An 89,687-nucleotide genomic window follows, 5' to 3' on the forward strand; every position below is an offset into this window, starting at 1 on the left:
TTTTCTGTCATTTTAGTGGATATTTTAGAGTAAAATTAAACTTTATTAAATATTTTTTTGGCAGTACGGACTTTAGTCTTTTAAAAAAATTAACCTAACTAAAGGTTTTCACTAAGGACTTGAGTCCTTAACAACTATTTAACCAGACTAAAGTCCGTACTGCAAACGTTAAAATTATAACAGAATAGTAGGCAATTGACTACTTAGCAACTTTTCGAGCTTGTTTCACCATATCAATGAGAGTGTGGTGAGCATCTTCGGCGTCTTTTAAAGTGCGATCGAAATTTACTCTGACAGGCACTGTTTCGTCGTTGACTTTAGCGGTTAAATCCATGCCGTTGGCATCAATAGCGAGCATTTGAGCTTCTGTCGCCTCTGGTTTGCCGCCAAATGCTTGAGCATATAGCACGACAGCACTAGCGTGGTCTTCGTTCATGTGAGTGCAGATGCGATCGCTAATCTCAGTGGAAAACTGTTCTGACATGGGGAGATTCCTCAGATGCAATATCGATCGATTGTACTGCGATCGGTACAAAGATTTCAACCGCGATGAATTGCATCAAGAGTTATGAGTGAGAGAAAAGGAGGAAGAAGCAAGAACCAGAAGACAATAATATCGAGCGCTTCAATAATTCAAAAAGTCATAATTAAACAGAAATTTCTAGATAATTAGTAGGATTAATTTACCCCTTACCACGGGCTGACTTCAAGCACCCCAGAGGGTTTTAACACTACCTTAAATTGACGAAAATGCTTTGGTGGACGAGCAACTTTACGAAAGGAAGAAAGAGAAACTTCTTGAATAAAATCACCCGCTGCTTGGTTCAGCGGCTGACAATCTGTAATTACCCCTTCTTCATTCACGGCAACGCGATAAACTAATGAAGTGCTGAAGGTGGGAGTCGAGCGCCAACTCTTGTCAATTTGGTCGTAAACTTTCCGGTTCAACTGTGTAATTTCACCGGGGGAGATAATTTCAGAAGGTGCTGCCTCTACCTCTGGTACTGGAGAGTTAACCTGAGCCGCAATCGGGACAGATACAGGCCAAAGCTTAATAGTTTTATCTCCGCTGCCGCTGGCTAAGACAGTATCTTGAGAGCTAAAAGCGACAGACCAAACTGGCTTAGAATGCTCCGCAAAATTGGTCATCAGTTCGCCTGTTTTCAAGTTCCACAGCTTGATAGTTTTATCGTAGCTGCCACTAGCTAAAGCCTGTGCATCGGCGCTAAAAGCAACTGACAGCACCGGGCCGGAATGCCCTGTTAATGTATGCAGAACTTTGCCATTGGTAAACTGCCACAGCTTAACAGTTTTATCGGCACTGCCACTCGCTAAAGTTTTCCCGTCAGGACTGAAAGCAACTGAGTTCGCCGGCCCGGAATGGCCAGTCAGGGTGTAATTGCCGCCATCATCAAGCCACCAAATCTTGATAGTTCCCTCCTCGCTGCCGGTTGCTAAAATTTTACTGTTCGGGCTAAAAGCGACAGATTGAATCCAGTCTGTATCTGGAAGTGTGCGGAGTAGTTTGCCATCGGGAAAATTCCACAATTTTACAGTTTTGTCGGTACTGCCAGAAGCGAGTAACCTTCCATCAGGACTGATACTTATTGCCTTGACATCATCCGCATGACCTTTCAAGGTATTGATGAGTATGCCAGTTTTGAGATTCCACAATTTAATCCGGTTATCCCAACTCCCGCTAGCCAGAAGACTGCCATCAGGACTAATCGCGAGGGATTCAATTGCATCGCTATGTGCTTTTAAGGTGTAAAGTAATTTGCCGGTTTGCAAGTTCCAGATTTTGATAATGCCGCCATAACAGCCGCTGGCTAAAGTTTTGCCGTCTGGACTGAGTGCGATCGCGTAAATCCACCCTGAATTATCTTTAAAACTGCTAGAATATTGAGTAAAAAGCCGCGATTTAAACTGCGATACAGTTGTTTCCAATTCCGCAAAATACCTAGAGAAGCCGATGCCCGCCGCAGTTACAACTGCTGTTAATGTCAAGGCTAAACTTTTCCCTTTAACTGCTTTTGATATCATAAACATGACCTCCACCACTCAGTTTATGTAAAATCAACTCCCTGATTTCAATCCCAGAAATTTATCCAGGAAGTTTCTGCTACATTCTACCTTTGAGAAATGCTATCCAACACTCTTGTTTAGCACTGTTACTTGGTCTTGTGTTGACTTATATTTTTGTTATCTAGATTGGCGCTGAATCCAGGCGCGGCAGAGAAATAAAACTATTGTGGCGCTTATAGCTGCAATTCCAACAGGGGTTAAATATGTCCAGTGATAGGCCATTTTATCCCAGATATGCCAGGTTACTAAAAACATAGCAAGGTAAGTGAGACTCTGCAATTTTTTCCAATTTTTCTTGAGCCTTTTCACACTCCAATCATTAGACGTGATAGCCAACAAAGTAAAAATAATGAATGTGGCTAGTCCCTGGAAGTAAACAAAATAAGTTGTGATATCGAAGACATCAAAGTTTCTTTGTTTGAAAAAGATGAATCCGTGAGCTACAGTTAAAAAGAAAGAGAGCAGACCAATGAAACGGCGATATTTCAGCAGCCATTGGGGAAAACCAGTTTTTTTGGTGAGAGGAAAAACAATTCTCAAATTTGTGGGAAGCAGTGTGAGAATATAGGCTGTTAAGGCCGCGAACCCCAGGAAACTCGCATGAGAGAATGTATCTAAGTCCATCGTTGAAAATTGCATAACTTACTCTCCTTGCTAAGTAGGTAAAGTCCAATTGGAGCTAGGCTAGCTTTTTGAAATTGCAATGTCAATTAAGTTCTAAGCTTATAACACTTCTTCGCAAACATAGCTGGTTAAAAGTTGAGTTTTTCACTCTAAAAAAAGGTCAGCTAATGCTGACCTTGGGTTGAGGAGATTACCTGAACTTTTGGCTAGGTGTCGCGCCAAACTACAAACTGGTAATACCCCCTTTTAATAAGAGAGGACTGAAGCCCTCACTACAAACGACACAACCTAACTAAAAGATCGATCGTCAAACGGCAATTCATCAAACCGCGAATCAATCTCAGCCTCAGAATTGGCAACAGGGGAATTAGCGCGAGATGCCGACGGCTTAACAGAATTCACCTGGCCTACTGATAACTTGGCCGCAGGTTCCGATTTCTGTAGGTTAACTACCGGCAAGTCCCCGCCATTTTCTCCATTTTTGCCCGTTTGATTCCACAACATCATTCCCAGCAAACCATCAACCAAACCGCCACCGCTACCGTTGCCTGTTACTGCAACATCCGGCACAACTCGCACGTTGCGATCGCCTATAATTTGCATTAACTGCAAAGCCGTATAACCCGAACCTCCCAAAGCCACAACACCCGCGCGATAAGCTTCAGCTTGAGCATTTCCCTTCACCCGGATCGACTCAGCTTCGCCTTGAGCTTGTTTTACCTGAGAATTCGCTTTCAACTCAGAAATCTTCACGCCTTGTTCCGATTTCACCATCTCTTGTTGAATCTCAGCCAGCGCCGTTTCCCGCACCAATTGTTGCCGCTGAGTTTGTGCTAATTGCTGCACCTCATAAGTCTTGCACTGTTCCTCAGCAATTTTGCGATCTGTTTGAGTTTGCATCAACTCTGCTGGTGGCAAAATATCCCCGATTAAAGTATCAATTGCCTGCACGTCGTAGGTACGCAAAGCTGCTTTGATATACTCGGCGGCTTCCGCTTGCCTGCCGCTTCTTGCGGAGAGAAAATCTAATACAGAATAAGCTTGAGCCGAATTGCGGAAATAATTCCCAATAGTCGGCTGCAAAACGTGGTCTACTAAATTCTGCATTGAACCGACGCGAGAGATAACTTTTGGAGCATCCAAGGCTCCAACGTGAATAATCTGAGCTACTTCTAAATCAAAGGCAAAACCGTCTTGAGAACGCACGGTTAAAGACGAAAGTTTAGAATCATAACTGTGCCGCTCTGTTTTACCAGACCAATTCAAAACAATATTTGTGGTCGGCACTAACTCTACTTTCAAAATGCGAGTATTCAGGGGATGTTTCCCCGGATAAAGAGGAGTCACCCACACCCCTTTATTGCCCACATTTACTAAATTTCCGTGAGTAAAAGCAGCACCGCTCACATCTTCCGAGGTTTTGCCGACATAGGAAATAACCGCACCGACATAGCCGATCGGGATTTCGGTCATCGCCACTTGGTCAACCCCGACAAACCAAGGATTTAAGTTCCAGGAACCCGAAAGCAAAACCTGTTCCTGCAAACCGCGCCGCCCGCCGGCGGTGATAAATTTTTGCGCGTTTTGGAAGTTGTCGTGATTCGGGATAATCGGGCCGGCAATTTCGCCATCTTGAATCGGAACGCCGTCAAAAGTTGTGACAATTCCTACTTTATCGGGGGCAATTTTGTACAGCTTTAACTGTTCTGCTGTCATCCCGTGTTTGGTAGCGTTTGCCGCTGTAATTACTGTAAATAATGCTGTATTAATTCGATAGCTACCGCCAGTCAAGATGCCGAGTTGTCTACCTTTTTCGCCGCCGCCTTTGAGGAATTGGCGAGCATCTTGAAAATTGTCACATTCTGTGATTTTGCCAAGGATGCGCTGCGGGGGAATTGACTGACCACCTGCTGCGATAATTAAACCAATTTCACCTTGGGGAACTACCGTCAGAGACTCTTTGCGAACATTGTATTGCAAAGGCCAATAACCCCAGTGCCAACCGGGGGGCAAAGTATCAGCTTGATATCCAGCTTCTCCGTTTAAGGCAATTAAATCTCCGGGCGGTAAAGACTTGCCGCCGAAGCTAAACTTTTTACTGACAATGCCAACTTCGCGATCGCCAATTACTACCAATCCACCAAAAAATAGCGGCAGCACCAGAATAATTATCATACCGCCGATCGCGATCGGGATAAATCCGCCCGGAGCGAGCTGCATTGTCTGCACGGGAACAGTGCTGCGTAACTGCCCTAGCTGCAAGCTAGAATCAGGTTTTGCGGCTAGCTGAGTCGAGGTTTGAGTTGCGGGGGGGATATTGCTAGTGGCTAATACCGGCGAGGGTTTCAAACTGGTTGTTGCACTGAGGGCTAAAGACGCCGAAACAGCGGCTGCAAACTGTTTTAAAACGCGGACTTTGACTTGAGATTTGGACAAAAATGAATAAAGCATTTTTTTGATGAGGGCTAATTTGTCCTAAGAGTTCCACCTTAGCCTTACTAAAAAGTTTTTACATAAAACTTAAGGTCTTATTTATCATTATTTACCCTCATAATAGTCATATTTATCAGTAAAAAAAATACCGATCATTAAACTACAGGCTGACAATCCCCCGTTTTAATGCGGAAATCGCGGCCTGCGTGCGATCGCTAACTCCCATTTTGCTCAAGATATTGTTGATGTGAAACTTGACGGTGCTTTCGCTGATGTGCAAAACTCCACTAATCTCGTTGTTGCTTTTACCAGCGACTATGAGGCGAATGACTTCTAATTCGCGATCGCTCAATTCAGGCCCACTCAGGCGATCGGCTAACTTAACACCCACGGCTAGCGGAATGTACTTTTTACCCTCAAAAACAGCCCGAATTGCTGCTAAAAGCTCTTTGGGTTCCGCATCCTTCAGCAGATAGCCCTTAGCACCCGCTTGCAATCCGCGATAGATGTTTTCATCGCCGTCATAAGTCGTCAGCACCACAATCCGCGCGCTGGGAAACTCCGCACAAATCGCAGCAATGGCGGCGACTCCATCCATCACCGCCATCCGCAAATCCATCAGCGTTACATCGGGCTGATGTTGGCGAAACATTGTCACAGCTTCTTCGCCGTTGCTTGCTTGCGCCACAACTTTAACATCTGATTCCTGCTCCAGCAGCGCCACTAAACCTTGCCGCACAATATAATGATCGTCGGCAATTAAAACGCGAATAATCTTTAATTGGTTAATCATGTTGGCCCTGTTAATTTTATTAAAAACAACTGAACATCTCACTACAAACTTACTAGGTATGGTGCGAAATGTGCACCTTACTTTACTGGCGATTAACTGAAACTATAACTTCTGTTCCGTTTCCGGGGCGGCTGTTTACAATTAGTTGCGCGTTAATGCGATCGGCGCGTTCTCTCATTCCCAATAAACCAAAGCCATTCCTAAAACAGATACTTTCCCTATCAAATCCCTCTCCGTTATCTTGCACCCGCAAAAGGAACTTGGATGTTTCGTAAACCAACTCAATTTTGAGCGCTGTAGCTTTGGCATATTTGAAAGCATTTGTTAATGCTTCCTGCCCGATACGCAACAGGTTATTTTCTACCTCTAATGGTAGGGAATAGACTGTGCCAACTACTTCTAAAACAGTGCGCGTATCAGTATCTGATGACATTTGTTTAGCAATTTTATTGAGAGCGCTATACAAGTCGCCATCTTCTAACAGTTGCGGGCGCAAAGATTCTACGGATCGCCGCGCTTCAGCAAGCCCAGAGCGAGCCAATTCGCAGACTGTTTTCATGTGTGCTTGTGCTTGTTCTGGATTCGCTGCTATTACCCGTTCTGCGGCTCCCAAATGTATGATGATGCCTGCAAAAGTTTGCGCTAAAGTGTCGTGAATTTCCCGCGCCATGCGGTTGCGCTCTTCTAGAATATTTTGGTCTATGAGTTGTTTAGACATCCTTCTCAGACGCAATTGATTTTCGACGCGAACTAAAACTTCTTGTTGTTGAAAAGGTTTTGTAATGTAGTCTATTCCGCCCACAGAAAATGCTTTTACTTTATCAAACACTTCCTGCAAAGCACTGATAAAAATTATTGGGATATCTTGAGTTTTCTGATCAGCTTTGAGCTGCTGGCAGACTTCGTAGCCATCCATTTGAGGCATCATAATATCCAGTAAAATTAAGTCTGGTAAGTTGGCATTGATAAAGTTTAGAGCTAATTTCCCACTGGGAGCTAGGTGAACTTTATACCCAGCGGCCGATAGTATCCCGCTTAAAAGTTTTAAATTCTCAGGACAATCATCAATAACTAAAATACTTTGTTCGCGGGTAAAACAGAGGTTTTTGTTCATGTCTCATCCCTCAATGTGTGTATTAAATTTAGCAACTGTTCGTACTGAAAATTTTTAATGCAAGCTGCGCTCGCCCTCGCTAAGGGCTGATTGATTTCGCGAATTTGACTGATGACTGTTTGCATCTGTCCCAAATCGAGGTTGCTAATGGCTTGCTGAAGATTGGCTACTAACTCAGGAGGTAATTCAGAAAATGCGGTTTTTGTCAATACATTTACTTCATTTTCTGTGAAACAGGGGGCAGCATTTAGTTCTTCAAAAACGAATTGTACTCCGATATGTTTGTGCAGAGCATCAAATATGTTTGCTTCTCTAAATGGTTTGCGAATAAAATCATCGCACCCGGTAGAAAGAACAACGGCTTTCTCTTCCTCAAAACTACTTGCTGTTATCGCAACAATTGCTGTAGCTTGACTTTCGATCGCTCCCCCGCCCCCCTTAACAAGGGGGGAGCTAGATGATGCTTTGGCTTTAATTTGTTTGGTTGCTTCATACCCATCCATCACCGGCATCCGCATATCCATAAAGATTAAGTGCGGCGAATATTGCTCCCACTTTTCTATTGCTTCCATCCCATTTTTGGCTTCGTAGACTTCAAAACCGATCGCAGAAAGCAGTTTGACTAGCAGTTGGCGGTTGTCAAAAGCGTCGTCTGCAACGAGAATTCGATAGCGGGGTTGATTGGGTGCGATCGCCATAACTCGTCTAGTTGGCTGCTCCTGTTGGCGATCGGCACTTTCAACTGCATTAACTTTAATGTCAAATTTGAAAATAGTACCGCCTCCGGCACGAGAACTGACTGTCATTCCACCGCCCATTAACTGCACAAAAGAACGTGCGATCGTTAAACCTAATCCTGTTCCTTGTTGTGATTCTTCCCCGGTTTTGGTTTGCACAAAAGCTTTAAACAGCTTATCTAACTCACTAACATTAATTCCCGCTCCCGTGTCTTCAACCTCAAAGGAGATTTTATGATCGAGTTCGTGATTTTTGATTTTCACATAAATGCTGCCTTCGGAGGTGAATTTAATCGCGTTAGAAAGCAGGTTAATCAAGATTTGACGCAATTTTATATCATCAGTTCGCACATATTGGGGAACGTCTGACATCCGCTCTACTAATAACTGCAATCCCTTATTTTTGGCCGGAAGTTGGAACATATTTTCGATGTCGTCCAGCAGGCGGTGGAGGTCAAAGTTTGTCTGGTTGAGAGTCGTGCGTCCCGCTTCTATTTTGGACAAATCTAATACTTGGTTAATCAGTTCGAGCAAATGTTCTCCGCTGCGGGTGATAATACTCAGGTGTTCTTGCTGTTCCTGCAATAGGTTAGAAGAACGATTCAGCAGTTGGGAAAATCCGAGAATTGCATTGAGGGGAGTCCGCAATTCGTGGCTCATATTTGCGAGGAATGTACTTTTTGCTCGGTTGGCTTCTTGTGCGGCATCTTCGGCTCGTTGTCGTTCGATGATTTCTCGCTGAAGTTCGAGAGTGCGATCGCTCACTTGCTGTTCTAAAGTGCGGTTGTAATCGGCTAAAACTTTTTCGGCTTGTTTGCGATCGGTGATATCTTGAAATGTGGCGATCGCATAATTAATTTTACCCGTGTCATCAACAATTGGAGTGCTAGAAACTTCCAAGGAAACAATCTTATCAGGTCGGTGGAACTCTATATCATCTACTTTGACCGTTTCACCCCCCAAAGAACGCACGATTGGTATTTGTGCGGTGGGATATAACTCGTTAGTTCCCGCGAGATAAAGTTGACAAGCTTCTGCTAATTTCTCAATATTTGCTTCGGGTATTGTGGGAATGGCACTTAGTTGATGTGCTGTCTGATTTGCGTAGGTAATTTGTCCGGTGGTGTCATGCACGGCTACCCCAATTGGCATAGCATTGATAAATTGAGTGAGTCGATTTTCGCGTTCTTTTACTTCCCCATAAAGTTTAGCATTGGTAAGTGCGATCGCCGCTTGTCCCGATAACAATTGCAACACTTCCAGGCGATCGGGAGTAAATGCTTGTGCGGTGAGGTTATTTTCGAGATAAACAATAGCAGCCAGTTGACCTTGATTCATCAAAGCAGCACACAAAATAGACTTTGGCTGACGTGCTTTGATGTAAGGGTCATTCGTAAAGTTACCTTCACGAGTGGCATCATTTAACACTAAATTTTCTTTGGTTCTAGCGACATAATTGATAATAGCTTCGGAAAGTTCCTGGCAATTTTCAACTGGTTCAGATTGCAACACTTTTATCCGTTCATCATTCATTACACCTTCCGCTTCAATCAGCAATTTTCCTTGGGTTTCTAAAATTAAATATCCTTTTTGAGCGCCGACATTTTCAATCAAATTTTTCATTAAGCGGAAGAGTAATTTATCTTGTACAATTTCCCCAGCAATTGCCTCGGAAGCTTTCATGACTGTAGCGATATCCAAGGAATCAGTAGAACGGCTGCCAGTGGTTGATACAGTAGTTGAAATGGCTTTATTTATCGGTTTATCGATCGTAAATAACTGCGGATAGCGCGTTTCTAAATCTTTGACTTTAGCCACCGCACCCCAAAGTTGATAGCAGTAACGAGCTTCCTGCATGTAAGCTTTGGCTGTTAATTCTTTACCCCTGGATAAATAGAACTTGGCAGCGAGTTCGTAAGCGAGGGCGACTTCGTGGATGTACTCGTTTTCTTTAGCGAGGGCAATGGCGCGATCGTAACAGTCGATCGCCCGTGCATCTTTGCCAATAACCCGATATCTTTCTGCCTCAACTAAATTAAATTTGTGCGAGTGATTCATCGGGGCGTGATACGCCCATTTTTTCATGTTTTTCTGATTAGCCGTGACAGTTTTCAAACAGTGCTTTTGCTCCTCAAAAGAAGCATTAGAATAGAACGAAAGCTGAGCTAGCGACTCATAAAAATAGCAGTATGATACTTGAAGAGTTCCAGCAGCACTCTGTACATACTGCATGGTGGAAGCTGCATTTGATACCGCTTCATCATATTGCCCGAATAAATAACAGAGAATCATTTTATAAAAATGCAGGGCAAAAATCGAAGTGCGATCGTTAGCTTCCGTTAACAGTGATAGCGCAGTCCGCTCATCATAGGCTTCCCCAATTAAATAGCAGGGATTTTCCGACTTACCTAATAAATTTAAAACCGACTGCTCTAAAGGTTTAATCTGCCAAATAATCGGATCATATTTTGATTTTTCTATTGCCTCGCCATAAGTAGCAATATCGCCTTCCAGCCCTGACAACTCAGCGCCGAAGAGGTACGAATAACCGCAGTAAGTTTGAGACGCACAAGCACGTTCTTCCACTTGTCCTGTTTCCAATCCGCTTCTGTAAGCCTCCAACAAAGATGGCAACGTTTCTTTAGCTGGCGCTTTCCAATGACGGATGAAGTCATTAAATGGAAGAAGGACTTTAGTTTTTAATTCTGGCTTACCAAATTGCTCCAACATCCTCAATGCTAGCTGACCAAATTTATAACCACCTTCAATATCTCCCACCACTCCGCACAAAATTAATCCATAAACTGCATAAGCATGGAGAGACTCAGGATAGTTGCCATACTTGACAGATAAAATCACCTGCTTAAACACAATTAAAGGCATCAGTTGAGGGGCAACGCCATAGGCGACAGTAGTCATAAATGACAAGATACGCAGTGCAGCTTGTTTAGCAGGATCGCTTCCTTGAGGTAGATTGGCTAAATCCTCAATGCGTTTCCCAGCTAAGGTTAACTTAACTTCCAGCAATCCGATTATGCTATCTAGATTGTTAGGCTTTGCGGGCAGTTTGACCCCCAACTGCCTCAGAATTTTTAGCCCCATATTAATTGCCATATCTAGTTGATTTTGGGCAGCATGAGTACCCATTTTTACCTCTATCGTTTTGACGCGATCGAGCACTGTTTTAGCATTTGTTAGCACGAGGCTCCCTAAACTTTCCATCTGCTCAAAATCGCCCAATATGTAAGCTAGCTCTGCGGCTTCTTGATGCAGTTGTAAACTTAGCTGGTATTGCACCAGCCAACTGTTTTCTGCCAGCAAATTTATCCCAGTTTGCAAATAGTTGAAAGCTGGCTGATAAGCTGCCGATGCCTTGGCTTTTTTGCCAGCAATCAGATTTAACTCAGCCAGTTCATCTTTTTCGGAACGATTGTAAATTAATTCATTGCCGAAATTCAGTTGATTAACAATGTCAAATATTTTTTCCTCTCTTCGCTCTTCTGGAGTATTTTGCAGCAACATTTGCCCGATTTGTCTGTGGACGATGGGCTTATCTCGATCGGCAATTAGCGAATAAGCAGCTTGTTGAATTCTGTCATGGACAAATTTGTATTCTAGCGATTGGCTGCTGGGTAATTGCCCGGTAATTTCTAATTCCACATCTCCCATATTCCCCAGCAACACGACTAAATTTTCAGCAACGGCTGCGTACAAATTATCCGCCGTTTGTCGCACAGATTTTTCGCAAAGTGAGGCGAGGGTTTTCAGATCGAATTGATTGCCAATGCAGGCTGCTATCTTTAACGTTTCCTGCGTATTATCGGGTAGTTGTTGAATTTTGTCAGCCATCAACTCGACAACATTATCAGTGAAATTCCTCGCTTTAATTTCCTCTAAATCCCACTGCCAACCCCCCTGTGTCTCCCCTGGGTAAGGGGGGATTAAGTCTTTTGTCCCCCCTGGGTAAGGGGGGATGAGAGGGGTAAAGTCAAATTGTAACATCCCTTCCGTATAAAGCGATTTGAGAAATTCATTCATAAAGAAAGGATTTCCGCCAGTTTTGAAAAACACTAATTCGGCAAGGGAGTTGACTCTTGCTTCCGGGCAATTCAGGGCATCGGCAATCAGTTGAGTAACAGAGGTTAAATCCAAAGGTGACAGGAAAATGCGATCGACTTTTGCCCCATTTTTGACAATCTCTTCAATTGTTAGCATTAACGGATGACCTGCGGAAACTTCGTTATCTCGATACGCCCCGATTAAAAACAGTCCCGTTGAAGAAGCGCTCATCAGTAGTTGCATCAGTTTCAGAGATGCCCCGTCAGCCCACTGCAAATCATCGATAAATATCGTGAGAGGATGTTCGGGTTTGGTAAAAACTTTAATGAAGTTTTGAAACACAAAATTAAAGCGGTTTTCCGCTTCTGCAGCCCCCAATTCTGGCGGCGCGGGTTGCTGGCTGATTATTAATTCAATTTCGGGAATTACGTCAATAATGACTTGACCGTTGATTCCCAATGCGTCTAATAATTTTTCCCGCCATTCTTTAAGTTGCGCTTCGCTTTCTGTCAACAGTTGTTTGGCTAAATCCTGAAAAGCGCTGACAATTGCGCTGTAGGGAATGTTGCGCTGATATTGATCAAATTTGCCGGATATAAAATAACCGCGCTGTTGAGTAATCGGTTTGTATAATTCTTGCACCAAAGCTGATTTGCCGATACCAGAATATCCCGAAACTATCATCATTGAGCTTGTGGCACAGGCATCTTGCCTGTGACTGCTGACTGTTTCAAAAGCTGTTAGTAAACTATCAATTTCTCGCTCTCTGCCATAAAGTTTTTGCGGAATTTGAAACCGAGCAGAAATATCTTGACATCCTAGTGGAAAAACTGATATGTTGTTATGGCTGTGCAGTTGATTTAAACATTCTTCTAAATCCGCTTTAATTCCGAGCGCACTTTGATAGCGCTCCTCTGCATTTTTCCCCATCAACTTCATCACAATATCGGAAACAATTTGCGGAATTTCGGGATTCACCTGAGATGGAGATAACGGCTGTTTAGCGAGATGACTGTGTACCAATTCCAGCACATCCTGAGTGTCAAAAGGCAATTTGTTGGTCAGTAGTTCGTAAAAGGTAGCCCCCAGGGAATAAAAATCTGTGCGGTAATCTAAACTGCGGTTCATTCTGCCGGTTTGTTCCGGCGACATATAAGCAAGAGTTCCCTCTAAAATGTTGGGATTTTTGATGGTGTAATTCTCCCGCGTTAACTGCGTGGAAATGCCAAAATCGATAATTTTGAGTTCTCCGCTAGCTGGATTGAAGACAATATTGGAAGGGTTAATGTCTTTGTGAATGATGTGGGCGCTGTGAATTTGTTGTAAACTTTCTGTGGTGGCGATCGCAATTCTGAGAAATTCTTCAATACTAAATTTTTGCTGCTGCATCCAAATTTTCAAGGATTCGCCGCCAAAATCCTCGACAAACATCACCAGCGTGTTTTGATATGGCTGCAAATCATAGGCTTTTATACAGCCGCTCAGGTGCAGAGATTGTGTAATTTTATACTCTGTGCGATAGCGGGCAAGTTCTTGGGGTGTGGGATAATTTTCTTTAAGGACTTTGAGGACGACGGGGAGACTGTCGGGTTGTCGGAATGCTCGGTAAACCAGGGAGTTTGCGCTTTCGTAGATGAGCTCTGTGACTTCAACGCCGGGAAGAGTCAGCATATTCATACCGCTGTCAACTTTGCAGTCGAACATAGCATAAATTTGCTCCTCACACCAGAGGTGCGTGAGCCATCAGTCGATTTTAGATTTTAGATTTTAGATTTTAGATTTGACTCCACATCTTAGATTTTAGATTTTAGAAGCTAAGACAGGTTTCCCAGTCAATACAACCTGTTCGATAATGTCAGCGGCGCGCTTGACTCCTCCCGATCGCCCGATCGCCTCTTGCATCTCGATCGCCCTTTGTTTATACGACTCTTGGGTTAGGACTTTTACAATTGCCGATCGGACTTTAGAAACACTCAATTCCTTCAAAGACACCACTTCGCCAACACCCGTATAAGCAATCCGCGCTGCCACTCCCGGCTGGTCATTCGCCACAGGAATTGCTACCATTGGGACTCCATTGCTCAATGATTCCAAAGTCGTATTCATCCCGGCGTGAGTAATCGTGAGAGTCGCTTTTTGCAGCAATTCTAATTGCGGTGCATACCCAACAACGATCGGATTTCCCGGCAAGGGCGGCAAGGATTCGGGAGTCGCACCGCCTCCGAGAGATATTACCAATTGGGCGTCTAATCCTTCACAAGCAGAGGCAATTATTTGAAAAACATCCAACAAGCGATTTTGAATAGTTCCCATAGAGGCATAAATCAATGGTTTCCCAGTTAATTGTTCAAAGGGAAAAGGCACTGATTTGCGAGTGGCTGGATTGTGATAAGGGCCGGTGAAATGGAAATAAGGGGGTAAATTTTGTCTGGGAAACTCTAATTCAGCCGGCTGCTGAGTGATTTGAGCTAGTTTCGAGTAATAATCGTTTGGGTGGGAGTGCAAAGGTAAGTTCCACTTTCTGCGATACTCAGAAATCCCTTCTCGAATCGGTTTGGCAAGCAAACTGAGTAACTGATAGCTGACTTGATTCCGTAAGCGTCCTTTCCAAGTCGGATCGTACTGCCAAAGGGTACAAATGGGTGGAATGTCGGGGTCTCGATTTAATAGTAACGCACTGCCAACTGTGATAAAAGGAATGTTTATAAATTCTGCAATTGTTCCTCCTTCCAGTGAAACTTGGTCTACTAGCAAAGCTTCTACACCAGCTTTTTTAATAGCCATCGGAGCCTCTCTGAGAATAACATCCGAAGTCTTCGCAACTGCCTTAAAAGTATGTCGCAATGCCGCAAGTCCACTAAGTTTTCCGCGTTGGCTAAGGATTTCTGCAAACCAGCCGACGGGAAACTCTTCTTCAGCGAATGGCTGGAATTCTAATCCGGTGGCTAGAGTTTTTGCTTTAGCATCGAGGAAGTTAAATACGGTGACTCGATGGCCTCGGCGAAGCAGTTCGCAGCCTAATGTTGTCATGGGGTTGAAATGGCCGGTGTCAACTGGACAGAGAATGCCGAAGTGTGTCATTAGTTAAGGCTCCTTTGAGGTTAACTTTTTGTATTGTAGTGGGATGAGTGGTTTGTGTTGGGCCTTGGGGCGATCGCTCCTCTTGGCTACAGCTTATTTTTGCTATTCTAGGAGCTTAAAATCAGCGCCAAAAAGTAAGTATTATTTCCCAGCCAAAACAGGTTTCCCAGTCAATACAACCTGTTCGATAATATCGGCCGCTTTCTTAACTCCGCCCGATCGCCCGATTGCCCCTTGCATCTCCATCGCCCTTTGTTTATACGACTCTTGGGTTAGGACTTTCACAATTGCCGATCGCAGTTTAGGAACGCTCAATTCCTTCAAAGAAACCACTTCACCAACACCCGTCCAAGCAATCCGCGCTGCCACTCCCGGCTGGTCATTTGTCACAGGAATTGCCACCATTGGAACTCCATTGCTCAAGGATTCCAACGTTGTATTCATCCCGGCGTGAGTAATAGTCAAATTGGCTTTTTGCAGCAATTCTAATTGCGGTGCATAGCCAACAACGATCGGATTTCCCGGCAATGACGGCAAGAATTCGGGAGTCGCACTTCCGCCGAGAGATATTACCAATTGGGCATCTAATCCTTCACACGCAGAGGCGATTATTTTAAAAACATCCAGCAAGCGATTTTGCACAGTTCCCATCGAAGCATAAATCAACGGTTGCCCAGTTAATTGTTCAAAAGGAAAAGGCATTGGTTTGCGCGTCGCTGGGTTGTGATAGGGGCCGGTGAAATGGAAATGCGGGGGTAAATTTTGCCTGGGAAAGTCGAATTCAGCAGGCTGCTGGCTGAGTTGAGCAAGTTTCGAGTAAGCATCATTCGGGTGGGAGTGCAGAGGTAATTTCCACTGGCGACGATACTCAGCAATGACCTCTCGAATCGGTCTTGCAAGCAAACTGAGTAACTGATAGCTAAGTTGATTGCGCCAACTCGCTATCCAAGTTGGACTGTATTGCCAAGGTGTACAAAAGGGAGGAATTTTGGGGTCTTGATTTAGGGTTAACGCACTGCAAACTGTGATAAAAGGAAGGTTGAGAAAATCCGCCATCGTTCCTCCTTCCGGTGAAACTTGGTCTACGAGCAAAGCTTCTACACCAGCCTTTTTGATAGTTGCTGGAGCTTGTGAAAGGAGAAGATCTGAAACTTGGGTCAATAGTTTAATAGTATATCGAAAGGCTGTCAGTTCGCTGAGTTTCCCCAGTTGGGCCAAGCGTTCTGGCATTGAGCCTGCGGGAAATTCATCTTCAGCTAATGGTTGGAATTCTAAGCCGCTTGCTAAGGTTGTGGCTTTAGCATCAAGGAAGTTAAATACAGTAACTTGATGGCCTCGGCGAAGCAGTTCGTTGCCTAATGTTGTCATCGGGTTGAGGTGGCCGTTGGCTGCTGGACAGAAGATGCCGAAGTGGGTCATTAGGGAAGGCTCCGTGTGAGTTTAAACTTGTTTTAGCATTTAATGGGCGGTATGAGTGGTTTGTGTTGGGGGGTTGGGGCGTGGGGGCGATCGCTTGGAGAAACTCAGGAATGGGACGCAGGCTTTAGTCATTGCCAGAGAGTGTTACCAGTATATATTTGTGTGGGATATTCGATACCTAGCCAAAAGTTCAGGTAATCTCCTCAACTAAAGGTTAGTTCAAACTAAGTTGTTTTTATAGCTTCAAAACTCTACTTTGAGCTAGCTACTTTAGCCAGCAAATTTTCTAAACTAAATTTACGCATAGGCCAGCCAGAGCCTAGCTGTAAAAAATTAATTAAGGAGTAACTTCCTTAACAATTAAATCAGGAGCAAATCTCATGTCTTTTGAAGTGGGAAGCATCAATCATTTTTTTCAAGAAGTCTCGCAAAATCCCGAACTCCAGCTACAGTTTCGATCGATCGCGGATCGAGAAACCTTAGTGAATAAAACGGTGGAACTTGGCAAAGAAAAAAGCTACAGTTTCTCGCCAACAGAAGTTTCACAGTGGCTGGATTCGATCGAGGCTCAATATCAGAGTCAGTCAGATACTTCAGGCGAGTTGTCTGACAGTGAATTGGAAGCTGTTGCTGGCGCTGGACCTCTTCTAGGAGGATTACTAGGTGCAATAGGTGGATTTTTCGCCGGTCTTTTCGCAGGAGAAGACCCTATTAAGGAAGCAGGAAAAGGAGCTGTTGCTGGGGCGATCGCGGGTGCCTTCACTCCTGGACTGTAGGCAATCTTTTCTGAATCCAATACCGAAATTAAAAGGAGAAATCAGATGGACAGCATTAATCAGTTTTCCCAAGAAGTTGAGCAAGATACTGCGGTGCAGCCGCAACAGTCGCCAGCAAATCCTGTCGGTGAAGAATTGAATGATACGGAATTAGATGCGATCGCAGGCGGAATGGGTTTTCTGTTTCAGAATTGGCGTGATATTCCCCGTTTCTCTCCGAGAAATTATGACGCAGTTGCGGGTAAAAAGGCTGGATAGCAGGCAACTTTGCTAGGAGTTGCTTCAATCGCTTTTGGAAGCAAATTTCACTAATTATGTCAGGAGAAAACATCTGATGGAAAGTAACAATCGATTTTTGCAACAAGAAGTACCGTCCGAGTCGTCCGCAATCACAGCATCCGAATCGGATAACTCAACCGATCGAGAATTGAACGACTTGGAGCTCGAAGCGATCGCAGGTGGTATGCGTACTCTCACAATCGAAGGCCCAGTGCCGGACTATCTGAAACCCCGCATATCCATGCGACTGATTAACCACTTGCAGTCCTATTTCGGCAAATGAGCTGCTTGTAACTAGAAGCGATCGCGCTTCTGCTGAGTTTAAACATCTAAGGAGGAAACATCTGATGGAAAGCAACGATCAATTTTCGCAAGAATTACCGTCTCAGTTGTCCCAAATCGCAGCATCAGAACCGGAAAATTCAACTAATCAAGAATTGGACGAATTGGAATTAGATGCGATCGCGGGCGGCTGTTCCGATGCTGTCGATCAAGCTCGGGCTGCTGGTATCCCTGTTCTCACAATCAACCAACCGCCTCCAAAACTGCGCTTGACAATCCCTATGAAGATGTTTGAACTTTTGGGTTCATAACACAAGTTAAAAACGTTACACCCGCAGTCCGGCAGTCCGGCAGGGGTTTAAACCCCTGCCTCATAGCATAAGTCCTCTCAAAGAGGACTAATAAGTTATATCAGATCCGGTCGATTCGAGGGCGATCTAAAAAGGTTTGTAGTGCGGACAACAGTACGCAGCATTTTGCGGACTGTTGTCCGCACGATCGAGCGAATCTTATTGCGGTCGAGCGACCGAATCTAATATTATTCAGTCCTCTTTGAGAGGACTTTCGCTATGAGACAGGGAATTAATTCCCTGTCGGACTGTGGCATGAATCTTAAGTTGACAGGCCGAAAAGTCAAGCCTAAGTTCCTACAAAATACCTGTAATTTATGATGGATGCAATACAGCCAGTATACCTCATGCAGCAAGCCCCCGATATGAGTAACGCTACAATATTTAGCGTTGGCTTAGTTATCCTCTGCTTGCTATTGCTAATTTTGTTGTGGTTGCCCGATTTGCTAACAAAAGAATAAGCAGTCCGGCAACGAGCAATGTACGGAATGTAACGGATGTAAATGAAATGTTGCACCACTTCTAATCAGGCTTTTATGAACGCGCAAGATGCCCGTTCCACAAGAAATTTACTCTTTGTGGAACGGACCGGAGAACCCGTTCTTGAGAATGGTTTTACGTTGAATCTCTACTATAACTGTCGCGCCACTAATCTAGCAAATAATCCTCCCTGTTTTACCAATTCCTCAAACGAACCAAATTCTACCAAACGGCCTGCTTCAATAACATAAATTCGATCGGCATTGCGAATCGTACTCAGGCGGTGGGCGATGACAACTCGCGTCACATTCAACTTATCCAAACTCTCAGTAACGATCGCCTGCGTGCGGTTGTCCAAAGCACTCGTAGCTTCATCCATCAGGATAACCTTTGGTTTGACAACCATTGCGCGCGCAATTAACAATCTCTGCCGCTGTCCTCCCGAAAGATTCGTGCCGCCCTCGCTGACAACCGTGTGCATTCCCATCGGCATTTGTTCGATATCGGCTGCTAAACCGGCCATTTGCGCCGCTTCCCAAGCTTCCTCCTGCGTTACCATCGCCCCGCAGGTAATATTGTCAAACATCGAACCAGCATTAATTCTGCCGTTTTGCAGCACTACTCCTAACTGCCGCCGCACAGCTTGAACGTCGAGGCCTGCTAAATCTTGATTGTCGTAATAAACAGTGCCGCTTTGTGCTATTTCAAATCCCAATAACAGCCGAAATAATGTTGATTTGCCGCTACCAGACGGCCCGACGATCGCGATAAATTCCCCCGGTTGAATATTGATGCTGACATCATCTAAAATTGGGGGCCCGTCCTCCCGGTAGCGGAAAGTTGCCCTATCGACAGTAATTTGACCTTTCAAGCGGCCGGGATCGGCTTTTGTCGGGTCAGATTCCGGGATGCCCTGGACGATCGGTTTGGCTCGCTCCCACAGCGGTACAATGCCTAAAATATCAGTTAGGGTATTGCTCAAGTCAGTGACGCCGGAAAGAAAGGTGCCGAAGGCGGAATTAAAAGCAAGAAAGGTTCCCATATTCAGTCCGCCACCTTCTGTTTGAGAGGTTTGCATGAACACAATTGCAAACCAAAACATCAGAATAGAACTTACTAACGGCAGCGCTTCGTTAAATACAGAAACGCTGTCGTCAATTCGTTTAATTCCCGTTCTTAGTTTAATTTGTTGGCTGTATTTTTTCGCCCAAGCTGCAAATGCTCGCCCTTCGGCTGCCGCTACCCGCAGCTTTGATACTCCGTTAATTAGTTCTACTGTCAGCGCGTTAATGTCGCCTTCTCCTGTTTCCATCTGGCGCTCTTTTGGGATTAAGAGCAAGCTGGATGTGACTGTTACTATAACCGCCAGAAAAGTTAAACCAATTCCCACTAAAGTCAGCGGCAGGCTGTAAACAAACATCAGCCCCAAATTCAACAGGGAAAATATGGCGCTCAAAAGTGTCCGCTGCGTCGCGCCGCTGAGTTGGGCGCGAATTTGATTAACTGCTAATAAGCGAGTCAGCAAGTCGCCAGAAGAATAGCTGCGAAAAAACGCCGGTTTTAATCTCAGCAATCGATCCCAAACTGCCGGCTGGAGAGTGCCGCTGGCAGCATTTTCGATCCGCAGCGTCAGGATGGTTTGGGCCATGCTAAATACAGCCCGTCCGATCGCCGCAACTAACAATACCAGCCCTAACTGCCACAGTAACAAACGATCGCTGTCAGGAATAGCATCATTGACCAAAATCGAGGTGGCTTGCGGCATCACCATCCCCAGCAGCGTTCCCAATATCCCCAGCCCGAAAGCAGCGATCATGTCTTTTTCGTAGCCCTTCGTCCCGAAGCGAAACAGTTCCACAGCGTTGCGAACTAATAGCGGCAGCGGCCGGTAAAACATGAGAGTTTCTGGCGACAACTCTTGGGCTACTGCTTTAGTTACTCGTTTGCGAGTGCGATCGATCGGATCGAACAAAGTATAGCGAGATCCCTTACCGGGCAACAAAGCTACTGGTCGATCGTCGGACTTTGTATAAGCCAACAGCGGGCCGCAGTTCTGCCGCCACCAATCTCCAACCAGCAACACGCGGCGGGTGCGAAATTGGGACGATCGCGCGATCGCCTCGATCGGATCTTTAACGCGGCTGAAATCTTCGGAACCCGCCGGCGGATTGACCGTTATACCTTGTGCCTTACCCACAGCCCCAGCAGCGATTAACAGGGGCGTTCCTTCCTCAGACAAGGCAGTTTTCCGGGGATGCAGCACCTCGGTTAAATCTCCCAAAGCTGTCTGAGTTACTTGGCGGTTTAGCTGTTCGCGTTCCTGAAATCGGCGGAATTCCTCGGCTTTTTGCCGGGAAACCAGCAAATTCAAGCAGCAGCAGAAATACTCGTGCAGCAAAGCTAAACTCGCGGGCAGCCAGTCGGCATTTTCCACCTCTGCTGTTGAGAAAATTTGCACCTCAACTTCCCCGGATGCCACCAGCAGCATATTTCCAGCCAGGGGAAATGCTGGGGAAGCAGAATTTAACTTCAATTCCCCGACACTCGCATCGCCCGACGAGACGCGCACCCAGACAACAGTTCCCGGTGGCGATCGCAGCATTTGACCTTTTTGCAGCGATATCTGCTGCGACGCTGCTAAAACAACAGTTTCTGGGTCAACTGTTTCATCGGGGGCGTGAAGCGGATCTATCCCGTAGGGAATCACTCGTTCTCCCAAACGCTGTATCCACCCTTCCACCAGCGATCTCGTTTTGCCGTCACCAGCAGCCACTAAAGCGCGACAATCTGCGATCGCGATCGGTTCCAGTTCCGTTTCGGCGATCGCGATCGCCAGAAGTCCCCAGCCTGATTTTAAATTTTCTCCCCCCCCTTCTGCTTCTCCCCCCCTTAGCAAGGGGGGGTTGGGGGGGGTAGCAGCGCCGAACAAAGCGTCGCCTGCACCGACGCCGAACAGATAATGGCGGTTGCCTGCAGGCTTCTCACTTTGTATCTTGGCTGCAAAGACTGCGATCGCGCCCGATCGAACAATCCATACCTGATGCGGGTCATTCAGCAGCAGCGGTTCATTTCCTTTAATTCGGTGCAGTTTCTTAACAGGATTTAGATCGAGCATAGCTAGTAATTGGTAATTAGTAATATCAAGTCCGGCAGGGGTTTAAACAAGAGCCTCAAAGAAGACAGTCCGATCGAATTGATCGGGCTAATCCACAGATCCGCTGGGGATTAAAATCCCCGTCTCATAGCTAAAGTCGGTTAAAACCGACTGAATAGCCAAATCAAACCATCATTCATTTCAGTCCTCTTCAGAGGACTTTAGCTTTGAGACAGGGAATTCATTCCCTAGCGGACTGTGGGGCTGGCTACTCTATTTCTGCTGTTTATTGCTCGTTCCCAACCAAACGAGCATAAGCTCCTCCCAGCTTTTGCAACTCCTCATGAGTGCCTCTTTGAACTACTTTCCCCCCTGCAAGCATAATAATTTCATCGCAATCTCGAATCGTACTCAAGCGATGAGCAACCACAATACAAGAAGTACCGCGACGCCTCAAATTGCGATCGATAATTAACTCTGTTTCGGCATCCAAAGCACTCGTTGCTTCATCCAGCACCAACACCGCTGGATTTCTAACTAATGCCCTGGCAATTTCCAAGCGCTGCCGCTGTCCGCCGCTCATATTTGTCCCCCCTTCATTGAGTTGAGCATCGTATCCTCCCGGCATATTCAAAATAAGTTCGTGAATTGCCGCATCAATGCACGCTTGGACTAAATCTGCTTCCGGTACTGTCGGGTCCCAAAGCGTGAGATTTTCCCGAACAGTGCCGGCAAATAGAAATATCTCTTGTTCGACCATTGCCAGCGAATTTGCTAGGATAGAACGGGGAATCAAATTGCGGGGAACCCCGTCAAATAAAATTTCGCCATTCATTGGTTCGTAAAGTCCGGTAACAAGTTTGGCAATAGTAGATTTGCCAGAACCGCTGCCCCCCACTAACGCTACCCGCTGACCAGGTTTTACGGTTAAGTTCAAGTTTTCAATTAGCGGTGCTTCCAAGCGGCTGTAGCCAAAACTGACACCGCGCAATTCAATCCAGCCCTGCAAATGAAAAGCATCTGGTGCGATCGCGCCGCGGCCGTTTTCATTATTAAAAGAATCGCGATCTGCTTCGGGATCTATCGGGTTTTGTAAAACGTCATCAAGTCGGCTTAAATCGGCTTCTAATTCTTGCAAAGTGCCGCCAAAATTGACCAGGTTGTTAACAGGTTCGAGGAATTGTTGAGTGAGACTTTGATAGGCAATTAACATCCCGATACTCAAACCGCCGTTCATCACCCGCAAGCCGCCGACAACTAAGATAGCAGTTGCCGCTAATGCCGTTAAAAATGCTGGTAATATTGACAGGATTTGAGTGGGTAGAGCCAATTCTTGCTGGGCGTTGCTCATTTTCGCATAGTACCCGGCAAACTTAGAAAATAAATCGAATTCTAAACCGCTAGCTTTGACAGTTTCTATAGATTGAATGCCTGCAATTGCAGCACCGCCCACCTTACCTGTTTCCTGAGCTAATCTGGTGTTAGCATCGATGCGACTGCGGGATAAAGATTGCAGTGCCAAAAAGTTTAAGGCTGCAAAAACAGCAGCAACACTGGTCAATACCCAGTCGTACATAACCATAATTATCGCATAGAAAACCATCATCACCGCGTCGATCGCAGTTGCAGCAAGTTTCCCCGATAAAATTTCAGCAACCTTATCATTAACTTGGCAGCGGCTGCTAATTTCACCGGCAAACCGCTGGGTGTAAAATCCCACAGGCAAGCGCAAAGTATGCCAGATAAACTGTCCCGACATCGAAATCGCAAGCTTGTTTGCCAGCCGCCGCAAATAGAAAAGTCGCATCCGCGCTAGCAGCCCTTGAATAGCAGCGGCAAACAACATTCCCAATATTAAAGGTCGCAGCCACTCGTGACGGTTTTCGACCAAAATTTCATCTACAAAAATTTGGGTAAATGCCGCTGCTGCCAAACGGGGAACAGTCAGTAATAAACCAGCAATTAAACAAAATGCGATCGCCCAACGGGAACTTTGCAATCGGGAATCTAAGGCATGGGCAATACTCGGTTTTTTCCCACCCTTTTTAAACTCAGGTCCCGGCTCAAAAGTCAAAACAACGCCTGTATAAGCAGACTTAAATTCTTCTAGGGAAACAGTCCTCGGCCCCGATGCGGGGTCGTTGAGGTAAACGCGCTTTTTCTTCATCCCCTCAACCACCAAAAAGTGATTGAAATTCCAAAAAACAATAAAAGGTGGCGGTACAGTTTTCAACTCTTCAAAAGTTTTTTTAAACCCTTTAGCATCTAAGCCGTAAATTCTTGCTGCTTTAAGGATATTAGAAGCTTTACTGCCATCGCGAGAAACGCCGCACTCGCTCCGCAATTGAGCTAAAGGTACCGGGTGTCCGCAGTAACTCAAAATAATTCCTAAAGCAGCAGCACCACATTCTACTGCTTCCATTTGTAACAGGGTGGGAGTACGAACTCGCCTTAATTTCCGCGGCGTAAAAAACTTGTCAATCCAGGGAATTTTCATTGGCTATTAATGGGTAAAATGACTGATGAATGCTGACTAATACTCTCGTTAACTCTCGTTCCTAGGCTCTGCCTAAGAACGCATGGTGCGAGGCTCTGCCTCGCTCCTCCCGCGAGGCAGAGCCTCTTGATCGGCATTCCCAGGCTCTGCCTGGGAACGAGAAAGCGAGCGTGACCGCTGTCAACTGTCAACTGTCAACTGTTAGTAAACTCCTGTCAAAGACCTAAAAATAGGAAGTACGTAAGAAATCGGCGCTAACTGCCCGATTTGAACCCGAACTAGCGCCGTAGTACCGGGGGAAATCTTGAGAGGAGGCCCGTTCGAGGAAGACCATTTGTAACCGCTGATAGTGTTCGGATCTTGTTGTAATTCCACAAAGATTTGCACGGGAGCACCGCCACCAGCGATGCTTTTGGCGATGCTGTCAGCCAAATTTTCATTGCCGATAATTGAGGACATATCTTGGTTAGTAACCGGAAAAGGAGAAACTTGAGTTACTTTGCCGACAATGCCGCCGTAGCGCTCTCGCTTGACGACGCTAGGGGTAACTTGTACAGTCATTCCCGGTTTAATTTGCTTGCCATCTCTGTCAGCAAAATAAACAAGACTGACCATTTTTTCGCGAGCATTTTGAGATTCAACTGTCCCGATCCTTGTACCGATGTTCAGCATTTGACCTGCAACGGCGCTAACTTCTAAAACGCGGCCGTCGTATTGGCTGGTAATTTTGCTGTCGGCGGCCAACTGATTCTGCAAGTGGGCAATCTTGCGTTTAACTTCCTGAATTTGATTTGTTTGGGCGATCGACTTTTCTAAATCTTGTTGAGCTAGTTTGACCGCTTGGGTTTCCATGTCTTTAATCTTAGTTTTGATTTCGTCAATTTTATTCAGGTTTTGCAGGTACTCCCGTTCGGCGTTACTTTTCTGAACTTTAAGTTCTTGGAGATTGTTTTTAATTTCGTTAAGGCGGTTGAGATTTTGCAGGTACTCTCGTTCGGTATTCGTAGCTTCTAATTTGAGTTGCTGCCGGCTGTTTTTGATGTCGTCAATTTTATTGAGATTTTGCAGGAATTCGCGATCGCTATTGGTTTTCTGAACGTCGAGTTCCTTTAACTGCGTTTCAATATCTGCCAGTTGCATCTGAGAGTCCGCGAATTCCTGTCTCGCTTGCAGCATTACATCCTCGCTGATAGCCCTCTCTTGTTCGTAAAGAACGCGCCGAGTTTCAAACCGCTGCTGCAAAGTTTCCACCAAAGAAGTGATGTGCTGTTTTCGCTGCAAAAGACTGTCGCGTTTTTTGGCGATCGCCGCCAGGGTTTGCTGCCGCAATATCGGCGCAACTTGTTCCCGGCGCAAACTTTCTTCCAAACTTTGGCGTTTTTCTGCTAATGCTGTCAGAGTTTGCTGCCGCAGTACCGGCGCAATTTGTTCGCGGCGCAAACTTTCTTCCAAACTTTGGCGTTTTTGCTCTAATGCTGCCAGAGTTTGCTGGTGCAATATCGGTGCAACTGACTCCCTATTTAAGCTTTCTTGAAGGTCTTTCTGCTGCTGTTCTAGGGTTTTTAATTCCAGGGCAATCTGCTGTTTTTGCAGCTTATTAGTATCTTGTTTTTGCCCTTGCAGTTCCGCTAATTTCGCTTTCTCTTGCTCTAGCTGCTGCTTGAGGTCTAGTTTATCTATTCTACCGATTTCCTGACCCCGTTTAACAGCATCTCCAGGCTTGATATTGAGCTTTACCAATTGACCGGAACTCGCAGCTTGAAATTGCACGACGCGGCGGGGCAGAAGCAACACGCCTTGACCGGAAACAGTCAGCGGAATTCGCCCGATCGCACTCCAAACCCCCGCAGCAGCAACTAAACAGCCAATTGCAGTTAGTGGCAGCCACGATCGAGGACTAACCACCTGCATCCTTTCGTCGAGGCGTTCCGGTGAAGATAAGCGATCGATCGCTTCGGTAGTGAAAAGTTTGTTTTGTTTTACCTGCATCAGCTATTCCTTTCGAGAGTGCGATCGCGGCTGTAAGCAGGGGTGTATTTGAAGAGGAAATTCCTTGCAAGTCAATTGAGGCACAAACAATTTCCCAACAAACGTTCAAAGCTTCCCTACAATTACTTGAATGTTCTCACTCCTGTTTGCAGCTTGCCTGTAAAATCACTTTACGACAATTAACCCTCGTAAGACCTAACTAACAGTAGAGTTTTCAGCTAACAAAAAGACCAGCTTACAGCCAGTCTTCAGACCGGGGAATGACCCGAACTTTCGGCTAGGTATCGCCCGCAGCCAGTGCCTACACATTGCTCACCAGTTAAGCTAAAAACACTTTTGTCAATGAGTAGAATTACTCTAAGGTATCGAAGTAGCAACTTAAAATGTGCTGCTAAGGATTGCTATATAGTTTTGTTCTTGATAAGATTACTGAACCAACCCCCCTGCAACAAAAGGCTCTAGATTTGCTTGGTGTTTCTCTGATTTGTACCCAGTAAACTGGCAGCCACAATCTTTAAAAAGCTTACTCTACACTGAATATACCTTTTGTCTATTGGGGAAGTTCAGTGTAATTGGTGATTGGTAATTGTAGGTTTGGTAGAACGAAGAGAAACCCCACCTACAATTACTATTAACAGTCAAAGTCAACAGTCAACAGTCAACAGTTAATTGTTAACTGTTGACTGTTAAACTGAATGCGTGTGCCGAACTCACTAGAAACTGCCGGAAGGGCTGTTCATTCTCTCGATTTAGAACTTTTGGAGAGCTTACCCTCAAAAGGTTGAACTCCACTATTTGGATAGTTGTCATCGCTGGGGCTAAAAATCCGCACCGCTGCTTCCGAAACGTAACGCATCGCGTTTGCCAAAGATTTAGAAAGATTCATAGAATCTGCCTCTCTTGTCTGAGTTCTGATACTTTTAATATTACTCTGATTTTTGGGTTGTGGATGAGTTTAGCAATATTTATTTGAATTACTTATTGGTCTGCAACAATAAAGCAAGCAGAAGGTTTAAGACATTACGCATTTTGGACGATCGACCTTTTGCTGGTAGATTTTTCCTTGCTTAACTCAAGCACTCGCGATCGCCCTCCGACGCTCAGAAACCGGGTTGTCTAACTCTATTCAAAGGCTGCAACGAAATATTTTCGCAAAAAACCCGGAACGCTTGAGTGTTTGTGCTTAATTCCTGAGTTTGTTAAATTCAGTATTTATATTGGTTTAACCATAATATTAATGTACAACTTAACCGAAATCCGCTATTAAAGGGCATAATAAGCGAATTTTTCCGACAAATATCTGCAATCTTTATCAAATATTTACAAAAAGATATGGTGTTTGTCACTATAATTAAAAAAAAGAAGTTTGTTCGGGGTTTTTCTTATGAAAACTACCACAGAAAGCCTGCAGCTCACAGGTTTTGAAGAAATCTTAGAAGACCGGGAACTAACGGTTTCTTCAGCAGATTACAGCCTTTTGACCGATCTCTACCAGCTAACGATGGCCGCTTGTTACGTCGGGGAAGGGCTCGACGGGCGGGTCGCGAGTTTTGAATTATTCGCGCGCAGGCTGCCAGAGGGTTTTGGCTACGCGATCGCGATGGGTTTGGCGCAAGTTATCGATTATTTGGAAAAATTTCGGTTTTCGCCGGCGCAAATTCAGGCTTTGCAGTCCACTGGGATTTTTGCAGGTGCCCCGGAGCGATTTTGGACTTTACTCGCCACAGCCCGTTTTACTGGCGATGTTTGGGCAGTGCCGGAGGGGACGGCGGTGTTTGCCAATGAGCCTCTGCTGCGAATTGAGGCTCCTCTGTGGCAGGCTCAGTTAGTGGAAACTTATTTATTGAATGCCATAAATTATCAAACTTTGATTGCGACGCGGGCAGCGCGGCTGCGGGATGCGGCGGGCCCGGAGGCTAAGTTGCTGGAATTCGGGACGCGCAGGGCTTTTGGGCCTCAAGCTGCTGTTTGGGCGGCTAGGGCTGCCCTGGCTGCGGGGTTCGATGGAACTTCTAATATTTTGGCTGCTTTGAAGCTGGGCCGCAAGCCTGTCGGTACGATCGCCCATGCTTTGGTAATGGCTGTGGCTGCCCTCGAAGGCAGCGAGAATCAGGCGTTTGCAGCGTTTCACCGCTATTTTCCGGGGGCGCCGCTGCTGATAGATACTTATGATACTGTGGCGGCGGCGCGGATGTTAGCCGATCGAGTAAACAGCGGTGAAATGCAGTTGGAAGGCGTGCGGCTGGATTCGGGCGATTTGGCGGTGCTGTCTCGGGAAGTTCGATCGATCCTTCCGGGCGTTCCAATTTTTGCTAGTGGCGATTTGGACGATCGAGAAATTGCTAAATTAAAAAGTAGCGGTGCTTGCATTGACGGTTACGGTTTGGGAACCAAGTTGGTCAGCGGTTCCCCTGTCAACGGTGTTTATAAGTTGGTGGAAATTGACGGAATTCCGGTGATGAAAGAGGCAAGCGGCAAGGTAACATATCCAGGAAGAAAGCAAATTTTTAGACATATTGAAAATGGGCAAATTCTCGGAGATTGTTTGGCATTGTCCGGAGAAAATATTAAGAATTGCGATTCTATACCATTAATGAAATTGGTTGTCAAGGACGGCAAACGAGTCCAGAACCCGGAAAGTTTGGACGATATCGCCAAACGAACTGCTGCTTCTGTCGCCAGTCTTCGCCCCGAAACTCGCCAACTTGACAACCCGATTTCGCCACAGGTGGAAATTTCTACAGATTTGCAGAGTCTCACCCAAAAAACGAAAAAGAGTCATTAGTCAGTAGTCATTAGTCAGTAGTCATTAGTCAGTAGTCAGTAGTCAACAGTCAACAGTCAACAGTCAACAGTCAACAGTCAACAATTCCCCATTACCGATTACCTATGCAGAAGATTGCTCTTTTTGGAACCAGTGCCGATCCACCCACAGCGGGACATAAAACAATTCTAAGTTGGCTTTCCCAACATTTTGATTGGGTAGCAGTTTGGGCGTCGGACAATCCTTTTAAGTCGCACCAGACTTCTCTCGAACACCGATCGGCAATGCTGCTGTTAATGATTCAAGAAATTAATTCGCCCAGACACAATCTTTGCTTGCATCCAGAACTCAGCAGTCCGAGAACGGTGGAAACGGTGGAACAAGCAAGATTGCTGTGGCCGAATGCAGATTTGACGCTGGTAATAGGTTCGGACTTGGTGGGCCAACTGTCTCGCTGGTACAAATTTGAACACTTGTTAAAACAAGTGGATTTGCTGATAGTACCGCGACCGGGTTATCCGTCAGAACAATTAGATTTGTGGCAGTTGAGGCGCCTGGGTGCAGACGTGGCGATCGCATCTTTGAGTGCTCCCAATGTTTCTTCTACTTCCTATCGGGAAACAGGAGACAGGGAAGCTCTGACTCCGACCATCGAAGATTACATCCATAGGGAGCATTTGTACGCATGGCACGAGGCACAAAAAAGAGCGAGGGTTGCTCATTAGCTGACTTTAAAGTAGGAGTAGATAATGTTATTTTTTCCGTCGATACCGTGCAGAACCGCTTGTTGGTGCTGTTGGTAATGCGGCAAGACGAACCGTTTATCGATTCTTGGAGTCTTCCCGGTACTTTGGTGCGTCAGGGGGAGTCTCTTGAAAATGCGGCTTACCGAATTTTGTCTGAGAAAATTCGGGTAAAAAATTTGTATCTGGAGCAATTGTATACTTTTGGAGAACCGGGGCGCGATCCTCGGGAAGTTACCAGGGGCGATCGTTATCTTTCGGTTAGTTATTTTGCTTTGGTACGCTTTGAGGAAGCTGAGTTAATCGCTGGGAGTGTAGTCGCAGGTGTCGGGCACCGTGTCGGCGGTATTGCCTGGTATCCCGTGCAACAAGTTCCACAGCTTGCCTTCGATCACAATCAAATTCTCGAATACGGATATCGGCGACTGCGTAACAAACTTGAATACAGCCCGGTAGCTTTTGAAGTTTTGCCGGAACTTTTTACTTTGAGCGATTTGTATCAACTTTATACAACTATTTTGGGGGAAAATTTTTCTGATTATTCTAATTTTAGAGCTCGATTGTTGAAATTGGGTTTTTTGTGCGATACCGGTGTTAAGGTTTCGCGCGGGGCGGGCCGCCCTGCTAGTTTGTACCGCTTTGATGCGGCCGCTTTTGCTCCTTTCAAAAATAAGCCACTGGTGTTTATTTAGCTGTTCCTTAGATGACATTCTGGGATCAATTTAGTAACATTAGAATAGAAGCTATTAAGGAGTGCACACGATGAAAGACCCTGATGAATGCGCTAATATTCACGAAGTTCGGGAGGAAATTGATATTATCGATCGAGAAGTGATCGAGGCTTTGAGCAAGAGATTTCAATACGTCATCGCGGCTGCAAGGTTCAAAACGAGTGAAGCTAGCGTTCGATCGTCGGATCGCTTTCAGGCTATGTTACAACAGCGGCGCGAGTGGGCTAAAGAATCGGGTTTGAATCCTGATGTCGTGGAAAATATTTACCGGGATTTGGTAAATTATTATATTGAGGAAGAGTTAAAACATTACAAATCTGAGTAAGTTTTCGCTACATTCAAATCTAGGACTATAGGAAAGTGAGTCCGCGCGGGCGGATTGTTAGCAATATTTATTAAGTGATTTGGTGATATGAAAATTGCGATCGCACAACTCAACCCTACTATTGGTGATATCTTTGGTAACTCCAACCTAATTCTGGAGGCTGCGAAAAAAGCTGAGGTTGAGGGCGCAAACTTATTGCTAACACCGGAACTTTCCCTGATCGGTTATCCGCCCCGCGATTTGTTAATTAATCCGAGTTTCATTGCAGATGCAGGTGCACAGTTGCAGCAACTGGCGCAAGCTTTGCCGCCGGAGTTGGCAGTCATAGCAGGTACTGCCTTACCTAATGCTAATGCTGTTAAACTCGGCGGAAAATCATTGTTTAATAGCGCTGTTTTGTTGCAAAATGGCGTTGTCAAACAAGTTTTTCATAAACGCTTGTTGCCTACTTATGATGTATTTGATGAAGATAGATATTTTGAACCGGGAGAAAACAGCAATTACTTTTCTATTGGCGAACTCAAAGTCGGCGTGACAATTTGTGAAGATTTGTGGAACAATGAGGAATTTTGGGGTAAACGCAGTTACGCAGGCGATCCTGTTTCCGATTTGGCAAAATTGGGTGTAGATTTAGTGCTGAATTTGTCGGCATCGCCTTATTCGGCGGGGAAGCGGGGAGTGCGATCGGCGATGTTGCAGCACAGCGTCATCCGCTGCGGGCTACCGATTATTTACGCTAATCAGGTAGGGGGAAATGACGATATTATTTTTGACGGCAGCAGTTTTGCTGTGAATCGAAAGGGTGATTTAATTCAGGTATTAGCTTCTTTTGAAACGGATTTTGCGGTGCTGGAATATGACGCAGCTAAACAAGATTTAGTTGGCAGCGGCGGGATCGGGCATCTTGCCCGATCCACAACAGATTTAAGTTTTCATCCGGCAGAAGGAGATGCCGAAATATGGGCGGCTTTGGTTTTGGGAGTGCGAGATTATGTTCGCAAGTGCGGTTTTTCTAAGGTTGTACTCGGTTTGAGCGGCGGGATAGATTCGGCTTTGGTGGCGGCGATCGCCAGTTGCGCGATCGGGCCCGAAAATGTTCTAGGGGTGCTGATGCCTTCTCCTTACAGTTCGGATCATTCGGTTAATGATGCTTTGGAATTAGCCCGAAATCTGGGCATCGCGATCGAACTATTGCCGATCGGCGATTTGATGAAAACTTACGATCGCACTCTCGCCAATTTGTTTGTCAACACAACTTTCGGGATTGCTGAGGAAAATATTCAATCGCGGATTCGAGGCAATCTGTTGATGGCAATTTCCAATAAGTTCGGACATTTGCTGCTTTCGACTGGGAATAAGTCGGAAATGGCTGTGGGTTACTGCACTCTCTACGGCGATATGAATGGGGGATTGGCGGTGATTGCCGATGTGCCGAAAACTCGCGTTTATTCGCTTTGTCGGTGGCTGAATTCTGGGAGTGAGAAGATTAAAAATCAGGCTGACTTGGGAAAGGAAATTATTCCGGTTAATATTATTACTAAGCCGCCGAGTGCTGAACTGAAACCGGGACAAGTTGACCAAGATTCTTTGCCGGATTACGATGTTTTGGATGACATCTTGCAGCGGTTGATCGAACATCACGAATCTGCCCAACAAATTGTGGCGGCAGGACACGATGAAGCGGTGGTTAAACGTGTAGTAAAATTAGTGAGGCAAGCGGAGTTTAAACGGCGGCAAGCAGCCCCTGGTTTGAAAATTAGCGATCGAGCTTTTGGTACCGGTTGGCGGATGCCGATCGCCAAATCTTCATTTTATTAAACGCATCATTAAACGCAAAATGGTTAACATCGACGGTAGTTTCGGCTTCGATTTTCTCCTGGGAACTCTCAGCAACGATACGATTAGAGGATTTGCGGGTAATGATACTGTTCAAGGTTTGGGGGGAAACGACCGAATTTTTGGCGCTCGAGAAAATGATTTGCTAGCAGGAAATGAAGGCGCTGATACGCTGTCTGGCGGTCAGGGAAGCGATACAATCTATGGAGGACAAGACTCCGATTGGATATTTGGCGATCGGGGTAACGATTTGCTAATAGGCGGCGAAGGCAGGGATATCTTGACAGGAGGGGCGGGGGAGGATTTATTTGTGATTGAAAGAACATCCGCCGCATCTACTATTACTGAAGCCGATACAATTACAGATTTTGGCAACGGCAATGATAAAATTGTCTTGACAGAAGGCATGAAGTTTAGCGATTTAGAGCTTTCTGTTTCCGAGAACCAAACTCTTATGAAAGATAAAAATTCAGGCAAATATTTAGGAGTTGTTTCGGGAAATTCTAATCTGACTGAATCCAACTTTATTTCGATTTTTGGCGGATTAGATAGGGGTCAGCTTTTGCCAATTTCGGTTAACACGATTATAGCCGATCGCGCGATCGGACTGGAAGTGGCGCAAACTCCCCAAGAACAAGCCACAGGTTTAATGTTTCGGACAGAATTGCCAGATGACAGGGGAATGCTTTTTCCCATCGAACCCGCGCGAAACGTGCGTTTTTGGATGAAAAACGTGTTGATTGAGCTGGATATGGTTTTTCTGCGGGAAGGCGTCGTGCAGGCAATAATTCCTAACGTACCGCCGTGTTTGAGCGAAAGTTGCCCCAACTACGGCCCGGATGTTCCCGTTGACGGAGTTATTGAACTCAGAGGCGGAAGGGCGGCCCAATTGGGACTCAAAGTTGGCGATCGGATTCCCAATTTACCCTAAAAGGTATATGATTTTATCGCAGCCTTAAACATTTGTGCATCCAATGAATCCTATTGAATTAAAAATAATCCCCAATCAAACTCAAGACGGTTTAGCTTACCAACATTTGCGATTGCGTATTACAACTCAAGACGGTATCATCACGCCAAATGATTTACAAGGTTTGAAACTTCCTCAAGACGTTCAATTAAGCCAAGGAATTGTCATTGAAGGTAGAGGAGCAATTTGGCTGTACGGGTATTTAGTACACGAATGTCATCCTGCAGCTTGGGTGGGATGTTACGATCCGCGATTAGAAGGTGCGGTGGTAGTAGCGACGCACAAGCACGAGGTATCTGTTGGACAGGTATTAAAATTGAGTTTACCAAGCGATTAAGACTCTCCGTAGCGGGTGTAGCGGCTTTGGTTTTGAATGCCAATCCGACTCTTACTCCGGCTCAAGTTGAGTATATCTTGACGACAACAGCCAAACCAAATGGGATAATAGCCTAGAAAGAATAGGCAGCAACTGTTCATAAACATTAGTCGATCGCCATACAACCGCGCGAATCTGTTTTGTCCCTGAGAGGGTGACAAGACAGCTAGAGAGATTGCTCTACAAGGGATAGAGCCTTTAGCCCTTGGCGAAAATTCTGAGCTTTATGGGACTTTAGGGCCATCAATGCTAACATCTGGTCTCGCCAGACAACTAGGGATTGGCTCCAAGCATAACCAGATAATCCGAGCCAAAAAATACTGTGATGGGGAAAATTATTAGGAGTCTTTTCTTTTCGACCGAGGTAAGCTACTAAGTGCTTAGATTGGAACTCATGACCTCCAAGAGTCGCTAACCAATAAGCAAAAGTAATCAACAAAACCAAGGCTAAAAATCGGGTTGAATCCACCCGAGTCGATTCGAGATTATAGCCTCCACTTTTACAATCTCTAAACATCATTTCGCTGCCCCATCGCGCTTGATAAAGGTCTTTAACCAGCTTAGAGTTGGAAAGTGTAGTCAATAAATACCATGGTTCTTTCACCCCTTTTTTTCGATAACGTCGTTGCCAATAAACTCCTAAGTTAAATTCATAAACAGGTTCAGCTTTTTGAATAGTTACATTAGTGAAGAAATGAGATTCTCCGGATTGAAATCCTTGTTTTTTTAACGGCTGACCCGGCTGGTCGGAAGTGGCTACAAAAGCACTCTTTTTTTGCCGAAATACGATGTCTACACCCTTTGTCCTGAGCCAGTCTGCAAGCTTTGCACTATGAAACTCAGGCGTCTCCTATTACCACGACAGGATAAGGTTTTAAAAGAGCTAGTACCGGCCCCAATACCCGTTTTTGTTCAGAGAAAGAACTACTGCCTAACTTCGAGAGTAACTCCCAATATATTGGCAAAGCATGACTTCCCCAAATTATCGTGACCATGAGTAGATTCCGGTCTCTCCATTGAGTTCGGTCGAGAGCAACGGCTACATAGTTTTTAGTTTTAAATCTTAATTTTGAGCCCTTTCTCCGTTGCGCTCTATTTAATTGTTTCTCTCTAAATTCAGATTTTAAAGCGGTCTTGATTATCGGAAACCAGAGCAACTTGGCCGACATTTGGGGAAGTTTAAGAAATCGCTGGAGACTTCGCACGCGACTCTTGTATTGAATCGGTTGCGGGAAGATGTTAGCCAATCTTGATAATCTGACTTGTCGATGGCTTTGAAGCATCAGAACTAAGAGTTCTAAGATGAGTGCTTGATTTTCACTCAAATGGATTCGCAATAACTTTTGGTAGAATGTCTTTAGCATTTTTTTGGGGGTGGCTCCACAGGCCACCCGCTTTTTTTTACGACTTCTCCATTATCTCAAACAATTGCCCCGTCTGGGTTTCACCTCGGTTGTCACCCTCTCAGTATAATTTCATTTGGTATTTTCTCCAATTTAATAGCTTTGGTTTTGATCTTTTGTAAAGCCGAATAGGCGCAGTGCGATTTTGTAACGCCAAATAGACCCAGTGCGATCGCCCCTCGCTGTACCTTAGATTGAGCCTGTCAAGCCCTTACTTTTGAATCACTTAACGTGAAACCAAACATGACTCGATTGGGCTATCGCACCGCTGGTTGAGGTGGAAGGGAATGCGAAAGAACAGATCGCTGAGTATTACCAATGGCTAGCAAAACAGCTAGGCGATCGCGAATGGTTTAACAGTGACCAATAGTTGCATTTGGGATGGCACCAGAAGCAGACTCTTGGCTGTACGGAGAGAGCGCAACACCTTTGTGCAAAGAGAGCTAACGGTTTTGGTCAGCCGTTGTTTGGATCTCTGCATCTCACCTAAGCAGCTTCAGGCAATCCGCTGCACCAGAATGTTATATTTCTTTTGATGCGATCGCCTGAACTACTGCGCCAATGCCAGTGTGATAAATACCTTCTACTACATCACGCTCAAGCTCAATTAGATGCCTAAACTTTAAGCCAGCTAACTCACGGCTTAAAGATTCTTTAGATTGCATCGAATCTACTGAATTTCCGCCGCCAGTACCGTGCTTCAACTGATCGGGTGTATAAGCTTCAAGCAAAAACACACCGTTTTGCTTTAACCCTGCTTCAACTTTTTTATGAAGTTGTTTTCTTATTGAAGAGGGCAACGGACAAAATATAGATACAATTCCGTCCCATTTATTCTCGCCTAAATCATAATCTGCTAAATTAGCATGAATAAACTCAACAACCACCCCGTTCTCCTCTGCCAACTTTTTGGCTTTATTCAAACCAACTAGAGAGGCATCTACAGCGGTTACAGAGTAACCCTGTTTCGCAAGGAAAACGGCATTCCGCCCTTCTCCTTCGGCCAAGCTCAGAACTTGACCTTTTGGAATACTGCTGACGTTTGCTTCCAAAAACTTGTTCGGGTTTGTGCCATATACGTACTCTTGTGCACTGTATCTTTCATCCCACATCTGTTTTCTCCAATTGTTGCTATTGGCACATTTGATGCCAAAAAAATATAACTGTGTATTCAACCGCAGATAGGCTGGATAACACCTTTACCGGGGGGTGGATTATCCATCAGATCGGTTAGTAACATCCTAGTTTTAAGGAATTAAACAGAAACGAAAGCAGGTTAAGTCCGGGTTATTGGGTGTTATCCGTCACTTTTGCTGAATATTATCTTCTATATCGATCTTATCCAGCATTAACCTAGTGTCACATTTCGTAAGAAAGCCTCTCTCTTTTTCTAAAAAGTTAGAAAACCATATTGGTGCTATTTGGTATTTAGTCCATCATTACAACTCGACTTTAAGGCAATAAATATTCAATCACTAAATATTTACTACTACCCCGATACCATGGGCACATCTTACAACGTGACTAATATCGCGTTCATGTTTCTAAACAGCTTTGGCATCAGTGCCTAAAGCCCAGAGCGGTGTCTCAAGACAAGTTGAAACGCCGCTCTCATTTTTGTCTCTAGCTTCTACCCGCATTTAGGATTGCCGCGGGTTAACGTAACCTCGATCTCCCGTCGCCGACGATCGGTTGAAGTTACGCCTAGAAACTCCTGGCAGAGGTTTTCGCTAAGACTGTGCGAAGGTCATAGCGGTCAAGGTTCATCACCTTGTCCCACGCCGCCACAAAGTCATTGACAAACTTCTGCTGCGAGTCCACACATCCATAGACTTCCGCCAGGGCGCGGAGCTGAGAGTTTGAGCCGAAGATGAGGTCAACACGGGTAGCAGTCCACTTCAGGTCGCCGGTTTTGCGATCGCTCCCCTCGAACTCATACTCATCTTCAGAGGTCGCCTTCCACGTCGTACCCAGGTCGAGCAGGTTCACGAAGAAGTCATTGGTCAACGTCTCTGGGCGATGGGTAAAGACGCCGTGTTTAGACCCTTGATAGTTTGCACCCAGAACGCGCAGGCCACCGATCAGCGCCGTCATTTGAGGGGCTGTCAGAGACAGTAATTGCGCCCGATCCACCAGCAACTCCTCAAGCGATTCGCTATGTTTGCCGCCTTTGTAGTTGCGGAACCCGTCCGCAGTCGGCTCAAGCACGGCGAAGGACTCGACATCCGTTTTCTCTTGCAGCGCATCCGTGCGTCCCGGCTTGAAGGGAACCGTCACGTCGTGACCGGCATTTTTCGCCGCTTGCTCAATGCCCGCGCATCCGCCCAGAACGATCAAATCAGCGAGCGAAACCCGCTTGCCGCCAGACTGCGAGCTGTTGAACTCCTGTTGGATGCCCTCCAGGGTTTGCAGCACTGCTGCCAACTGCTCTGGCTGGTTGACTTCCCAATCCTTCTGTGGCGCGAGACGAATGCGCCCCCCGTTCGCTCCACCGCGCATATCGGAGCAGCGGAACGTTGACGCCGACGCCCAAGCAGTCGAAACGAGTTGGGAGACAGACAGTCCCGAAGCAAGAATCTTGGCTTTGAGGGCAGCGATGTCCTGCTCATCAATCAATTCACGATCGACTGCGGGAATGGGATCTTGCCACAAGAACTCTTCCTGGGGAACCTCCGGGCCGAGATAGCGCGAGCGGGGACCCATGTCGCGGTGCGTCAGCTTGAACCACGCCCTGGCGAACGCCTCGGCAAACTCATCCGGGTTGTCGTGGTAACGTCGCGCAATCTGGTTGTAGATGGGGTCCATCTTCATCGCCATATCCGCCGTGGTCATCATGGGGGCGTGCCGTTTCGACGGATCGTGCGCGTCGGGTACCGTACCCGTACCAGCGTCGCCCTTGGGCTTCCATTGCCACGCGCCAGCGGGGCTTTTCGTCAGCTCCCAGTCATATTTGAACAGGGTTTCGAGATAGCTGTTGTCCCACTGCGTCGGAGTGGGAGTCCATGCGCCTTCGATACCGCTGGTGATCGCATCGACGCCGACACCCGTGTTAAAGGCGTTCTTCCAGCCGAGGCCCTGATCGATGATGGTGGCACCCCCAGGATCAGCCCCTACGTGCGTCGCCTCGCCCGCACCGTGACATTTGCCGAACGTGTGCCCACCGGCGGTGAGCGCGACTGTCTCCTCGTCGTTCATCGCCATCCGACCAAAGGTTTCGCGAATATCGCGCCCTGAGCCGACCGGATCGGGTTCGCCGTCTGGCCCTTCCGGGTTCACGTAGATCAGTCCCATCTGAACGGCAGCGAGAGGATTCAGGAGCACCCGATCTTCTTCGTAACGCTCATTGCCGAGCCAGGCTTTCTCAGAACCCCAGTAGATGTCTTCCTCTGGCTGCCAGACATCCACGCGCCCACCGGCAAAACCCAACGTCTTGAAACCCATTGACTCAAGCGCGCAGTTGCCGGCGAAGATCATGAGGTCGGCCCACGAGATTTTCTTGCCGTATTTCTGCTTGATTGGCCAAAGCAACATGCGCGCCTTGTCGAGGTTGGCATTGTCCGGCCAACTGTTGAGGGGTTCAAACCGCTGGCTACCCGAACCCGCGCCGCCGCGACCGTCGCCAATACGATATGTGCCGGCGCTGTGCCAAGCCATCCGAATGAAGAGCGGCCCATAATGGCCGTAGTCGGCTGGCCACCAGTCCTGGGAGGTGGTCATCAGCTCGTAGATATCTGCCCTCAAGGCAGCTAAGTCAAGACTCTTGAACTCCTCAGCATAGTTGAACGCCTCACCCATAGGATTGGCCTGGGGGGTGTGTTGGTGGAGGATGCTCAGATTCAAATAATGCGGCCACCAGTCTCGGTTTGACGGCCTATGACGAGGCTGAGATTTCTGACCGCCGCCCGTAAATGGGCATCCACTTCCGTTGCTCATAGTATTTTCCTATCGAGGTGTGTGGGTAGGTTTTTTGATGTACTGCGGGTATTGCCAACAAATAGCATTATGGTAATTACTGGGATAATCGATGAGCAAATAATGTAAGAGAAATATAATCAACGTTAGGATTTGAAACAATGGATTTGTAATTTGAAACAAACGGTTATACTAATAACCCAAGAGTGAGCCTGTACCCGCTCTGGTTGAGCGGGGTCACTTTCCATAAAGCTGACATGATGCTGAGACACCCCTAAGTGTAACGACAGCTCCATCTGACTCAACTGACGGGCTTACGCATCTGCCACGAGGTAATCGGGCAGGTGTGATTCGCCCTATGAATCGCAAGATTTAACTAAACTAGGGTCTGCTTTAAACCCCTAAATCTCTTATTTTTCATCCAGAAGAATGGGGCTTTAACTGACTCAGGACTTACGCAACTGGCACTCAGGCGATCGCCAATCCTCTCTCCGGTTCGCAGACTCAATGAAATTGGTGCCGACAAGCGTGAAATATTTTGGGAGACTTACTGGAATCAGCGCCGATGCACGATATCTGTAGGTTTTTCGTTCGGCTTTCCCCAATAAAGAATACCGAGAGCAATGGTAGCTCCCGGTATCAGCTTTTCCAGTTTCGTTGTTGTTAAGTAAATCCAATCAGGCTCAATGAAAGGAAAATTTGCCTCACTCCATTAAACACAGCAGATCGTTATTGGTTAGCCTGTTCCAAAGCGGGATTCGTTGAAGATCCAGCAATTTCGGCTAAGTTAATCTTGACGACTTTATTGCGAGCTTCAGTCACTTTGGGCAGAGTTAGCGTTAGAATGCCATCTTTGCATTCAGCTTGCACAGAGTCGTTTTGAATGTGTGCGGGCAAGGGAAGAACCCGGTGGAATTTGCCATAACGGAATTCAGAGCGGACGTAGCCAGATTTCTCGTCTGTGTTTTCGTAGCGGCGCTCCCCAGAGATAGAAATTGCTTCACGAGTCACTTGAACGTCAATGTCTTTGGGGTCAATTCCGGGCAGTTGCGCTTTTAATACGAAGTTGTCCCCAGCATCAGCCAATTCTAGAGCGGGCATCCAAGCGGCTTCTGAGTTATCTCTCGTTGTTGCCAGTTGGTCAAAAACTTTATCGAGTTGCTGACGGATGGTTTCAATTTCCGTAAAGGGTTGCCAAGAGCGCATCAACATAATGTGTCACCTCAAAGATTGGTAATGCTTTATGAGTTTGTTTGGGTTGAAGCTCGTTGCTTACAGTTATTATGATGCCGCTTCCTAATTGGCAGGAACAGTCAGGAGAACCCCACTTTATTGGTCGTATTAGCCAGAATAAGTGCGAAAGAATCAGAATAAATTGGGATTGAAGAAAACCGTACCAAGCTATTCATAGAAACCGAAAATGCTTTGTCAACGCCATGATGACCCTGCCGAGCGAACTCTGCTGGCGTGCGAGCTCACCCGCTGGTGCTGGCCGTTTTAGGTCGCAGAACTTCGACATTCAGCTCTAGTTTTTCTCCCAGCCACAAAGAATGTGTTGTATGGTCTGCCACATCGTCCCCTGTTTCGGGATGGACGAGAATATTTAGCCCCTCGCGGTGGAGCATCAACCAGGGAACGACTTTGCCAAACTGCGGGGGTAAAAACGCAACTTGATACATCGCTTGGGGGTGGGGGCCTATGGGTTTATCATGCCAACGCCCTAGCTGTACCTCAAACTGAGCCAATCCTTCGCGCACGCGCTCCGCAGCATCGCGGCTATCATTATCAAAGTAAATATGTGCGTGAAAACCAACAATTTCGATGGTGTCTGCTTTCATGATTTTCAGTGGGGTATTATAGAAAGGTTCATTGCAGCCAAATCCAACAAAGAAGTTTACCTTAGCTTATTAATTTTACCTGCGAGTAAACATTACTCTTTCACAATACCGCCTATATTTCAGGGTGAACTAATGACTCAAGAAAACAACTGGTTTGAGACAGCACGATTGGGAATGTTTGTTCACTGGAGTCATAGCAGCCAGTGCGGGTACGAAGTATCTTGGCCGTTGGTGGGAGGCGTCTTTAGCTTGCCGTACTGCCAAGATGTCCCGGTAGCGGACTATCACCGCACCGCCCAAACTTTCAATCCGACTGAATACAACCCTCAAACTTGGGCGCATTTAGCAAAACGCTTGGGGATGCAGTATGTGATTTTGACGGCTAAACATCATGATGGATTTTCCTTATTTCATACCCAGCAATCCGACTTTTCTATCGAGTATGCGCCGTACAAAAAAGATATTGTCCGAGAATTTGTGGAGGCGATGCGGGCGGAGGGTTTGCGAATTGGGTTGTATTTTTCCTTGATAGACTGGCATTACCCTGACTACCCGGCTTTCACAGAAGCCGATAAACCGTATCAGTTTGGGAAATTCCGACAGCCGACTACTTCTCAATGGGAGCGCTACCTTGAATTTATGTTCGCTCAAGTCAGAGAATTGTTGAGCAACTACGGAAAGATTGACTTGCTGTGGTTTGATGGCGGTTGGGAGCGAAAACCAGAACAATGGCAAGCTAGACAGCTACATGAAATGATTCGCTCGCTGCAACCGCATTTGTTAATCAACGATCGCCTCCCTGGATTTGGAGACTTCGATACCTGCGAACAATTCATTCCCCCCCAACCGCCTCAACGTACTTGGGAAGCTTGCCTAACTCTGAATGAAAGCTGGGGTTACAACCCGAAGGACACCCAATTCAAGTCAGCTCGCCAACTTATTCATACCCTCTGTGAAGTTGCAGGTAAAGGTGGCAACTTGCTGTTGAATGTCAGTCCAATGGGCAATGGGCAGATTCAATCTGAACAATTGGATTTGTTGCAATTCGTAGAAGCATGGATGGCTGTTCATGCCCAGAGTATTGTAGGAACACAGCCTGGACTGGAACCTTGGCAATTCTACGGCCCTTCTACTCGGCGGGGCAATCGCTTTTACTTGTTCTTGCTGATGAAGCCCTACGAGTCAGTAACAGTAAGAGGTGTACCCATTAAACGGATTCAAGCCGTTTCTAAAGTCGCTGGAGGGGAATCATTACAATACTCAACTCGCTGTGCCATTGTCGATTCTATGTTAAGTGCCGATCCTCTTGGGGAGTTAACGATTCAAGTGCCTGAAGAAGCTCTCGATCCCTATGCTACGGTAATTGCAGTTGATATTGCTCCAGCCAACGATACAATCCGCAAGATTTGACCAGTTTCGCGATCGCACTTCTTCACTTCCTACCCCCGTCGCTTTTGGCCTCCAACTCAATATCACGCTCGCACTTTGGGTTTCCTCTCGTACAAACCCCGCAGCACGACCTTGAGATTGGGAAACGCGAAATCATTACTTAGTTTGCCGATGCAAGGTCGTGCTGCGTGCATATAAAGTGTAGCGACCGCACTCTTCGAGATTGGGGGCATGGTTTGATGTTTGGTTTAGTTTCCTCAAAATTGGCGTATTGGTGGCGATCGGCAACAAGTTTGGTAATAGATTGGTTATGGTGAGAATAGAACTTGCTAAGCCTGACACTCCGCTTATTTACGAATATTAACCGTGGATAAAAACTTGAAAACTTTGTCTGTTTTCCTACAGATTCTAGCACTGGGCATTGTTGTCACACCTGCACGCGCAAGCAGAATTGAGGGAGCATCTGTTTCCTGTTGGTTGTTTCACCGAGACAAGGTAGAATTTAAACAAACCTGCATCTATGAGTCGGTTTCTTGGGCTGGAGGCGGAGGAAGGACTTTGCGCTGGGAAGATGGCGTGCAAACAAAAATGACGTGGGGATTGCAAGGGCGCGGAGAAAGACCTTGTGCCCAGGATAGCACGAGCATAGATGGTGTCTGCGGTGCGGTATATTTCCGCCATCCCACCACCTTACAGCGGATTTCTGAAGAAGAGAGCTACAAGCGCGCCATAAACCGCCAACTGGCCGTGACCTGTGTCCAAGTACAAGATAAATCAATCTGCTGGCTATTTAGATGAAATTAATCACAAATAGAGAGGTGTGAGTGTTAAAGTTACATTCGCAGAAGTACCAAAAATAAATGAAATCTTATTGTCGGGCAGCACCTAATAATAAATGCTGTACTTGTTTCAACCTTGCTTACTCCTATTTGTTTTAATAGATGCTTTTTTACCGGATGTTTTTTGAGGGCGATCGTACAAGCTGAAAACATCCACCTCAACCTCACTCAACACTTTGGCTTCCATCCCATACAAATCATTCAGCACCGCCTTGACGTTCGGAAACGCAAAATACTCCGTCAGCTTGCCAATACGATAATTAAAGGGTTGATATCGGTGTTTGAAGTACAGCTCGACATTCCCCCGGTGTTCCCACAATCCCAGTAAGTTGACAACCACATCCGAGTAATGCGCTCTGACATCCCGCTGCACTTCTGCGATGCGTTCCTCGATCGATCGAGTAGTAATTCCAATTTTATAGAAGCAGCTTTCGTCAGCTTTGACTTCCAGAAAATAGAGCGAATTCACCAAAATCCGGCGAAGCTGTGCTCGATAAATCAGCAAATCAGCCCGCCGTTCTTCCAAGCAAGATAACCCCGCAGATAAAGCAATCTCTACAGAGCCTTCTAACTTCATTAACTCTGACAGCAGCAAGGGTTCTTGGACTTTGTTGAACAGCGCCAGGGGAAGCGCGCCGACGGGGATTTTACCCAAGTCGGTAAACTCATAAGAGCGATCGCCCGACGAATCCACCAATCCTTTCAACTGCCACCGAAAGTTTACCAAGTCTTTGGGAATCGATCGCTTTTGGGCCCCGTACTCTTTCCACAGCACTTTCAATTGCTCCAATTCCTCACCCTTAAGCTGGATGGTGAAATTATCGTAGAGGGGCAGCGCGGGGAAAGCTTTGGTTTTAATCCGTTGCGAGACTGGTTTACAAGTTTCCTCGGTATGCGCGAAGTGATGTTCTTTCACCGAGCCCTTTTTTGCTGTGAGTCCGCCGCCACAGTAGAGGCAAGCGAGGTTAGTTTTTCCGCGCACAACCTCATCAATGCTCGTCAGTTCGCCGCTGAGAGCAACGCCGTATTTTAGCCACATCGCCTTTTAATTCTCCTTTGAGCCGGTTTTGTAGGTGCACCCGCTCCACATGATTGAAGATTGTAACAAAATGCTGTGGTCTAAATACTGTGCTCAGCCGAGTGAATAACATTCGTAGACGTGCTGATACGTTTCGGTTGAGTAGCTTTCGGGCAGTTGGTCTAAAGCTTTCTAGATCGCCACTTTAACTGCCGCACTTCTCAATTAATCGACTAGGGCGGCTTTTGATTGTACGGGAGTGTCGCCTTCTGGTGACATAGCCACCGGATGTGGAACCGTAAATTTCTAGGGCTTTTTGCAAGTCGCGGAAAACGCCGATATAGTCTACAATCAGCCCGTTGACTTTATTCCCAAACACGCGATTTTTCCTGGCGATTGTACACAGTTTGCGGATATGGTGACGCTGACAAAATTGCTCTATTTCTTCGTTGGGGATTGTGATTGGTAACGTTCTAACTAAGTTCACTCATTTTTTGCCTCCAGCGACACCACTAGATTAAACTTTGTTTTCAGGTGTGAGACATTTCCTTTTCACATATTCCCGAAAATCCTTACTATAAAGCTTTCCGTTTGTTTCCCAATACTTCGCTACTCCTGGATACTCCAGTTTAATTTTCAGATAATTAGACCAACCTTGCCATAAAACTTCATCTAATAAATTATTTTTATATTGATAATGGAGATTTTCATAGAAATTAAAAATGCTACAAACAAGTTCCCTAAACCTTAGCGCTTCATCTTTTTCTAGCGCTTCAGGCTCGTCACAGCCTAGCCGATAGATGCGTGCTGCTTCTGAGTCTTGGCTAATCCGGGCTTCTATTTCTGCATACACACTAATAATTGATTGATAAGTAGCCCCTTTTATAGCTTTCGTACTAGCTCGAACCTGTATAGCCACATAGATGAGAGATACAATAACTCCAACCGCCTGGATAATTCCAGAAATGTCATCTATAGATAGTGAAAAATTGCCTGTAGTCATATAGTTTCTGATTTCATTCTCATTATTTCCTGCAATGCCTTATCTCTAAAAGTTTTGTTCTAAAAGTATTGCTACATTCTCAGCAATTGTTTCCTCCAACTCTACCTAGCCTCAACATTCAAAATCTCCAATTCCTCATTCAACTCTTCCAACCGTGCGGCTCTCATCAAAATCCTCCGCCTCCTTGCGTTGGGCAACCCCCACACAACGCCCAGGATTGAGACTCCATCTCTGCGCCTCAATCTCATCCAATGTTGCTATTTTACGCAACCCCGCCACATCCCGATAAACCTTGATTGATTCTCTAGTCTTCGGCAACAAACAGCACCGCCTCGTACAAGTTCTTATTTTACGCGAGATCGTCCCAATGACGAACAATTGCAGCCAGCTCAGGATTGAGAGCTTCAGGCGCAGGTTCAAGCGATCGTCACCAATCGGGAATTTCTTCAGGCTCCGAGTCTGATAGGCCTTGTGACAGTTGCTCTCTTGGTAAGGGCCCAGCGGGTAATTCATCAATTACGCGGGGAAATACCTTTTTCCCCGCGTAGGAAAGCATGGAAAGACTTGCGATCGCTCCTTTGACTTGATCCGGCTTCACCTCTAAGTATTTCTGCAACTGTTCGAGGTTACTGTGGCCGCTGATTTCTGGAATAATCCGCAGTGGAATTCCGGCATTGCTCATCTGGGTGAGAGCCGTTCTCCTAAAACTGTGGGTGGATGCTCCCTCGATGCCGGTCCGCTCGAACGCTTCCCTCAAAATCTTGTCCGCTGAGTCGGGGTGCAAATGCTTCCAGTGGTGCGAACGGTGGCGGCCGGGGAATAAATAAGTCTGACCCGCGTGGGGTTTCCAAGATGTCAGGAGACTTCGCAAATCTTGAATGACCGGAATCGTTCGGGTTTGCAGTTTTCCTTTGGTGTTGGCTTTGCGGAAGTTGATTGTAGGTCGGACTGTACCTCTGGCAGTGTAAATATCGATGACTTCCAGGGAACAAGCTTCGGCAATCCGACAGGCGGTGTAGAGACAAACTCCAAACAAGGTGCGATCGCGAGCGGTTTGCAAACCTTCGTTAAATAAGAGTTCGATTTCCTGTTGCGTGAGTATCTTTGCTTGGCCGTGCCGTTCTATCTTCATGCTTGGTGTATACTCGACCCGATACCAGAAAGTTTGCCGCAAATACTGCATTGCTGCATCGGTCGGGGGTATTTCTTAATGCGGCGGGTGAGCGGGGTGAAGGGTTTGGTTCGTGCGATCGCTCTGGGGGGTTGATACAGCGTATTCCAGGTTTATGAAGTACAGTAGCAGCAGCTTGTAAACCAGTTTTTAAAGTGCTTAGGATTGACCAAATAAGCGTGCCGTAGCTAGCAAGATGTCAACCATCTTGGTGGTGGTTGGTGAGAACTGACGTAAAAAAGATTTGAGTTGCGACCACCATAATTCTATAGGATTGAAATCGGGAGAATAGGGTGATAAGTTCAGTAAACTAGCACCAGCGGCTTGTCTCAATGGTTCAATAGTCCCCAACTTGTGAGCAGGTAAATTATCCATAACAACTACTGCACCCTCCCATAAGTTGGGGACTAAAAAATGTTCAATAAATAATTCAAAAGCTATGCCATTCATTGACCCATTTAGTGTCATTAATCCTACTACTTTTTTTGAGCTAATTGCTCCGACAACTGTGACTTTGGCTCCGCGATTAAATGGTTTTAAATCGTAGACTCTACTACCACATAGTGAACGTGCATGGGTTCGTGTTAACCCTAATAAAACGCACATTTCATCCAAAAAAACGAGGTTGTCCGGGTCAATATTTTTCACTTTTTCCCAATATTCACACATATAAATTTGCACTCTTTCAGTGGCAGACTGACTACTGCGTATGGTTTTTTTTTCGCGTCAAATTTTGTTTTTGTAGTTCACGACACATCATGCTAGGGCTGACAGCTTCGTTGTAGTTCAAACGCCAATATTCACTTGGGTTCTGACAACGTGCTATCCGGATATTTTTCTACCATCTGGAGCAATTCAGTTGTGCGCGAGGGCTCTCCTGAACTTATGGTTATAAGTTTATCTAATCAGAAAAGCAAGCTAATACTCGATTCCTAAAATTATTAAAATTAGAAAAACCATACCCTTGCCGCATTATCAACTTAATCCGATTGTTGATTCCTTCCATGACTCCACTTGTGGTGCGATGAAAAAAGTAGTTGCAAATACCCTCAAAATGATTCTCAATTGTTGATGCAGATTCTCTAAAAAATACTTGTGCATGATTGAGCCATTCTTTGATTTTGTTCTGCCCTTTTTTGACCGTCAAATTAGTCTCATATATTTCTCTAAATTTTTCTTTCATCTCATACGGAATTCGCCAACATTCGGATTTTCCTAGTGTCAATTCTAATTTATCAATCTGCTCTTGATTCAAGTTTACTCGATGACTTAATAATAAATATTTACTTTGCCTATCTGTTATTCCGGCTGCTCTACGTAACTTATTTAAGTCTTTATTAACTACTTTCATAACATGAAAACGATCAATAATAACTTTGGCATTTGGGAATACTTTTTTGATAACTTTAGGGAACCCTCCCCACATATCAACACTCACTTCCTCAACTTGTTCACGAACCTCAATTGGTTGTTCAATAAGGACTTCAATGATTTCTTCACAGCGATGATAATCAATCATCTCAATTAAATTACCTTCGCCCAGGTCACTCACAACAGTTACCAAATTTCCTTGACCTTTTCGCATACTTATCTCACCCTTGACAAATTCGTTTAACCCGTTGCCAATTCGGTTTTTTTTTGATGGTGTTTACCTGCTCAAAAATTCCTTTTATTTCGTCATAGCTCAGTCCTTCTTCTCGTCCAATTTGCTCCATGCTCGATTGTTTTACACGCTCATAAATATTTTGTTCGTATCGTTGAGTATGCCGTCTTTTAACGTCCAAAAAATCTAATTTTTCTGTGGGATAGCGTTGACAAATAGGACAGTAAAACTGCCGTCGTGGGATTTTTAGATATACAGGACGACCAAAAATAGACAAATCTCTTACTAAAATTGGTCGATTTTGATGCAGTTTTTCGGTAGGATTGTTACAATGATGACAAACAATTCCTTCTGATAAAATGCTCAGTCCCAAGAAAATTTTTCCCTCAACTTGAGTACAAGTTTCAACCCTGACTCCAGGCAAGGCTAATAGATAGTCTAGATGGAAGCTCATAACGGTAAATGTATTATTAGGTACATTTTACACCATAAACTCAGGAGAGCCAAACTTTTTAAGAAAGTATTGGTATTTATGTAGGTCTTTTAAGATTGTCAAATTTTTGGAGAGACTTTTTTACTAACGAACATAAATTTGATTTCCCCAAAATACGTCAATATACTTACACAGAGAAAATCATTTAGGATTGCTCTAGATATAGAAAATCATTTAGGATTGCTATATAAGATAGACACTTTCTTCTTACAAGCATACTACATAACATCTTTGATACTCAAATTGTCTCTATCAATCTACAAGTGGGTCCAATAATCTGTATTTTTAAATACAAAATTAGATGCGCTTACCCTGGCATCTCTGGAAAGACACCATTCGCGATCGAACTGGGAAAACCCACCGTCAAATAACCCAATTCACCCTGATCGATGCGCTGGGTTTTATGTACCGCTTGTTCTAACTGTACCAAAGTTGCGCGAGCTTCTTCTAAAAACGCCTGTCCTGCTGGGGTTAGCTGAATTGGGAGAGTTTTGCGATCGAATAGCTTCACACCCAGTTCAGCCTCTAAATCTTTAATTTGTTGACTTAGGGGCGGTTGGGCAATGTGCAATCGCTGTGCAGCGCGACTAAAGCTCAGTTCGTCTGCCACTGCAATGAAGTAACGAAGATGGCGAAGTTCCATAGGTTATACGATTTTAGATTTTAGATTTGAGAATTGAACGATTGGGAATGAATGATTACTATCATGGTTTGGAGCACGGGTTTACAGTTACATTCTCTTTTATAACGGGGATTAAATACTATATTTTTTAAGTATATCTTTATATAAAAAATAGTATTTGACCTACAGCACTAGCTTCTTTATCTTGAAAGTAATAGTTAGAAGTTTCGGCACAAAATACCCATTTAAGTATTGCTTAATGAGGATTATTCATGATTTCGCAAGTAATTCGACGAGTGGCAGTTGTGGGAGGAACCCACGGAAACGAGTTGACTGGGGTTTATCTGATTAAGAAGTTTCAACAATTCCCAGACTTACTGAAACGATCGAGCTTTGAGGTGGTTACTCTATTAGCTAATCCTCAAGCGGTAAAGTCCAATCGGCGTTATGTCGATCGCGATTTGAACCGTTGCTTTGCCGAGGAAGATTTGTCTAACCCAGATTTGATGGGTTACGAGAACAGACGTGCTAAGGAAATCTCCGCCCAACTATGTCCGAAAGACGAACATGGGGCTGATGCGATCGTTGACCTTCACAGCACAACGCCCAACATGGGGCTGACAATTTTACCATCTAGCAAACATCCATTCAATTTGCAATTATTAGCTTATTTGAGTGAGATCGAGCCCTCACTGCGAGTTTGTTTGGGAGAGGATTCTGGTGAGGATGCCCCAATGCTTCGATCGCTCTCTGCTTTCGGTTGCACCATAGAAGTTGGGCCCATCGCCCAGGGAGTCATTAACGCCCGTCAGCTTCAGCAAACCGAAATGCTGGTTCACGCCATTCTGGATTATCTCGACGCACAAAATCGGGGAAAGCCGCTTCCTATACCATCATATTTAACTGTATATCAGGCGATCGGCTCAGTAGACTATCCCAGAAATTCAGTAGGTGAACTGCAAGCCGCGATCCATCCCCAACTTCAGTTCAAAGACTAGGAACCCTTACATCCTGGTGAACCCATGTTTCTCACCTTTACGGGAGAATCGCTCCCCTATAAAGGAGAATCTACTGTTTTCCCTGTATTCATTAACGAAGCAGCCTATTACGAAAAACACATAGCGATGGTTTTGACGCAAAAACAACAGCTTCAGCTTGAAACGGCATAACTTCCCGAAAAATATGACTTTTATGAAATTAGGGTTATGACTTTTATGAACTCAAGCAATGAATTTATGAATTGACTTATCATCTCGCATCGGGAATAATCTTAATTAATTTAAAATCAAGCATTGTCTCCCCTAAACACCAGTGAATCTCAAATTATCAGGAGTGAATTTATGGAAAGTACCCTCGGTATATTTGCAATCGATCGCGAACAGCAGCTCACAGCAGCATTAACAACCTTTGGTAACAGCGGTCAGCTTAATTTTTTCACTGCATCCAGTCAATTTAATGGTAGCATCCCCACCCACGGCTTTGACACGGCTAACTTGAAAGCGAGCGCGATCGGCGAACAACAACAAATAGCCGATTTTATAGTACCCCAAAACAGCAATATTCTCAGTTACTCAGGGAGCGATCGAGCCGCTAGCAGTACATCGTTGGCCCAACAACAACCGAAGTCAGATGCCATGACTGCCGGCACAGATCCGCTAACAGGAACGAGAAGGGCTAATGAGTTGAATTTATCAGACCCAGGCAACTCCTTAGCCACTGCACGCAATATAGGTGTAGTTGATAACAGCAGCGTCAACTTAAGCGATTTTGTCGGAGTTGGTGATATTGACGATTATTACAGTTTTACTGTCAGCAGCAATAGCAATTTAAGCTTGCGTCTCGACGGTTTGAGTGCTAATGTCGGCATCGAGTTAATTGAAGATAAGAACCGCAACCGTTGGGCAGAACCTGACGAAATTATTGACAGAATTTCTACCTTAGTCAGTACATCCCGCGAGATAAATTTCTTCAAGCTGACTCCCGGAAATTACTATGTCGGAGTTTATAGTTACTCTGGCTATAAGAATTACAACCTGGATCTTACTGCAACCCCTGCTACTGGTTTTAGCAGCAATTACGGATACGGTTTAGTGGATGCAAATGCAGCAGTAGCCCGCACTTTTAACAGTCCAGTTAAGTTCCCAGAAGTTCCCAATGTGGGCGGGAATGATTGGGCAAGAGACATGGTAAATGCGCCGGAAGTTTGGCAGGGAGGAATTACCGGAAATGGGATTGTTGTAGCTGTCGTGGATAGCGGTGTTGACTACAACCATCTCGATTTAGATGCCAATATTTGGCAGAATGCCGATGAGATTCCCAATAACCGAATTGACGACGATCGCAACGGATATGTAGATGATATCCGGGGTTGGGATTTTGCGTGGAACGACAACAACCCAATGGATTGGAACGGTCACGGGACTCACGTAGCAGGCGCGATCGCGGCCGAACGCAATGGTTTTCACATCACAGGAGTTGCCCCCAATGCCAAGATTATGCCTGTCAAGGTGTCGGACTCGTATAACTGGAACATCAATAATCTTGCAGAAGGAATTCGCTATGCTGCTAATAATGGAGCCAATGTAATCAACCTCAGCTTGAGCGAGGCTCGGTTATCTTCCAAGGTAATTGAGGACGCAGTTCAGTATGCAAATAGCAAAGGCTCTGTTGTCGTCATGTCAGCAGGAAATGATTATTCCAGCCAACCAGATTATCCCGCTAGAAATGCCGATCGCTTCGGAATTGCTGTCGGAGGAATAGATAGAAATAGCAAGATGGCTGACTTTTCTAACCGTGCAGGTTCTAAACCTTTGGATTACATAGTTGCACCGGGAGTAGATGTTATTTCTACAACTCCTTATAACACCTACAACAAGAAAACCGGCACGTCAATGGCAGCCCCTCACGTAGCGGGTGTAGCGGCTTTAGTTTTGAATGCAAATCCGAATCTAACTCCGGCTCAAGTCAAGCAAATTTTGACTTCCACAGCCAATTCAAATGGGATAATAGCCTAGAAAGAACAGGCAGCAACTATTAGACATCTTCAGAAATGCAAGTCTTGAACAGGCAGGATGCCTGTTCCACAATAATATAATTTTTGGAGAAGTCTATTCAGAAACATTAGTCGATCGCCCTACAACCGCGCGAATCTTTTTTGTCAGAAGCTTCGGGCGATCGACAAAACACTCGTCAAATTACTAAATTTGCAATTTTAGTGTGAGGACTTATGGCTATTAATCGCGTCTCAGTTGACTCAGCAGGCAATCAGGCGATCGGTCGCTCCCTTTTTCCCTCCATCTCAGCCAACGGGAGGTTTGTGGCGTTTACTTCTAATGCCTCCAACCTCGTACCGGGGGACACTAACAATGACTTTGATATCTTCGTCCGCGACTTATTAACCAATACCACCACCCGCGTCTCTGTTGACTCGGCAGGCAATCAGGGGAACAACCGCTCCTTCGACCCCTCCATCTCAGCCGACGGGCGGTTTGTGGCGTTTACTTCTGATGCCTCCAACCTCGTGCCGGGGGACACTAACAGTAGCGAGGACATCTTTGTGCGCGACTTATTAACCAATACCACCACCCGCGTCTCTGTTGACTCAGCAGGCAATCAGGGGAACAACCGCTCCGGCGCTCCCTCCATCTCAGCCGACGGACGATTTGTGGCGTTTTCATCTGATGCCTCCAACCTTGTGCTAGGGGACACTAAGGATAACGAAGACATCTTCGTGCGCGACTTATTAACCAATACCACCACCCGCGTCTCTGTTGACTCAGCAGGTAATTCGGGGAACAACCGCTCCTTTATTCCCTCCATCTCCGCTAACGGGAGGTTTGTGGCGTTTCAATCTGAGGCCTCCAACCTCGTGCCGGGGGACACTAACAATAACATTGATGTCTTCGTGCGCGACACGATCACCAATACCACCACCCGCGTCTCTGTTGACTCAGCAGGCAATCAGGCGAGGGGCATTTCCGCGCTCGCCTCCATCTCCGCCGACGGGCGGTTTGTCGCTTTTCTATCTGATGCCTTCAACCTCGTGCCAGGGGACACTAACAATAGCCGCGACTTCTTTGTGCGCGACTTGTCAACCAACACCACCACCCGCGTCTCTGTTGACTCAGCAGGCAATCAGGCGAACAACAATTCCTGGAACCTTCCCTCCATCTCTGGTGATGGGCGGTTTGTGGCGTTTACTTCTGATGCGTCCAACCTCGTGCTGGGGGACACAAACAATAGTCGCGACATCTTTATGCGCGACTTGTCAACCAACACCACTACTCGCGTCTCTGTTTCAGGGGAAGGGAATCAGGGGAACAATAATTCCTTCGGTATAGCCTCCATCTTGGGCGACGGGGGGTTTGTGGCCTTTTCATCTGATGCGTCCAACCTCGTGCCGGGGGACACTAACAATAGCGAGGACATCTTTGTTGCTGACTTAACCAACACTCCAGGCGTCATCAATAACTCTCCAAACGTCATCAACGGCACGAACGGCAACGACAACCTGACTGGCACGAACGGCAGCGATAATATCAACGGTTTAGACGGCGATGACGCACTTATCGGCAGACAAGGTAACGATATCCTTGTCGGCGGTGGCGGCAGCGACAACCTTTCTGGCGGCAAAGGTTTTGACACCCTAAACGGCGGTTTGGGAAACGATAATCTTGTCGGCGGCGCGGGCAACGATATATTTGTTTTAGGTGCGGGGTTAGGAGTTGATACCATCTCTGATTTCGCCAACTCTCAAGATACAATTCAATTAATCAACGGCTTGACCTTCGGACAGCTATCAATTTCTGCTGGAACTAACGGCACATTAATTAGAGTAGCCAGCAGCGGTGAAGTTTTAGTTTCTTTGACAGGTGTTGCTCCAAACCTCATCGACCCTGAAGATTTCGTCTCTGTTTAAATATCTGTAGATTCTCACTTGCCTGCTGTAGAAACACAGCAATGCTTTGTCCTTTCACCGAATATCTCACCTTTACTCAAAGAATACGATCCGGACTTAGGCACTCCGACAGAGAAACCGGGTTTTTTACCGAATCTGCGGGTCACAACGCAGTATTTTCGTAAAAAACCCGGTTTCTGAACCCCCATGCACAAGCCCTAGCAAAAAATGGTTTGACGCGCAATATACTGTTGTTAGCTTTTAGTTATTAATTATGGCAAATTATAAAACAGTTTTTTTGTTCAATAGTGTAACTTTAGTGCTAGTTGGGATAGTGACGGCGTGTCTGAATTTATTCGGTTCTTCGGTAAAAGGGTTATTTTTGCCGCCTTGTTCTGCCACGTATCCAGGGGCAGGTTTCTTTTTCTTGGCGTTCCAAATGTTATTTTATTGGTCGGTAATGGTGTGCGCTTTTACCTTTGGATTGCTGAGAATTATCCAACCCGATCGCCCAGAAAATCGATTTATTTTATATTCGGCACTGTTTGCAGGTTGCTTTCTGTTCAATGAAGTTTTTCGCACCCATGTTCATCTGGGACGTGCGGGTTTCCCGAAAGTGACAATTGTCATATTTTACGCCGTGCTGGCAATTGCATACGGATTAGCTTTTCGGAGACAAATTCGCTCGACTCCCTATGCTTTACTGCTGAGTGGCGTTGGTTTGTTATTTGTTGCCTTTTTTGCAGAAGCGCTGCCGTTAAAAAACGAGATAATTTCGAGCTTGCTGGAGGGAATACCGAAGCTGTTGAGCGGGATTAATATTGCACTTTATTTTTGGTTTTTGTGTCAGGGTTTGATAATGCGATCGCTCAATTTTTCTAACAGTAAATCAAATCCCCAATGAAGTAAGATGAAGATTTGCTGTTGGGTGGGGGCGGGTTTTTGAAATTGTGGGTTTTTGGCAAATATTGCTGGTAAAACCCGCCCCTACAGGATTGTATAATCGGTTAAAAATGAGATATTGCACCATTCTCAATTACTTGTTTAGGGACAGGCAAGATGGCTGTTCCACAAGAAAACTTATCTTTTGTGGAACGGGCATCTTGCCCGTTCTTGACAATGGTGCCAAATATCAGTTAAAACAAAAAGTATCGCTGCGCCATTGGCAAAACTGTTGCCGGTTCGCAACTTAACAATTCCCCATCCGCCCTGACTTCATAAGTTTCTGGATCGACTTCCATTTGTGGCAAATAATCGTTGAGTTTCATGTCTCTTTTGCTAATTTGTCGTGTGCCGGAAACTGCTACAGTGGGCTTGTGCAAACCGAGCTGTGCGGCAATACCTCGATCGCGCGCAGCTTGGGAAACGAACGTCAGACAAGTCGCCCCAATCGCCCCGCCAAAACTGCCAAACATCGGCCTCATATGCACCGGTTGCGGCGTCGGAATGCTGGCGTTAGCATCTCCCATCTGCCCGTAGGCGATCGCCCCTCCTTTAATTACCAGTTCCGGTTTCACCCCAAAAAAAGCCGGCCGCCACAAACACAAGTCCGCCAATTTCCCCTCTTCCACCGAACCGACATACTGACTAATTCCGTGAGTAATTGCCGGATTAATTGTATATTTTGCAATGTACCGCTTCACCCGAAAATTGTCATTTTCTCCCCCTGTGGAACGGGCATCTTGCCCGTCTAAATCACCTGTGGAACGGGCATCTTGCCCGTTCAAAATCCCCCTTTGAACCTTCATTTTATGTGCCGTTTGCCAAGTCCGAATAATTACCTCTCCCACTCTTCCCATCGCCTGAGAATCAGAAGAAATCATACTAAACGCACCTAAATCGTGCAAAATATCCTCAGCAGCAATAGTTTCCCTTCTAATTCTGGATTCAGCAAAAGCCACATCTTCAGGAATACCTCGATCCAAATGATGGCAAACCATCAACATATCTAAATGTTCTTCTAAAGTATTGACAGTGTAAGGGCGAGTCGGGTTAGTTGACGATGGCAAAACATTAGCCTGTCCGCACACTTTAATAATATCCGGTGCGTGTCCGCCACCAGCACCTTCGGTGTGGTAAGTATGAATAGCGCGATTTTTGAAAGCGGCAATTGTAGCTTCCACAAATCCCGCTTCGTTGAGAGTATCGGTGTGAATTGCAACTTGCACGTCGTACTCGTCAGCGACACTCAAACAAGTGTCAATCGTTGCCGGTGTAGTTCCCCAATCTTCGTGGAGTTTCAAACCCATTGCACCGGCAAAGATTTGTTCAATTAATCCTTGGGGTTGACTGCTATTTCCTTTACCTAAAAACCCTAGATTTACGGGGAAAGCGTCAGCAGCTTGCAGCATTCGGTACATATGCCAAGGCCCGGGAGTGCAAGTTGTGGCGTTTGTACCCGTTGCAGGGCCTGTGCCGCCGCCGATCATTGTCGTGATGCCGGAGGCGATCGCCACTTCTATTTGTTGCGGGCAAATAAAGTGAATGTGACTGTCGATTCCCCCAGCGGTGAGAATCATTCCTTCACCGGCAATTATTTCAGTACCAGGCCCGATAATAATATCTACCCTATCTTGAATATAAGGATTTCCGGCTTTACCAATTTTGTAAATTTTGCCGTCTTTAATACCGACATCTGCTTTAACAATTCCCCACCAATCTAATATTAAAGCATTAGTAATTACCGTGTCAACAGCGCCGTCTGCATTAGAAATCGGCGATTGTCCCATGCCGTCCCGAATGACTTTGCCACCGCCAAACTTAACTTCATCCCCGTAGGTTGTGAAGTCTTTTTCAACTTCTATGAATAATTCTGTATCGGCTAACCGGACGCGATCGCCCACAGTCGGCCCGAAGGTTTCCGCGTAAGCGCGGCGATCCATTCTGTAACTCATTCTCGCTCCTAATATTAATAATTTTTTAGTTAGCAGTTGAGACCCACTTGAATTATAGTATGTGACGAGTTCCTCAATCTGCCAAAGTCAAAAAAATACAACATTAGGCAAGCTTTAAAACCCCGATAGGCATCAATTTTTGCCAATCGAAAATCTAAAATGCTATCAAGGGGCAACTTTCCTCCAGCATTTTAGGGATTTCCCTTTTCAAAATCTCCACATCCACCGTCATATCCATGCCAATGAAACTCCAATCTTCCTCTACATTGTTGTCATCAACCATACGGGAGTATTCTAATCCCAATAGCTGGCAAATGTAATAGAAATATGGCGGAGTGTACCCTCCATAAAAGAATTCCAATACTTTCGTTCCCGGCTGACACCACAGCAAATTTGTAAAACCAGCCCCGTGAGGGCCGACAACCACCGTCGCTTCTGCAAACAGACGAATTTGTTCATCAACACTGCGCGAGATATCTTCCAAAATTTCAAAATCAAATTCTTTCAAAACCTCTCGCACTTGTACTTCATTTTTCACCTTGCGCCGGCCGCTTCTAGACAGATAAAGTTTTCTATAAGGCTTTACCTTTTCCTTAAGACAGAATTTTTTCCGCAAAAGCTCTATATCGTAAGGACTGGGAAAATACCAGTCTTGATTGTTTCCCACCACCACACTTTCTGCATGATATCCCGTATCTCTAGCCCTAGTGTCGATTAGTGAACTTTCAGGAATACCGAGTTTGGTCATAAAGCCCAACTCAAAATCTGTATGTCGTAAAGGATAACAAATTTTGGCTTCTTGCCAAATTTCCTTACCTAAAGCCTCCTCAATTCGACAAAGTTTAGCCAGCACAAAAATGATAAAATCATAATAACTACACCACAAATGCGACCAAGGAGCAACTACCAGCGGATAGGTAATTTGGTTAGGTTTGTAAGGCCATTCCAGAATGCCCGCACCGCTAATCCGAAAATCCAAGTCTAAAAGCAACTTGTTATTCAGCAGCGTGTTGCCAGACGTACAAATAGTTAGAGAATTTATTTTTTGATTGAGAGTAATCTTCCACACATAATCTGGGTCAAAAGACACGGGTTTTTCCGTGGCAAAAAACCGAGAAGGCACTTTTTTAACCGAGGTTAATGCGGGTATATTGATAGGTTGGTGCTGCTTTTTGTAAACGATGCTGTCATCTAACAATTTGATGCTGGTGCGCCGATCTAACGGGGTTCTCCAGACACGCCTTGATGTTGCCAGCAAGCTCTGCTTCAGTGTCTGTTTTATCTGGTCAACTAATTTTGGGTTCATCACGCGCTTTTGCTGTATATCTTTGCAGTTTTAACAACCACGGTATACCGCCAACAGCAAATTTTAACTCGCTCAAAAGTCGGAGATTGAACTAACAAAAGAAAGCCAGAAGGCACTTATACAGAAGGCAGAGAAAAAGTTGTGAGATGGCTTTGTCACTCTCCAGGCATAGGGCTGGAAGTGATACGGGAGCATCTCAATGAAAGCAGGTAAGCCCAAAATTGGAGTTAGGAGTCAGGAGGAAAGAGGAAGAAGGAAGAAAGAAAGAGCCAGAAGAAGTGTTTTTACAAATATGAGATGCTCCCAGTGATACCATGTTAGATTGGGGATTGCGGATGACTTATTACTATCATTGTATGGATATTTCCTCCAGTTGCTTTTTTTTTGGAAACTGGCAGAACTTTGAAGTTAAAAAGTTTCAAATTCCCAAATCAACAATCGTGAACGCTCATCTGGATTCATACTTCAGCATCCAGATTACCGTCCACTTTTCCATTAAAGCCGTAGACTTGACGACTACCTACAAAAGGTACTAATTGCACTTCCCTTTCATCTCCGGGTTCAAACCTGACTGCTGTACCTGCGGGGATATCCAACCGCATTCCTTTTGCTTGTTCTCGACTAAATTCTAAGGCTTCATTCGCTTCGTAAAAGTGATAGTGCGAGCCAACTTGTATGGGTCGGTCGCCTTGATTTCCTACCAGCAAGCGCACGGTTTCACGCCCAGTATTAAGTTCTATTTTTCCTGTTAAAACAATCATTTCTCCTGGTATCATTTTTTCCTCCTATGAGTCTCTGTGGTTAACTTTTTAACGGATCGGATCGTGTACTGTAACGAGTTTAGTTCCATCGGGAAAAGTCGCCTCAACCTGGACTTCATGCACCATTTCTGGTATGCCTTCCATCACATCTTCCCGCGTCAGGAGAGTTGTTCCATAACTCATTAAATCGGCGACGGTGAGGCCGTCTCTGGCTCCTTCTAAAATGGCTGCAGAAATGTAGGCTAGTGCTTCTGGATAGTTTAATTTTAAACCTCTTTGTTTCCGACGCTCTGCTACCAGGGCGGCGGTGAAAATCAGCAGTTTGTCTTTTTCTTGGGGGGTGAGTTGCATTTTTATTCTTGTAAGTGCGATCGCATTATTTGATTATGATATCTTTTACGGTTGTTTGTGAATGATTTAACCGCAGAGGGCGCAGAGGGCGCAGAGTCTCCAGAAGAGAGAGATGAATAATCTAGTTAGGAGGGCAATTATACATTGAAACTCAAAGATCATCCTATTTTATCCAAACTCTGGGCAAACAGCAAGGGCGTTCTGAAAAAGATAAGCGCAGCAACTGCCAAATGCTGACAAACCAGTCTCTCGCTGCGGTGGTGGATGAACCGCGATATCGGCACAGCAAACCGTTAGGAATACGAGTCACGCCGACGGTGGAATTACCAGGATAAATTGTTGCCTCCGATGGCAAATCTCGCACTTTTTCCACGAACTCTGTGGTGACGGGTTCGCCTACCCAAGCGAGGGTGGCGACTACGGGTTTTCCTGCGAGGCCGTGAGGGCTTTCGAGCATTTTTTCGCCACCTTTGAGCAATTGTCTGTCAATCCATAAAGGGCTGTTTTGTTGCCAGACTTCGGTGTGCGAGATCCATTCTCCAGACAAGAACTTTTCGCCCCTAGCACTGCGTCCAAATCGGGTAATTTCCCACAGTAAAATCCTCGCTGTTGGTGCTAATTCTACCCGCAAATTTTGCCGATATATTGCGCCGTCAAAAACTATTGTTTCCTGTGGCAGCCATTCTAAATTAGCACCGGCTTCTAGTGTGATATCGATATTTTGTTGTGATTCTAGTCCGCTGCTGCGATAGATTTTACTAGCAGCGGCGCTGGTAATCAAGGCTTTGGCGTTGGGTTGGAGGTGAAAATGGCTGGAAAGTCGATCGCCCCCGACAAGTCCCCCAGCCGTGTGCAAGATAACGCTGTGACAAACGTCTTTCCCTTCAGGATAAAACGGACGCTGCACCTTAAGGGGCGCTTGCATTTGATTGTGAATAATTTGAGTTGCACCGCTGCGGTTGGCATAGACTAAATTCAGGCGGCCGTGCCATCTATTTTCAACTTGATCTATATGTTGTTTGGTCAAATTTTCAGTCACTAATTTTTTAATTTAAAAACATTCCCAATCAAAAACATACCACGACTGCGGCGCTTCCCTGCAATTACTTAAATAATGATAATCGTTATCTGAAATATTTTTGGTTTCTGCACTTATTAGTATAATAATTTACATTTATCAACCATCAGATCGGCGAAGATGCGCGTACCCTGTAAAAATCAGTAACTAGAGGAGTGCATAATATGCCTCAAGTTCTCTTCAAAGTTGATTTGACCAAACCGATGTCAGAACAGGAATTAGTCGGTCACAATCGCTGGCATCCAGATATTCCAGCAGTAGTTTCCGTCAATCCCGGCGATGTATTTCGCATCGAGTGCAAAGACTGGACAGACGGACAAATTAAAAATGACGACAGTCCCGAGGACATTCGCGATGTAGACTTAACAGTAGTTCACGTTTTGAGCGGGCCCATTTACGTTAACGGCGCGCAGCCGGGCGATATTTTAGTAGTCGATATCCTCGATATCGGGGCTTTGCAAGGAGACGAATGGGGTTTTACGGGCATTTTTGCTAAAGAAAACGGCGGCGGTTTCTTAACCGAGCATTTTCCGACTGCTGCTAAAGCAATCTGGGATTTTCAGGGAATTTATACCGCTTCCCGACACATACCAAAAGTCAGGTTTGCGGGGATTACTCATCCGGGTTTAATCGGCTGCGCTCCTTCTCAGGAATTGTTGAATAAATGGAACAAACGGGAAGCGGAATTAGTAGCAACAAATCCCGATCGAGTGCCGCCTTTAGCAGCACTGCCGAACCCCAAAAATGCAGTTTTGGGCTCGCTGCAAGGGGCAGAATTCGAGCGAGTTGCGGCGGAAGCGGCGCGCACTGTTCCTCCCCGGGAACACGGCGGCAATTGCGATATTAAAAACCTGTCGCGGGGTTCGAGAATTTATTTCCCGGTTTATGTCGAAGGCGCGAAACTTTCGATGGGAGATATTCACTTTTCTCAAGGAGACGGGGAGATTTCATTCTGCGGGGCAATTGAAATGTCGGGGTACATCGACCTCCACGTTGATATTATTAAAGGTGGCATGGATAAATACGCGATGGTCAACCCGATTTTCAAACCCGGGCCCGTGGAACCCCGCTATTCTGAGTACCTCGTTTTTGAAGGGATTTCTGTTGATGAATTTACGGGTCAGCAGTATTATATGGATGCCCACGTTGCTTATCGCCGAGCTTGTTTGAATGCGATCGAATATTTGAAAAAGTTTGGTTTTACGGGAGAACAAGCGTATTTGCTCTTAAGCTGTGCTCCTGTTGAGGGTCGCATCAGCGGCATTGTGGATATTCCCAATGCTTGCTGCACTATTGCTTTACCGACAGAAATTTTCCAGATGGATATTCTGCCATCTTAATTACAGAATTTACGCACAGACTCGCTTTTGTAGGGTGCGCCGAAGCGCACCTTACCCCCACAAATAGTGGAAAAATTTCTTTCTTGCGTAAGTCCTAAATTAGTAGGGCGGGCGCGGCCCGCCGCCTAGTCCTTGCATCCCAAATCTACAATCAAAAATTGATATGCCTCTTTACGATTTTAAGTGTGAAACTTGCGGCATTTTTGATAAGTGGCACCCTCTTGCAGAAGCAGATAAACCTGTGCTTTGCCCGAGTTGCGAAACTGTTGCTAAACGCATCTTTTCGCCGCCAATGATTTTAACTGGAAAGCTGCGGTTGAAAGGTCAAGAAAATCGGGAACCGGAGGTAGTTAAGCGTTCTGAGGAACCTAAACCGCAGCGGAATCGCGAACACCGAGGGGGACGACCTTGGATGATCGGTCACTGATGCAGTCCGGCAGGGGTTTCAACCCCTGCCTCAAAGCTGAAGTCCTCTAAAAGAGGACTGTAAAGTTAGTATTTCAGTCGGTTTTAACCGACTTTTGCTATTAGACAGGGACTTAAGTCCCTGGCGGGTCAAGGAAGTATTTTGTACTTATTTATTGGTCAATATAACATAATCGTAAACTGAATAATTTCAGTCATATTGAACCTGCTACCGTATTAAAATGGCAAACGTTTAGGAATAAGAAAGGCGATCGCGCTTCGAGCTTACTACTTCACTGTACCGCACTCAACAAATGTCCGCCAACCAGTAGGGAATTACTCAACTTTACAATAAGTTTTTTGAAGAACCAACAAGTCAGCTCTTTAAACTCCAAACTCAACTCGATCGCGAAGTAATACAAGCTTACGGATTTACTGACAGCGACGATATTTTAGCAAAAGTGCTGGAATTAAACCTAGAACTGGCAAAAAAAGAAAAACGGGGAGAACCCGTAGTTGGGCCTTGTGTCCCAACTGACTAAAAATGCTAATCGTTGTTACCATAAATTTTGTAAATTTGCGTATAATCACATAAATCGTTGATAGAGATCACACACACTCTAGTATAAAAACAGAGATAATAGGGGAAGAGTTAAGTTTTGAGTTAAAGATTTCCAAATTCAAAATTAAACAGTCAAAACAGCTTTCCGCCTTCAGCATAAGTGCATTCTGCTTTTCTTTGCTCAATTACTCCTAATTTGTTTGGGAGGAACTTCCCATGTTATTATTTACCCACAGTCAGTCCAAAAATAGCAAGGTAGAGCAAGAACACTGTGCTCAAAAACATTTGTTACCGAATTCAACTATTAATCTAACTGGGCTAAAGGCAGAATGCAACCATTTGCGTATCGGCCAAAAAATTAGCTATGGCTATGCTTTAGCTATCGGCATAGCGATTTTGGGAACTGGTGCGGGACTGAGATTGGGAGACTACTTTCGCAAGCAAGCTTTAGTTCAGGTGAATGTTGCTGGGCAGCAGCAGCAACTGCTGCAAAATTTGCAAAATACCGTATTTGAAGCCCGATCGCACGCGGCGAGATTGCCAGCCCTTGTGGGAAACGCCGTGGCCCTGAAATACGAACACGATCGCTTTGTCGGGCAAATCAATCAGGCGAAAATCCTGATTTCAGAAATTGAATCTTTCGCACGAGAAAATCCCAAGAAACTAGCAACAGAAGAGGCGGCATTGCACGCTCTCTTGAAGAAATCTGCCCTCGTCATTGATTACTACGGTAAGCTAATTAAATTGCAGTTAAAAGAAGCGGAAGTTTGGAATTTGCCGCCCAACAGCATTGACTCCGCACAGCTACAAATGTTGAGGACTAGCAGCGGCCAAGAGGCGATCGTACTAGATAACCTTGCTCAAAGTTTAACTGACCTAATTTCTACAGTAGAAATTCACAAACAGGAAGGAACCCAAGCATTAGAACAAGCTGAAAATTTGCGAAACCGAATTCTTCTCGGGAGTATGCTAATTTCAGCACTCATCGCCGTCGCGCTGGCGGACAAAACCAGCCGCGCGATCGCCCAACCCATCGAAACCGTTACTAATGTGGCTCAGCAAGTCGCTCGCGAATCGAATTTTAACCTGCAAGTACCAGTTACAACAGACGACGAAATCGGAGTTTTAGCGCTCTCTTTCAATCAATTGATTCAGCGAGTTAGCGAGTATACACAAGAACTCAAACAAACTCAAGCCCAATTAATTCAGACCGAAAAAATGTCATCTCTCGGTCAAATGGTTGCAGGGATAGCCCACGAAATCAACAATCCTGTCAACTTCATCGGCGGCAACATTGACTATGCCAACCAATACATCGAAGATTTGGCAGATTTGGTAACTCTCTATCAAGAATATTATCCCAACCCACCAGATGCCATTCTAGAGCGTATCGAAGACATTGAACTCGAATTTCTCAGAGAAGATTTACCAAAAACCCTCTCTTCGATGAAAATGGGAGCCGATCGCATTCGCGAAATTGTTGTATCCATGCGGAATTTTTCGCGATCGGACGACGGAAAAATGAGATCAGCCGACATTCACGAAGGAATAGATAGCACTCTCGTAATTCTCAATCACCGGATCAAACAAGGTATTCAAGTTATTAAACAATACGGTAAGTTGCCTGCGCTTGAGTGCTATCCCGCGCAACTAAATCAAGTATTTATGAATATTATTAGTAATGCAATAGATGCGCTGGAGGAGGTGAAAAAGGAAGACAAAGGCTATTCGCCAACGATTTGGATTAGGACGGAAATTACGGCCGACAATACTGTCACCGTCAAGATTCGGGATAACGGGCCGGGAATTGCGTCCGCCAGTACCCAACAGATATTTGACCCATTTTTTACTACAAAGTCGATCGGCAAAGGTACTGGATTAGGATTGGCTATTTCCTATCAAATCCTTGCCAAGCATCAAGGCAAAATTGAGGTAAATTCTCAAATAGGACAGGGCACGGAATTTGTGATTACTTTGCCAGTTGCTGCGTAATATCACGCAGGGCGATCGGGATGAACATAAAAAATCGGTTCCCACCGTCGCCCCATTTCCAAAACCAGCCAACTTGATCAACCAATTGAAGACCCGACGTAAAAAGTCCGGGGCGAATTTGGCAGATACAGAGGCGCTTTTGGACCTAGTAGAAAACCATTAGCGCGAAAATTGAGCGGAAAACAGAACTCTTGGTGACAAGAAATCTGAAACCGTTGAATCACAAATGATTGAAATGGATGGGGGCGGAGGGACTTGAACCCACACGACCGTTTCGGGTCAACGGATTTTAAGTCCGTAGCGTCTACCATTCCGCCACGCCCCCCTTTGGTCAAGCTGCTGTGGTTTTGAGCCACTAAGAGCAACAGCCTTTTATTCTACAGCCAAAACCCCAATTTACGCAACCCCTAATCAAAAAATTCCCAAAAGTCGCGCTGGATCTCCGCAAGCGGTACAATAGTTAACCAGCTAACGGAGCGTGTCAACCGACTTACCCGTGTTATTATTCCCATAAAGCAAATCTATGTATATTACCTTACTGCTTTACGCCGTCTTGGCAGGAGCCTACCTCCTGGTAGTACCCGCAGCTACCTACGCTTACCTGAACAGCCGCTGGTACGTCGCTACCTCTTTTGAGCGCGGCTTCATGTACTTCTTGATGTTCTTCTTCTTCCCAGGTATGTTTCTCCTAGCTCCATTTTTGAATTTTCGGCCCAAACGGCGGCAGATAGAAGCCTAAATGCGACGTATTGACGTAATTGGAATCAGTATCGGCTTTTTTGTAGCAGGTGGGTTGGTCTACTTGCTACTACAATTTGCCGGACTCGACAGCATGAATGCAGGGATTTGGAGCCAGTTATTTTTGGTCGCCGGCTTGATTGGCTGGCTGGTGACTTATTTATTTCGAGCACTGACTCAAAATATGACCTACAGCCAGCAATTGCAAGACTACAAAGAAGCTGTGTTGCAGAAGCAGCTCGATGAACTCACTCCTGAAGAATTAGCCAAACTTCAAGCCGAAATTGAGCAGGAAAAAGATAATTAGTTATTAGTCATTAGTCATTAGTGATTAGTTATTAGCAATAAGCGGTGAAATAATGACTGCCGACTAAAAGCTAAGGAAGATGAATATAGACCGCCAAGTAATGATTGCTGACTAATGACTAATGACGGCTGACTAATGACCAATGACTAATGACTGATGACCAATGACTGATGACTAATAACTAATGACTATTTCTAATTGTTTTGAAACGTTACGCAAGAACCACCAATGTGCATTGATTCCTTTTATTACTGCTGGCGACCCAGACTTGGAGACAACGGCTAAAGCACTGCAAATTTTGGATGATAACGGTGCAGACGCGATCGAGCTTGGCGTTCCCTATTCTGACCCGCTAGCTGACGGGCCGGTGATTCAAGCCGCTGCTACAAGGGCTCTACAGCGGGGAACGCGATTAGATTCGGTGCTGGAAATGGTAGCGAAAGTTAGTCCGAATTTGCGATCGCCCATCATTCTCTTCACATACTACAACCCGATTTTGTACCGAGGTATAGAAACGTTCTTGCAGCAAATCAAAAGTGCTGGAGTTCAGGGATTGGTTGTACCAGACTTGCCCTTAGAAGAAGCAGACAGTCTCATCCAACCTGCCAACAAATTAGGGATTGAACTAACATTATTAGTTGCTCCGACAAGCCCCAAAAGTCGCATAGAAGCGATCGCCCGTCAGTCTCAAGGATTTATTTACTTAGTCAGCGTGACGGGGGTTACGGGAGTGCGCGAAGGCTTAGAAACGAGAGCAAAAGAGTTGCTGCAAGAACTTCGCGCCGTCACCGACAAACCCATCGGTGTCGGGTTTGGTATATCGAAACCCGAACACGCTCGCCAAGTGAAAGAATGGGGTGCAGATGCTGCGATTGTTGGCAGTGCTTTTGTCAAACGCTTGGCTGAAGGAACTCCAGAACAGGGTTTAGAGGCGATAGGCGAATTCTGCAAGAGTTTAAAAACAGCGATTCAAAATGCTTAGCAACTGTACAGATACTTTCAGCCATTAGACAGATGTGTGCGAGCGCGATGTGTCGCCACAATTGCGATTAAAGACCTTGTTGTACTTGAGATCATACACCACCTTCCTTCTAGTTCCTGACTAGAAGGTTTTTTTTGAGCCGAAAATGCAAAACATTTCAATATACTGCGGGCACGGAGAACCAAACAGCCCTATAGGGAAAGGACATTGCCGTGTCGGGCGCGGGGTGCTGAGATTTTTAATAATTGGTAGAAGATTGAGGATTGTCCATTCGTTCTTCCTTCTTCCTTGTACTATAACTTGAGAAATCTAACTTGAGATAGATGAAAAGCTCCTGTTTCTCTTCGTAAACTAAAAAAGTGTTTAAGTGCCTAATTTTGTAATGCTAACCATATACAGAACCACCAGGCATTTGAGCCTATCACAATAGAAAGGAGCATTTTTATGAAGAGACTAACTGCATTTGTGAAAAAAATTCGAGCTGTACAAATTTTAACAGTGTTTCTGGCTGGCATTTTAGTATTAGTGAGTACGGCCTGCAGCCGCCCTGATGTGACGGCAGGAAAAACTGATGTAATGGCAGGAAAAGCTGATGCGAGCATAGGAAAAACTGCAGACCAAATTAGAGAAGAAGTGCCTTCAGGGGCTGTAACTTCCGAATTCAAAGGCGGCATGAACGACTACAGCGATGTCGATCCCAGAAACAAAAAGCTTACAACACAAGAAGCAAAAGCTCAGCTTCTAAAAGAGGAAGCGCAGCACCGCATTGACACCAAATCTAGCAACAATGTAGGCGAAAACGTGCGGCGGGTAGCGGACGACGCCCCTGACAAACTCGGTCAAATTGGGAACAAGGTGAAGGAAGATGCTAGCACCGCCCAGCGCAAAGCTGATGACTTTGGCGACAAAACCAAACAAGGCTTTGCTAATCTTAAAGAAAACACTCGCGAAGGCTTGAAGGGAGCAAAAGATATTGTTAAAGAAGCCACGCAGGGAGCCAAAGAAAGAGCAGCAGAGGGTACGGAGTCTCTGAGATATGGTACCAGTGGCGGCCAAGAAAATATCAATGATGCAGCGCGAGATGCAAGATAGAACGCTGAAGATACTTGGGAAAAGGTTCGCTAGAAAGTGAATCGAGATATTGACATAACTCAACGAGTGGCAGAAACAGCGGCAGACGCGATCGACTAATCTCAAATAACGCTGTTTCCTTCTCGGGAAGCTAGGTTCCGACAGGGGTTAAAACCCCTGTCGGAATCTAGGTAAAGTCAATCGATTTTAGATTTTAGATTTTAGATTTTAGATTGAAGCATTACCCCTGGGAGGGCTATTAGGCCGGAAGTAGAGTGCAGGGGGGTTTCACCACAATCCCAATGCCCTGTCCTTTTCTAGGGGGGACTGGGATGCTACTGCTTTAACGACGGATTCTTTATAATTTCTATAGATTGTATTTGGACTTTTTAAGGTAGTAACTTTTTGACCGGCTTCGCGGAAATTTGGGCGATCGAGCTATATTAAATTGAATTAATTACCCATTGTATTTTTCTAGACAGGAGAGTGCGGTGTTTATACGGTATTTCGCGTTCATTGAATCGCATTTGAGATTAACAGCAAAAACTTATACGTAAGTAAAAAGCTTTAATCGCGATCGCCAAAGTATAAAATGTTGTTCATTAACAGATAATTGGAATTTTCGATCGGGTGATCAAAAATTATGCGGGTTATGCCCTAAGATAGATACACTAAGTTTTGTCAAGCTAATGTCGGAGTTGAGGTCAGCCGATATGGACGCAAAAGTAGATGTAGTAGATTTGACTGCGGTAATGCCGGGATATCGCTCGATCGCGCAATTGTACACAGATTGTCGCTCGGCTATCGATCGGTTCGTGCGCGAGAAAGACCGACAAACTGCCGTTAAAATTCTCAAACCTACGTCGTTGTGGCTGAGGATTTCCGGGACGCGGTGCTGCCAAAATCCCAAAAAGTTGCATTAGCGACCGTTAATTGGATGGGTAGAAATAGTCCTCAACCGCACAGACATTCTCGACGAACTCGAACGCAGGTCGGTTATTTACAAATACATTAAACCTTCCAATCTTTCAATTAATCTTAACTGTTATCTGCCACATGGAGGTGTATAAATTTTAGCAAAAAGAGGCCACGGATTCGGGATGTATTCGCGCCGTAATCCGCCGCCAATCGACAGGGGAAATGGAGGCAAACCTTATCTTAGGAATTGTGTTTTGATGCTAGTAACGATGATGCACGACTTTTATGATGCGCTGGCAGATTTGGCAATCTATGCAGATGCCGCACCGGCGGAGCGCCAACAAATCCTTAAGCGCGTTGGGGCTAGTCAGAAAAAACTCAAAGAATTCGCGCACCATACGCCGATCAATTACCAACACAAGTTCGATCTGGTTGAGGCAGAATTGCTGGGCGTTTTGGGACAGACAGCAGAAGCAATGGAACTGTACGATCGAGCTATTACCGGAGCTAAAGCTAACGAATATGTCAATGAAGAAGCTCTTGCCGGCGAACTCGCTGCTAAGTTTTACCTGTCATTGGGAAGAGAAAAAATTGCCCGACTCTACATGATAGATGCCTATGATTGCTATGTCCGCTGGGGAGATAGAGCCAAAATAGACGACTTAGAAAAACGTTATCCTCAATTATTAAAACCGATTTTAGAACCCGCAAAACTCCCTGCAAATCCATTAGCAAATTTTCCAACACCTGCTGGGCAAAATCAATCGCTTCATCCATCCATTCATCCATCCATTCATCCGTCTGTTTCGGCGAGCGTCTCAGATTTCGGGAATTTTTCCACACTGTTAAAAGCTTGTCAAGCGCTCTCTAGTGAAAGAGAACTCGATCGACTGATTGCCAAACTGATGCAACTGGCGATGAAAAATACAGGAGCTGACAAAGGAGCGCTGATTTTGCCAAACGGCAATCAATGGGAAATCGCGGCTACCAGCGCGCTCGACAATTCGGGACTCGAGTGGGCGATCGACTTATCATCGGCAACACTCGATGAAAACAGCGATATCTTGCCCCTCAAAATTGTTGACTGCGTTAAAAATTTATTGAAACCTGTGATTGTTCGGGATCTCGCTCAACAACGTGATTGGGATTCCGACTCCTACATCCTCAAATACCAACCGCAGAGCCTGTTGTGTTGGCCGATTCTCGATCGAGGCAACTTAGTCGGCATTTTGTATCTGGAAAATCGCTTAACCGCAAGAGTTTTTACCCGCGATCGCCTGCAACTTCTCAATCTCCTGTGTTCCCAGGCAGCCATCTGTTTGCAAAATGCTCTGCTATATAAAAAATATCAGGATTACAACCAACAATTAGAGCGATCGCTAGTAAAAATTAGCCGAACCGAAGCTCAGCTTGCCGATCAGAAGAAAATGCTCCAAGCGATTCTTGATGTCGCTCCGATTTGGATTTGGATGGTGAATCCCAGTGGTAAAGTACAGTTTTTGAACAAGACATTTTCTCAAGATGTGGGTGTGCCTCTGAGTGATTTCCTAGCTGCCGATCATTATAAAGATATACTGGGGGAGAATGCAGCGGGCTGTCTGGTTTCCGATGCCGCCTGCCTTGCTCAAGATTTGCCGCATTACTCCAGCGAAATTCTCAGACTTGTTGATGGCAAACTACACGATTTAGAAATCACGAAAGTGCAGTTAAAAAATTCCCAGGGCGAGACAATCGGGATTATTGGTTTGGGTGTTGATGCCACTGAGCGCAAGCGAGCAGCCGAACTTTTGCAAGAGCAAAATCAACAGCTAGAACGAACTTTAAAAAATTTACAACAAGCACAACTGCAAATCGTGCAAAATGAGAAAATGTCGGCATTGGGTAATTTAGTCGCCGGAGTCGCCCACGAGATTAACAATCCGATTGGGTTTATTTCTGGCAATTTAAGCGAAGGTAAAAGAAGTTTGGAAGATGTTATCGAACACTTAGAATTGTATCGCTCCGCTGCATCCCAATCGGAAATAGCCGACCACGCCGAAGAGATAGACCTCGATTATCTTTTGGAAGATTTACCGAAGATGATTGATTCAATGCAACTCGGGTGCGAACGCATTTGCAGCATCAGCAACAGTTTGCGTACCTTCTCCCGAGGCGACAAAGACTACAAAGTTCCTTTTAATATTCACGAAGGCATTGATAGCGCTATTTTAATTTTGAAACACCGCCTCAAAGGAAACGAACACCGCCCGCAGATCGAAGTGATCACTAAATACGGCAATCTCCCTAAAATCGAATGTTTTCCCGGTCAATTGAATCAAGTTTTCATGAACCTGCTTGCCAATGCGATCGATGCCTTAGAAGAGTCAAATATAGGACGCAGTTTTAGCGAAATTACCGCCAATCCCAACCGCATCACGATTGGCACGGATATAGTCGGCGAAGGGTACATTAAAATTAAAATTGCTGATAACGGCACTGGGATAAAAGAGGAAGTTAAACAGCAGATATTCGACCATTTGTTCACGACGAAAGGTGTCGGCAAAGGAACTGGATTGGGGTTGGCAATTGTGCACCAGATTGCGGTAGAGAAACATGGCGGAAGCATCGAGGTGAATGGCGAGCCTGGAGTTGGCACTGAGTTTGCGATCGTTTTGCCGGTGAAGGGATAAATTTGAATTAAAATTCAATGTTTTTTGGGCGATCGCGTAATAAAATATACTGACTTTGATTGGGGTCTTTTTTTGAAAGCCTTGGCCTAACTCTTTTAAAGTAGCATCGTTTTTTTAATCAAGCAGTTGTTCAATCACATCAATTTTTCCAACCAACTTTAAGGAAAATCCGCCATCGGTAGAAAGGGAACCTAGAGTTTTTACTTCTTCCTAGGGAATGGGCTAGTTTTTGAACGAAGCTTTGAGCTACCTTAAAACGTTATGAGTTGCTCGCCCTCATGAAAGAGGATTGCTGTGTGCGAGCCCAAAACGTTAATCGGAACTTACCCCGCGAATCGGGGTACTTCCGACTGAAAGCATTACCGGATAAGACTTTCCAACATCAAGGAAAATCCTTACATGACTACAAACCGTTGAAACCTTTATGTGGCGGGGATTTGGGCCGATCTCAGTCTTGAAACCTATTTTACCAAATTTTTTGGCGACCGCCACTCATACATGACTACTTTTTTTTCGTTCTGAAATGCCTATATCTTATATACATCAATGCTTTCAGCCGACGGAAGTACCCCCGCAGGGGGTAAGTTCCGGTTAATGAATTTTACTGAGTGTACCTCATGCGGTTGATAACCGCTATATTGGCTCAGGTGCTGTATCTGACGGAGGAAGTAAAAGCGATGAAACTGCAAACCATTGGCTCGACGTTACTCTTCTCACTTCTAGCCGTGCTGAGTGGCGGCGAATTTCCTTTCATCCTTAGTGCTCAAGGCAAAATTCCTGCTTTTCAAGTTTTGACTCAGAACCTTGTAGACCGGAAAACGGAAGCTGACAGATTGTTAGAGCAAGGTTTCCAGCAATTGCAGATGAGTCAATTGGAAGTGGCTATGGAGTCTTGCCAACAGGCGCTGATTATTTACCGAGAAATTAAAGACCGCCAAGGTGAGGGCAAAGCTTTGGGACATTTGGGAACTGCTTACTCTTACCTCGGCTACTATGCTAAAGCCATTGAGTACCAGCAGCAACATTTAGCGATCGCCCGCGAAATTAAAGACCGCCAAAGTGAGGGCAAAGCTTTAGGAAATTTGGGAGCTACTTACCTTAACCTTGGCAACTACGCTAAAGCCATTGAGTACCAGCAGCAACACTTAGTGATCGCCCGCGAAATTCAAGATCGCCAAAGTGAGGGCAAAGCTTTAGGAAATTTGGGAGCTGCTTACCTTAGCCTCAGTAACTATAGCAAAGCCATTGAGTACATTCAACAGCAGTTAGCGATCGCCCGCTCCATTAAAGACCGCCAAAGTGAGGGAAGAGCTTTGGGAAATTTGGGAGCTACTTACCTTAACCTTGGCGACTACGGCAAAGCCATTGACTACATTCAGCAGCAGTTGGCGATCACCCGCTCCATTAAAGATCGCCGAAATGAGGGTGCAGCTTTGGGAAATTTGGGATTTGCTTACATGAAGCTTGGGGATTATGCCAAAGCCATTGAGTACATTCAACAGCTCTTAGCGATCGCCCGCTCCATTAAAGACCGCCGAAATGAAGGTGCAGCTTTGGGAAATTTAGGAAATGTTTACTTGTTCCTTGGCGACTACGGCAAAGCCATTGAGTACATTCAGCAGCTCTTGGTAATCGCCCGCTCCATTAAAGACCGCCAAAGTGAGGGAAGAGCTTTGGGAGTTTTGGGAGATGCTTACATGAAGCTTGGGGATTATGCCAAAGCCATTGAGTACACCCAGCACCAATTGGCGATCGCCCGAGAAATTCAAGACCGCCAAAGTGAGAGATATGCACTCAATAATTTAGGCTTTGTACTTTATCTAAAAGGTAATCCGTCAGCAGCCGAGAAAACCTTACTAGATAGCATTCAAATTTCAGAATCTCTCCGAGCTGGCTTAGACGATGCCAATAAAGTGTCAATCTTTGATACGCAAATAGACCCATATCTCAACTTACAAAAAGTGCTTATTGCTCAAAATAAAACTCAGGAAGCATTAGAAATTGCTGAACGGGGAAGAGCTAGAGCATTTGTAGAGTTATTAGCTGGTCGCCTCGCCCCCTCAGCCTCTAGTCAAATCACCATCAACCCGCCCAACATCCAGGAAATTCAACAAATTGCTAAAGAACAAAACGCCACCATTGTCGAGTATTCAACTATCTGGAATGAAGCTCTCTATATTTGGGTAATCAAGCCCACTGGCGAAATTACTTTTCGCTCTGTTGACCTCAAATCCCTCAACATTAATCTCGGACAAGCTACCGAAAGCACCAGAGTCGCTGCTGCTACTGGCAGAGGATTGAGCGAACAAGATACAGTCTTTGCAGACATGATTCGCGGCACTCGCGATGCTCTGGGTACATCGGAAAATAATCTCTCCTATCAAGCAGCAACAAATCGCCCCAACTCAACCCCTGCTAATTCCCAAACCGCCAACCCAAAATTACAACAACTTTATCAATTACTAATTGAACCCATCGCAGATATTTTACCGACCAATCCCAATGCACCCGTAATCTTCATTCCCCATCAATCTCTCTTTTTAGCTCCCTTTGCGAGCCTACAAAATGCCCAAGGTCAATACCTCGTTGAAAAACATACCATCGCCATTGCTCCCGCCATTCAAGTCTTGCAACTAACCCGCCAAGCAAGGCAAAAAGTCCGGCAAGTTTCTCCCCAAAATTTTCTGGTTGTCGGCAATCCCACCATGCCAAAAATCGGCAACCCCCCCCAGCAATTACTACCACTGCCTGGCAGCGAGGAGGAAGCCCAAATCATTGCCAAACTTCTCAACACTCAAGCACTGATCGGCCCTCAAGCCACGAAAACAGCTATTATTCAACAAATGTCAAATGCTCGGATTATTCATCTAGCGACTCATGGTTTATTCAAGGAAGTTAAAAGGCAAGATATACCAGGAGCGATCGCCCTGGCTCCCTCGGGGAATGATGACGGCTGGCTCACTTCCAGCGAAATCCTAGATTTAAAATTAAATGCCGAATTAGTCGTTTTAAGTGCTTGCAATACTGGCAGAGGAAAACTAACGGGTGATGGTGTTATTGGCTTATCTCGCTCATTAATTACTGCTGGCGTTCCCAGCATCCTTGCCTCTCTATGGTACGTTCCCGACGGTCGCACCGCTGAATTAATGGCAGAATTCTATCGCCAGTTGCAGCAAAATCCCAATAAAGCTCAAGCCTTGCGGCAAGCAATGCTAATCACTATGAAAAACCATCCCGATCCCAGAGATTGGGCTGCATTTACCCTGATTGGTGAAGCAGAGTAATAGCTTTTAGGACTTAAATAACTGGCACATATAGCGGTTCTCAGAAAGATGAGGTACGTAGTTGGGCTTCAGCCCTCTTAGTTTCAGTGGTTATATAAGCTGTCATTCATACCTCATCTTTTTGAGAAAGGCTATACAGTAGGCCGTAAGGTAATATCGTTTCCGGTTGCACCGGAATGATATAGAGGACACGGCAGTGCCATTTCTCAACCCGGATTAATTGTAGGAACAGGGCAGTGCCGTCTCCTGGCGGTGAGTAAGCTGGTACGCAGCTAAAATACAAACAGCATTACCTTTATTTTAGATTTTTCTGTTCCATTTAATCATAAGTTATCCTAAATTTAATAATTTATTTAAACAGCAATTCTTCTAAGTGTTCTACAGATTCAAAGAGTCGAGGAGTAATATATTCTTTTGGTGAATGCCAAATCGTTTCAATTAAATTATAATCGGGGCTATAAGCTGCTAAAAACTCTAAGAGAATATGGAGCATTTCGGCTGAGATTTTCAGAAAAATATCTTTCTTTTTATGAAAAGTTGCATTATCTATAATAATCACAATCTTCATTCGCGACTCGCTAAATTTTTCGCTAGGCTCTCTACAATCTAGGTGAGCAGCAGCTTACCTAGCAACCTTCAAGTTTCCCATGGATACCGATCAATTGATTCCTGAAGCTGACTAATGTGTGTTTGTTTCGTAAAATTCTATTTTAGACCCCCTATAAGTGAGTGCGTCACCCATTTTTATTTGCGAGATGTCTATTATACAAAAAAATTAATCACCAAGGCTTCGCCCTACAAAAATTTATCTTAAATTTAACCAATCTTGAATTTCTTGCGCTAACCAAGCCGCCTCAACCTCTTTCAAATTTGTTGCTAAAAGATAAAAGTAAGTTCCCCTATCGTTACTTGAACGAATCCTGATTTGATTTCCCTCAACCATGCTATATATAAAAGTACCCAAAATTTCCGAAATTTCGCCAGTTTGTTGTAAATAACTCCAACCAAATATCTGATGTTCCAGTTTAAAGTAGTTCCGGTTAAATGTAATTTTATTACCCTTGCCCAACATCTTACCTAAGATACTTGCTAGAATCGTAAACAATCCTAATCCAATAGGTAAATTTACTGTTAGAGAAAATACTAAAATCATTGGCCCCAGTAGCAGTAAAAATAATATTCCTCTAACAGCAACTGAAAAAGGCTTTCTGACTAAACTAGAGGGAATTTTAATGTTTAACTCCGTCGCTGATTTGCTAACTTGAATGCGACAGTGAGGTGGTTTAGCAATTTTCCAAACAGTCGGAATTTGAAGATTAGCCCCTGGTATTTTTCCCGATTTCAAAGCTGCTAAAGCCTCTCTAGCCTTGCTGAAACGCTTTTCTAAGGCGATTTCCGTCATCTTCTCAATCCAGCTTACCAAACTAGGACTCACACTCACGCGATCGCTAAACTGAATCCGAGAATCTTTCTGTGGCAAATCCGCAGGAGTCACCCCCGTTAACAAATGAATTAAAGTAGCTCCCAAAGCATACAAATCCGAAGCCACCACCGCCCGCCCCCAAAACTGTTCTAAGGGTGCATAGCCACTCGTTCCTACCACTGTAAACGTTACACCTGTCACCGCCGCTTGAGCTTGTACCGCACCAAAATCTACTAGATACACGTGCTGATCTTCCCCCCAAATTAAATTACTCGGCTTAATATCTCGGTGCAAAACTGGGGGGCTTAATTCATGCAAATAAATTAAAATTTCCAGCACTTCAGTGGCAATTTTTCGTACTTTTTTTTCTGAAAAACCCTGACCATTTTCTAATAATTCCTGAAGTGAAAATCCCGGAATATAATCTTGCACTAATCCAAACCAAGGCAATCCTGCTCCGGCTTCCCGCTCTAGGGAAAAATAATCTCGATAGCAAGGAATGCGGGGATGATTTAGCGCCTGCAAAACTTGTGCTTCTCTTTCAAAAAGCTTGAGTTCTTCCCAGTGCATTTCCGGGCTAAAAGCTAACATTTTCAGCGTCACCTGTTCTTGAGACTCTAAATCTACTGCTAGCCAAGTTTGATGACCGGCCGCTGTGCGTCCTAAACGCTGTTGCAATTGATAACGTTCTTGTAAAATTTTTCCTGTATCTAACACAGCATTGCCCTCCTGTTTTGAATTCTACAAAATGGCCTTAACTATTAAATTAAGGACGGCTCTCCTACCCAGCTTATTTTTCCTCATAATTGTTAAATCACGGGGTCGAAGATTAAATCTTTTGGTGACCGCCTTAAATTGCTACTATAAGTAATTACCCGTGCATTTCTCCATTCGGCATAATTGTACCGCGCCACTGAGCACCTGATAAATTAGCAGTGCTCAAATCTGCCCTAATCAAAGTTGTGCGGTGCAAAATTGCCTCCCGCAAATCTGTTCTAGCCAGGTAAGCATCAGTCATATCAGCTTCACTCAAATTTGCCTGATTAAAATTAGCTCGACTCAAATCAGCCCGCACCAAATTAGCTCGACTCAAGTCAGCCATGATTAAATTAGCATTGCTCAACTTTACATCAGTCATAAATGCACCGCGCAAATTAGCGCCAGCCAATTCAGCATCAAGTAACACAGCTCTTTCCAACTTAGCATTAGCCATTACAGCCCAGGAAAAATTTGTTTCTACCAAAGTTGCTTCAGTCAAAAATACACCATCTAAAATAGCTTCGCTCAAATTCGCCTGAGTCAGATTTGCTTCTCCCAGAAATGCTTCAGTCAAATTAGCGTGACTGAGATTAGCTTTAGTCAAATCTGCACCTTGCAAATTGACGCCCCGCAAATCTGCACCTTGCAAATTTGCACCCCGCAAATTTGCACCCTCAAAAATCCGCAGCTCCTTCCGCAAATTTGCACCCCGCAAGCACGCACCGCGCAAATCTGCACCTTGCAAATTCACACCTCGCATATCTGCATCGCTCAAATTTGCATCAATAAAAACTGCCAAAGAGATGTTGGCTTTGCGAAAGTCTGCACCTTGCAAAGTCGCTCCGTGGAAGTCTGCATCGGACAAATTTGCTCCGCTCAAGTTTGCTTGATTTAAGTTAGCACCGCACAACTTTGCATTAGTTAAATTTGCGCGCTGAAGGTTAATTCGGCTCAGGTACGACATCGCTAAGTTTGCACCCCAGAGGTCAGCACTGCTTAAATTGACGCCAATTAAATCGGCACCGCTCAGGTATACGCCTCGGAGATTCATACCTTGAAAATCTAGTTCTCCTGATGTATATCGCCTTAAAATTTCGCTGGCATTCATATTTGTTTTTGTTGTTAATTAGGTACAATCTGCTATTTCTAGACTGCTTAAATTTCTGTTCGCGCAGGCGGACTTAGTTTTTGTAGCCCCAGACTTGAGTCTGAGAAATTTGATGAAATTTCTTGAATTTCAGTTGACGCAGGCCGACTTAGTTTGTGTTACCCCAGACTTGAGTCGGGGCATTTAATGAATTTGATTGACAAATTCTTGAGTCCAAAAGACTGTTTTACTACCTAACTGTCGCCCGTGAATTTTCACATGAGTAAGATATTTGGATTTTAAAGTACACAGTTTTTTGTGGATGTATGTAGCTGTAGCCTGTTGGTTTGGTACTTCAGCCGACTCCAAAATTACATGGAGCCAACCGTCTTTAAATCCCGCTGTAGCAGCAATTCCTTTAGGCTGTAGCAATTGATTAATCAATTGGGCGATCGCCTTTGGTTTGCCTTGCTTTGCCATTTCCAGAAGCTGATACTGATTTGCTTTATGGCTAGAGTTTTCCTGCGGTATGTCTAAAATATTGTCATCCAGGCCTTCGGTGATTTCAGAAGGATATTTACCGCTTTCTTTTGACTCCAATTCGATCAAAATTTCCAGCAATTTATCGGTAAACTTCTGAACTTTTCCTACATACTCTCTGAGATTTTTATATTTCCAGTACAAACGCTCCTCTGCACTTCCCGTAGAAAATTTTCCGTTCAAAGCAGCTTCTAACTTGGTGAATATATTTTCTATTTGCGCCGTTGCGGAGTTAGCACTTTGACTGACTAATTCTGTCATTTCTTCTTCCAATTCCAACTTGCGTTTGATGGAATCGCTAATATTTATAATAACAGGAGCTGCCGGTTCTAAAGTTTCGATAATAGTCGCCATTTCTGCAACTGGGAATGTTTCTACCATTTCCTGTCTGAAATCGGTAGCATAATTATTGCTGGTTTCGGCTTCTTTAAACTGTACAGTTTCTGCCGTGTCCGGGACTAAGTAACTCTTTTGGGGGTCATAATGATAGTGAGCAGGAGCAGCTTGAAGGATGTGAGTAATCTCGCCTGGATCAAAATAATCGGTGCGCCTGTCCACCAGCTTGCTCTCTTCATAAACACTGTTGTTTAAATGCGTCTGATCGTAATCTTCGCTAGCGGAAGATTCGGCTTCATCCGGTTCTTCCTGTTGCATTTTTGCGTAACAAGGATTCATCGCTTTGATGATTACGCTCGCAGCTTGGTCGTTTTCATCTCTGTTGTCGAGATTGCTAGCAGTTGTGTACAATCGAGATTCGAGTTCGGCTAGGCTGCCACAGACATTAAACAGTTGTCGCAGTAGATTGTCAAGTTCTTGAGTTTTCAGCAGTAGCCAGTCGCGATCGCTAAAAGTAAACGGGTGATAAAGAGTAGAAAAAATTAGGATTTTCGCCCTCAGCGGATTTGTTTGCTGCAAAATTTTTTGTCGGACATCAAATAATTTGCCGGGGTTCCTTGCACTTTCTTCGCTGCTGCTGGGTATTTCCGAACTAAAGTGATCTTCAAATGCGGGAGCTTCCTGACCGCCAAAACTAGATATGTTTATTTCTAATTTGGTGAAATCTTCAAATTCATACAGCCTGCTAAGTTGACAGACTATGAGGTCTGCTACTAAAGCATACTCGGTTTTTTTATTAACCTTAGAGACTATATTATTTAAAACTGCTTCAATATCTTCTAACCTGCTGTATTTGGCGCACAGCTCTTCAATTAAAAGCCTTACATCTGCGCTGGCGAGTTGGGCCGGATCGTTTTCCCAGGACTCTTTACAAGCAAAAAATATTATTTTTTTAATGCGCGAGAGATTCACGTCTTGTTCTAATTCGCGAACAACTTCATCTAAAATAGATAAAGCTTTCATAGTTTTCCTCCCATAAAAATACCCTGTCAGCACTCAGCAAGAAATAATACAATTATACCACATTTGATCAATGCAAGACTTTGATGCGATCGTCATTGGCAGCGGTATTGGGGGCTTAGTCGCCGGCTCGATGCTAGCTCGCTACGGCAAGCGGGTGCTCGTCTGCGAGAGCCACATCATAGCGGGCGGGGCAGCTCACAGCTTTTCACGCCGGGGATTTCACTTTGATTCGGGGCCTTCTTTTTATTGCGGTTTGACTGACCCCCGGTCGTTCAATCCTTTGCGGCAAGTTTTTGATGTTTTGGAGGAATCGATCGCAGCAATTTCCTACGATCCGCTGGGGCATTACCATTTTCCAGAGGGAAGTTTGCCGATTTATGCTGATGCGAGAAGTTACTTAGATGCTGTAGCTAAGTTCGCACCGCAAGGTGCTGTAGAATTGCAGCAATTTCAACAAAACTTATTAGTTTTGTATGAAGCTTTGCGTGGAATTCCGGCTTTAGCGCTGAGATCCGACTGGCAGTTAATACCTGTTTTGCTGTCTCGGTACTCGCCTGCTTTGCTGAAGCTGTTGCCGCTAGTAGGTGCGATCGCGGGTTCAGCAGGTTCCTTGATGGATCGGGACGTGCGTGACCCTTGGGTGCGGCGTTTGATCGATTTGGAGTGCTTTTTGCTGTCGGGTTTGAAAGCGCACGGAACTGTCGCGCCGGAAATAGCTTTTATGATTGGCGAACGATCGCGCTGTGCGATCGAATATCCTGTAGGTGGCAGCGGTGCGATCGTCGATGCTTTAGTGAGAGGTTTGCAGCGCTGGGGAGGAAAGTTGCGCCTGGGATCTCCCGTCGAGCAAATATTAGTTGAAGCGGGCAAAACCACCGGCGTTCGCTTGAAAAATGGCGAAGTTATCCGCGCCCCAATTGTCATTTCCAATGCCACCGTCTGGGATACTTATACAAAGTTACTGCGACCTGAAGATTTGCCGGAAAGCTACCGAAAAAGCGCTTTGTCGATGCCAGCAGTAGACAGTTTCATGCACCTGCATTTAGGAATTAAAGCCGAAGGGCTCGAAGGTTTGACTGGCCACCACGTCGTCGTTCACGACAGCAAGATTGACATTACAGTACCCGGAAATACTTGCATGATTTCGATTCCTACAGTCTGGGATGCAACTCTCGCGCCGCCCGGACATCACGCCGTTCACGCTTATACATTGGAACCTTACGAAGGTTGGGAATATGGGGAATTGTATCCCCAGAAAAAGCAAGAGCGATCGCAATCTCTGTTTCAAGCTTTAGAAAAAATTATACCGGATTTGCGATCGCGAATAGTCTTTGAGTCGATCGGCACACCGCTAACCCACGCCCGATTTTTGCGCCGATATCAAGGAACTTACGGGCCTGCAATCGCCGCCGGAAAAGGCACATTTCCCGGGCCGCAAACACCAGTCAAAGGCTTGTATCGCGTGGGAGACAGCACCATGCCGGGAATTGGCGTCCCCGCCGTCGCAGCATCGGGTATTTTGTGCGCGAATACTTTGGTAAATTCGGATGTGACAGCACAATTTTTGTAAGTTATGGAAGAAGGAAGAAGGAAGAAGGAAGAAGGAAGAAGGAAAATTAACTGCTTCCCAGGCGCTGGCTGGGAACCGAGCTCCAGAGTCCGAGCCTCGCTTGCAAAAAAACAGGAGTCATAGCAAGAGTGAAATGCGTTCCCAGGCTCTTCCTGGGAACGAGGAAAACGAGGAAAAAACTACTTTTTACAAAATCTGCCTGCTGCCAAAACTGATTATCCACCAGCGGCAAAAGCGCCCATAATTGCGATCGACAAAGCCAAACCTGGCAACAGCAGCAATCCTAACATCAAAGCATCGTGTCCGCTCATCACTTTCTCCTGATATTGACGTTAAACATTATACTCTATAAACTGCAATCTTGCCTCGACCTTAATAATTAATTAAAACCGACATATAGATTCAGGATTGACAGGGCAAATTTTATTAACAATGGGATTCCGGCGCAAGTCCAAGTTAGTTAACTTTTGCAAAGATTGCAGGGAACTGATATCAGAGATTTGATTGTTGTACAAGTCTAGCAAAAATAAATTATTTAAAGCTTGTAGCGCGCTGGTATCAGAAATCGGATTGTTGAACAGATAAAGTTCAGTCAAATTAGTTAACGATTTCAGCGGACTGATGTCTGATATTTGATTGTTGCCGAGGTTGAGTTCAATTAAATTAGTTAGCGATCTCAAAGGACTAATATCTGATATTTGATTTTGGAATAAAACCAATTTATTTAAGTTAGTTAGCGAAGCCAACGGAGTAATGTCAGATATTTCATTTCCGAAGAGCAACAGCGTAGTCAGATTTTTTAAGGAAGCCAGCGGGGTGATATCCGATATTTTATTATTGTAAAGGTAGAGTGTCTGGAGTTTAGTTAAATTTTCCAGAGGAGCGATATCGGAAATTTGATTGTTGTAGAGAATCAGCGCATTTAAGTTAGTTAAGTTTTTCACCGGAGTGATGTCGGAAATTTTGTTGTCAAACAAGACAAGTGCGGTAAGATTAGTTAGACCTGCTAGGGAACTGATATCTGAGATTTGATTGGTATCGAGAACGAGTTGGGTCAGATTTATTAGAGATGAAAGCGGGCTGATCTCTGATATTTGATTAACATCCATAATCAAAGTTTTCAGATTGGTTAAAGATTGCAGGGGGGCCAGGTCAGATATTCGATTGCTGCCGAGAATAAGATTAGTAAGTTGAGTGAAAGATGAGAGGGGACTGATATCGGTAATTTGAAGATTTTTGAGGTTAAGTTCTGTTGTATTAGAAAGCAGTTCGTTGGCTCGATCGCACTCGGAAGTGTCTGATATTTGCAACAGTATTTCTACCGTATGTTTAGCGCCGGGCGATAGATTATCTTTTTGCTTGCACCACTCGGAAAAGTTATTATAATTTGTCATGGGCTGTGCTGCTTTAATCGATTTTAGATGCGAGATTTGAAATTTTAGATAAGTATAGCAATTCTATTTCAGTTGTGAATGAGATTTTTTTCGGATTTTGAGAAATTTCAGCAAAAATTGTGTAAAGTAATCTTAACATCCTTAATTGCATTGCATTCGCAGGAGCCAAGAGCCAACTATGACACCAGAACTAATTTTTAATGTCGGTAATCTGTTCGTTGTGCCTTTCTGGGCAATTATGATTTTATTACCAAACTGGGGAATTACCCGAAAAGTGATGAATTCTTTTATTCCGTTTGCCGTGCTAGCCGTTTTGTACATATATTTGTTTGGTAGCAGTCTGACTGCGGAAAATGCGGCTGCTTTGTCGAATCCTAAGTTAGCAGATATTGCTAAGTTTCTGGGGGAAGAAACGGCGGCTGCTACGGGATGGATACATTTTTTAGTGATGGACTTGTTTGTCGGGCGCTGGATTTATTTGGAAGGACAGCGGACAGGAGTTTGGACGATTCATTCTTTGGCTTTGTGTTTTTTTGCTGGGCCGATGGGATTGCTTTCTCATATTGTAACTGATTGGATTACTCAAAGGTTTTTCCCAAGTTCTGAGGCGGCGGAAACTGTTACTTCATCGGTTTAGGCAGAGGGTTTTTAATACCTTGGATGTTATATCGCATCCGGTTGCATCGGAATGATTAAACCGCGAAGGCGCAAAGGACGCGAAGGAAGAGACAGAAGAAGATGCCGTTCTTTCTTCGCGCTCTTGGCGTCTTCGCGGTTCATTTAATCTTACGACCTAACAGAACTCGATCTAATACAAGCGGAGTTGATATCAATCATCTACTCTGGGACGCAGAACGTAATTATGTAGGGTTCACCTGAAGCACTTTACCGCTAGAAGTTGGGTTGGGGCTGGTTTATAAGTACCTAGTATGTGAATTGCAGATAGGGTGAACTCGCCCGTACAGAATTTTAAGAATTGGCTAGGGGCAGCACTAAACGAGCCACGATTAAATTGTTTTCTAACATTTCTATAGAAAAGTTTCCCCCCATTAAGCGTACTGCTCGCTGACAAATTAAGAGATTTTGCACGATCGACCTATTGGAACTAGAAACGGCTAATATATCGGGTTCGGAATCGCCGTTGAAGGCAGCAATTAAGTGTCGATCGCACGCGCCGCTATCGCTCACAGACAATTCTAGCCAATCTTCTCCCAACAACTGAGAGCGAATCTCAATCTTGGCGCCAACAGCAGAGCGCCTGCAAGCCGCCGCCAGCAATTCGCACAGTATCAAATCCAGCTTGATGCTGTCCCCGCGAACGCTCAAAGTCTGGCCCGCAGGCATCGACACAGCAGTTTCTCTGTGTACTTCCAGCAAGACTTGCGACTGTTTGACCAAGGAGGCCGTTCGATCGAGCGATCGCCTCAGCCAAGCGCTCACAGGCACCGCATCTTGTGCGAATTGCAACCGCCAATGTTCCTGTTTCAGCAGCAAATGAGTTGACCCCAAAGCATTGCCAATTTGCCGCAAAACCTGTTGGTAGCGCAAAGTTTTCAGAGCATCCTTTTGTTCCTTCACTGACTGGAAAATCGACTGACTCAACTCCCCCAACTCCTTCACCCCCGCTCCCACAGTGCGGTAAAACTCCTCAAAACGGCGCTGTTTGTACCAGTTGAGCAGCTCCAGATCCAATCGCTGCGACTCGGCGGCCGATTGCACCGCCAAATACCTGCGCCACCAAGCCAACTGAGACGCCATCGAGCTGAGTAAACTCACCGACAACTCCGACCACTGGCGGCCCGGAGCGTCTGCAGCCACCACAATGCCCGCCGGAGCGTGTTCTGGGGCAGTCCGCAGCGCCACCGTCAGAATCTCGCCAATTCCCGGACTGCGGAGCCACCGCTTCGTCGCCAGCGGCAGTTGGCTCGTGCTCTGTTGCAGCACGCCCGCTTCTGCCAGGGTTTGTTGGATCAAGGCATCTGTTCGGACAGGAATCACCGCCTCGGGATTGAGGGCAAATACGGGATTGGCAGCTACCGTCGCCACGATGGAACCTTCCTCCTGACCGGGATTCCAAGTAATTACGGCTACTAAAGGACAGGAAATTGTCTGGGAAACGTGTTGAGCAAAGTTACGATCGAGCTTTTGTAGCGGCAACTCTGGGAACATCGTCGGTGAAGCAGCAGATATCTCTTGCTCAGATTGCTCATCAGGAGAATGGTGCAAAACCGCCAAACCCGATTTGAGCGAGCGCTCAAATTGCTGATATTTGTCGATTGCCGCACTCTGCTGCCAGGAGTGCAGGATCAATCCTAGCTGTTGGCCCACTAGCCGAACTAATTCTTGCTCAGATCGCCTCCAAGTGCGAGTTGCATTGTGTCCGACAACCAGCAAACCCTCGATCGATTTTCGATTGGCGATTTTCGATTTTAGATTGGGGTTTTCTCCCTCTTTCTTTTTCCCCCTCGTGGTCGATGCCAAAAGCGATCGCACCCCCGCCTCCCCCAACACTTCCCGCCAAGCGCTCAACCGCCCGTCTTCCTCCCAATTTTCAATAGCCACAGGTTCGCTTTCTTGCAGCAGCCCCACGTCAGCCACATCGAGGGCGTTGAGCGGCGACGGTACTGACCTGCGGTTGCGGGGCAGATTTTGGCAGACAATTTCAAAGCGATTTTGTTCTTCGCCGTACAGCAGCAGCAAAAAGTATTCGCATTTGAGCCGATCGCACAACTGTTCGGCGGTATTTTTCAAAGTCGCCTCCCAGTCAGCATCGCTGTAGATGGCGTGAGCTATTCCGGCAGTTAAATCTCGATCGATCTCAATTTGCTGAATTTTCTCCTCCATCTCCGACACCGGAGCCGTCAGAGCCACTAACTGCGCCACTCCCCGCAGGTAATGTTTTTCATTGTCTTGCCAAATCCGGGGCTCGCTGGCTTCGACTGCCAAAAATCCCAACAATTCCCCTTCTGAAATAATCGGCGCAGCCAACAGAGAGCGAGCGCGGATTTGCTGCATCAACCGCCCCGTCAGCTCAGTTTTCAGAGAACTTTGAGATTCGCCGATCCAAACCATTTCTTCCCTGCCCAAAGCCTGATAAAATTCGCCCAAGTCTTGGACGGTGATGCCCGAAGCCGCTCGGGCCGGCCCGCCCAAACCCGGAGTAACTTCGCGGTTGCTGACTCGGCGCCAAAAATAGCGCCGCTCTCGCTCGAACCAATAAACATTGGTGCGTGTCGGCTCGATAAATTCATGAGTTTGTTCGACCACCGCTTGCAAGTATTGGTCGAGCGATCGCAATTCCCCCAACTGCGAAATCAGCGCTAAAAGAGACTCATCTGGGTGTTTAACTTGTTGTCGCTGCCAGTCTTTTTCTATTTGGTAAAGAGCAGTTGCCAGCGCTCCAAATACGATCGCCAACTGCGTTTTTTCCCCCGACTTTGGCGATGCTCCCCACACGTCAGTGCCGAGCAAAATCACGCCGTAGCAGCGGTCTTTGTAGCGCAGCGGAAATAGAGTCGTGCCTTGAATATTGAAAGTTTGAGCTGCTTTGCGCCATTCTCCGGCTCTACTTTCCGATCGCAAGTCCGGGACTCCCACCGGCCGAAGTTGAATCACCACTTGTTCGAGCAAATCCCCTGGACTGAGGGCAAACCGCTGTTTGAGAAAAGACAGGTCGCCGTTAGGAGTCATGCCACCTTTCCCGAACAATCTGTGGGCCTGTCGATCGTACAACCCGATCCAAATCAACCGCCAGTCAAATTCCGCTTCCAAGTAACCGAGTGTGGTCGAAAGTAGCACTTCAACATTCTCCTCTTCTCGGAGAGTCTGGAGAACGCGCTCTAGGGTCGCGATTTGTTCGTCTAAATCCTTTGGTCTTTGCTGCTGCCCCATTTCCAAGCTTCCCCGCACCTTTGTCTAATTTAAAATTACTAACTTAAATATTCAAAAAATTAAAATGCAAAAGAATCAACTATAATATAATCGTCTCACTTATCCCTCAATCTCAAACATTGGATAAAGTCGATCGAAGTTGAAGTAAAAACTTCGCCTTCACTGTCTGCTCGTGAATATTTTTATTTCCCTTCTCATTTCTAATTTGTAAATTGCCCCAGTACAAATCATTGGATATTTATCAATCAAGTGTACGCCCGCTGTTGTTTTCTGTATTGAAAACCGATGCCGAGTGGCTGCACAACCGCACTCTCCAAGTTCTCGAACTCGCAGCCAGAACCCAGTCAAACCCCGCAACCCGCCAAATGCTCTCTCGATTGCAGAAATCTTTGGGAGTCCAAGATTCTCGCCTCGAACAATCTTTGTGGGGACTGAGCTTTAACAATCCTGTCGGCTTAGCCGCCGGATTTGATAAAAACGGCGTAGCTGCTGACATTTGGGCAAATTTTGGCTTTGGCTTTGCCGAACTCGGAACTGTCACTTGTCAACCACAGCCGGGAAACCCCCAACCTCGCTTGTTTCGCTTGACGGAGGACAGTGCAGCCCTCAACCGCATGGGATTTAACAATCAAGGAGCCGCGGCAATGGCAGCCCGGTTTCAGAGAGCACAGAAGTCAAAATTCGATGCCCAGCGCCCCATGCCTCAGTCTCCGTTCCCCTTGGGCATCAATCTCGGTAAATCTAAGGTAACACCGTTAGAGCAAGCCGCAGCCGACTATTTGGAGAGTTTTAAGCTGCTGAAAGATTGGGGCGACTATTTTGTAGTGAACGTTTCGTCTCCGAATACGCCTGGGTTGCGATCGCTCCAAGATGCTGCTGGGCTAAGCACAATTTTGGAAATTTTGCAACAAGAAAATCAGGGAATCAAGCCAATTTTAGTCAAGATTGCGCCGGATTTGGAGTCGGAGGATCTCGTATCAATTCTCGACTTAGCAAAAACCTACCAACTAGCAGGAATTATCGCCACAAATACCACCATCCGCCGCGATGGATTGAAAACACAAATATTGCGAGAAACAGGCAAACCAATCGCCGAAGAAGCCGGGGGAATTAGCGGGCTTCCTGTGCGAGAGCGATCGACAGAAGTAATCCGATTTATCTGGCAATATACAAAAGGCGAATTACCCATAATTGGAGTTGGTGGCATTTTCACCGCCGAAGATGCTTGGGAAAAAATAGCCGCCGGTGCGAGTTTAATTCAAGTTTACACCGGTTGGGTTTACGAAGGGCCTTGGATGGTGAGGCGGATTCTCCAAGGTTTGCTGCAAAAGTTAGAAGAAAAAGGATTTAATTCGATTTCTGAGGCGGTAGGTTCGGACAATCAATAGACCTACGAGTGAAAAGCAAGTCTTGGGCAGGCAGGATGCCTGCCCCACAAGAATTGTTGAAGAAGTCTAATAAATTATTGCAGCAGGATTTACGCACAGACTCTAACGAGTTATTAACTCTCTTATGTCACTTGAGGCAGAATAAAAATAGAAAATCGGGTAAAACAGGAATATAAAAATTGAGCAAGTCAGCCTATAAACGATAGCTTGAAGTTTAGCAAATCCTAAAGATAATTGAGGAATAGCAAAGACTGTAAGCCCCTGCTGAATTAAGTTCAATATGGTAAAAGGTTGAAGTATTGTAAAACTTCATTGAGTTTATAAGCAATTATAAACAATAAGGGTATTATATTGTGAGTGTTGAATAAGGAATACGCACAGCCTGAAGAACGGAAATCTCAAATGCAGTTAACAGAGAGGCACATCATTAAATCCACGGAACATCGTTTCGCCCAAATTGACGAACTAGCCTTTAAATCCAAAAACCTCTACAATGCCGCCCATTACGTCATTCGTCAGAACTTTATTTATGGATGGGGTTATGTCAATTACAACGAAATGAATCGATTCATGAAATTTCATGAAGCGTACAAGGCTTTGCCAGCTAAAGTCAGTCAGCAAATCTTGATGATATTAGACAAAAACTGGAAATCGTTTTTTGAAGCGGTTAAAGCATACAAAGTGGATGACTCTAAATTTACTGTCGCCCAAAACTGCCAAAGTACAAAGATAAGATCAAAGGACGAAACATTCTGGTCTACACGATTCAAGCAATTAGTAGCAAATTGTTTGATAAAGGAATTATTAAACTTTCGGGTACGGATTTTTCAATTAAAACCAAGGTAAATCCCGATCGGATCTGCCAAGTTAGGTTAGTTCCTAAATGCGATTCGTATGTAATTGAGGTCATTTATGACGAACAGGAGTCCACCGCCAGCGACGACAATTTTGTAGCTAGCATTGATTTAGGACTGAATAACTTGGTGGCGTTAACTTCAAATTAGCCGGGTTTCACCCCGCTCCTGATTAACGGGCGACCATTAAAATCAATTAATCAGTTCTACAACAAGTGCAAGGCACAGCTACAACCCCAATTAAAAGGAAATCGAAAAATTTCACCTCGCATTCAACGATTGACTCGCTGTCGCCATCAAAAAATTGATAACTACTTACATCATGCCAGTCGCCTAATTGTTGACATTTTAAGGACGAAACAAATTGGAACGTTAGTAGTTGGCAAAAATGAACAGTGGAAGACTGAGATTAATTTAGGGAAACAAACCAATCAAAACTTTGTCAGCATTCCTCATGCTCGACTAATTGAAATGTTGGAATACAAATCTCGACTGGTTGGGATTAAGGTAATTTTACAAGAAGAATCCTACACATCGCAGGCTAACTTCTTGGGTCTTGACCTAATCCCTGTTTACGGGAAAACAGAGAAAGAGCCGATGTTTACGGGTAAACGGATCAAGCGAGGTGGGTGCATCTCACTTTTGCGAATGTGTCTAAAAAGAGTTAAAATGAAAAAGCTAGTAAAATCTTCAAATAAATAAAGATGAGGTAAATAAAATGACACCCTCAGACCAACAA

The 89,687-nt window shown here is 45.3% G+C and carries 67 protein-coding genes, 1 tRNA gene and 6 pseudogenes (1 of these 74 only partly in view); 34 read left to right on the forward strand and 40 right to left on the reverse strand.

The features are described 5' to 3' along the window. From NDI35_RS10605 to NDI35_RS10650, 10 genes are all read right to left on the reverse strand, one after another. On the reverse strand, window positions 1–11 hold the start of the coding sequence (locus tag NDI35_RS10605; protein ID WP_445312703.1) for a Ycf46 family AAA ATPase. The gene continues 1,627 nt to the left of window position 1, outside the view; only the first 11 of its 1,638 coding nucleotides appear in the window; it begins with the start codon at window positions 9–11; its stop codon lies off the left edge, out of view. Window positions 12–199: 188 nt separating this feature from the next. Then, window positions 200–484, reverse strand: a complete 285-nt coding sequence (locus NDI35_RS10610; RefSeq protein ID WP_333391297.1) for a DUF2470 domain-containing protein — start codon at window positions 482–484, stop codon at window positions 200–202. Between the two features lie 206 nt (window positions 485–690). Next, entirely contained in the window at window positions 691–2,043 is a 1,353-nt protein-coding gene (locus NDI35_RS10615; protein WP_445312704.1) for a WD40 repeat domain-containing protein, read from the reverse strand. A gap of 159 nt (window positions 2,044–2,202) precedes the next feature. Continuing rightward, window positions 2,203–2,724, reverse strand: a complete 522-nt coding sequence (locus NDI35_RS10620; protein WP_445312705.1) for a ferric reductase-like transmembrane domain-containing protein — start codon at window positions 2,722–2,724, stop codon at window positions 2,203–2,205. Between the two features lie 273 nt (window positions 2,725–2,997). Then, window positions 2,998–5,160, reverse strand: coding sequence for an SPFH domain-containing protein (locus NDI35_RS10625; RefSeq protein WP_445312706.1), 2,163 nt, complete (start codon window positions 5,158–5,160; stop codon window positions 2,998–3,000). A gap of 142 nt (window positions 5,161–5,302) precedes the next feature. Next, the gene (locus NDI35_RS10630; protein ID WP_445312767.1) at window positions 5,303–5,932 is read right to left on the reverse strand and encodes a response regulator; all 630 of its coding nucleotides are present in this window, start codon (window positions 5,930–5,932) and stop codon (window positions 5,303–5,305) included. 85 nt (window positions 5,933–6,017) lie between these two features. Continuing rightward, the gene (locus NDI35_RS10635; RefSeq protein WP_445312707.1) at window positions 6,018–7,049 is read right to left on the reverse strand and encodes an ATP-binding response regulator; all 1,032 of its coding nucleotides are present in this window, start codon (window positions 7,047–7,049) and stop codon (window positions 6,018–6,020) included. Further along, the gene (locus NDI35_RS10640; RefSeq protein WP_445312708.1) at window positions 7,046–13,549 is read right to left on the reverse strand and encodes an AAA family ATPase; all 6,504 of its coding nucleotides are present in this window, start codon (window positions 13,547–13,549) and stop codon (window positions 7,046–7,048) included. The genes NDI35_RS10635 and NDI35_RS10640 overlap by 4 nt, the downstream gene beginning before the upstream one ends. Before the next feature lie 96 nt (window positions 13,550–13,645). Then, entirely contained in the window at window positions 13,646–14,926 is a 1,281-nt protein-coding gene (locus tag NDI35_RS10645) for a glycosyltransferase (RefSeq protein ID WP_445312709.1), read from the reverse strand. Window positions 14,927–15,067: 141 nt separating this feature from the next. After that, window positions 15,068–16,345, reverse strand: a complete 1,278-nt coding sequence (locus tag NDI35_RS10650) for a glycosyltransferase (RefSeq protein ID WP_445312710.1) — start codon at window positions 16,343–16,345, stop codon at window positions 15,068–15,070. Between the two features lie 380 nt (window positions 16,346–16,725). Between NDI35_RS10650 and NDI35_RS10655 the strand changes: the two genes are divergently transcribed. The 5 genes from NDI35_RS10655 (at window position 16,726) to NDI35_RS10675 (ending at window position 18,493) form a co-directional block, all read left to right on the forward strand. Beyond that, window positions 16,726–17,121, forward strand: coding sequence for a Nif11-like leader peptide family natural product precursor (locus tag NDI35_RS10655; protein WP_445312711.1), 396 nt, complete (start codon window positions 16,726–16,728; stop codon window positions 17,119–17,121). A 45-nt stretch (window positions 17,122–17,166) separates the two neighbouring features. Further along, window positions 17,167–17,379 carry a hypothetical protein gene (locus NDI35_RS10660; RefSeq protein ID WP_445312712.1) on the forward strand — a complete coding sequence of 71 codons (213 nt, stop codon included), beginning with the start codon at window positions 17,167–17,169 and terminating at the stop codon, window positions 17,377–17,379. Between the two features lie 76 nt (window positions 17,380–17,455). Next, window positions 17,456–17,683 carry a hypothetical protein gene (locus NDI35_RS10665; protein WP_445312713.1) on the forward strand — a complete coding sequence of 76 codons (228 nt, stop codon included), beginning with the start codon at window positions 17,456–17,458 and terminating at the stop codon, window positions 17,681–17,683. A 64-nt stretch (window positions 17,684–17,747) separates the two neighbouring features. Continuing rightward, entirely contained in the window at window positions 17,748–17,993 is a 246-nt protein-coding gene (locus NDI35_RS10670) for a hypothetical protein (protein WP_445312714.1), read from the forward strand. 356 nt (window positions 17,994–18,349) lie between these two features. Further along, window positions 18,350–18,493: a hypothetical protein gene (locus NDI35_RS10675; protein ID WP_445312715.1), complete on the forward strand. Its 144-nt coding sequence runs from the start codon at window positions 18,350–18,352 to the stop codon at window positions 18,491–18,493. A 170-nt stretch (window positions 18,494–18,663) separates the two neighbouring features. Here NDI35_RS10675 and NDI35_RS10680 read toward each other — a convergent pair whose 3' ends face one another. The 4 genes from NDI35_RS10680 to NDI35_RS10695 all read right to left on the reverse strand — a co-directional run bounded on the left by NDI35_RS10680 (window position 18,664) and on the right by NDI35_RS10695 (window position 26,978). Continuing rightward, window positions 18,664–21,627 (reverse strand): NHLP bacteriocin export ABC transporter permease/ATPase subunit, encoded by a 2,964-nt coding sequence (locus tag NDI35_RS10680; protein ID WP_445312716.1) that lies wholly within the window; start codon window positions 21,625–21,627, stop codon window positions 18,664–18,666. A 265-nt stretch (window positions 21,628–21,892) separates the two neighbouring features. Next, window positions 21,893–24,103: an NHLP family bacteriocin export ABC transporter peptidase/permease/ATPase subunit gene (locus NDI35_RS10685; protein ID WP_445312717.1), complete on the reverse strand. Its 2,211-nt coding sequence runs from the start codon at window positions 24,101–24,103 to the stop codon at window positions 21,893–21,895. Between the two features lie 201 nt (window positions 24,104–24,304). Beyond that, window positions 24,305–26,092 (reverse strand): NHLP bacteriocin system secretion protein, encoded by a 1,788-nt coding sequence (locus NDI35_RS10690; RefSeq protein WP_445312718.1) that lies wholly within the window; start codon window positions 26,090–26,092, stop codon window positions 24,305–24,307. Window positions 26,093–26,828: 736 nt separating this feature from the next. Continuing rightward, entirely contained in the window at window positions 26,829–26,978 is a 150-nt protein-coding gene (locus tag NDI35_RS10695) for an isochorismate synthase (RefSeq protein ID WP_333049849.1), read from the reverse strand. Window positions 26,979–27,476: 498 nt separating this feature from the next. Here NDI35_RS10695 and NDI35_RS10700 point away from each other — a divergent pair, with 498 nt between their 5' ends. From NDI35_RS10700 to crn3, 7 genes are all read left to right on the forward strand, one after another. Continuing rightward, a complete protein-coding gene (locus tag NDI35_RS10700; protein WP_445312719.1) occupies window positions 27,477–28,877 on the forward strand; it encodes a nicotinate phosphoribosyltransferase in 1,401 nt (466 codons plus the stop codon). Window positions 28,878–28,981: 104 nt separating this feature from the next. Then, a complete protein-coding gene (locus NDI35_RS10705) occupies window positions 28,982–29,581 on the forward strand; it encodes a nicotinate-nucleotide adenylyltransferase (RefSeq protein ID WP_445312720.1) in 600 nt (199 codons plus the stop codon). Then, complete coding sequence (locus tag NDI35_RS10710; RefSeq protein ID WP_445312721.1) at window positions 29,542–30,291, forward strand: NUDIX hydrolase; 750 nt, start codon at window positions 29,542–29,544, stop codon at window positions 30,289–30,291. Before NDI35_RS10705 ends, NDI35_RS10710 begins: the two co-directional genes overlap by 40 nt. A 70-nt stretch (window positions 30,292–30,361) precedes the next feature. Then, complete coding sequence (locus tag NDI35_RS10715) at window positions 30,362–30,655, forward strand: isochorismate lyase (protein ID WP_333060255.1); 294 nt, start codon at window positions 30,362–30,364, stop codon at window positions 30,653–30,655. An 87-nt stretch (window positions 30,656–30,742) separates the two neighbouring features. Beyond that, the gene (locus NDI35_RS10720; protein ID WP_445312722.1) at window positions 30,743–32,473 is read left to right on the forward strand and encodes an NAD+ synthase; all 1,731 of its coding nucleotides are present in this window, start codon (window positions 30,743–30,745) and stop codon (window positions 32,471–32,473) included. Window positions 32,474–32,492: 19 nt separating this feature from the next. Next, a complete protein-coding gene (locus NDI35_RS10725) occupies window positions 32,493–33,422 on the forward strand; it encodes a DUF192 domain-containing protein (protein WP_445312723.1) in 930 nt (309 codons plus the stop codon). Window positions 33,423–33,465: 43 nt separating this feature from the next. Beyond that, window positions 33,466–33,798 carry a CRISPR-associated ring nuclease Crn3/Csx3 gene (gene crn3, locus NDI35_RS10730; RefSeq protein WP_445312724.1) on the forward strand — a complete coding sequence of 111 codons (333 nt, stop codon included), beginning with the start codon at window positions 33,466–33,468 and terminating at the stop codon, window positions 33,796–33,798. A gap of 205 nt (window positions 33,799–34,003) precedes the next feature. Here crn3 and NDI35_RS10735 read toward each other — a convergent pair. Both NDI35_RS10735 and NDI35_RS10740 read right to left on the reverse strand, forming a co-directional pair. Then, a pseudogene (locus NDI35_RS10735) lies at window positions 34,004–35,201 on the reverse strand (IS4 family transposase). Between the two features lie 560 nt (window positions 35,202–35,761). Beyond that, window positions 35,762–36,352: a class I SAM-dependent methyltransferase gene (locus NDI35_RS10740; RefSeq protein ID WP_445312725.1), complete on the reverse strand. Its 591-nt coding sequence runs from the start codon at window positions 36,350–36,352 to the stop codon at window positions 35,762–35,764. 244 nt (window positions 36,353–36,596) lie between these two features. On the opposite strand from NDI35_RS10740, the pseudogene NDI35_RS10745 reads away from it, so the two are divergent. Then, window positions 36,597–36,704, forward strand: a pseudogene (locus NDI35_RS10745) (IS1 family transposase); the annotation flags it as partial. 240 nt (window positions 36,705–36,944) lie between these two features. Here the strand turns inward: NDI35_RS10745 and katG are convergent. The 3 genes from katG to NDI35_RS10760 all read right to left on the reverse strand — a co-directional run bounded on the left by katG (window position 36,945) and on the right by NDI35_RS10760 (window position 40,990). Further along, window positions 36,945–39,173: a catalase/peroxidase HPI gene (gene katG / locus NDI35_RS10750; protein WP_445312726.1), complete on the reverse strand. Its 2,229-nt coding sequence runs from the start codon at window positions 39,171–39,173 to the stop codon at window positions 36,945–36,947. Window positions 39,174–39,881: 708 nt separating this feature from the next. Next, on the reverse strand, window positions 39,882–40,364 hold the full coding sequence (locus NDI35_RS10755; protein ID WP_445312727.1) for an Hsp20/alpha crystallin family protein: 483 nt from the start codon (window positions 40,362–40,364) through the stop codon (window positions 39,882–39,884). 263 nt (window positions 40,365–40,627) lie between these two features. Then, the gene (locus NDI35_RS10760; RefSeq protein ID WP_445312728.1) at window positions 40,628–40,990 is read right to left on the reverse strand and encodes a DOPA 4,5-dioxygenase family protein; all 363 of its coding nucleotides are present in this window, start codon (window positions 40,988–40,990) and stop codon (window positions 40,628–40,630) included. A gap of 132 nt (window positions 40,991–41,122) precedes the next feature. On the opposite strand from NDI35_RS10760, the gene NDI35_RS10765 reads away from it, so the two are divergent. Next, window positions 41,123–42,400: an alpha-L-fucosidase gene (locus tag NDI35_RS10765; RefSeq protein ID WP_445312729.1), complete on the forward strand. Its 1,278-nt coding sequence runs from the start codon at window positions 41,123–41,125 to the stop codon at window positions 42,398–42,400. 345 nt (window positions 42,401–42,745) lie between these two features. After that, window positions 42,746–43,177: a hypothetical protein gene (locus tag NDI35_RS10770; protein ID WP_445312730.1), complete on the forward strand. Its 432-nt coding sequence runs from the start codon at window positions 42,746–42,748 to the stop codon at window positions 43,175–43,177. Between the two features lie 111 nt (window positions 43,178–43,288). Here the strand turns inward: NDI35_RS10770 and NDI35_RS10775 are convergent, their stop codons facing one another. From NDI35_RS10775 to NDI35_RS10810, 8 genes are all read right to left on the reverse strand, one after another. After that, the gene (locus NDI35_RS10775; RefSeq protein WP_445312731.1) at window positions 43,289–44,257 is read right to left on the reverse strand and encodes a GIY-YIG nuclease family protein; all 969 of its coding nucleotides are present in this window, start codon (window positions 44,255–44,257) and stop codon (window positions 43,289–43,291) included. 184 nt (window positions 44,258–44,441) lie between these two features. Continuing rightward, on the reverse strand, window positions 44,442–44,723 hold the full coding sequence (locus tag NDI35_RS10780) for a hypothetical protein (RefSeq protein WP_445312732.1): 282 nt from the start codon (window positions 44,721–44,723) through the stop codon (window positions 44,442–44,444). 30 nt (window positions 44,724–44,753) lie between these two features. Then, the gene (locus tag NDI35_RS10785; protein WP_445312733.1) at window positions 44,754–45,239 is read right to left on the reverse strand and encodes a hypothetical protein; all 486 of its coding nucleotides are present in this window, start codon (window positions 45,237–45,239) and stop codon (window positions 44,754–44,756) included. A 427-nt stretch (window positions 45,240–45,666) separates the two neighbouring features. Next, on the reverse strand, window positions 45,667–46,371 hold the full coding sequence (locus NDI35_RS10790) for a tyrosine-type recombinase/integrase (RefSeq protein WP_445312734.1): 705 nt from the start codon (window positions 46,369–46,371) through the stop codon (window positions 45,667–45,669). Between the two features lie 198 nt (window positions 46,372–46,569). Next, window positions 46,570–47,079, reverse strand: a complete 510-nt coding sequence (locus tag NDI35_RS10795) for a transposase (RefSeq protein ID WP_445312735.1) — start codon at window positions 47,077–47,079, stop codon at window positions 46,570–46,572. Between the two features lie 232 nt (window positions 47,080–47,311). Continuing rightward, window positions 47,312–47,995 carry an ISL3 family transposase gene (locus tag NDI35_RS10800; RefSeq protein WP_445312736.1) on the reverse strand — a complete coding sequence of 228 codons (684 nt, stop codon included), beginning with the start codon at window positions 47,993–47,995 and terminating at the stop codon, window positions 47,312–47,314. 7 nt (window positions 47,996–48,002) lie between these two features. Continuing rightward, the gene (locus NDI35_RS10805) at window positions 48,003–48,386 is read right to left on the reverse strand and encodes a transposase family protein (protein WP_445312737.1); all 384 of its coding nucleotides are present in this window, start codon (window positions 48,384–48,386) and stop codon (window positions 48,003–48,005) included. A gap of 427 nt (window positions 48,387–48,813) precedes the next feature. Next, window positions 48,814–49,149 (reverse strand): LysR family transcriptional regulator, encoded by a 336-nt coding sequence (locus NDI35_RS10810; RefSeq protein WP_445312738.1) that lies wholly within the window; start codon window positions 49,147–49,149, stop codon window positions 48,814–48,816. A 251-nt stretch (window positions 49,150–49,400) separates the two neighbouring features. Between NDI35_RS10810 and NDI35_RS10815 the strand changes: the two genes are divergently transcribed. The 5 genes and pseudogenes from NDI35_RS10815 to NDI35_RS10835 all read left to right on the forward strand — a co-directional run bounded on the left by NDI35_RS10815 (window position 49,401) and on the right by NDI35_RS10835 (window position 54,929). Continuing rightward, a complete protein-coding gene (locus tag NDI35_RS10815) occupies window positions 49,401–50,126 on the forward strand; it encodes an aspartoacylase (protein WP_445312739.1) in 726 nt (241 codons plus the stop codon). A gap of 12 nt (window positions 50,127–50,138) precedes the next feature. Further along, window positions 50,139–50,297, forward strand: a pseudogene (locus tag NDI35_RS10820) (succinylglutamate desuccinylase/aspartoacylase domain-containing protein); the annotation flags it as partial. Between the two features lie 171 nt (window positions 50,298–50,468). Beyond that, a complete protein-coding gene (locus tag NDI35_RS10825) occupies window positions 50,469–52,142 on the forward strand; it encodes a S8 family serine peptidase (protein ID WP_445312740.1) in 1,674 nt (557 codons plus the stop codon). Between the two features lie 212 nt (window positions 52,143–52,354). Next, window positions 52,355–54,046 (forward strand): calcium-binding protein, encoded by a 1,692-nt coding sequence (locus NDI35_RS10830; protein ID WP_445312741.1) that lies wholly within the window; start codon window positions 52,355–52,357, stop codon window positions 54,044–54,046. A 253-nt stretch (window positions 54,047–54,299) separates the two neighbouring features. Next, window positions 54,300–54,929 carry a DUF8692 domain-containing protein gene (locus NDI35_RS10835; protein WP_445312742.1) on the forward strand — a complete coding sequence of 210 codons (630 nt, stop codon included), beginning with the start codon at window positions 54,300–54,302 and terminating at the stop codon, window positions 54,927–54,929. A gap of 232 nt (window positions 54,930–55,161) precedes the next feature. Here the strand turns inward: NDI35_RS10835 and ureC are convergent, their stop codons facing one another. The 5 genes from ureC to NDI35_RS10860 form a co-directional block, all read right to left on the reverse strand. Beyond that, window positions 55,162–56,919, reverse strand: a complete 1,758-nt coding sequence (gene ureC, locus NDI35_RS10840; RefSeq protein ID WP_445312743.1) for an urease subunit alpha — start codon at window positions 56,917–56,919, stop codon at window positions 55,162–55,164. 154 nt (window positions 56,920–57,073) lie between these two features. Further along, the gene (locus NDI35_RS10845) at window positions 57,074–58,225 is read right to left on the reverse strand and encodes a glycosyltransferase family 61 protein (RefSeq protein ID WP_445312744.1); all 1,152 of its coding nucleotides are present in this window, start codon (window positions 58,223–58,225) and stop codon (window positions 57,074–57,076) included. A gap of 458 nt (window positions 58,226–58,683) precedes the next feature. Continuing rightward, window positions 58,684–59,001 (reverse strand): urease subunit beta, encoded by a 318-nt coding sequence (locus NDI35_RS10850; RefSeq protein WP_445312745.1) that lies wholly within the window; start codon window positions 58,999–59,001, stop codon window positions 58,684–58,686. Between the two features lie 33 nt (window positions 59,002–59,034). Then, on the reverse strand, window positions 59,035–59,337 hold the full coding sequence (gene ureA / locus NDI35_RS10855) for an urease subunit gamma (protein WP_015179363.1): 303 nt from the start codon (window positions 59,335–59,337) through the stop codon (window positions 59,035–59,037). Between the two features lie 163 nt (window positions 59,338–59,500). Continuing rightward, window positions 59,501–60,376, reverse strand: coding sequence for an urease accessory protein UreD (locus NDI35_RS10860; RefSeq protein ID WP_445312746.1), 876 nt, complete (start codon window positions 60,374–60,376; stop codon window positions 59,501–59,503). Window positions 60,377–60,579: 203 nt separating this feature from the next. On the opposite strand from NDI35_RS10860, the gene fmdA reads away from it, so the two are divergent. The 3 genes from fmdA to NDI35_RS10875 all read left to right on the forward strand — a co-directional run bounded on the left by fmdA (window position 60,580) and on the right by NDI35_RS10875 (window position 64,714). Next, entirely contained in the window at window positions 60,580–61,755 is a 1,176-nt protein-coding gene (fmdA, locus tag NDI35_RS10865; protein WP_445312747.1) for a formamidase, read from the forward strand. 163 nt (window positions 61,756–61,918) lie between these two features. Further along, window positions 61,919–62,182: an FmdB family zinc ribbon protein gene (locus NDI35_RS10870; RefSeq protein ID WP_445312748.1), complete on the forward strand. Its 264-nt coding sequence runs from the start codon at window positions 61,919–61,921 to the stop codon at window positions 62,180–62,182. A 756-nt stretch (window positions 62,183–62,938) separates the two neighbouring features. Beyond that, window positions 62,939–64,714 carry a sensor histidine kinase gene (locus NDI35_RS10875; protein ID WP_445312749.1) on the forward strand — a complete coding sequence of 592 codons (1,776 nt, stop codon included), beginning with the start codon at window positions 62,939–62,941 and terminating at the stop codon, window positions 64,712–64,714. A 240-nt stretch (window positions 64,715–64,954) separates the two neighbouring features. Here the strand turns inward: NDI35_RS10875 and NDI35_RS10880 are convergent. Then, a tRNA-Leu gene (locus tag NDI35_RS10880) sits at window positions 64,955–65,039 on the reverse strand. Between the two features lie 198 nt (window positions 65,040–65,237). On the opposite strand from NDI35_RS10880, the gene ndhL reads away from it, so the two are divergent. From ndhL to NDI35_RS10915, 7 genes are all read left to right on the forward strand, one after another. After that, a complete protein-coding gene (gene ndhL / locus NDI35_RS10885) occupies window positions 65,238–65,453 on the forward strand; it encodes an NAD(P)H-quinone oxidoreductase subunit L (RefSeq protein ID WP_193972727.1) in 216 nt (71 codons plus the stop codon). Further along, window positions 65,454–65,759 carry a DUF3007 family protein gene (locus tag NDI35_RS10890; protein WP_006635827.1) on the forward strand — a complete coding sequence of 102 codons (306 nt, stop codon included), beginning with the start codon at window positions 65,454–65,456 and terminating at the stop codon, window positions 65,757–65,759. A 184-nt stretch (window positions 65,760–65,943) separates the two neighbouring features. Then, window positions 65,944–66,741, forward strand: a complete 798-nt coding sequence (gene trpA, locus NDI35_RS10895; protein WP_333104691.1) for a tryptophan synthase subunit alpha — start codon at window positions 65,944–65,946, stop codon at window positions 66,739–66,741. A gap of 444 nt (window positions 66,742–67,185) precedes the next feature. Next, a complete protein-coding gene (locus tag NDI35_RS10900) occupies window positions 67,186–67,833 on the forward strand; it encodes a DUF6658 family protein (RefSeq protein WP_445312750.1) in 648 nt (215 codons plus the stop codon). A gap of 692 nt (window positions 67,834–68,525) precedes the next feature. Next, window positions 68,526–68,735: a hypothetical protein gene (locus NDI35_RS10905; RefSeq protein ID WP_445312751.1), complete on the forward strand. Its 210-nt coding sequence runs from the start codon at window positions 68,526–68,528 to the stop codon at window positions 68,733–68,735. Window positions 68,736–68,987: 252 nt separating this feature from the next. Next, window positions 68,988–71,399: a sensor histidine kinase gene (locus tag NDI35_RS10910; RefSeq protein ID WP_445312768.1), complete on the forward strand. Its 2,412-nt coding sequence runs from the start codon at window positions 68,988–68,990 to the stop codon at window positions 71,397–71,399. A gap of 677 nt (window positions 71,400–72,076) precedes the next feature. After that, window positions 72,077–74,683, forward strand: a complete 2,607-nt coding sequence (locus NDI35_RS10915; RefSeq protein ID WP_445312752.1) for a CHAT domain-containing tetratricopeptide repeat protein — start codon at window positions 72,077–72,079, stop codon at window positions 74,681–74,683. A gap of 330 nt (window positions 74,684–75,013) precedes the next feature. Here the strand turns inward: NDI35_RS10915 and NDI35_RS10920 are convergent. The 4 genes and pseudogenes from NDI35_RS10920 to NDI35_RS10935 all read right to left on the reverse strand — a co-directional run. Further along, window positions 75,014–75,272, reverse strand: a pseudogene (locus NDI35_RS10920) (transposase); the annotation flags it as partial. A gap of 216 nt (window positions 75,273–75,488) precedes the next feature. After that, window positions 75,489–76,823, reverse strand: coding sequence for a serine/threonine protein kinase (locus NDI35_RS10925; RefSeq protein WP_445312753.1), 1,335 nt, complete (start codon window positions 76,821–76,823; stop codon window positions 75,489–75,491). A 154-nt stretch (window positions 76,824–76,977) separates the two neighbouring features. Then, window positions 76,978–77,973 (reverse strand): pentapeptide repeat-containing protein, encoded by a 996-nt coding sequence (locus NDI35_RS10930; RefSeq protein ID WP_445312754.1) that lies wholly within the window; start codon window positions 77,971–77,973, stop codon window positions 76,978–76,980. A gap of 183 nt (window positions 77,974–78,156) precedes the next feature. Continuing rightward, window positions 78,157–79,851, reverse strand: a complete 1,695-nt coding sequence (locus NDI35_RS10935; RefSeq protein ID WP_445312755.1) for a hypothetical protein — start codon at window positions 79,849–79,851, stop codon at window positions 78,157–78,159. A 70-nt stretch (window positions 79,852–79,921) separates the two neighbouring features. Here NDI35_RS10935 and NDI35_RS10940 point away from each other — a divergent pair, with 70 nt between their 5' ends. Next, window positions 79,922–81,421 (forward strand): phytoene desaturase family protein, encoded by a 1,500-nt coding sequence (locus NDI35_RS10940; RefSeq protein WP_445312756.1) that lies wholly within the window; start codon window positions 79,922–79,924, stop codon window positions 81,419–81,421. 383 nt (window positions 81,422–81,804) lie between these two features. Here NDI35_RS10940 and NDI35_RS10945 read toward each other — a convergent pair whose 3' ends face one another. Beyond that, a complete protein-coding gene (locus tag NDI35_RS10945) occupies window positions 81,805–82,815 on the reverse strand; it encodes a leucine-rich repeat domain-containing protein (protein ID WP_445312757.1) in 1,011 nt (336 codons plus the stop codon). Window positions 82,816–82,993: 178 nt separating this feature from the next. On the opposite strand from NDI35_RS10945, the gene NDI35_RS10950 reads away from it, so the two are divergent. After that, window positions 82,994–83,452 carry an ABA4-like family protein gene (locus NDI35_RS10950; RefSeq protein WP_445312758.1) on the forward strand — a complete coding sequence of 153 codons (459 nt, stop codon included), beginning with the start codon at window positions 82,994–82,996 and terminating at the stop codon, window positions 83,450–83,452. Between the two features lie 332 nt (window positions 83,453–83,784). On the opposite strand, the gene NDI35_RS10955 is transcribed toward NDI35_RS10950, so the two are convergent. Continuing rightward, window positions 83,785–86,724 (reverse strand): sensor histidine kinase, encoded by a 2,940-nt coding sequence (locus NDI35_RS10955; RefSeq protein WP_445312759.1) that lies wholly within the window; start codon window positions 86,722–86,724, stop codon window positions 83,785–83,787. Between the two features lie 212 nt (window positions 86,725–86,936). Between NDI35_RS10955 and NDI35_RS10960 the strand changes: the two genes are divergently transcribed. Then, complete coding sequence (locus NDI35_RS10960; protein ID WP_445312760.1) at window positions 86,937–88,094, forward strand: quinone-dependent dihydroorotate dehydrogenase; 1,158 nt, start codon at window positions 86,937–86,939, stop codon at window positions 88,092–88,094. Window positions 88,095–88,196: 102 nt separating this feature from the next. On the opposite strand, the pseudogene NDI35_RS10965 reads toward NDI35_RS10960, so the two are convergent. Then, window positions 88,197–88,394: pseudogene (locus tag NDI35_RS10965) on the reverse strand (hypothetical protein); the annotation flags it as partial. 102 nt (window positions 88,395–88,496) lie between these two features. On the opposite strand from NDI35_RS10965, the pseudogene NDI35_RS10970 reads away from it, so the two are divergent. Then, a pseudogene (locus tag NDI35_RS10970) lies at window positions 88,497–89,575 on the forward strand (RNA-guided endonuclease InsQ/TnpB family protein); the annotation flags it as partial. Window positions 89,576–89,687: the final 112 nt, after the last annotated feature.

Origin of the sequence: Microcoleus vaginatus FACHB-2002, from assembly GCF_040004035.1 — a bacterium.
Lineage (GTDB): Bacteria > Cyanobacteriota > Cyanobacteriia > Cyanobacteriales > Microcoleaceae > Microcoleus > Microcoleus vaginatus_C.

What these genes read in the sequence shown, in the direction of transcription:
- NDI35_RS10875 (WP_445312749.1), top strand. Translation starts at nt 62,939, where the DNA reads ATGTTATTATTTACCCACAGTCAGTCCAAAAATAGCAAGGTAGAGCAA.
- NDI35_RS10655 (WP_445312711.1), top strand. Translation starts at nt 16,726, where the DNA reads ATGTCTTTTGAAGTGGGAAGCATCAATCATTTTTTTCAAGAAGTCTCG.
- NDI35_RS10760 (WP_445312728.1), bottom strand. Translation starts at nt 40,990, where the DNA reads ATGAAAGCAGACACCATCGAAATTGTTGGTTTTCACGCACATATTTAC.
- crn3 (WP_445312724.1), top strand. Translation starts at nt 33,466, where the DNA reads ATGAATCCTATTGAATTAAAAATAATCCCCAATCAAACTCAAGACGGT.
- NDI35_RS10615 (WP_445312704.1), bottom strand. Translation starts at nt 2,043, where the DNA reads ATGATATCAAAAGCAGTTAAAGGGAAAAGTTTAGCCTTGACATTAACA.
- NDI35_RS10850 (WP_445312745.1), bottom strand. Translation starts at nt 59,001, where the DNA reads ATGATACCAGGAGAAATGATTGTTTTAACAGGAAAAATAGAACTTAAT.
- fmdA (WP_445312747.1), top strand. Translation starts at nt 60,580, where the DNA reads ATGCCTCAAGTTCTCTTCAAAGTTGATTTGACCAAACCGATGTCAGAA.
- NDI35_RS10665 (WP_445312713.1), top strand. Translation starts at nt 17,456, where the DNA reads ATGGAAAGTAACAATCGATTTTTGCAACAAGAAGTACCGTCCGAGTCG.
- NDI35_RS10690 (WP_445312718.1), bottom strand. Translation starts at nt 26,092, where the DNA reads ATGCAGGTAAAACAAAACAAACTTTTCACTACCGAAGCGATCGATCGC.
- katG (WP_445312726.1), bottom strand. Translation starts at nt 39,173, where the DNA reads ATGAGCAACGGAAGTGGATGCCCATTTACGGGCGGCGGTCAGAAATCT.
- NDI35_RS10755 (WP_445312727.1), bottom strand. Translation starts at nt 40,364, where the DNA reads ATGTTGATGCGCTCTTGGCAACCCTTTACGGAAATTGAAACCATCCGT.
- NDI35_RS10930 (WP_445312754.1), bottom strand. Translation starts at nt 77,973, where the DNA reads ATGAATGCCAGCGAAATTTTAAGGCGATATACATCAGGAGAACTAGAT.
- NDI35_RS10940 (WP_445312756.1), top strand. Translation starts at nt 79,922, where the DNA reads ATGCAAGACTTTGATGCGATCGTCATTGGCAGCGGTATTGGGGGCTTA.
- NDI35_RS10790 (WP_445312734.1), bottom strand. Translation starts at nt 46,371, where the DNA reads ATGAAGATAGAACGGCACGGCCAAGCAAAGATACTCACGCAACAGGAA.
- NDI35_RS10815 (WP_445312739.1), top strand. Translation starts at nt 49,401, where the DNA reads ATGATTTCGCAAGTAATTCGACGAGTGGCAGTTGTGGGAGGAACCCAC.
- NDI35_RS10825 (WP_445312740.1), top strand. Translation starts at nt 50,469, where the DNA reads ATGGAAAGTACCCTCGGTATATTTGCAATCGATCGCGAACAGCAGCTC.
- NDI35_RS10675 (WP_445312715.1), top strand. Translation starts at nt 18,350, where the DNA reads ATGATGGATGCAATACAGCCAGTATACCTCATGCAGCAAGCCCCCGAT.
- NDI35_RS10935 (WP_445312755.1), bottom strand. Translation starts at nt 79,851, where the DNA reads ATGAAAGCTTTATCTATTTTAGATGAAGTTGTTCGCGAATTAGAACAA.
- NDI35_RS10915 (WP_445312752.1), top strand. Translation starts at nt 72,077, where the DNA reads ATGAAACTGCAAACCATTGGCTCGACGTTACTCTTCTCACTTCTAGCC.
- NDI35_RS10800 (WP_445312736.1), bottom strand. Translation starts at nt 47,995, where the DNA reads ATGCGAAAAGGTCAAGGAAATTTGGTAACTGTTGTGAGTGACCTGGGC.
- NDI35_RS10700 (WP_445312719.1), top strand. Translation starts at nt 27,477, where the DNA reads ATGAAAACTACCACAGAAAGCCTGCAGCTCACAGGTTTTGAAGAAATC.
- NDI35_RS10650 (WP_445312710.1), bottom strand. Translation starts at nt 16,345, where the DNA reads ATGACCCACTTCGGCATCTTCTGTCCAGCAGCCAACGGCCACCTCAAC.
- NDI35_RS10695 (WP_333049849.1), bottom strand. Translation starts at nt 26,978, where the DNA reads ATGAATCTTTCTAAATCTTTGGCAAACGCGATGCGTTACGTTTCGGAA.
- trpA (WP_333104691.1), top strand. Translation starts at nt 65,944, where the DNA reads ATGACTATTTCTAATTGTTTTGAAACGTTACGCAAGAACCACCAATGT.
- NDI35_RS10845 (WP_445312744.1), bottom strand. Translation starts at nt 58,225, where the DNA reads ATGAACCCAAAATTAGTTGACCAGATAAAACAGACACTGAAGCAGAGC.
- NDI35_RS10740 (WP_445312725.1), bottom strand. Translation starts at nt 36,352, where the DNA reads ATGTGGGATGAAAGATACAGTGCACAAGAGTACGTATATGGCACAAAC.
- NDI35_RS10900 (WP_445312750.1), top strand. Translation starts at nt 67,186, where the DNA reads ATGAAGAGACTAACTGCATTTGTGAAAAAAATTCGAGCTGTACAAATT.
- ureC (WP_445312743.1), bottom strand. Translation starts at nt 56,919, where the DNA reads ATGAGTTACAGAATGGATCGCCGCGCTTACGCGGAAACCTTCGGGCCG.
- NDI35_RS10945 (WP_445312757.1), bottom strand. Translation starts at nt 82,815, where the DNA reads ATGACAAATTATAATAACTTTTCCGAGTGGTGCAAGCAAAAAGATAAT.
- ureA (WP_015179363.1), bottom strand. Translation starts at nt 59,337, where the DNA reads ATGCAACTCACCCCCCAAGAAAAAGACAAACTGCTGATTTTCACCGCC.
- NDI35_RS10610 (WP_333391297.1), bottom strand. Translation starts at nt 484, where the DNA reads ATGTCAGAACAGTTTTCCACTGAGATTAGCGATCGCATCTGCACTCAC.
- NDI35_RS10785 (WP_445312733.1), bottom strand. Translation starts at nt 45,239, where the DNA reads ATGACTACAGGCAATTTTTCACTATCTATAGATGACATTTCTGGAATT.
- NDI35_RS10795 (WP_445312735.1), bottom strand. Translation starts at nt 47,079, where the DNA reads ATGTGTGAATATTGGGAAAAAGTGAAAAATATTGACCCGGACAACCTC.
- NDI35_RS10640 (WP_445312708.1), bottom strand. Translation starts at nt 13,549, where the DNA reads ATGTTCGACTGCAAAGTTGACAGCGGTATGAATATGCTGACTCTTCCC.
- NDI35_RS10890 (WP_006635827.1), top strand. Translation starts at nt 65,454, where the DNA reads ATGCGACGTATTGACGTAATTGGAATCAGTATCGGCTTTTTTGTAGCA.
- NDI35_RS10710 (WP_445312721.1), top strand. Translation starts at nt 29,542, where the DNA reads ATGGCACGAGGCACAAAAAAGAGCGAGGGTTGCTCATTAGCTGACTTT.
- NDI35_RS10635 (WP_445312707.1), bottom strand. Translation starts at nt 7,049, where the DNA reads ATGAACAAAAACCTCTGTTTTACCCGCGAACAAAGTATTTTAGTTATT.
- NDI35_RS10645 (WP_445312709.1), bottom strand. Translation starts at nt 14,926, where the DNA reads ATGACACACTTCGGCATTCTCTGTCCAGTTGACACCGGCCATTTCAAC.
- NDI35_RS10765 (WP_445312729.1), top strand. Translation starts at nt 41,123, where the DNA reads ATGACTCAAGAAAACAACTGGTTTGAGACAGCACGATTGGGAATGTTT.
- NDI35_RS10905 (WP_445312751.1), top strand. Translation starts at nt 68,526, where the DNA reads ATGGACGCAAAAGTAGATGTAGTAGATTTGACTGCGGTAATGCCGGGA.
- NDI35_RS10705 (WP_445312720.1), top strand. Translation starts at nt 28,982, where the DNA reads ATGCAGAAGATTGCTCTTTTTGGAACCAGTGCCGATCCACCCACAGCG.
- NDI35_RS10810 (WP_445312738.1), bottom strand. Translation starts at nt 49,149, where the DNA reads ATGGAACTTCGCCATCTTCGTTACTTCATTGCAGTGGCAGACGAACTG.
- NDI35_RS10725 (WP_445312723.1), top strand. Translation starts at nt 32,493, where the DNA reads ATGGTTAACATCGACGGTAGTTTCGGCTTCGATTTTCTCCTGGGAACT.
- NDI35_RS10870 (WP_445312748.1), top strand. Translation starts at nt 61,919, where the DNA reads ATGCCTCTTTACGATTTTAAGTGTGAAACTTGCGGCATTTTTGATAAG.
- NDI35_RS10660 (WP_445312712.1), top strand. Translation starts at nt 17,167, where the DNA reads ATGGACAGCATTAATCAGTTTTCCCAAGAAGTTGAGCAAGATACTGCG.
- NDI35_RS10775 (WP_445312731.1), bottom strand. Translation starts at nt 44,257, where the DNA reads ATGTGGCTAAAATACGGCGTTGCTCTCAGCGGCGAACTGACGAGCATT.
- NDI35_RS10835 (WP_445312742.1), top strand. Translation starts at nt 54,300, where the DNA reads ATGGCAAATTATAAAACAGTTTTTTTGTTCAATAGTGTAACTTTAGTG.
- NDI35_RS10670 (WP_445312714.1), top strand. Translation starts at nt 17,748, where the DNA reads ATGGAAAGCAACGATCAATTTTCGCAAGAATTACCGTCTCAGTTGTCC.
- NDI35_RS10830 (WP_445312741.1), top strand. Translation starts at nt 52,355, where the DNA reads ATGGCTATTAATCGCGTCTCAGTTGACTCAGCAGGCAATCAGGCGATC.
- NDI35_RS10625 (WP_445312706.1), bottom strand. Translation starts at nt 5,160, where the DNA reads ATGCTTTATTCATTTTTGTCCAAATCTCAAGTCAAAGTCCGCGTTTTA.
- NDI35_RS10950 (WP_445312758.1), top strand. Translation starts at nt 82,994, where the DNA reads ATGACACCAGAACTAATTTTTAATGTCGGTAATCTGTTCGTTGTGCCT.
- NDI35_RS10715 (WP_333060255.1), top strand. Translation starts at nt 30,362, where the DNA reads ATGAAAGACCCTGATGAATGCGCTAATATTCACGAAGTTCGGGAGGAA.
- NDI35_RS10910 (WP_445312768.1), top strand. Translation starts at nt 68,988, where the DNA reads ATGCTAGTAACGATGATGCACGACTTTTATGATGCGCTGGCAGATTTG.
- ndhL (WP_193972727.1), top strand. Translation starts at nt 65,238, where the DNA reads ATGTATATTACCTTACTGCTTTACGCCGTCTTGGCAGGAGCCTACCTC.
- NDI35_RS10620 (WP_445312705.1), bottom strand. Translation starts at nt 2,724, where the DNA reads ATGCAATTTTCAACGATGGACTTAGATACATTCTCTCATGCGAGTTTC.
- NDI35_RS10720 (WP_445312722.1), top strand. Translation starts at nt 30,743, where the DNA reads ATGAAAATTGCGATCGCACAACTCAACCCTACTATTGGTGATATCTTT.
- NDI35_RS10685 (WP_445312717.1), bottom strand. Translation starts at nt 24,103, where the DNA reads ATGAAAATTCCCTGGATTGACAAGTTTTTTACGCCGCGGAAATTAAGG.
- NDI35_RS10680 (WP_445312716.1), bottom strand. Translation starts at nt 21,627, where the DNA reads ATGCTCGATCTAAATCCTGTTAAGAAACTGCACCGAATTAAAGGAAAT.